The sequence below is a fragment of the Thioclava arctica genome (assembly GCF_040892615.1).
Classification (GTDB): Bacteria; Pseudomonadota; Alphaproteobacteria; order Rhodobacterales; family Rhodobacteraceae; genus Thioclava; species Thioclava arctica.
In genome coordinates, this window is sequence record NZ_JBFRYC010000006.1 from 55,227 (window position 1) to 169,454 (window position 114,228).

General features: G+C 59.6%; 107 protein-coding genes and 1 pseudogene (2 of these 108 running past the window's edge). 41 read left to right on the forward strand and 67 right to left on the reverse strand.

What is annotated here, in order from left to right; genetic code table 11:
- The 3 genes in view from AB4874_RS11480 to AB4874_RS11490 are tightly spaced (at most 14 nt apart) and all read right to left on the reverse strand, a layout consistent with a single transcriptional unit that may run on beyond the window.
- On the reverse strand, positions 1–703 hold the 5' portion of the coding sequence (locus tag AB4874_RS11480; protein ID WP_368392091.1) for a glucokinase. 263 nt of this gene lie to the left of the window's left edge; only the first 703 of its 966 coding nucleotides appear in the window; the start codon lies at positions 701–703; the stop codon falls past the left edge of the window.
- The gene (locus AB4874_RS11485) at positions 700–2,028 is read right to left on the reverse strand and encodes a GH1 family beta-glucosidase (protein ID WP_368392092.1); all 1,329 of its coding nucleotides are present in this window, start codon (positions 2,026–2,028) and stop codon (positions 700–702) included. Before AB4874_RS11485 ends, AB4874_RS11480 begins: the two co-directional genes overlap by 4 nt.
- A 14-nt stretch (positions 2,029–2,042) precedes the next feature.
- A complete protein-coding gene (locus AB4874_RS11490) occupies positions 2,043–3,074 on the reverse strand; it encodes a substrate-binding domain-containing protein (RefSeq protein ID WP_295535801.1) in 1,032 nt (343 codons plus the stop codon).
- 258 nt (positions 3,075–3,332) lie between these two features.
- Here AB4874_RS11490 and AB4874_RS11495 point away from each other — a divergent pair, with 258 nt between their 5' ends.
- The 10 genes from AB4874_RS11495 to hflX all read left to right on the forward strand — a co-directional run bounded on the left by AB4874_RS11495 (position 3,333) and on the right by hflX (position 16,062).
- Positions 3,333–4,697 carry an ABC transporter substrate-binding protein gene (locus AB4874_RS11495; protein ID WP_368392093.1) on the forward strand — a complete coding sequence of 455 codons (1,365 nt, stop codon included), beginning with the start codon at positions 3,333–3,335 and terminating at the stop codon, positions 4,695–4,697.
- Between the two features lie 67 nt (positions 4,698–4,764).
- Positions 4,765–5,742, forward strand: coding sequence for a carbohydrate ABC transporter permease (locus tag AB4874_RS11500; protein WP_295535795.1), 978 nt, complete (start codon positions 4,765–4,767; stop codon positions 5,740–5,742).
- Positions 5,742–6,899 (forward strand): carbohydrate ABC transporter permease, encoded by a 1,158-nt coding sequence (locus AB4874_RS11505; RefSeq protein ID WP_368392094.1) that lies wholly within the window; start codon positions 5,742–5,744, stop codon positions 6,897–6,899. Before AB4874_RS11500 ends, AB4874_RS11505 begins: the two co-directional genes overlap by 1 nt.
- A complete protein-coding gene (locus tag AB4874_RS11510) occupies positions 6,899–8,530 on the forward strand; it encodes an alpha-amylase family glycosyl hydrolase (protein ID WP_295535790.1) in 1,632 nt (543 codons plus the stop codon). Before AB4874_RS11505 ends, AB4874_RS11510 begins: the two co-directional genes overlap by 1 nt.
- A 19-nt stretch (positions 8,531–8,549) precedes the next feature.
- On the forward strand, positions 8,550–9,638 hold the full coding sequence (locus tag AB4874_RS11515) for an ABC transporter ATP-binding protein (protein WP_368392095.1): 1,089 nt from the start codon (positions 8,550–8,552) through the stop codon (positions 9,636–9,638).
- A gap of 86 nt (positions 9,639–9,724) precedes the next feature.
- On the forward strand, positions 9,725–11,266 hold the full coding sequence (locus AB4874_RS11520) for a trimethylamine methyltransferase family protein (protein ID WP_368392201.1): 1,542 nt from the start codon (positions 9,725–9,727) through the stop codon (positions 11,264–11,266).
- Positions 11,267–11,489: 223 nt separating this feature from the next.
- Positions 11,490–12,866, forward strand: a complete 1,377-nt coding sequence (gene trkA, locus AB4874_RS11525; RefSeq protein WP_295535786.1) for a Trk system potassium transporter TrkA — start codon at positions 11,490–11,492, stop codon at positions 12,864–12,866.
- Positions 12,866–14,389: a TrkH family potassium uptake protein gene (locus AB4874_RS11530; RefSeq protein WP_368392096.1), complete on the forward strand. Its 1,524-nt coding sequence runs from the start codon at positions 12,866–12,868 to the stop codon at positions 14,387–14,389. Before trkA ends, AB4874_RS11530 begins: the two co-directional genes overlap by 1 nt.
- A 141-nt stretch (positions 14,390–14,530) precedes the next feature.
- Positions 14,531–14,764, forward strand: coding sequence for an RNA chaperone Hfq (gene hfq, locus AB4874_RS11535; protein ID WP_275811718.1), 234 nt, complete (start codon positions 14,531–14,533; stop codon positions 14,762–14,764).
- A gap of 11 nt (positions 14,765–14,775) precedes the next feature.
- Positions 14,776–16,062, forward strand: a complete 1,287-nt coding sequence (gene hflX / locus AB4874_RS11540; RefSeq protein ID WP_295535775.1) for a GTPase HflX — start codon at positions 14,776–14,778, stop codon at positions 16,060–16,062.
- 60 nt (positions 16,063–16,122) lie between these two features.
- On the opposite strand, the gene AB4874_RS11545 is transcribed toward hflX, so the two are convergent.
- Positions 16,123–16,845 carry a PAS domain-containing protein gene (locus AB4874_RS11545; protein WP_368392097.1) on the reverse strand — a complete coding sequence of 241 codons (723 nt, stop codon included), beginning with the start codon at positions 16,843–16,845 and terminating at the stop codon, positions 16,123–16,125.
- Positions 16,846–17,029: 184 nt separating this feature from the next.
- Between AB4874_RS11545 and AB4874_RS11550 the strand changes: the two genes are divergently transcribed.
- The 3 genes from AB4874_RS11550 to AB4874_RS11560 are packed head-to-tail and all read left to right on the forward strand — an operon-like array spanning position 17,030 to position 19,123.
- Positions 17,030–17,956, forward strand: a complete 927-nt coding sequence (locus AB4874_RS11550) for a YicC/YloC family endoribonuclease (RefSeq protein ID WP_368392098.1) — start codon at positions 17,030–17,032, stop codon at positions 17,954–17,956.
- A gap of 4 nt (positions 17,957–17,960) precedes the next feature.
- Positions 17,961–18,605: a guanylate kinase gene (gene gmk / locus AB4874_RS11555; RefSeq protein ID WP_368392099.1), complete on the forward strand. Its 645-nt coding sequence runs from the start codon at positions 17,961–17,963 to the stop codon at positions 18,603–18,605.
- A complete protein-coding gene (locus AB4874_RS11560) occupies positions 18,602–19,123 on the forward strand; it encodes a gamma carbonic anhydrase family protein (RefSeq protein ID WP_368392100.1) in 522 nt (173 codons plus the stop codon). The genes gmk and AB4874_RS11560 overlap by 4 nt, the downstream gene beginning before the upstream one ends.
- Here the strand turns inward: AB4874_RS11560 and AB4874_RS11565 are convergent.
- Positions 19,120–19,527 (reverse strand): hypothetical protein, encoded by a 408-nt coding sequence (locus AB4874_RS11565; RefSeq protein ID WP_368392101.1) that lies wholly within the window; start codon positions 19,525–19,527, stop codon positions 19,120–19,122. The genes AB4874_RS11560 and AB4874_RS11565 overlap by 4 nt on opposite strands.
- Before the next feature lie 250 nt (positions 19,528–19,777).
- Here AB4874_RS11565 and AB4874_RS11570 point away from each other — a divergent pair, with 250 nt between their 5' ends.
- From AB4874_RS11570 to tsf, 3 genes are all read left to right on the forward strand, one after another.
- Positions 19,778–20,830: a sensor histidine kinase gene (locus AB4874_RS11570; RefSeq protein WP_368392102.1), complete on the forward strand. Its 1,053-nt coding sequence runs from the start codon at positions 19,778–19,780 to the stop codon at positions 20,828–20,830.
- A gap of 203 nt (positions 20,831–21,033) precedes the next feature.
- Complete coding sequence (gene rpsB / locus AB4874_RS11575) at positions 21,034–21,810, forward strand: 30S ribosomal protein S2 (RefSeq protein ID WP_295535757.1); 777 nt, start codon at positions 21,034–21,036, stop codon at positions 21,808–21,810.
- Between the two features lie 72 nt (positions 21,811–21,882).
- Positions 21,883–22,764 carry a translation elongation factor Ts gene (gene tsf, locus AB4874_RS11580; RefSeq protein ID WP_295535755.1) on the forward strand — a complete coding sequence of 294 codons (882 nt, stop codon included), beginning with the start codon at positions 21,883–21,885 and terminating at the stop codon, positions 22,762–22,764.
- Positions 22,765–22,828: 64 nt separating this feature from the next.
- Here tsf and AB4874_RS11585 read toward each other — a convergent pair whose 3' ends face one another.
- The 19 genes and pseudogenes from AB4874_RS11585 to AB4874_RS11675 form a co-directional block, all read right to left on the reverse strand.
- Positions 22,829–23,560 carry a helix-turn-helix transcriptional regulator gene (locus tag AB4874_RS11585; protein WP_295535753.1) on the reverse strand — a complete coding sequence of 244 codons (732 nt, stop codon included), beginning with the start codon at positions 23,558–23,560 and terminating at the stop codon, positions 22,829–22,831.
- A 158-nt stretch (positions 23,561–23,718) separates the two neighbouring features.
- Complete coding sequence (locus AB4874_RS11590) at positions 23,719–25,470, reverse strand: SulP family inorganic anion transporter (RefSeq protein ID WP_368392103.1); 1,752 nt, start codon at positions 25,468–25,470, stop codon at positions 23,719–23,721.
- A 9-nt stretch (positions 25,471–25,479) separates the two neighbouring features.
- Positions 25,480–25,923 (reverse strand): protein tyrosine phosphatase family protein, encoded by a 444-nt coding sequence (locus AB4874_RS11595; RefSeq protein ID WP_295535747.1) that lies wholly within the window; start codon positions 25,921–25,923, stop codon positions 25,480–25,482.
- Positions 25,924–25,989: 66 nt separating this feature from the next.
- On the reverse strand, positions 25,990–26,853 hold the full coding sequence (locus AB4874_RS11600) for an MBL fold metallo-hydrolase (RefSeq protein ID WP_295535860.1): 864 nt from the start codon (positions 26,851–26,853) through the stop codon (positions 25,990–25,992).
- Between the two features lie 85 nt (positions 26,854–26,938).
- Positions 26,939–27,037 (reverse strand): annotated as a pseudogene (locus AB4874_RS11605) (HAD family hydrolase); the annotation flags it as partial.
- Positions 27,031–27,690 carry a phosphoglycolate phosphatase gene (locus AB4874_RS11610; protein ID WP_368392104.1) on the reverse strand — a complete coding sequence of 220 codons (660 nt, stop codon included), beginning with the start codon at positions 27,688–27,690 and terminating at the stop codon, positions 27,031–27,033. The pseudogene AB4874_RS11605 and the gene AB4874_RS11610, both read right to left, overlap by 7 nt.
- Positions 27,687–28,241: a thioredoxin family protein gene (locus AB4874_RS11615; protein ID WP_368392105.1), complete on the reverse strand. Its 555-nt coding sequence runs from the start codon at positions 28,239–28,241 to the stop codon at positions 27,687–27,689. The genes AB4874_RS11610 and AB4874_RS11615 overlap by 4 nt, the downstream gene beginning before the upstream one ends.
- A gap of 8 nt (positions 28,242–28,249) precedes the next feature.
- The gene (locus AB4874_RS11620; protein ID WP_368392106.1) at positions 28,250–29,206 is read right to left on the reverse strand and encodes an MBL fold metallo-hydrolase; all 957 of its coding nucleotides are present in this window, start codon (positions 29,204–29,206) and stop codon (positions 28,250–28,252) included.
- 1 nt (position 29,207) lies between these two features.
- Complete coding sequence (locus AB4874_RS11625) at positions 29,208–30,116, reverse strand: MBL fold metallo-hydrolase (protein ID WP_368392107.1); 909 nt, start codon at positions 30,114–30,116, stop codon at positions 29,208–29,210.
- Between the two features lie 87 nt (positions 30,117–30,203).
- Positions 30,204–30,905, reverse strand: a complete 702-nt coding sequence (gene rpe, locus AB4874_RS11630; RefSeq protein WP_295537473.1) for a ribulose-phosphate 3-epimerase — start codon at positions 30,903–30,905, stop codon at positions 30,204–30,206.
- A 22-nt stretch (positions 30,906–30,927) separates the two neighbouring features.
- Complete coding sequence (locus tag AB4874_RS11635; protein ID WP_368392108.1) at positions 30,928–33,255, reverse strand: nitric oxide reductase activation protein NorD; 2,328 nt, start codon at positions 33,253–33,255, stop codon at positions 30,928–30,930.
- A complete protein-coding gene (locus AB4874_RS11640) occupies positions 33,252–34,094 on the reverse strand; it encodes a CbbQ/NirQ/NorQ/GpvN family protein (protein WP_295537471.1) in 843 nt (280 codons plus the stop codon). The genes AB4874_RS11635 and AB4874_RS11640 overlap by 4 nt, the downstream gene beginning before the upstream one ends.
- A gap of 77 nt (positions 34,095–34,171) precedes the next feature.
- Complete coding sequence (locus tag AB4874_RS11645; protein WP_295537470.1) at positions 34,172–34,531, reverse strand: ribulose bisphosphate carboxylase small subunit; 360 nt, start codon at positions 34,529–34,531, stop codon at positions 34,172–34,174.
- Positions 34,532–34,578: 47 nt separating this feature from the next.
- Complete coding sequence (locus tag AB4874_RS11650; protein ID WP_295537469.1) at positions 34,579–36,012, reverse strand: form I ribulose bisphosphate carboxylase large subunit; 1,434 nt, start codon at positions 36,010–36,012, stop codon at positions 34,579–34,581.
- A 75-nt stretch (positions 36,013–36,087) separates the two neighbouring features.
- Positions 36,088–37,149 carry a class II fructose-bisphosphate aldolase gene (fba, locus tag AB4874_RS11655; protein WP_368392109.1) on the reverse strand — a complete coding sequence of 354 codons (1,062 nt, stop codon included), beginning with the start codon at positions 37,147–37,149 and terminating at the stop codon, positions 36,088–36,090.
- Between the two features lie 76 nt (positions 37,150–37,225).
- Complete coding sequence (gap, locus tag AB4874_RS11660) at positions 37,226–38,227, reverse strand: type I glyceraldehyde-3-phosphate dehydrogenase (protein ID WP_368392110.1); 1,002 nt, start codon at positions 38,225–38,227, stop codon at positions 37,226–37,228.
- A 12-nt stretch (positions 38,228–38,239) separates the two neighbouring features.
- Entirely contained in the window at positions 38,240–40,198 is a 1,959-nt protein-coding gene (tkt, locus tag AB4874_RS11665; protein WP_368392111.1) for a transketolase, read from the reverse strand.
- A 17-nt stretch (positions 40,199–40,215) separates the two neighbouring features.
- A complete protein-coding gene (locus AB4874_RS11670; RefSeq protein ID WP_295537397.1) occupies positions 40,216–41,088 on the reverse strand; it encodes a phosphoribulokinase in 873 nt (290 codons plus the stop codon).
- 3 nt (positions 41,089–41,091) lie between these two features.
- Complete coding sequence (locus AB4874_RS11675; protein WP_368392112.1) at positions 41,092–42,087, reverse strand: class 1 fructose-bisphosphatase; 996 nt, start codon at positions 42,085–42,087, stop codon at positions 41,092–41,094.
- Positions 42,088–42,200: 113 nt separating this feature from the next.
- On the opposite strand from AB4874_RS11675, the gene cbbR reads away from it, so the two are divergent.
- On the forward strand, positions 42,201–43,127 hold the full coding sequence (cbbR, locus tag AB4874_RS11680) for a LysR family regulator CbbR (RefSeq protein WP_295537401.1): 927 nt from the start codon (positions 42,201–42,203) through the stop codon (positions 43,125–43,127).
- A gap of 141 nt (positions 43,128–43,268) precedes the next feature.
- Here cbbR and AB4874_RS11685 read toward each other — a convergent pair whose 3' ends face one another.
- From AB4874_RS11685 to AB4874_RS11710, 6 genes are all read right to left on the reverse strand, one after another.
- Positions 43,269–44,894 (reverse strand): alpha-D-glucose phosphate-specific phosphoglucomutase, encoded by a 1,626-nt coding sequence (locus AB4874_RS11685; RefSeq protein ID WP_368392113.1) that lies wholly within the window; start codon positions 44,892–44,894, stop codon positions 43,269–43,271.
- On the reverse strand, positions 44,891–46,909 hold the full coding sequence (glgX, locus tag AB4874_RS11690; protein WP_368392114.1) for a glycogen debranching protein GlgX: 2,019 nt from the start codon (positions 46,907–46,909) through the stop codon (positions 44,891–44,893). The genes AB4874_RS11685 and glgX overlap by 4 nt, the downstream gene beginning before the upstream one ends.
- Complete coding sequence (glgA, locus tag AB4874_RS11695) at positions 46,899–48,326, reverse strand: glycogen synthase GlgA (RefSeq protein WP_368392115.1); 1,428 nt, start codon at positions 48,324–48,326, stop codon at positions 46,899–46,901. Before glgA ends, glgX begins: the two co-directional genes overlap by 11 nt.
- 78 nt (positions 48,327–48,404) lie before the next feature.
- On the reverse strand, positions 48,405–49,676 hold the full coding sequence (gene glgC, locus AB4874_RS11700) for a glucose-1-phosphate adenylyltransferase (RefSeq protein WP_368392116.1): 1,272 nt from the start codon (positions 49,674–49,676) through the stop codon (positions 48,405–48,407).
- Between the two features lie 22 nt (positions 49,677–49,698).
- A complete protein-coding gene (gene glgB / locus AB4874_RS11705) occupies positions 49,699–51,846 on the reverse strand; it encodes a 1,4-alpha-glucan branching protein GlgB (protein WP_368392117.1) in 2,148 nt (715 codons plus the stop codon).
- A 31-nt stretch (positions 51,847–51,877) separates the two neighbouring features.
- Positions 51,878–54,259, reverse strand: coding sequence for a glycogen/starch/alpha-glucan phosphorylase (locus AB4874_RS11710; protein WP_368392118.1), 2,382 nt, complete (start codon positions 54,257–54,259; stop codon positions 51,878–51,880).
- 175 nt (positions 54,260–54,434) lie between these two features.
- On the opposite strand from AB4874_RS11710, the gene AB4874_RS11715 reads away from it, so the two are divergent.
- From AB4874_RS11715 to AB4874_RS11730, 4 genes are all read left to right on the forward strand, one after another.
- Positions 54,435–56,024 carry an alpha-amylase family glycosyl hydrolase gene (locus AB4874_RS11715; protein WP_368392119.1) on the forward strand — a complete coding sequence of 530 codons (1,590 nt, stop codon included), beginning with the start codon at positions 54,435–54,437 and terminating at the stop codon, positions 56,022–56,024.
- A gap of 73 nt (positions 56,025–56,097) precedes the next feature.
- A complete protein-coding gene (locus AB4874_RS11720) occupies positions 56,098–57,000 on the forward strand; it encodes a PfkB family carbohydrate kinase (RefSeq protein WP_368392120.1) in 903 nt (300 codons plus the stop codon).
- Positions 56,997–57,917: a pseudouridine-5'-phosphate glycosidase gene (locus AB4874_RS11725; RefSeq protein ID WP_368392121.1), complete on the forward strand. Its 921-nt coding sequence runs from the start codon at positions 56,997–56,999 to the stop codon at positions 57,915–57,917. The genes AB4874_RS11720 and AB4874_RS11725 overlap by 4 nt, the downstream gene beginning before the upstream one ends.
- A 71-nt stretch (positions 57,918–57,988) precedes the next feature.
- Positions 57,989–58,687 (forward strand): DUF502 domain-containing protein, encoded by a 699-nt coding sequence (locus AB4874_RS11730; RefSeq protein WP_368392122.1) that lies wholly within the window; start codon positions 57,989–57,991, stop codon positions 58,685–58,687.
- A 59-nt stretch (positions 58,688–58,746) separates the two neighbouring features.
- Here the strand turns inward: AB4874_RS11730 and ntrX are convergent, their stop codons facing one another.
- The 5 genes from ntrX to dusB form a co-directional block, all read right to left on the reverse strand.
- The gene (gene ntrX, locus AB4874_RS11735) at positions 58,747–60,150 is read right to left on the reverse strand and encodes a nitrogen assimilation response regulator NtrX (RefSeq protein WP_295531119.1); all 1,404 of its coding nucleotides are present in this window, start codon (positions 60,148–60,150) and stop codon (positions 58,747–58,749) included.
- The gene (locus AB4874_RS11740; RefSeq protein WP_368392123.1) at positions 60,147–62,387 is read right to left on the reverse strand and encodes a sensor histidine kinase NtrY-like; all 2,241 of its coding nucleotides are present in this window, start codon (positions 62,385–62,387) and stop codon (positions 60,147–60,149) included. The genes ntrX and AB4874_RS11740 overlap by 4 nt, the downstream gene beginning before the upstream one ends.
- Before the next feature lie 108 nt (positions 62,388–62,495).
- Positions 62,496–63,872, reverse strand: coding sequence for a response regulator (locus tag AB4874_RS11745; protein ID WP_368392124.1), 1,377 nt, complete (start codon positions 63,870–63,872; stop codon positions 62,496–62,498).
- A 3-nt stretch (positions 63,873–63,875) separates the two neighbouring features.
- Positions 63,876–64,943 (reverse strand): two-component system sensor histidine kinase NtrB, encoded by a 1,068-nt coding sequence (locus AB4874_RS11750; protein ID WP_368392125.1) that lies wholly within the window; start codon positions 64,941–64,943, stop codon positions 63,876–63,878.
- Positions 64,940–65,920, reverse strand: coding sequence for a tRNA dihydrouridine synthase DusB (dusB, locus tag AB4874_RS11755; RefSeq protein ID WP_295531129.1), 981 nt, complete (start codon positions 65,918–65,920; stop codon positions 64,940–64,942). Before dusB ends, AB4874_RS11750 begins: the two co-directional genes overlap by 4 nt.
- Before the next feature lie 213 nt (positions 65,921–66,133).
- On the opposite strand from dusB, the gene ispD reads away from it, so the two are divergent.
- The 4 genes from ispD to AB4874_RS11775 are packed head-to-tail and all read left to right on the forward strand — an operon-like array spanning position 66,134 to position 68,236.
- Complete coding sequence (gene ispD / locus AB4874_RS11760) at positions 66,134–66,781, forward strand: 2-C-methyl-D-erythritol 4-phosphate cytidylyltransferase (RefSeq protein WP_368392126.1); 648 nt, start codon at positions 66,134–66,136, stop codon at positions 66,779–66,781.
- Entirely contained in the window at positions 66,782–67,261 is a 480-nt protein-coding gene (gene ispF / locus AB4874_RS11765; protein WP_368392127.1) for a 2-C-methyl-D-erythritol 2,4-cyclodiphosphate synthase, read from the forward strand.
- A gap of 4 nt (positions 67,262–67,265) precedes the next feature.
- The gene (locus tag AB4874_RS11770; protein WP_295531137.1) at positions 67,266–67,760 is read left to right on the forward strand and encodes a phosphatidylglycerophosphatase A family protein; all 495 of its coding nucleotides are present in this window, start codon (positions 67,266–67,268) and stop codon (positions 67,758–67,760) included.
- Positions 67,757–68,236, forward strand: a complete 480-nt coding sequence (locus tag AB4874_RS11775) for a CinA family protein (RefSeq protein ID WP_368392128.1) — start codon at positions 67,757–67,759, stop codon at positions 68,234–68,236. The genes AB4874_RS11770 and AB4874_RS11775 overlap by 4 nt, the downstream gene beginning before the upstream one ends.
- Here AB4874_RS11775 and AB4874_RS11780 read toward each other — a convergent pair.
- Positions 68,227–70,425, reverse strand: coding sequence for a calcium-binding protein (locus AB4874_RS11780; RefSeq protein WP_368392129.1), 2,199 nt, complete (start codon positions 70,423–70,425; stop codon positions 68,227–68,229). The two genes, AB4874_RS11775 and AB4874_RS11780, sit on opposite strands and share 10 nt — an antisense overlap.
- 190 nt (positions 70,426–70,615) lie before the next feature.
- A complete protein-coding gene (locus AB4874_RS11785; RefSeq protein ID WP_295531145.1) occupies positions 70,616–71,074 on the reverse strand; it encodes a type II toxin-antitoxin system RatA family toxin in 459 nt (152 codons plus the stop codon).
- A 96-nt stretch (positions 71,075–71,170) separates the two neighbouring features.
- On the opposite strand from AB4874_RS11785, the gene hpt reads away from it, so the two are divergent.
- Both hpt and AB4874_RS11795 read left to right on the forward strand, forming a co-directional pair.
- Positions 71,171–71,719: a hypoxanthine phosphoribosyltransferase gene (hpt, locus tag AB4874_RS11790; protein ID WP_295531148.1), complete on the forward strand. Its 549-nt coding sequence runs from the start codon at positions 71,171–71,173 to the stop codon at positions 71,717–71,719.
- Entirely contained in the window at positions 71,716–71,898 is a 183-nt protein-coding gene (locus AB4874_RS11795) for a hypothetical protein (RefSeq protein WP_368392203.1), read from the forward strand. Before hpt ends, AB4874_RS11795 begins: the two co-directional genes overlap by 4 nt.
- 11 nt (positions 71,899–71,909) lie before the next feature.
- Here AB4874_RS11795 and AB4874_RS11800 read toward each other — a convergent pair whose 3' ends face one another.
- The 9 genes from AB4874_RS11800 to yajC all read right to left on the reverse strand — a co-directional run bounded on the left by AB4874_RS11800 (position 71,910) and on the right by yajC (position 78,256).
- Entirely contained in the window at positions 71,910–72,449 is a 540-nt protein-coding gene (locus AB4874_RS11800; RefSeq protein ID WP_295531153.1) for a DsbE family thiol:disulfide interchange protein, read from the reverse strand.
- Positions 72,442–72,660: a heme exporter protein CcmD gene (gene ccmD, locus AB4874_RS11805; protein WP_295531156.1), complete on the reverse strand. Its 219-nt coding sequence runs from the start codon at positions 72,658–72,660 to the stop codon at positions 72,442–72,444. Before ccmD ends, AB4874_RS11800 begins: the two co-directional genes overlap by 8 nt.
- The gene (locus AB4874_RS11810; protein WP_368392130.1) at positions 72,657–73,385 is read right to left on the reverse strand and encodes a heme ABC transporter permease; all 729 of its coding nucleotides are present in this window, start codon (positions 73,383–73,385) and stop codon (positions 72,657–72,659) included. Before AB4874_RS11810 ends, ccmD begins: the two co-directional genes overlap by 4 nt.
- 61 nt (positions 73,386–73,446) lie before the next feature.
- A complete protein-coding gene (gene ccmB / locus AB4874_RS11815; protein WP_368392131.1) occupies positions 73,447–74,103 on the reverse strand; it encodes a heme exporter protein CcmB in 657 nt (218 codons plus the stop codon).
- Between the two features lie 145 nt (positions 74,104–74,248).
- On the reverse strand, positions 74,249–74,881 hold the full coding sequence (ccmA, locus tag AB4874_RS11820) for a heme ABC exporter ATP-binding protein CcmA (RefSeq protein WP_368392132.1): 633 nt from the start codon (positions 74,879–74,881) through the stop codon (positions 74,249–74,251).
- Between the two features lie 4 nt (positions 74,882–74,885).
- On the reverse strand, positions 74,886–75,254 hold the full coding sequence (locus AB4874_RS11825) for an Mth938-like domain-containing protein (protein WP_368392133.1): 369 nt from the start codon (positions 75,252–75,254) through the stop codon (positions 74,886–74,888).
- Positions 75,238–76,218, reverse strand: coding sequence for a protein translocase subunit SecF (gene secF, locus AB4874_RS11830; RefSeq protein ID WP_295531171.1), 981 nt, complete (start codon positions 76,216–76,218; stop codon positions 75,238–75,240). Before secF ends, AB4874_RS11825 begins: the two co-directional genes overlap by 17 nt.
- Positions 76,219–76,231: 13 nt before the next feature.
- Positions 76,232–77,896 carry a protein translocase subunit SecD gene (secD, locus tag AB4874_RS11835; protein ID WP_368392134.1) on the reverse strand — a complete coding sequence of 555 codons (1,665 nt, stop codon included), beginning with the start codon at positions 77,894–77,896 and terminating at the stop codon, positions 76,232–76,234.
- 21 nt (positions 77,897–77,917) lie between these two features.
- The gene (yajC, locus tag AB4874_RS11840) at positions 77,918–78,256 is read right to left on the reverse strand and encodes a preprotein translocase subunit YajC (RefSeq protein WP_368392135.1); all 339 of its coding nucleotides are present in this window, start codon (positions 78,254–78,256) and stop codon (positions 77,918–77,920) included.
- A 208-nt stretch (positions 78,257–78,464) separates the two neighbouring features.
- On the opposite strand from yajC, the gene mazG reads away from it, so the two are divergent.
- Positions 78,465–79,307, forward strand: a complete 843-nt coding sequence (gene mazG / locus AB4874_RS11845; RefSeq protein ID WP_368392136.1) for a nucleoside triphosphate pyrophosphohydrolase — start codon at positions 78,465–78,467, stop codon at positions 79,305–79,307.
- On the opposite strand, the gene AB4874_RS11850 is transcribed toward mazG, so the two are convergent.
- Positions 79,300–80,553 (reverse strand): M20 family metallo-hydrolase, encoded by a 1,254-nt coding sequence (locus AB4874_RS11850; RefSeq protein ID WP_368392137.1) that lies wholly within the window; start codon positions 80,551–80,553, stop codon positions 79,300–79,302. The two genes, mazG and AB4874_RS11850, sit on opposite strands and share 8 nt — an antisense overlap.
- A gap of 93 nt (positions 80,554–80,646) precedes the next feature.
- Between AB4874_RS11850 and AB4874_RS11855 the strand changes: the two genes are divergently transcribed.
- Positions 80,647–81,402 carry a FadR/GntR family transcriptional regulator gene (locus AB4874_RS11855; RefSeq protein WP_368392138.1) on the forward strand — a complete coding sequence of 252 codons (756 nt, stop codon included), beginning with the start codon at positions 80,647–80,649 and terminating at the stop codon, positions 81,400–81,402.
- 21 nt (positions 81,403–81,423) lie between these two features.
- Here AB4874_RS11855 and AB4874_RS11860 read toward each other — a convergent pair whose 3' ends face one another.
- Complete coding sequence (locus tag AB4874_RS11860; RefSeq protein WP_368392139.1) at positions 81,424–82,122, reverse strand: DUF1028 domain-containing protein; 699 nt, start codon at positions 82,120–82,122, stop codon at positions 81,424–81,426.
- A 102-nt stretch (positions 82,123–82,224) separates the two neighbouring features.
- On the opposite strand from AB4874_RS11860, the gene AB4874_RS11865 reads away from it, so the two are divergent.
- From AB4874_RS11865 to AB4874_RS11885, 5 genes are all read left to right on the forward strand, one after another.
- Positions 82,225–83,811, forward strand: coding sequence for an ABC transporter substrate-binding protein (locus AB4874_RS11865; RefSeq protein WP_368392140.1), 1,587 nt, complete (start codon positions 82,225–82,227; stop codon positions 83,809–83,811).
- Positions 83,812–83,878: 67 nt separating this feature from the next.
- A complete protein-coding gene (locus tag AB4874_RS11870) occupies positions 83,879–84,826 on the forward strand; it encodes an ABC transporter permease (protein WP_295531193.1) in 948 nt (315 codons plus the stop codon).
- The gene (locus AB4874_RS11875) at positions 84,823–86,709 is read left to right on the forward strand and encodes a dipeptide/oligopeptide/nickel ABC transporter permease/ATP-binding protein (protein WP_368392141.1); all 1,887 of its coding nucleotides are present in this window, start codon (positions 84,823–84,825) and stop codon (positions 86,707–86,709) included. The genes AB4874_RS11870 and AB4874_RS11875 overlap by 4 nt, the downstream gene beginning before the upstream one ends.
- Complete coding sequence (locus AB4874_RS11880; protein WP_368392142.1) at positions 86,706–87,668, forward strand: ABC transporter ATP-binding protein; 963 nt, start codon at positions 86,706–86,708, stop codon at positions 87,666–87,668. The genes AB4874_RS11875 and AB4874_RS11880 overlap by 4 nt, the downstream gene beginning before the upstream one ends.
- Positions 87,669–87,807: 139 nt before the next feature.
- A complete protein-coding gene (locus AB4874_RS11885) occupies positions 87,808–87,918 on the forward strand; it encodes an RbsD/FucU domain-containing protein (RefSeq protein WP_368392202.1) in 111 nt (36 codons plus the stop codon).
- 27 nt (positions 87,919–87,945) lie between these two features.
- Here the strand turns inward: AB4874_RS11885 and AB4874_RS11890 are convergent, their stop codons facing one another.
- The 18 genes from AB4874_RS11890 to iscR all read right to left on the reverse strand — a co-directional run bounded on the left by AB4874_RS11890 (position 87,946) and on the right by iscR (position 108,761).
- Positions 87,946–88,785: a dipeptide ABC transporter ATP-binding protein gene (locus AB4874_RS11890; RefSeq protein WP_368392143.1), complete on the reverse strand. Its 840-nt coding sequence runs from the start codon at positions 88,783–88,785 to the stop codon at positions 87,946–87,948.
- A complete protein-coding gene (locus AB4874_RS11895) occupies positions 88,782–89,615 on the reverse strand; it encodes an ABC transporter ATP-binding protein (RefSeq protein ID WP_295531206.1) in 834 nt (277 codons plus the stop codon). The genes AB4874_RS11890 and AB4874_RS11895 overlap by 4 nt, the downstream gene beginning before the upstream one ends.
- Before the next feature lie 4 nt (positions 89,616–89,619).
- Positions 89,620–90,510 carry an ABC transporter permease subunit gene (locus tag AB4874_RS11900; protein ID WP_368392144.1) on the reverse strand — a complete coding sequence of 297 codons (891 nt, stop codon included), beginning with the start codon at positions 90,508–90,510 and terminating at the stop codon, positions 89,620–89,622.
- Between the two features lie 4 nt (positions 90,511–90,514).
- Positions 90,515–91,522 carry an ABC transporter permease gene (locus AB4874_RS11905; RefSeq protein ID WP_368392145.1) on the reverse strand — a complete coding sequence of 336 codons (1,008 nt, stop codon included), beginning with the start codon at positions 91,520–91,522 and terminating at the stop codon, positions 90,515–90,517.
- A gap of 71 nt (positions 91,523–91,593) precedes the next feature.
- Complete coding sequence (locus tag AB4874_RS11910) at positions 91,594–93,192, reverse strand: ABC transporter substrate-binding protein (RefSeq protein ID WP_368392146.1); 1,599 nt, start codon at positions 93,190–93,192, stop codon at positions 91,594–91,596.
- 152 nt (positions 93,193–93,344) lie between these two features.
- The gene (locus tag AB4874_RS11915) at positions 93,345–94,223 is read right to left on the reverse strand and encodes a transglutaminase family protein (protein WP_368392147.1); all 879 of its coding nucleotides are present in this window, start codon (positions 94,221–94,223) and stop codon (positions 93,345–93,347) included.
- Between the two features lie 4 nt (positions 94,224–94,227).
- Positions 94,228–96,645: a circularly permuted type 2 ATP-grasp protein gene (locus AB4874_RS11920; RefSeq protein WP_368392148.1), complete on the reverse strand. Its 2,418-nt coding sequence runs from the start codon at positions 96,643–96,645 to the stop codon at positions 94,228–94,230.
- 22 nt (positions 96,646–96,667) lie between these two features.
- A complete protein-coding gene (locus AB4874_RS11925; protein WP_368392149.1) occupies positions 96,668–100,042 on the reverse strand; it encodes a transglutaminase family protein in 3,375 nt (1,124 codons plus the stop codon).
- 182 nt (positions 100,043–100,224) lie between these two features.
- Positions 100,225–101,445 carry a cysteine desulfurase gene (locus AB4874_RS11930; protein WP_368392150.1) on the reverse strand — a complete coding sequence of 407 codons (1,221 nt, stop codon included), beginning with the start codon at positions 101,443–101,445 and terminating at the stop codon, positions 100,225–100,227.
- Between the two features lie 9 nt (positions 101,446–101,454).
- On the reverse strand, positions 101,455–102,036 hold the full coding sequence (locus tag AB4874_RS11935) for a YIP1 family protein (protein WP_295531231.1): 582 nt from the start codon (positions 102,034–102,036) through the stop codon (positions 101,455–101,457).
- Positions 102,036–102,548: a Yip1 family protein gene (locus AB4874_RS11940; protein ID WP_368392151.1), complete on the reverse strand. Its 513-nt coding sequence runs from the start codon at positions 102,546–102,548 to the stop codon at positions 102,036–102,038. Before AB4874_RS11940 ends, AB4874_RS11935 begins: the two co-directional genes overlap by 1 nt.
- Complete coding sequence (gene sufD, locus AB4874_RS11945) at positions 102,529–103,806, reverse strand: Fe-S cluster assembly protein SufD (RefSeq protein WP_368392152.1); 1,278 nt, start codon at positions 103,804–103,806, stop codon at positions 102,529–102,531. The genes AB4874_RS11940 and sufD overlap by 20 nt, the downstream gene beginning before the upstream one ends.
- On the reverse strand, positions 103,806–104,579 hold the full coding sequence (gene sufC / locus AB4874_RS11950) for a Fe-S cluster assembly ATPase SufC (RefSeq protein ID WP_295531240.1): 774 nt from the start codon (positions 104,577–104,579) through the stop codon (positions 103,806–103,808). The genes sufD and sufC overlap by 1 nt, the downstream gene beginning before the upstream one ends.
- A gap of 11 nt (positions 104,580–104,590) precedes the next feature.
- Positions 104,591–104,905, reverse strand: a complete 315-nt coding sequence (locus AB4874_RS11955) for a heavy metal-binding domain-containing protein (protein ID WP_295531243.1) — start codon at positions 104,903–104,905, stop codon at positions 104,591–104,593.
- Positions 104,906–104,951: 46 nt separating this feature from the next.
- The gene (locus AB4874_RS11960; RefSeq protein WP_368392153.1) at positions 104,952–105,506 is read right to left on the reverse strand and encodes a hypothetical protein; all 555 of its coding nucleotides are present in this window, start codon (positions 105,504–105,506) and stop codon (positions 104,952–104,954) included.
- 81 nt (positions 105,507–105,587) lie between these two features.
- Positions 105,588–107,108 (reverse strand): Fe-S cluster assembly protein SufB, encoded by a 1,521-nt coding sequence (gene sufB / locus AB4874_RS11965; protein ID WP_295531249.1) that lies wholly within the window; start codon positions 107,106–107,108, stop codon positions 105,588–105,590.
- Positions 107,109–107,127: 19 nt separating this feature from the next.
- A complete protein-coding gene (locus AB4874_RS11970) occupies positions 107,128–108,174 on the reverse strand; it encodes a cysteine desulfurase family protein (protein WP_368392154.1) in 1,047 nt (348 codons plus the stop codon).
- 128 nt (positions 108,175–108,302) lie between these two features.
- A complete protein-coding gene (gene iscR, locus AB4874_RS11975) occupies positions 108,303–108,761 on the reverse strand; it encodes a Fe-S cluster assembly transcriptional regulator IscR (protein ID WP_295531255.1) in 459 nt (152 codons plus the stop codon).
- Between the two features lie 230 nt (positions 108,762–108,991).
- Between iscR and AB4874_RS11980 the strand changes: the two genes are divergently transcribed.
- From AB4874_RS11980 to AB4874_RS12000, 5 genes are all read left to right on the forward strand, one after another.
- On the forward strand, positions 108,992–109,669 hold the full coding sequence (locus AB4874_RS11980) for an alpha/beta hydrolase (protein WP_295531256.1): 678 nt from the start codon (positions 108,992–108,994) through the stop codon (positions 109,667–109,669).
- Positions 109,669–109,923 carry a hypothetical protein gene (locus AB4874_RS11985; protein WP_368392155.1) on the forward strand — a complete coding sequence of 85 codons (255 nt, stop codon included), beginning with the start codon at positions 109,669–109,671 and terminating at the stop codon, positions 109,921–109,923. The genes AB4874_RS11980 and AB4874_RS11985 overlap by 1 nt, the downstream gene beginning before the upstream one ends.
- Entirely contained in the window at positions 109,920–110,354 is a 435-nt protein-coding gene (locus AB4874_RS11990; RefSeq protein WP_368392156.1) for a hypothetical protein, read from the forward strand. The genes AB4874_RS11985 and AB4874_RS11990 overlap by 4 nt, the downstream gene beginning before the upstream one ends.
- Entirely contained in the window at positions 110,351–110,944 is a 594-nt protein-coding gene (locus tag AB4874_RS11995) for an HD domain-containing protein (protein WP_295531265.1), read from the forward strand. Before AB4874_RS11990 ends, AB4874_RS11995 begins: the two co-directional genes overlap by 4 nt.
- A 96-nt stretch (positions 110,945–111,040) precedes the next feature.
- A complete protein-coding gene (locus tag AB4874_RS12000; RefSeq protein ID WP_295531268.1) occupies positions 111,041–112,252 on the forward strand; it encodes an NADP-dependent isocitrate dehydrogenase in 1,212 nt (403 codons plus the stop codon).
- 57 nt (positions 112,253–112,309) lie between these two features.
- On the opposite strand, the gene AB4874_RS12005 is transcribed toward AB4874_RS12000, so the two are convergent.
- A complete protein-coding gene (locus AB4874_RS12005) occupies positions 112,310–112,525 on the reverse strand; it encodes a hypothetical protein (protein ID WP_295531271.1) in 216 nt (71 codons plus the stop codon).
- Between the two features lie 406 nt (positions 112,526–112,931).
- Here AB4874_RS12005 and AB4874_RS12010 point away from each other — a divergent pair, with 406 nt between their 5' ends.
- Together AB4874_RS12010 and AB4874_RS12015 are read left to right on the forward strand one after the other, a co-directional pair.
- Positions 112,932–113,549, forward strand: coding sequence for a YitT family protein (locus AB4874_RS12010; RefSeq protein ID WP_368392157.1), 618 nt, complete (start codon positions 112,932–112,934; stop codon positions 113,547–113,549).
- Positions 113,550–113,634: 85 nt separating this feature from the next.
- Positions 113,635–114,228, forward strand: partial view of a YitT family protein gene (locus AB4874_RS12015; RefSeq protein WP_368392158.1) — the 5' portion only. The gene runs 27 nt beyond the window's last position; the window shows 594 of its 621 coding nt (coding positions 1–594); its start codon is at positions 113,635–113,637; its stop codon lies beyond the right edge, outside the window.

Sequence of the window (114,228 nt, forward strand, 5' to 3'; positions counted from 1 at the left end):
CCGCCGCGCGCGCAGTGGCATCACCGCGCGAGATTGCGGAAAGGATTTCAATTCCCGGCACTGTGGCCTCGTCTTGGCCCGCCATATAAGCATAGAGCCGCTCCAGTCCGCGCCCGGACACGACATGCTCGACGCTGGCGAAATCATGCTTGGCCTCAAGGTAGCGCTTGAGGGCGAAATCTTCGTCAGACTGACAGGGTAGGGTGGTGTGACCTGCCTCTGAGGGCGGCACGACGCGCCCGCCGGGCCCTTCATGCACGGGGGCTGCATTAAACCCGGTGCCCACCCCGACCACAAGACGCGCCGCATCGGCGCGCGCTGGCTGTCCAGGCACCAGCAAACGCAACGCATCTGCCGCCAGATGGCCCAGCGCATGCCCCTGTGCCTGCAGATCGTTGAGCACAAAGACCTGTTCGGCCCCGGTGACGCGCGCGATATTTTGCGCCTCGATCACCCAGGACAGGTTGGTCATGCTGGCCACATCATCGCGCACAGGCCCTGCCGCCGCCACGCAAGCGCCCGCCAGATCATGAACGTTCTCAGCCGCTATATAGTCGGCCAAAATCTCTTCGAGCGAGGCACGCCCGCTATTGGAAAAACGCTTGATCGAGGCGGGCAGCATCTTCTTGCCCAGCGCCAACGCCACGCGGGTGTTGGTGCCCCCGATATCGGCCAACAATGTATAGCGATCTTCCGTGCTCATGAGCCTGTCCTCAGCGCGTTTTTCCACGCCAGATAGGACGCTTTGGGGGTACGCTGCAAGGTTTCGAAATCGACATGCACCAGCCCAAAGCGCTTTTCATAGCCCAAAGCCCATTCGTAATTGTCCATCAAGGACCACGCCATATAGCCCTTCACCGGCGCGCCGTTGGTGATAGCGGTTTGAACCGCCTTGAGGTGATCGGCGTAATAGGCGATGCGCGCGGGGTCGTGGACGGCGCCTGCGCTGACCTGATCGGGCGAGGCCATGCCGTTCTCGGTCACATAGAGCGGCAAATCGCCGGTATAGTCGCGCGCAACTCGGGTCAGGAAGTCTGACAGGCCTTGGGGGTAAATCTCCCATCCCATTGCGGTTTTGGGCAGCGGACCTTCGACCTCGTGATGGGCGGGCCAAGCGCCGCCGCAGGGTGCGATCCGCTTGCAGGTATAGTAATTGAGCCCGAACCAGTCGAGCGGCGTCTGGATGGTGGCGAAATCATCCTGCCAGCCCTTGGGCATATGGGGGGCGAAACCCTCCATCACCTCGGCGGGATAGGTGCCCTTGAAGAGACCTTCGACGAAGAAGCGGTTGTAATAGGCGTCATACAAGCGCGTAGCGGCTTGGGTTTCGGGGCTGTCATCGGCGGGCAGGGCGGCTTCGAAATTGCAAACTGCGCCGAGGTTGGTCATGCCATTGCTGCGCATCACCTGCGTCGCCGTGCCATGCGCCAGCAGGACGTGATGCATGGCATGCGCCGTCGCGCGGATGTCGCGCAGGCCCGGCGCGTGGTGGCCCAGAAAATGGCTAAGCCAGCCGACGCACCATGGCTCATTGATCGGGGCAGCCGACCAGAGGCGATCGCCCAGACGATCCGCGATGACTTGCGTGAAATCGCCAAACCAGCCCGCGATATCGCGGTTTTGCCAGCCTCCCAAAGCGGCCAACGTCGAAGGCAATTCCCAGTGATACAGCGTCAGCGCCGGTTTCAACCCGCGCTCCAACATCCCATCGACCAGCCGGTCGTAGAAATCGAGACCCTGCGCATTCACCGCGCCGCGCCCCTCGGGCATCACCCGCGCCCAGGAGGTCGAAAAACGATAAAGATCAAACCCCGCGCCCGCGATCAAATCGAGGTCTTCTTCCCAGCGATTGTAGTGATCACAGGCCAGATCACCATTTTCAGCGCGGACCACATTGCCCGGCGTGGCGGCGAAGGTGTCCCAATGGGTGGAACCGGCACCGCCTTGGGCATGGCCCTCGATCTGATAGGAAGAGGTCGCAACCCCAAATTGAAAATCTTTGGGGAAATCAGCGCGTTTGGGAAGCATCTTAAACCTTTGTCTTAACGAGAGGGGGCGGGCCCCGTGGATTGTCCGAGCACCAGAACTGTCTCCATCAACTCAGATATGGGTTGGCGATTGCCGCTGTCGATCTGTGCAATCAACATCGTCGCACAGCGCCGTCCGGCCTCGCGCACCGAAGACCGCGTAGCAGTAAAGATCGGCTCTTGCGCGGTGCCGTTTTTCAAATAGCCCAACTCGTCATCATGGGTCACGATTGACACATCGCGCCCCATCACCAACCCCGCCTCTTCGACGGCACGTCGGGTGCCCATCGCCGACAACAGCGAGGCGGTCAGAAACGCGGTGGGGGGATTGGGAAGCGCCAGCATCGCGCGGGCATGATCATGGCCCTGCGCCTCGGTCATCTCGCCCTCGGTGATCAACTGCGCATCGATCGGAATGTCGCGGCTTTCCAGCGCGCGCTCATAGCCGCGCCTGCGTCTGCGGGCGAAATCCATATCGGAAATGCCGTTGATCAAGGCGATCCTTTGATGCCCCAGATCAAGCAGGAAATTCGTTGCCCGCTCAAACGCGCGCACATTGTTCACATCGACCCAGCTATAAGAGGTCTCGATGCCGCTGATCCGCCCATGCAGCACATAGGGCAGGCCAAGCGATTGCAGCATTGTAACGCGGTGATCATTGACGCGCGGGGCGTGGATCAGCACGCCATCGACATTGCCCTTGGAGCGCAGCTCGCCATAGGCACGCGCCTCTTCGTCATCGGGCACGATGGTCAACACCATATCGTATCCTTTGCGCGCATAGACCTCGCCAGCGCCCGCGATGAAATCGGCAAAAACCGGGTTCACAATTTCGTGGCGATCCGAAATCGGGATGATATGGCCGATGGCCATCGCACGCCCGGTTGCCAAGCGTTTGGCCTGTGTATTTGGGTGATAATTGGCCGCTTTTGCAGCAGCGCTGACGCGTGCACGCGTGGTCTCGGATACCTCGGGGTAGCCGTTGAGTGCGCGACTCACCGTTGTGGGCGAAAGCCCCAATTTTTGTGCCAGTGTCTTGAGATTCATCGCCCCAAACCGCTTTGGATATCAACGACGTTAGAGGCGCTTGGCACGGGCGTCAATGCTGTGCGTGCAGCAATGGAATTTCTGCGTCGCAGCATTTGGTGTCGCGCAATTGTAGGGGAAATAAAGCAAATTTGATTTCTCTTAACGCCGCTTAGATTGACAAGCGCAACGGGCTCTGAAACGGTTTGAAGGTCCAAAGCGCTTTGGTCCAATGGCGAGTCGTCTCGGTCGTGAAGCGCCACATACTGGGAGGAATTCATGATCAAACATCTGATGCTTGGCATCGCGGCGCTTGCGCTTAGCTCGGGGCTTGCCTCGGCGCAGGACCTTATGTTCAAGCCGGGCGATCAGCCCAATCGCTTTGATTGGCAAAGCTATGACCAATTCGCCAAGGACACCGATCTGAGCGGGCAAACGCTGACGCTCACCGGCCCCTGGACGGGCAATGACAAAAAGCTGTTCGAAAGTGTGCTGGCCTATTTTGAGGCCGCGACCGGGGCCAAGGTGAATTACTCCGGTTCAGAAAGCTTTGAGCAAGATATCGTGATCGCCGCCAAGGCGGGCACGCCCCCCAATATCGCGGTCTTTCCGCAGCCCGGTCTGGCCGCCGATCTGGCCAAGCAAGGCTACCTGACCCCGATGCCCAAAGGCACCGGCGCTTGGATCAAAGACAATTACGCCGCCGGTCAAAGCTGGGAAGATTTGTCGACCTATATGGGCAAGGATGGTCAGAAACAAACCTACACCTTCCCGTTCAAGGCCGATCTGAAATCATTGGTCTGGTATGTGCCCGAAAACTTCAAGGAAGCGGGCTATAAAGTGCCCGAGACCATGGAAGAGTTGCAGGCGCTGACCAAGAAGATCGTCGCAGATGGCGGCACGCCTTGGTGTATCGGTCTGGGATCAGGCGCGGCCACGGGTTGGCCGGCAACCGACTGGGTCGAGGACTTTATGCTGCGCACCCAGCCCCCCGAGGTCTATGATGGCTGGGTCAAGAACACTGTGAAGTTCAACGACCCTCGCGTCGTCGATGCGATCAAGGATTACGGCTGGTTTGCCAAAACCAAGGGCTATGCCCAAGGCGGCGAACAGGCCGTTGCCACGACCGACTTCCGCGACAGCCCCAAAGGTCTGTTTGATTTCCCGCCCAAATGCTACATGCACAAGCAGGCCAGCTTTATTCCGACCTTCTTCCCCGATGGCACGCAAGTGGGTAAGGATGTAAACTTCTTCTACTTCCCCGCCTATGCAAACAAAGATCTGGGCAAGCCGGTTCTGGGCGCAGGCACGTTGTTTGGGATTACCAAAGACAGCCCGGCCGCCGAGGCTTTTGTGAAGTTCCTCGAAACGCCGATCGCGTCTGAAATCTGGATGGCGCAATCGGGCTTCCTGACACCGCTCAAAAGCGTAAATCCGGCGGCATTCGCCAATGACGTTCAGCGCAATATGAACAAGATCTTGTTGGATGCGACGACCTTCCGCTTTGACGGGTCTGACCAGATGCCCGGCGAAATCGGCACCGATGCGTTCTGGAAAAACATGGTTGCTTACACCACCGGCGATGAAACCGCCGAGCAAGCCGCCGATGCCATCCAAAAGCGCTGGGACAGCATCGAGAAATAAGCCAAGCGCGCCTCCGGGGTTTTGCAGTCCGGGGGCGTCTTTTTAAACGGTTTCGGGGGAGTGCCGGATGTCGCCGATCTTGCAAGGGTTGATCACGATCGTGCTGGGGGTAGGGGGCTGTGTGGCCTATTTCTACACCTCGAACCTGATCCTCGACAAAGTTATCTTCCCGCCAAAGGGGGCCAATCCGGGGCGCAATATCAACCGCGCCAATATGGTGCGCCCGTGGCTTTTCATGTTGCCTGCCATTCTGGCCCTGGGAACCTATCTGGCCTATCCGGTTGTGGGCTCGTTCTGGCGGTCGTTGTTTAATCGCGATGGCTCGCAATTCATCGGCTTGGGCAATTACGAAAAACTCGCGGTCGACGACACGTTTCGCCAAGCGGTACTGAACAACTTCCTTTGGGTGCTGTTCGTGCCTGCGCTGGCGACGTTTTTCGGGCTGATGGCGGCGCAGCTGACAGATCGGCTGAAATGGGGGAATTTCGCGAAATCCCTGATTTTCATGCCAATGGCGATCAGTTTCGTTGGTGCCTCGCTGATCTGGAAATTCGTTTACGCCAACAATCCCACGATCGGTATGATCAATGCGGTGCGCGATTATTTCCACCTGATCCCGGTCGATCCGCTGCAAATTCCGTTCTGGAACAACTTCTTCCTGATGGTGATCCTGATCTGGATTCAGACCGGCTTTGCGATGGTGATCCTGTCGGGCGCGCTGCGTGGCATTCCCGAGGAAACCGTCGAAGCAGCGGTGCTGGACGGGGCCAATTCCTTCCAGTTGTTTTTCAAGATCAAAGTGCCCCAGATCATGTCCACGATCATCGTTGTCTGGACGACGATCACGATCCTTGTGCTCAAGGTGTTTGACATCGTCTACGCCACGACGGGGGGCAATTTCGGCACACAGATCCTGCCCAGTTACATGATGCAATATATGTTCCGCGATGACGGGCGCGCGACGGCGGTGGCCTTTGTCATCATGATCATCGTGCTGCCGGTGATGATCTGGAACATCGTTCAAGCCCGCAAGGAGTTGCGCTGATGGCCGCTATCGCTGGACAGAAATCGCGCCTGACTTGGGCGGTGAATATCTCGGTTGTGATCATGGTCGTGGCGTGGCTGATCCCGACGGTGGGGTTGTTGGTCTCGTCGTTTCGCACCACCGATCAAATTAGCCAATCGGGTTGGTGGGACGCGGCGTTCCCGGTGGAAAAGGCGTTTCGTGACCGTATTCCGGGCGATGGCGAAACGCAGGCGGATGGCAAATATGTGCTGACGGGTGATCTGCTGACCAATGGGCAAAACGCAGCCGATCTGAAATCGGGCACGGTGATCAAGGCTTTTGGCATCTCGGGCATCAAGCCCAGCAAATACAAGGCCGGAGAGACCGCCGATCTGGGCGATGGCGGCACGTTGGTTGTGAACAAAGACGGCAGCTACACCGCCACCAGCACGACCAGTTTTCAGGGCAGCGGCCCAAGGGTCTATTTCGTGGCCGATATGCCGCCCGCCTTCACGCTTTCGAATTACAAAGAGGTCCTGTTTTCCGACGGTATGGGGCAGGCGTTCATGAACACGCTGACGGTCACGATTCCGGCCACGATCATCCCAATCCTGGTGGCGGCGTTTGCGGCTTATGCCTTGGCCTGGATGGAGTTTCCCGGGCGTGGCTTGCTGATTGCGGCCGTGGTCGGGTTGCTGGTCGTGCCGCTGCAACTGGCGCTGGTGCCGCTGCTGCGTCTGCATCAGGATATCGGGATTGGCCAAAGCTTCCTTGGGATATGGCTGGCCCATACCGGGTTTGGTCTGCCACTCGCGATCTATTTGTTGCGCAACTACATGGTCGGCCTGCCGCGCGATATTATCGAGAGCGCCAAGGTTGATGGCGCGACCGATTTCCAGATATTCATGAAGATTGTGCTGCCTTTGTCATTCCCGGCGCTCGCTTCTTTTGCAATCTTCCAGTTTCTCTGGGTTTGGAACGACCTTTTGGTGGCCAAGGTGTTTTTGCCGGCCAATGACGGGTCCAAAGTGATGACCGTGAAGATCGCCGATGATCTGCTGGGGTCGCGCGGAGGGGATTGGGGCATTCTGGCCGCAGCCGCCTTCGTGTCGATCGCCGTGCCGCTCTTGGTGTTCTTCTCGATGCAACGATATCTTGTGCGGGGCCTGTTGGCAGGCTCGGTGAAAGGCGGCTGATGAATTCCCTATCTAAAAATGACGACTGGTGGCGCGGAGCGGTGATTTACCAGATCTATCCGCGCAGCTTTCAAGACAGTAATGGCGACGGTGTGGGCGATCTGCTGGGCATCGTGCGCCGGCTGCCCCATGTGGCCAGCCTCGGGGCGGATGCGATCTGGATTTCGCCCTTCTTCACCTCGCCGATGAAAGATTTCGGCTATGACGTCAGCGATTATTGCGATGTCGATCCGATGTTTGGCAATCTGGCCGATTTCGATCAGGTGATTGCGATGGCGCATGCTTTGGGCCTGAAAGTGTTGATCGATCTGGTGCTGAGCCACACGTCTGATCAGCACCCTTGGTTCAAGGAAAGCCGTGTCAGCCGCGACAATCCGAAATCGGATTGGTATGTCTGGGCCGATCCCAAACCCGATGGCACGCCGCCCAACAACTGGCTGTCGATCTTTGGCGGGTCAGGCTGGCAATGGGATGCGCGGCGCGAGCAATATTACATGCACAACTTCCTAGTGTCGCAACCCGATCTGAACTTTCACAATCCCGAAGTGCAGCAGGAATTGCTCAATGTGGCGCAGTTCTGGCTAGAGCGCGGCGTGGATGGGTTTCGTCTTGATACGATCAACTTCTACATGCATGACGATCAGCTGCGCGACAATCCGCCCCTGCCAATCGCAGAGCGCAACGATCAGACCGCGCCCAAGGTGAATCCCTACAATCACCAGCGCCATATCTATGACAAGAACAACCCCGAGAACCTGCGGTTTCTGCGCAAGCTGCGCACGCTGATGAACAATTACAACGCCGCCGCGGTGGGCGAGGTGGGTGACAGTCAGCGCGGGCTTGAGATCTTGGGTGAATACACCTCGGGCGATGACAAGATGCAGATGTCTTACGCGTTCGAGCTATTGTCTGGGCATGAACCGCTCAAGGCGCAGTTCTTATACGATTTGTTTTCCAAGGTGGAAAAGGTCGCCGCGGATGGCTGGGTCTGCTGGGCCTATTCCAACCATGACGTGGAACGCCACATCACCCGCTGGGATCTCTCGCCTGCGGCTGCGCGCCTTTATACAACGCTGATGATGTGCATCAAAGGCTCGATCTGTCTCTATCAGGGCGAGGAGCTGGGGCTGCCCGAGGCAGAGCTGACCTTTGAGGATCTGCAAGACCCGTATGGCAAGGAGTTCTGGCCCGAGTTCAAGGGCCGCGATGGCTGCCGCACGCCCATGGTCTGGGAACGCGACGGCGCGCATGGCGGGTTTTCACCCGTGCGGCCTTGGCTGCCTGTGCCCTCGCAGCATTTCAACCTTGCCGCCGATCAGGCGGAACACGATCCGGCCTCGCTGCTGCATCACTATCGCCGCGCCATCGCGTTTCGGCGCAACCATCAGGTGCTGCGCGACGGAAGCCTTGAAGACATGTATGTCTCGGGCGACCTGCTGGTGTTCACGCGCAAAAACGCGAATGAGACGATCCTGTGTTATTTCAATCTGTCCGATCAGCCGGTGACTGCCGCCGTGCCGCCGGGCAACTGGGTTACGGTCGGGGGAGAGCTGGGCTCGATCCGTCCGATGAGTGATCACACGCTGCATCTGGGTCCGTGGCAGCCAAGCATCCTGCATCTCGATACATGAGGGGCAGAGGGGGAAAAGTATGGCCGATCTGAAACTGGAAAATGTCTCGAAATCCTATGGCGAGGTGAGCGTCCTCAAGGACATCAATCTCGACATTCAATCGGGCGAGTTGATCGTGTTTGTCGGGCCTTCGGGCTGCGGTAAATCCACCCTGTTGCGCATGATCGCGGGGCTGGAAAAGATCACCGGTGGGTCACTGGATATCGACGGGGTGCGCGTGAACGATGTGCCCCCCGCCAATCGCGGCATCGCGATGGTGTTCCAATCCTATGCGCTTTATCCGCATATGACGGTGCGCGATAACATGGCGTTTGCGCTCAAAATTGCTAAGCAAAGCAAAGAGGAGATCGATACCGCTGTCGAGAAGGCGGCCAAGATGCTGCAGCTGACCGATTATCTCGACCGTTTGCCCAAGGCGCTTTCGGGCGGGCAGCGTCAGCGGGTTGCGATTGGCCGTGCTATTGTGCGCGATCCCAAGGTGTTCCTGTTTGACGAGCCGCTTTCGAACCTCGATGCCGCCCTGCGCGTGGCCACAAGGATCGAGATCGCGCAGCTCAAGGAATCCATGCCCGACCGCACGATGATCTACGTCACCCACGATCAGGTCGAGGCGATGACATTGGCGACCCGGATCGTGGTGCTCGCCAATAAAGGCATCGCGCAGGTCGGCTCTCCGCTGGACCTCTATGAACGCCCCGAAAACGAGTTCGTCGCGCAGTTTATCGGCAGCCCGGCCATGAACCTGATCCCCGGCAAGATCACCGCGACGGGGGCACGCACCGAGGTGACGCTGGAAAACGGGGTCAAGGCCTATTCCGCAGTGCCCACGCAAGAGGGCGATCTGGGTCGCAAGGTCAATATCGGCGTGCGTCCCGAAGATTTCAAACCGGGTGGAGAGCAGGATTGCTGCTTTACCGGCAAGGTCGCGATCACCGAAAAACTGGGTGAGGTGACGCTTTTGTATTTCGAACCGCAAAGCGGGCGCGATGCGGTGATTGCCAAGCTGCCCGGTATCCATAACGGGCTGCGCGCCAGCACGGTCACGCTGGCCGCTGATCCCGAAAAGATCCATCTCTTCGCGGACGGGCGGTCGCTTCTTTACCGTTGATGTCGCAAGCAGGCCATGCCGAACCGCGCGCCCCGGCTAGTTTCAGGGGAAAGCAACGGGCGGAGGCAAGCATGGCCGATTCGGATTTGGGTGAACGTACGGCTCGGCGCGCACGCGGCGGTGGTGGGGCTGCACGGCGTGCTGAACGCACCGCGGTGCGGGTGGAGTTTTCTCGCTACATCACGCGCAACATCCCCGATCTCGAAATCCTCAACGAAGAGGCCTTGCAGATCATCGAGGCCAATGCCGAAACGGTTCTCGAAGAGATCGGCATCAATTTCGTCGAAAATCCCGCCGCTCTGGCGCTGTGGCGTGAGGCCGGGGCCGATATCGACGGCGAACGGGTGCGCATCCCGCGCGGGCTGGCGCGCAAGCTCTGTGCCACTGCGCCCAGCCAGTTCACCCAACACGCCCGCAACCCCGAGCGCAATGTCGAGATCGGCGGGCGCAACCTCGTGCTGGCCCCGGTTTATGGCCCTCCCTTCGTGCGCGACAGCGCGGGCGGGCGGCGCTACGCCACGATCGCTGATTTTCGCAATTTCGTGAAACTCGGGCAAATGTCGAAATGGCTGCATCACTCGGGCGGCACAGTCTGCGAACCCACCGATGTTGCGGTGAACAAGCGCCATCTCGACATGCTGCACGCCCATATGACGCTAAGCGACAAGCCCTATATGGGCTCGGTCACGGAACCCTCGCGCGCCGCGGACAGCGTCGAAATGTCAAAAATTCTCTTTGGCGATCAATTCGTTGATGAGCATGCGGTGATGACCTCGCTGATCAATATCAACTCGCCCCTGACCTTTGATTCCACGATGATGGGCGCGCTGGAGATTTATGCGCGCGCGGGTCAGGCCTGCATCATCTCGCCCTTTATCGTGGGGGGGGCGATGGCGCCGGTCTCGGTTGCGGGCACGCTGACGCAGGTGCTCGCCGAGGTGCTGGCCGGCGTAGCCTATAGCCAGCTGATCCGCCCCGGCGCGCCAGTGATTTTCGGCGCCTTCGTGACCTCAATCGATATGAATTCCGGCGCGCCGACCTTTGGCACACCCGAGGCTGCGCAAATCACGCTGGGCGCGGGTCAACTCGCGCGCCGTCTTGGGCTGCCCTACCGCTCGGCGGGCGGGTTTACCGGCTCGAAACTGCCCGATGCGCAGGCCGCCTATGAAAGTGCGAATACGCTAAATACCGGGCTTCTCTCGGGGGTGAATTTCATGCTGCATGCCTGCGGCTGGCTTGAAGGCGGGCTGGTGGCATCCTACGAGAAATTCGTGATGGACGCCGATCAGCTTGGCTATCTGCACAAACTCGCCGCCGGCATCGATATGAGCGAAAATGGTCAGGCGATGGACGCACTGCGCGAAATCGGTCCGGGCGGGCATTTTCTGGGCTGTGAACACACTCAAGCCAATTACAAAGAGGCGTTCTGGCGCACCAACCTGCTCGATTATCGCCCATTCGAGACATGGGACGAGCAAGGCGCGCCTGACACAATGGCGCTGGCCGAAAAGCGCGTTGCCAAGCTGTTAGCCGACTACCAGCCCCCCGCGTTGGACCCAGCTATTGCAGAGGCGCTTGACGCCTATGTGGCACAGAAGAAAGCCGCCGTGCCCGATGCGTTTTTATGAACGGTTAAGGGGGGCGCTGCCCCTCTTTGCTGCGCAAATTCACCCCGGGATATTTCGATCAAGAGGAAGCAGGCCGCCTTGGTCTTCCTCTTGATCGAAATATCCCCGCCGGAGGCAAGTTTGGGTGCACTTGGCGCAAGGTCCGAGTTTGACGCGCTTCCTGTTTGACCCTGTGGCCAAAGGCAGCCTAGATAGGGGCCAGTGAGCGGCGCGGAGAAGACGCATGAAAGTTATCATCTGCGGGGCGGGTCAGGTTGGCTGGCAGATCGCGCGCCATCTTGCGGGCGAGCGCAATGATGTGACGGTGGTTGATTCCAATCCTGATCTGGTGCGCCGTGCGGCGGATACGCTGGATGTTCAGGGCGTAGTGGGCTTTGCCTCGCATCCCGATGTGCTGGAACGCGCGGGCGCGCGCGATTGCGACCTGATGATTGCCGCGACCCATTCCGATGAGGTGAATATGGTGACCTGTCAGGTTGCCATGTCGGTCTTTGGCATCACCCGCAAGATCGCGCGCATTCGGGCGCAGGCCTATCTTGCGCCGCAATATTCCGATCTTTATCGGCGCGATCACCTGCCCATTGACGTGGTGATCAGCCCCGAACGCGAGGTCGCGGACGCCGCGCTGCAGCGCCTTGCCGCGCCCTCGACCTTTGATACCGAAAGCTTTCTGGATTCCCAATTGCAGCTTTTGGGGATTGATCTGGATGTCGATTGTCCGGTGCTGGAAACGCCACTACGTCAGCTGACCGATCTGTTCTCGACGCTGCGCGCGCTGGTCGTGGGGATACGTCGCGAGGGGCGGTTGTTCGCGCCAGAGCCGGGCGATCAGTTGTTTGCGGGCGATCAGATCTATGTGTTCTCCCATATCGAGGACACGTCGCGCACGCTTGATATCTTTGGCAAATCCACGCGCAAGCAAGAGCGTATCGTGATCATTGGCGGGGGCAATGTAGGGCTGGGCGTGGCGCGCGCGTTGGAGGCTCGAACCGACCGGGTACGCGCCAAGATCATCGAGGCCAACCGCGAGCGCGCCGAGCAGGCCGCCGATGCGCTGGATCGCACGATTGTTCTCAATGGCGACGGGATGAGTTCGGAATTGCTTGAAGAGGCCAATATCGCCAATGCCGATGCAGTGCTTGCGGTGACCGATGACGACAAGACCAACATTCTCGTTTCGGTGCGTGCCAAGCAGGCGGGCTGCAAAATGGCGATTTGTTTGATCAATGATCCCACGCTGGCGCCGTTGCTGAATGCGCTGGATATCGACGCCTATATCAACCCGCGCGCCACCACCGTATCCTCGATCCTGCGCCATATTCGCCACGGGCGTGTGCGCGCGATCTATTCGATTGGCGATGCCGAGGCCGAGGTGATCGAGGCGCAGGTCATGGGCACCTCGCCGATGTCGGGGCGTATGGTGCGCGACATTGATTTCCCCGAGGGCGTGTTGATCGGAATGATTCGCAAGGGCGACACGCTGATCAAACCCTCAGGCAACACCCGCGTTGATGAGGGCGATATCGTTGTGCTGTTTGCGCTGAGCGCGGATGTCCCGGAGGTGGAGCGCCTGTTGCAGGTCTCCATCGATTTCTTCTGATGAAACGCGTGCTTAAGGGCTTGCCGGTGCCGATCCAGCTGATGCTGGTATCCTCCTTGGCGATGTTTTTGCCCGCTACCCACGCGCTGATCACCCATCACCACGAGATCTCGCGGTCGTTCTTTTATTCCGGGGTGTTGTTCTTGTTTGTGTCGGTGCTGGTGGCGCTGGCCAATGCCGCCAATACCCGTCCGCGCCGGTCTGGCCGTGCAAGCCTTTTGAGTATGCTCGCGGTGTTTCTGATCTTGCCGATGATGCTGGCCGTGCCGTTTGATCAATCGCTGCCCGACACCAGTTTTTTCAATAGCTGGTGGGAGATGGTGTCCTCGCTCACCACCACCGGGGGCACGCTTTATGACCCCGCGCGCCTGCCCGGATCGCTGCATCTGTGGCGCGGTTTGGTGGCCTGGATGGGCGGGTTTTACATGCTCGTGATGGCGATTGCGGTGCTTGCGCCGATGCGGCTGGGTGGGTTTGAGGTGTTCTTTTCGGGCGGCCCGTCAGGTGCGCCAAGTGCGAACGCCCCAGCAGCCGATGGCGGCGCGCAAACAGGCGATCGTATCGCCCATTACGCCACCCGGATTGCCCCGGCCTATGTCGGACTGACGGGGCTGTTATGGCTGGGGTTGCTGATGGCAGGCGATCCGCCCCTTGTGGGGTTGATCCACGCGATGTCCACGCTGTCGACTTCGGGGATTTCACCTGTGGGGGGGATGTCGGGCAGTTCGTCCGGGTTGCCAGGCGAGATGCTGATCTTTCTGTTTTTCATCCCCGCATTGTCGCGCCGCCTTTGGCCCGGCGGTGGCGAATTGCGCGCCTCGGACAAGATTCGCAACGATCCCGAATTGCGACTGGCAGCCTTTCTGGTGGTGATCGTGCCGCTATTTCTGTTTCTGCGCCATTGGCTGGCCGCGCTTGAGGTCAAGATGCCGGCCAATTTTGGGGCGATCTTTCGCTCGATCTGGGGCAGCCTGTTTACCTCGCTCTCCTTCCTGACAACGACGGGGTTTGAATCCACCGCGTGGCATGATGCGCGCGATTGGTCGGGGCTGGGCACGCCGGGGCTGATTTTGGCGGGGCTGGCAATCATCGGAGGTGGGGTGGCGACCACGGCAGGGGGCGTGCGTCTGTTGCGCGTTTATGCACTGCTGCGTCACGGCGAGCGTGAACTCGACAAGCTGATCTACCCGACCTCGGTGGCGGGGGGCGGTGCGATGGCGCGCAAGCTGCGCCGCGACGGGGCCTATATCAGTTGGATTTTCTTCATGCTGTTTGCGATTTCGATTGCGGTCGTGATGATGCTGGTCTCGCTGTTCGGACTATCCTTTGAACCTGCAACGATCCTTAGCATCGCGGCGCTGTCCAATACCGGGCCGCTGGCGCAGATTGCCGCTGATATTCCGCTTAGCTGGGCGACGCTAAGCGAGCCTGTCAAAGCGGTGTTCGCGCTGGCAATGGTGCTGGGTCGACTAGAGACATTGGCGATTATTGCGCTGTTCAACCCCGAGTTTTGGCGCGGTTGATCGGAAAGAAATTGCGCAAAATCCGCTCATTCTCCTAACAATATGTTTTTTGGGCTGGAATCTTTGGCTCAGCACTGCATATTTTAGGACGAGCAGGTCAACGGGGCTGCTGCATGCGCGACAATAATAAGGGCAAGAACAATGGCTGGCGATAAACAGAACCTTCAGGACGCGTTTCTTAACCACGTCCGCAAGACCAAAGTGCCTGTGACGATCTTTCTGATCAATGGGGTAAAACTGCAGGGTGTGATCACATGGTTTGACAATTTTTGCGTACTTTTGCGTCGCGATGGTCAATCGCAGCTTGTCTATAAGCATGCCATTTCCACGATCATGCCGGGTCAACCGATCTCGCTTTATGAAGGCGAAGACTGAGTGCGCCGCAATTGAGCGATCTACATTCCTCTGAACGCGCGCCCACGCGTGCTTTCGTCCTCCATCCCGACATCCCGTCGCGAGAGGGGCCTCGTCATTTGCCGAAATTTGCGCTCGCCGAGGCGGTGTCTTTGGCGCATGCGTTGCCCGGTCTTGAGGTGATCGGCGGGCAGATCGTGCGCCTGCCCAAACCCCATCCGGGCCATCTGTTTGGCACCGGCAAAATGGCCGAGCTGAAAGCGCAGCTTGAGGCAGATGAGATTGAGTTGGTGCTGGTCGACGGACCGGTCTCGCCGGTGCAGCAGCGCAATCTGGAGAAGGAATGGGGCGTCAAGCTGCTTGATCGCACCGGGCTGATTCTCGAAATCTTTGCCGATCGCGCGCGCACCCGTGAGGGCGTTTTGCAGGTGGAATTGGCCGCGCTCAGCTATCAGCGTACGCGTCTGGTGCGCGCCTGGACCCACCTGGAACGCCAGCGCGGCGGGCTTGGCTTTGTCGGTGGCCCCGGCGAAACCCAGATCGAGGCGGACCGACGTGCGATTGACGATCAGATGGTGCGTCTGCGCAGGCAATTGGCGCGCGTTGTGAAAACCCGCGAACTGCACCGGGCCGCGCGCCGTAAGATCCCGTTCCCGATTGTCGCACTGGTGGGCTATACCAATGCGGGCAAATCGACGCTGTTCAACACCGTGACGGGGGCGGATGTTCTGGCCAAGGACATGCTGTTTGCCACGCTCGATCCGACGATGCGCGGCCTGACACTGCCTTCAGGGCGCAAGGTCATTATGTCGGATACGGTGGGGTTTATTTCCGATTTGCCCCATGAACTGGTCGCGGCCTTTCGCGCCACGCTCGAAGAGGTGCTCGAGGCGGATCTGATCTTGCATGTGCGCGACATCGCCCATCCCGAAACTGAGGAACAGGCAGCCGATGTGAACGACATTCTGGCCACGTTGGGCGTGGATGAGGATGTGGTCGCGTTGGAGGTCTGGAACAAGATCGACGCGCTCGAGCCCGATCAACGCGCGGCCCTGCAAGTGCAAGCCAGCCGTGAGCCCGAGATTGAGGCGATTTCGGCGCTGACCGGGGCGGGGCTTGATGACCTGCTGAGTGCAATTGACAGCCGTTTGGCGGAAGAAAAGCTGTTTGAGACCTTGGATCTGACCTTTGAACAGGGGCGCAAACACGCGTGGCTGCATGAACAGAACGTGGTGCGCGCCGAGCGTCAGACAAAAACCGGCTGGCGCTGTGATGTCGAATGGAGCGCTGAACAGCGAAATCGTTTTCGCGCGCTTTAACAAGTGCTTGCTGGACGTAGCTCAACGCAGTGCGGCTTGATCCTGCATCCTTTCGGAGGCTTAGGTCGGCTCGCGCACGATGCGAAACATCGCGCGCCGCTCATCTGGTGTCATCTCGGCAAGATGCTCGCGCGGTGACTTGGGCGCGCTGACGTTTTGCATTGGGGGCTTGCCAAAGGGCGTTTGGGTCTCCGAAAATCCCTGCAAATTGGGGCGCAGCGGGGCCGGGGTTTCGGTGGCGGGTTGCGCTTGGATCTCGATCTTCGTCATGCGCACATTGGTAACCTCAAAACGACGCGGCGTGCGGCCAATTTCGCCTTCTGCCACGAAACAACCCAGGGCCCGGCTGACATCGCCGAAATCTGAGGTGAGCGGCAAAATCAGCAAACGCGCCATCATCTCGGGTTTGCCGATGCTGGTCTCGGCGCATAGCTCAACCTCGGCAATCGCGGGATCGGAAAAGACGGCTTCGGTGATCTTGGCAATCTGCTTGCGCCCCTCGGGGGCAAACAACGCACTGAGCGGCATGCCGCGCACCTCCATGCCCATCAAATCGTTCAGATGCATCCCGGCGAGGCGAAACCGCCCCATGCCCGGCGCCACGCGTTCCAAAACGAACGAGAACTCCAGCGCGCGCTCAATGCCTCGGGGGTTGACCTCAGAGCGCGGCGGCACCGCGCGCCCTTTGCGCAGCGCTTCCCAATAGGCGCGCAACTCATTTCTGACCCGACGTCCCGTGCCAGAACCTATAGTAATCACTCTACTATCGCTGTCGTTTTCCATTTCATACCTGCCATTGCGAGCGCGTATCGGCGGTGTCATCATAACACGATATTGCCGTTTTGCTGTTATCTGAACCGTCCCGTTCGGTGACCTGTTCCAATCGTTTGGCTTGACCGGCGGGGCTGAATTGTTACTGAACTCTTAATACGCCTATTTTTCGCTAAATGGAGAACAAAACCTTTAAATGGTTAAGCAGCCCCAACCTCCCCGCGCCCCCATCCGCACCGTTTCGATGACGGGTTTTGCCTCTGGCCAAGGGGCGGGGCACGATCATGACTGGAGTTGGGAAATCCGTTCAGTCAATGGCAAGGGGTTGGATCTGCGCCTGCGCCTGCCGGAACTGGAGGGGCTAGAGGCAGGGGTGCGCCGCGAGGTCGCAGCCGTGGCAACGCGGGGCAATATTCAATTAACGCTGCGTCTGAGCCGACAAGGCGGGGGCGAGACGTTGCGCGTCAATCATCCTGCACTTGAAGCCGCCCTTGATGCGGTGATGGCCGCAGAAGTGGCGGCCAAAGATCGCGGCGTCACGATTGTCGCGCCCAATCCCGTCGAAATTTTGGCGATGCGGGGCGTGTTGGAACAATCGCTCCCCCCTCTGTCAGACCCCAAAGCGCTGTGTGATGCGCTGCTGGATAATGTGCAAACGGTGCTGGCGGATTTTCTGGCGATGCGGATGGCGGAGGGGGCCGAACTGGGGCAGGTGATCGCCACCCAGATCGAGCGGATCACCGAACTGACGCAAGCGGCCGAACACGCCGCCGCCGCCCGCCGCCCCGAGGTTGCGCGCGCCTTGCGTGACAGCCTTACGCGGGTGATGGAGGGGGCGCATGGCGCTGATGAGGCACGCGTTTCCCAAGAACTTGCGCTTTTGGCGGTGAAGGCCGACATCACCGAAGAAATCGACCGGCTGCGCGCCCATATCGCCGCAGCCTGGGCCTTACTGTCCGATCCCGGAGCGGTGGGGCGCAAGTTTGAATTTCTCACCCAAGAATTCGTGCGCGAGGCCAATACATTATGTTCGAAATCAAATGATGCGGCGTTGACGGCGATCGGGCTTGATCTGAAATACGCCATCGATCAGATGCGCGAACAGATTCAGAACGTGGAGTAAGCTGATGCAAACGCCTCGCCGTCGTGGCCTGCTGATAATCCTGTCTTCGCCCTCTGGCGCGGGCAAATCCACCTTGGCGCGTCGCTTGATGCAATGGGACCCGACACTGCGCTTTTCGGTGTCCGCCACCACTCGCCAACCGCGCAGCGGCGAAACGGATGGGGTGGAGTATTTCTTTAAGACGCGTTCAGAATTCGCGGCATTGGTCGAAGCGGATGGGATGCTCGAACATGCCGAGGTGTTTGGCAATTTCTACGGCACGCCCAAAGGCCCGGTGGAAACTGCGATGGCGCAGGGGCGCGATACGCTGTTTGATATCGACTGGCAGGGTGGCCAGCAGATCCGCCGTTCGAGCTTGGCCAAGGATGTGGTCTCGATCTTTATCCTGCCGCCCTCGATTGCCGATCTCGAGTCGCGCTTGCGCACCCGCGCGCAAGATAGCGACGAGGTGATCGCAACGCGCATGGCGAAATCGCGCGATGAGATCAGCCATTGGGGCGAATATGATTATGTCATCATCAACCGCGATGTGGACGCCGCCGAAGCCGAGCTGAAAACCATTCTCACCGCCGAGCGTGCCCGTGCGGATCGCCAACCCGGCCTGAACGAATTCGTTCGCGCCCTCAATGCGGAGTTTGATGCGCGATGATCTATGAGCTTGATGGGATTGCCCCGCAAATTTCACCCGATGCCTGGGTCGCCGCCGATGCCAACCTGATTGGCAAAGTGGTACTGGAGGGCGCGGCCTCGGTCTGGTTTGGCGCGACGCTGCGCGGCGACAATGAAGAAATCCGCGTTGGCGCGGGCTCGAATGTGCAGGAAAACGTGGTGTGCCATACCGATATGGGGTTTCCCTTGGTGATCGGGGCGAATTGCACGATTGGCCATAAGGCGATGCTGCATGGCTGCGTGATCGGGGACGGCTCGTTGATCGGGATGGGCGCGACGGTGTTGAACGGCGCCAAGATCGGGCGAGGTTGCTTGATCGGGGCGGGCGCGTTGATCACCGAGGGCAAGGAGATCCCCGACGGGTCTTTGGTGATGGGTGCGCCGGGCAAGGTGGTGCGCCAGCTTGATGCGGCCGCGCAGGACCAGCTTTTGCAATCGGCCGTTCACTATCGCGAAAACGCGGCGCGCTTTGGCGCGGGGATGCGACCGATCAGCTAATGATCGCGCTCGGATCCCGGTGGCACTTCGAAGATGTGGAAATCAAGTTTGGGAAATTCTGCCTTCACCTCGGTGCAGATCACTTTCGCGTTGGGCACCGGCGCGCAATAGGCCCGCACCGCGCCCTGATAGCCCAGATCGGTCAAAAGCCGCGCCAGATCGAGTATATCGAAGCGCACCGATAAAAGCGGTGCAAGAACCATCTCTGGGGCAATATCCGCAAGCAGTTCCGACGAGATCGATTCAAACTGCACCACGTTTAGGCTGAGCCCCTCAATCCCGTGCAGCGCGATTGGCAATTCGCGCACTGGATCGACCAACAGCATTCTTCGACAGTTGCTGAGCGCTTTGGAATGCAGGAAAACTGCGCGCAATGCCTGACGAGAATAGGGCAGTTGGGACATCGAATTCGGACACTTTCTTGACTCAATACACGTGTCGTCTGGCGTGGCGGATCTATGTCTTTCACCCGGATTACACGCTAGGGTTTAGCCCGCCCCTTTGCGGGCCTCAAGCGCAGTTTCGCAGTCTGCAAAATGAATGTCACACTAAAGGCTTAAGAAATACTAAACAGGTGACTATGGAATCGCCGCGACCCGTTTACACTTAACAGATTTTTCATCAACTGTGCACAAAGTCTTGAATGGAGCCTCAATGAGCGATCCAAATATCTCTGCGCTGATTGAGATTTTGCCCCATGCAGCGCTGGTCATCGGGCATGATGAACGTATCGTGGCGATCAACCCCGAGGCCCGGCGGATCTTTGGCGCGCATGCGCTGGCACGGTCTTATGTTACAATTTTGCGGCAACCCGATTTTGGTGTCGCTGTTGAAGGCGCGCTTCGGGGCGAACAACCAGACCGTGTGCGCTTGCGTCTGATCGCGCGGGATGGCGGGCACAGCGTGCAATTGGCCAGCGTGGTAGCGCTCGCGCCAGAGTTGTCGGGCGGCAAGGGCGGGGTGTTGGTGAGCTTTGAAGATATCACGGCGCTGGAAACGGCAGTCGAGATGCGGCGCGATTTTGTGGCCAATGTCAGCCATGAATTGCGCACGCCGCTGACCGCCTTGATGGGCTTTATCGAGACGTTGCGCACCGCCGCGCGCGATGATCCCGCCGCGCGCGACCGTTTCCTGAGCATCATGGAGCGGGAGGCGGCGCGTATGAACCGTTTGGTGGGCGATCTTTTGTCGCTCAGCCGGGTTGAGGGCGAAGAGCGGATGCGCCCAACCGGCATGGTCGATATCAGCGCTGTGTTGCGCTCGGTGATGCAAACGCTTGAACATAGCGCGCAATCGGCATCGGTGACCCTGATCCGTGAGGGCGAGGGCGGGGAGATGAAAGTGCCCGGCGATTGCGATCAGTTGACCCAAGTCTTCACCAACCTGATCGAGAATGCGATCAAATATGGCGGGCAGGGCGGTGAGGTGCGTGTCGCCGTGAGCCGTCTGGCCAGTGAGCCAGTGCTGCGCGGTCGGGCCCTGCGCATCGAAGTCACTGATCGCGGCGAGGGGATTGATCCGCTGCAACTGCCGCGCCTGACCGAACGGTTTTACCGTGTCGACACCCATCGCTCGCGCGAGAAAGGCGGCACTGGGCTGGGGCTTGCGATCGTCAAGCATATCGTGGCGCGCCATCGTGGCCGGATGCGGATCGAAAGCACGCCGGGCGAGGGCAGCAAGTTCACCATCATCCTGCCCGAAACCTGAAGCGCGCCCCACTTTGACCCGTTTGGCGCTTAATCGGGGCAGAGTCGCCCATTTGGCTTGCCAAGCCTGCGCACAGCGTCTATATCGCGCGCACTTCACAGGCGGAGGCGGGCCAATGGGAGAGACATCCCCAAAGGTCCACCGGTTGGGGCATCTGCCCTGAAATCCTCTGCTCAGGCGCAAACCGGAAAAGGAAATTGGACATGGCGCTTCCTGAATTCTCCATGCGTCAGCTCTTGGAAGCTGGCGTTCACTACGGTCACCAAACGCAACGCTGGAACCCCCGCATGGGCGAGTTCATCTATGGCGAGCGGAATGGCATCCACATTCTCGACCTGACGCAAACCGTCCCGATGCTGGACGCAGCGCTGCAAATCGTGCGCGACACGGTCGCCAAGAACGGCCGCGTGCTGTTCGTGGGCACCAAGCGTCAAGCGGCTAAGCCGATCGCGGATGCTGCCGAGAAATGCGCACAGTATTACATGAACCACCGTTGGCTGGGCGGCACGCTCACCAACTGGAAAACTGTTTCGCAGTCGATCAAGCGTCTCAACGAGATCGATGAGAAGCTGGAAAACGGCGCAGGCGGTCTGACCAAGAAAGAGCGTCTCGGTCTTGAGCGCGATCAGACGAAACTGCAGGCCTCGCTTGGCGGGATCCGCGAAATGGGCGGTCTGCCGGACCTGCTGTTCGTGATCGACGTTAACAAGGAAGACCTCGCTATCGCCGAAGCCAAGAAGCTGGGCATTCCGGTTGTGGCTGTGGTTGACACCAACTGCTCGCCCAAGGGCGTGGATTACATCATTCCGGGCAACGACGATGCGGCGCGTGCGATTGCGCTTTATTGCGATCTGGTGTCGCGCGCGGCACTTGACGGCATGACCGCACAGATGGGCGCTGCTGGCGTTGATCTTGGCGCTCTGACCGACACCCCGGTTGAAGAGACCCTGGACGTGACCGAAGCCCCGGCAGAAGCCTGAGCCACGCTGTCACTCAGTTGACATGAGGGCGGGATACCCCGCCCTCCAAGACTTCATTAAGGAGATCCGACCATGGCGATTACTGCCGCTCAGGTTAAGGAACTGCGCGAATCCACCGGCGCAGGCATGATGGACGCGAAAAAAGCGTTGACCGAAACGGATGGCGATATGGAAGCCGCCGTTGACTGGCTGCGCACCAAAGGGCTTGCGAAAGCGGCCAAAAAATCGGGCCGTGTGGCTGCCGAAGGTCTTGTGGCCGTCGCTGTCAGCAATGGCAAAGGGGTCGCCATCGAGGTGAACTCGGAAACTGATTTTGTCGCGAAGAACGCTGACTTCCAGAAACTCGTCGCCGATATCGCCGAAGTGGCGCTGGAAACCGGTGAGTCGGTCGAAGTGGTGAAGGCTGCGCATCTGAACGGCAAGACCGTTGAAGATGTGCTGACCGGTGCCATCGCACGGATCGGCGAAAACATGACGCTGCGCCGGATGCACATGCTGGAAGGCGACGAGATCGTGCATTACGTCCACAATGCCGCCACCGATGGCATGGGCAAAATCGGCGTTCTGGTTGCGATGAAAGGTGCTGACAATGGCATCGGCAAACAGATCGCGATGCATATCGCAGCGACCAACCCGGCCGCTCTGTCCGAAGCCGATCTCGACCCGGCCGTCGTTGAGAAGGAAAAGCAGGTCCAGATGGACATCGCACGCGAATCGGGCAAGCCCGAGGCCGTGATCGAGAAGATGCTCGAAGGCCGGATGAAGAAATTCGTCGCTGAAGTGACCCTGCTCAACCAGCAATTCGTCATCAACCCCGACCTGACCGTGGCGCAAGCTGCCAAAGAGGCTGGCGTTGAAGTGACGGGCTTTGTGCGCATGGAAGTGGGCGAAGGCATCGAGAAAAAAGAAGAAGATTTCGCCGCTGAGGTCGCCAAGACCGCCGCTGGCGCCTGATCCTGATCTTCGTTTGAAAGCCGCCGCTCTCCTGCAAAGGGGGGCGGCATTTTTCATGGCGCAGTTATTGCCGATAAATGACGCCACCGCGATAGGGGAGCGCGGTCATAAAAATCTGTTTCTGCAACGAGGCTTTCATAACCGCCTGCGCTGTTGTGTCGACATCAAGCGCCTCGCGCGCCAGTCGCAGATGTTTCTCGACCGTTGACGGCGTCAGCCCCATGATCAGCGCTATATCGGCAGTCGTTTTGCCATCGGCCACCCATTCCAGAACCTCGCGCTGACGATCTGTCAGAGGGCGATGCGAGGTCGCGAAGGGCATGTTGGAAATGCGCATATGTACCAAGCGGTTCATGGTCAGCAGCGTGCGCGCGTTTTCGTCCCAGATCCGGTCCACGTCATCTTGGCTCAGCCCGTGCTGCCCAACCAGCCCGATCGCACCATGGGCGCGGCTCGACATATCGCCAAAGCCAATCGAGTAGCCTGCGCACACGCCATGAAGTTTGTTGAGCTCCATCACCTCAATCTCGGCGGGGGTCATCTCCCCCCGGTTCATGCGCTCGGCCGTGTGGCGCCATGACATCGGCCCATCATGATTGGCAGCCCAATTCACCATCGGGGCATCGCGGAATTTCCCGGCGTGAAGAAATTCATCAAGATAAGCTTGCGTATGGTTGGACAAGACCAGAACGTCACTCAAATCGCCAATCTTGGCGGTTCGAAAACTGGTAAAGGCGTAGATGAGTCGATCAAACCCATACTGCGCCATCTCCTGACAGTGCAGATCCCATATCATCTTGATATCTCTTGAATTCAGCACTGCCTCACAAAAGGCTAACATCAATCAAGTCCCCGCAGAAATTGCATTGGTTTCACTGAATTTATTGGTTTCGGGCTCCTTCACCGGCCCGGTTCGTGGCAAGTCTACATAAATCAAATCTTAACGTAAGTCTTTTATCGGTGAGTTTCACAGCGACCCTGGGTCGCGGTTTGTTGGGTCAGTTCAGGTGCCAAAGCGACCAGAGCATCGTGATGGGTCAGATAGATCTGCCCGCCCAGATGGGTGATCAGATCTGAGCGCGTCAACTCATCCATCACCGGGCCTTTGACCTCGGACAGATGCAGGCGCACGCCTGCATCCTTGAGTTGATCGTTGACCTCTTCCAAAGCCTCCAGCGCCGAGCTGTCGATATGATTGACGGCAGGGCAATTCAGCACGACATGCTTGATCGATTGATCCGCAGCGATGCGATCATAAATCAGCTCTTCAATAAAGCGTGCATTGGGAAACCACAGGCTCTCATCGACACGCAGCGATAGCACGCCCGGCGCGCTGATTACGCGATGACGTTGCACATTGCGAAAATGTTCAGTGCCCGGCACCTGACCCATCTCGGCGACATGGGGGCGCGAGCTACGCCACAGCTGCAAGCCGATGGACAAGATCACACCAAAGGCGATCCCATCCTCAACACCGCGCACCAGCGTCACAAGGATCGTCAGCGCCATCGCAATCCCTTCGCGCGGCGCGTAGCTGAAGGTGCGCTTGAGGGCAGTGAAATCCACCAATGTCAGCACAGAAACGAAAATCGTCGCGGCCAGCGTCGCTTGCGGTAGAAAATAAAGCGCAGGTGTCAGCGTGAAGGTCGCAAGCGCCACGCCGATGGCTGTAAAAGCCCCTGCGGCGGGGGTGCTGGCCCCGGCCTCATAGCTGACAACCGAGCGCGCAAAGCCGCCGGTGATCGGGAAGGACCCCGAGATCGCCGAGCCGATCGAGGCGCCCCCAAGGGCGATGAATTCCTGATCCGGGTCGATACGCTGGCGTTTTTTGGCCGCCAAGGTTTGTGCGACCGAGATCGTCTCGACATAGCCGATGATCGCAATCAGCAGCGCCGGGATGAACAGCTCTTGCCAGAGCGTTGGGTCAAATGAGGGCAGGGTGGGCGCGGGAAAGCCCAGCGGCACCGTTCCCACAACCGAGACGCCACGCCCTTCAAGTCCGAAGACCCAAGTCAGCATGATCGTCACCGCGACCGCGAAAACCGGCGAGGCGCGGCTGAGAATATCGGCGATGCGCGGCGAAACCCCAGCGCGCAGCAGCCGCGGTTTCATCCCGCGACGCGCCCAGAACAGGAACCCCAGCGACAGGATCGAGATTGCGACCGTGGGCACGTTGGTTTGGGGCAGATGCGCCCAGAGGCTTGAGAGGATATCAATGATCCCACCACTATCGGCCTTGACCCCGAAGAAATGCTTCATCTGGCCCGCCGCGATCAAGATCCCCACGGCCGAGGTGAACCCCGACAACACCGGATGGCTGAGGAACGCGGTGATAAACCCCATGCGCAGCAGCCCCATCACCACCAACATCACACCCGACAGAAAGGCCAGCGCGACCGCTGCGGTGATGTATTCGGCGCTGCCCTGCGCCGCGACCTTGCTCACCGCTGCTGCCGTCATCAGCGAGATCACCGCGACGGGGCCGACAGCAAGCGGGCGCGACGTGCCAAACACCGCGTAGATCAGCAGTGGCAGCACCGACGCATACAGCCCGTATTGCGCCGGCATCCCCGCGAGCAGCGAATAGGCCAGCGATTGCGGGATCAGCATGATCGTCACGATCACAGCCGCAATAAGATCCGCCTCAAAGGTGATGCGATTATAGGCGCGACCCCAAGTGAGGATCGGAAAATATTTTTTGAGCATAAAGTGTTATCAGCCGTTCTTACCACGACGCGTGGCGTAAAATTTCAACACGGGCATCAAGGAAGAATGGTCATAACCGGCATTGGCGGCGGTTTCGACGATCTTGTCGAGCTCCATCCGACCCGCTTGGCTCATCCCCCAAAGATGCGAGCTGCGCGTGCCCGAGCGACAATAACCAAAGGCAGGCTTGGGCGCGGATTTCATGATCGCTTCGTAATCCGCCACCAAATCAAAGGTCATCTCGCCGGGGTAATAGGGCAGGTAGTGGTAATTCATCCCGGCCTTGGCGGCGAGCTTGGCCATATTGGCCGAGCGGTGGTCCTCGTCCTCAATCTCTTCATCGGGGCGGTTGGTGATCAGCGTGCGAAAGCCCATCTCGGCGAGCTTGGCCACGTCTTCGGGCTCAATCTGCGGGGCCACGGAAAAATGGTCGGAAAGTTTACGAGGGTCCATGCGGTTTCCTGTCTGTCCTGTCATGTCATAGTGCTGGGGGCGGGTGTTCGCGCCCGCCCCGGTTTCTCACAGCCCGTTCACCGGCACTTTGAGATAGGTATTGCCTTCATCATCCTTGGGCGGCATTTGACCTGCGCGCATGTTCACCTGCAACGAGGGAATGATCAACTTCGGCATCGCCAAGGTTGCGTCGCGTTCCGAGCGCATCTTGACGAAATCGGCCTCGGATTTGCCACCGCCAATGTGAATGTTGCGCGTCTTTTCCTCGGCCACGCTGGTCTCCCAGGCGTAATCGTCACGTCCCGGTGCCTTGTAATCATGGCCCACGAAAATCCGCGTCTCATCGGGAAGGGTCAGGATTTTCTGGATCGAGGCATACAGCGTTTCCGCCGAGCCCCCCGGGAAATCGCAGCGCGCCGTGCCAAAATCGGGCATGAACAGCGTGTCGCCCACAAAGGCCGCATCGCCGATCAGATAGGTCAGGCAGGCAGGGGTGTGGCCGGGCGTATGCATGACGCGGCCTTTCAAGGCCCCCACTTCGAACGTGTCGCCCTCTTTGAACAACTGGTCGAACTGGCTGCCATCGCGCTGAAACTCGGTGCCTTCGTTAAAGATTTTACCGAATGTTTCCTGCACCACCTGAATGCGGTCGCCAATACCGATTTTGCCCCCCACCCGTTCTTGAATATAGGGTGCTGCGGAGAGGTGATCAGCATGCACATGGCTTTCCAAAATCCACGTGACATCAAGGCCTTGCTCTTTGACATAGGCGATGACCTCATCGGCGGATTTGGTATCTGTGCGCCCAGAGGAATAGTCGAAATCCAGCACGCTGTCGACGATGGCACAGGCGCTGCTACCGGGGTCTTTCACGACATAGGAAACGGTAAAAGTCGCCGTGTCGAAAAAGGCTTTGACGTCAGGTTTGATCATGATGGCCTCCATTAACGATCCCTGACCATATGGTCCGGGCTGAAATTTATGACATTGTGGCGCTGTGTCCCAGTGCCTTGGTGATCCCGTGGGCGGTAAAGATTTCGTTGAACGCGCGGCGATGGGCCTGTTCGGTTTCGGCCAAGGTGCCATCGACGTCAAAAATCAGCGCGCTTACCATTCGAAATGCTCCACGATTGCGGGCAGCATTTTGAAATCGGAAAACGCCACATGATGGGGCATCTCATGCACCGGGGTCTGGCGATACCCTTCGGTATAAAGGACAAATTTTGCCTCCGCATTCACCGCCGTCTCGGCATCCACCTCGCTATCGCCGACATAAAGCATCGCGCCACCGCCAAGCAGCACATGGCAATGATGCAGCATTTCCGGGTCTGGCTTGCGAGTCGGACGGCTATCGCCCCCGAGCACGACGTCAAAACGATCCCACAGCCCGACATGGCGCAAGGCGGCCTCTGCTGGGGCGTAGGGTTTATTGGTGCAAATTGCCATTTTGCAGCCGCGATCGGCCAGTTGATCCAGCGCCTCAAGCACGCCGGGGTAAAGAATATTGCCATCCACATCGGTCTCATAGCGCGCGATCAACGCGCTCTCGACTCGTGGAAATAGCGGACCATCCGGGTCTTCGTTCGAGGTGATCAGCAATTGGCGCACAAGATTGGGCACGCCTTTGCCCACGAAGCTGCGGATCATCGGCAGCGACAGCGCCTCAAACCCCATATCCGTCAGCACCGCGTTCGAGACGGCATGAATCGCAGGCACGGAATCGATCAGCGTGCCGTCGAGATCGAAGATGACACAAGGCGCGCTCATGCGGATTTCCACTTGATCGAGCAGCCCATCGAGGGGATCTGATCGCGCGGACCAACACCGGTTTTGGCAACCATCATCATGCCCTCATAGAGTTCGCGTTTGGCATCTGCAGGCGCCGCTTGCCGGGCCGAAGCATCAAGCCGCCCGCGATATTGCAGCTCATCTTGGGCGTTGAACCCAAAGAAATCGGGCGTGCAGGCCGCACCATAAGCTTTGGCGACATCTTGGCTTTCATCGTAAAGATAGGGGAAGGAAAAGCCGCGCTTGGCCGCCAATTTCCCCATGTTTTCAAAGCTGTCCTCGGGGTAATCGGCAACATCATTGGCCGAGATCGCCACCACCCCGATACCAGCCGCTTGCAACGCTACCGCGTCGCGCAAAATCCGGTCGAGGATGGATTGCACATAGGGGCAGTGATTGCAGATGAACATCACCAACGTGCCCTTGGGGCCGCGGATGTCGTCTAAGCTGTAGGTCTTGCCATCGGTGCCGGGCAGGGAAAATCCCGGCGCGCTCCAGCCGAAATCGCAGACAGGGGGGGTGACGGCCATAGGGGCTCCTATTCGAATTCCATTTCCTCATAGACGACGCCCGCGTTTTTCGTCGCCAATTCCTCAAACGTGTCGAGGTGCTCGTAGGGGCTTTGATCGACGTAATAAGCGCCCGCCAGATCGCCACCCTCGTCGATATGATCACTTATCTTGCCGCGCAAATACACAAGATAGTCGCGGGTGTAGCGAGTGACTTGGGCGAGGTTCGTGGGATGACCGTGGCCCGGGATAATAAAGGTCGGGTTGAGCGGCATGAATTTGGTTTCCCACGTGTCGATCCAACAACTCGTGCAAGTCCCTGAAAAGATGGGCATCATGCGTTCAGAGAATGCAATGTCACCGGCAATCATAAAGCCTTGCTTGGGCATCCAGACCTGCGTGTCGCCGGGGCTGTGGGCGGGGCCCAGATGCATCACATGAATCTCGAAATCGCCCATCGTGATCACGCGCTCGTCTTCAAACGTCTCGGTCGGACCCATCGGGTCGGTGCCCTCGGCGTTTTCCTTGGCGTAGCGTTGCAAGCCAGCGAGCGCCGAGCCAATGCCATGTTCAAACTCGGCCGCCGCATCGACATGGCCCAGAACCGGAACGCCTTGCGCGATCCAGTAATTATTGCCCAACATCGCGTGGTTCTGGCCGTTCTCATTAATGACCAGTTTGACAGGTTCGTCCGTTACGGCCTTGATTTCGTTATGCAAAGCCTCGGCCAACTTGTAAGACGCACCCGAATTGACCACGACGACGCCTTCGCCTGTCACGATAAAGGAGAGGTTGTTGTTATGGCCCGCATTTTCGTAAGTCGGCGGCGCGGTGGCGCCAAGGGCAGACCAGATGCCGGGGATCACCTCATAGGGTTTGGAATACAGCACCGAGCCCGGATATTGATCGGGAATATCTTCGGAGGCGAAGACGGGCGCTGCATTAAGAAGCGCTACCAATGCACTGGCAATGAACAGGTTTTTCATGTCACGCCTCGGGAACATAGCGGTAAGCGTCGCCTTGACGTTCGACATGACCCAACCCGCCTTCGGGCAGATGGAAGCCGATGATCGGCATTTTCTCGGAGGCCAGTTGATCCAGCAGGGCGACGCGGGTCTTGGCCCCCAGATCGGGATCTTGATCTGAGCCAGCCGCCATACCCGGCGCAGCAAAGGCAAGGTAGTGATTGACGATCGCATCGCCCGTCACAAAGGCCGAGTTGCTGCCATTGCGGATCTCGAAACTCATATGGCCCGGTGTGTGACCCGGTGTCATGCGCGACGCGATGCCGGGAAGAATTTCTTCACCATCTCCAAAGGTTGTGATCTGATCTTCAAGTGTTTGTAGCCGCCGCAAAGCGCCCGCGGCAAAGGTTGTACGCCCTTCGTCGATCGTGTTCACGGTCTCTGGATTGATCCAGAACTCAAACTCGGACTTGCCCATGAAATGCTGCGCATTGGCAAAGATCGGTTCGTCGAAATCATCAAGCACACCCCAAAGATGATCGGGGTGAGCATGCGTGAAAACAACATGGGTCACGTCGTCATGGGTGATCTCAAGCGCGTCCAGAGCGGCTTGCAACTTGCCCGCAGTGGGCATGAAATCGGGGCCTGAGCCAACGTCAAACAGCACCGTATTGGTGCCGTCTCGGTAGAGCGTCAGGTTGCAGGGCGGCTCGACCTGCGCGCCCGTCAGGCCGAACTCTTTCAAAATCGGCACGGCCTTGGGGTCGTTGGACACGAAGCTGAGCGGCAAGACAAGGTTGCCGTCTGACAGCGTGTCGATCCGTGCGGCGCCGAGTTCCAGCGATTGCGCGGCAAAACTGAACCGGGGCAGGGCGCTTGCAACCGTGGTTGCCAGCGCACCGCGCAGAATGGTGCGTCGTGTGACTCTCATGCCCGTTCCTCCCTAAACAGGTATTCAATTTAGCGAATATGAACGACAGATTGTCACAGGGCAAGCGCGCAGATCACAAAGACGCGATTATTGCGCGGCTTTGAGTGCTCCTTCGGCGGCCGCGCGGATCGCGCGCATGTTTTGGCCATACACCTCGGGCGTGTCGACCGAGCCGCCCTTGAACACCGCCGACCCCGCGACAAAGCAATCTGCACCTGCTTCGACCAGCGGGCCGACAGTGTTGGGATCGACCCCACCATCGACCTGAATATGGATCTCGCGATCACCGATCATCTGGCGGACCTGGCGGACCTTTTGCACGCTGGAGGGGATGAATTTCTGACCGCCGAAACCGGGGTTCACGCTCATCACCAGCACCATGTCGCACAGATCAAGCAGGTATTCGATGGCGCTGGCAGGCGTGCCGGGATTGAGGCTGATGCCGCATTTCGCGCCCGTCGCCTTGATCGCCTGAAGCGTGCGATGGGGGTGTGGCCCGGCCTCGTAATGAGCCACGATCATATCGGCACCCGCCTCGGCATAGGCCTCGATATACTGATCGACGGGCGAGATCATCAGATGCACATCCATGAAGGTTTTCACATGCGGGCGAAACGCCTTTACCGCGGGCGGGCCAAAGGTGAGGTTGGGAACGAAATGCCCGTCCATCACATCGACATGCACCCAATCGGCCCCCTGCGCCTCAATAGCGCGAATTTCCGCGCCAAAATTGGCAAAATCGGCGGAAAGGATCGAGGGGGCAATCTTGATGGAACGGTCAAAGCTCATGGTGTCCTCCGTGGCGTCGCGCCTATTTCGTCAGTTGCGCAAACAGGGTTGGCAGTTTTTCGGGCAGGCGGTCAACCTGGTCGATGATCGTAAAATTATTCGCCCCGAAGATGCGCGAAACATAGCGGTCTGCCTCGGGGTCTAGGGTCAGGCAGTAGCTGGATATGCCGATTTGCGCCAATTCGGAAGCCGCTTTTTTGGCATCCATGCGCAGATATTGCGGATCGCGTTCGTCGATATCGGCGGGCTCACCGTCGGTGACGATCAACAGTAGCTTGTGGGCTTCAGAGCGTTGCGACAGGTGATGCGCGGCGTGGCGCATCGCGGCCCCCATCCGCGTCGACAGCCCACCCTTCATCCCCGCAAGGCGCGCCTTGGCCTCAACGTCGAGCTTTTGGTCGAAATTCTTGAAGCGATGGTAATGCACATCGTGGCGCCCGTCCGAGGCAAAGCCGTGAATGGCGTAAGGATCGCCGATCCCCTCGATGGCCGAGGCCACAAGCGCCGAGGCCTCGCGCGTCAGATCAAGCACCGTTTTATCGCTCCCGCGGACCAGCTCATTGGTTGATTCCGACAGGTCGAGCAAGATCAGCACCGCCAGATCGCGCCGGTTGATCACGTTGCGCATGGTGATGCGCGGGTCGGGCTGCATGCCGATGCGGTGCATCACCACGGCTTCGACGGCAGCGTTGATATCCAACTCATCGCCATCTTCAAGACGGCGTTGGCGCGACACGCCTTGCGGGCGTAGCCGGTCGACGATTTGCTTGATGCGGTGGCGAATGCCGCGATGCTTGGTCAGGATCGCATCAATCTCATCGGGGTCACCCTTGCCCTGACGGCGTTCATAGACGGTGGCCCAGCTGGGGCGATGCAGCTGCACCTTGTAATCCCATTCGCCGTAATGAAACGGGTCCGAGACCGGCTCTTTGCCCTCGCGCTCGTTGTAAGAGACGCCCTCATCCTCGTAGGGGAACAGCTCGCTTGAGAGCACCCATATCTCTTGCGCATCATCGCCAGCGGTCTCGACATCGACCTCGTTGATGAACTCCATCAAGCCGACATTCTTGCGCACTTGCCCCAGTTCGGGCTGATAGGCGTTGGTGTTGTCCCAATCATAGCCCTCCATCGCCCAGACAAATCGGTTGTCGTCGCGATACGGGATAGCGAGGCTTTCAAGAATACGCAGGCTGGGCACGGCGCGGCGATCGGCCAGCAGATTATACAGCTCCACCCCGAGCGACCACGACATCATCGTCTCGCGCATATTCTCGCCGACATTGGCGTGAAACGTCTCAATGACATTGTCGATCTCGACATCACCCAAGCGCAGGCCCGGCTCGATCAGCGCGCGGGCGATCCGTTCAAGCAGATACATCGTTTCATGTTCGTAGGTCTTGGGCGCGCTTTGCGGGATCAGCGCCTGAAACATCGTGCGCAGGCCGGGAAACGCGTCAATCGCGCAATATTCGACGCGCGCATCCTCAAACATGCCGATCAGGAAAATCTGCGCAGGGTTAAGCACCTCTTGGCCCAAACCGCGATCCGAATAGGCGATATGGGCGGCCATATGGGCACACATCGCGCGATACAGATCAAGCCCCGACGCCCCCGCAACACCATCCACCGCATCGGGCAGATGCAACGCGCCCTCTTCGATAAAGGGGCGAAACCCGGTGAAATCGGCCGCCGAGGGACGCAGAAAGAAATCACGGCCCCAAAAGGCGCGCAGGTAGAAATTGAGCCGCCGTTGAGAGTCGATAAACAGCGTGCCGCGGCGTTCTTGTTTCAAGATCGCGCGGCTGTCTTCAGAGACTAAACCGAAGTAATCGGCCTGTTTGGGCAGATCGCGCCGATAGGCTTCGGCGCCGAAATCCACCCAGCGGCGCAGGCCCGACAGCGTCAACTTGCCCAGCAATTCCTCAAGCACGCCAAACATCGGGCGCAACCCGCGCGGGGCAATCGCGGCAAGCCGGTGGATCAGCGCCAGATAGCCGCGCAGCAATTCGGGGTCGCCAAAGCGGCGCGCCGCACCGGGCAGGGTCGACAGCATCAGCGTGATCACCTCACCCGAGACCATCGAGGACAGCTTCAACACCGCGCCTACCACGTCGCGGATCGCATCCTCGCCGCATTCCTTGACGACCTGGGGCATCTCGTCAAGATAGCTCACCAGCAGTTTCGGCCCCTTGCCAAGCGCGATCATCGCGCGCGCTCCATCCAGATAATCCTTGAGCCCGGTGGGTGACATCACGCGCGCGGATTCATGAAACAGCCCTTCAAGACTGTCGTCTAGCTCCGGAGCTGCGCGGATCAGCTCGTCGCGGTAATCGTCGAGCGCGAGTTTCATGCCACCTTGTCTTTGCTGCTGTCGGAGACCTCCGGGAAGAAGGTGGACACAGCCGCTTGCAGCGTGTCGCGCATGTCGGGATCATCGGTGAGCGGTTCGACCAGTGCCATCTGGCAGGCGGCTTGCGGCGCGATGTTTTTCGCGATCAACTGGCCGGCATAGACCAGCAAGCGGGTCGACATCCCCTCATCAAGCCCATGGCCTTTGAGGTTGCGCGAACGCTGCGCGACCTGCACCAGACGCTCGGCGGTTTTCAGATCGACCCCGGCTTCGTGGCTGACAATTTCGACCTCGGTGTCGGTCGTGGGATAGTCAAACGACATCGCGCCAAAACGCTGCTTGGTCGATTGTTTGAGATCCTTCATCATCGACTGGTAGCCGGGGTTGTAGGAAATCACGACCTGAAAATCGGGATGAGCGTTGACCAACTCGCCTTTTTTTTCCAGCGGCAACTGGCGGCGGTGATCGGTCAGCGGGTGGATCACGACGGTGGTGTCTTGGCGCGCCTCAACCACCTCGTCGAGATAGCAAATCGCGCCAATCCGCGCGGCCACGGTCAGCGGGCCATCCTGCCATTTCGTGCCATTGATATCGAGCAGAAACCGCCCGATCAGGTCCGAGGCGGTCATATCCTCGTTGCAGGCCACGGTGATCAGCGGGCGCTGCAATTTCCACGCCATATATTCGACAAAGCGGGATTTTCCACAGCCCGTCGGGCCCTTCAGCATCACAGGCATACGCACGTCATAGGCGGCGGCGTATTGCTCGACCTCATTGCCGACGGGGCGGTAATAGGGTTCGGTCTTGATCAAGAACTGGCTGGTATCAATATCGCTCATGGCGGCTGCCCTCCGGTCGCGCGGCTGGGAAAACAAAGGGGCAGGGCCGCGATGCATGCGGCCCTGCCTTTGATGGATCAGGCCGTCATTTCGGCCCGGTGAACCACCATCGAGGTGCCCTGCGTCTGCTTGAAGTTGTCATAGCCGACAAGGCGGACGTGGTTCTTAGGGTTGGCTTTGCGGCACATGTCGATCTCGGCAAAGATCGCATCGACATCGGTTTCACCAAACATCGGCAGCTTCCACATATACCAGAAGTTCGAGCGGGTATTTTCCGGTTCGGTATGCTCGATGGCCGGGTTCCAGCCCATCTTCACGATATATTCCACCTGCTTGCGCAGCTCATCCGGGCTGAGTTGCGGCAGGTAGGAGAAGGTGCCCATCTTGCGGCTGTTCGGGTCCGACAGGCGCGAGCCATAATCTTGCATTTCACTCATGATTTCATTCCTTTCTCAGGTGTTTCTCATGTTGCTACCCAACGGGATCAGCGGTGAGCGACATCCAGCTTGTCCACGGTGTCGAACTCGAACTTGATCTCTTTCCACGTCTCCATGGCGATCTTGAGCTCGGGGCTGTGCTTGCCCGCTTCGGTCATGATGTCCTTGCTTTCCTTCTCCAGATCGCGGCCCTCGTTGCGCGCCTTGACGCAGGCCTCAACGGCGACACGGTTGGCAGCCGCCCCCGCCGCGTTGCCCCAGGGGTGCCCCAAGGTGCCGCCACCGAACTGCAGGCAGCTGTCATCACCAAAGATGTTGACCAGCGCAGGCATGTGCCAGACGTGGATACCGCCCGAGGCCACCGGCAGAACGCCCGGCATCTGACCCCAGTCTTGATCAAAGAAGATGCCGCGCGAACGGTCTTCCTTGACGTATTTTTCACGCATCAGGTCGATCCAGCCCAAAGTGGCGGCGCGGTCGCCCTCCAGCTTGCCGACCACAGTGCCCGAATGCAGGTGATCGCCGCCCAGAAGGCGCAACATTTTCGCCAGCACACGGAAGTTGATGCCGTGCTTGGGGTGACGGTCGATCACGCCATGCATCGCGCGGTGAACGTGCAGCAGCATGCCATTATCGCGGCACCAGCGCGACAGAGACGCCTGCGCGGCCCAACCCATCGTCAGGTAATCCGACATGATGATCGGGCTGCCAATTTCCTTTGCGAACTCGGCGCGCTTGTACATTTCTTCAATGTTAGGCGCGGTCACGTTCAGGTAGTGGCCCTTGCGCTCACCGGTCTCAAGTTCAGCCTTTTCAATAGCTTCCTGGCAGAACTCAAAGCGGTCACGCCAGCGCATGAAGGGCTGCGAGTTGACGTTTTCGTCATCCTTGGTGAAATCAAGACCGCCCCGCAGCGCCTCATACACCGCGCGCCCGTAATTCTTGGCCGACAGGCCCAGTTTCGGCTTGATCGTGCAACCCAGGAAGGGGCGGCCGTATTTGTCCAGCTTGTCGCGCTCGACCTGAATGCCGTGGGGCGGACCGTCACAGGTGGTCACGAACCACAGCGGAAAGCGCACGTCCTCAAGACGCAGCGCACGCACTGCCTTAAAGCCAAACACGTTACCCACGAGCGAGGTAAAGACGTTAACGACCGAGCCCTCCTCAAAAAGGCCCATCGGGTAGGCGATAAAGGCATAGTAGCTTTCGTCATCGCCCGGTACGTCTTCGATCGCGTAGGCGCGACCCTTGTAATACTCGAGATCGGTCAGAAGGTCAGTCCAGACCGTGGTCCAAGTTCCGGTCGAGGATTCCGCGGCCACAGCCGCAGCCGCTTCTTCGCGCGGCACGCCGGCCTGCGGTGTGATCTTGAAACAGGCCAGAACATCGCTGTCCTTGGGGGTGTAATTGGGTTCCCAATAGGTCTCGCGGTATTCCTTGACGCCTGCGGAATATTTGCCTGAGGATGCTTGCGTGTTCATGGTCGGGGTCTCCTTCTCCCTGAAAGTCCGATCGTTTCCGCGTCATTGCCTTTGGGCGATGGGCGGGTCTAAGTCCTATGCGCTTGGATCAAGCGCGCCTGCGCTGTAGCGTTTGGCCATCTCATCCATGTCGATGACGTTGATTTTGCTGGCGTTCCCGGCCGTGCCAAAGCGCTCAAAGCGGTCCAGACACAGCTTTTCCATCTCTTCCATCGCAGGAATGGTGAATTTGCGCGGGTCAAATTCGGTCTTCTTCTGCATCGCGACCTTGCGGAACTGCCCGGTGATTGCCATGCGGTTGTCCGTGTCGATATTGACCTTGCGCACGCCCGATTTGATTCCGCGCTCGATCTCTTCGACGGGCACGCCATAGGTCTGGGGCATCTCGCCACCATATTCGTTGATCAGATCCTGCAGATATTGCGGAACGCTCGACGAGCCGTGCATGACCAGATGCACATTCGGAATTTTGGCGTGGATCTGTTCGATCCGCTCGATGGCCAGAATATCACCCGTGGGTTTGCGCGAGAACTTATAGGCGCCGTGGCTGGTGCCACAGGCAATCGCGAGCGCATCAACCTTGGTTTTGGCGACGAAATCCTTGGCTTGATCGGGATCGGTGAGCAGGTCTTCCATGCTCAACTTGCCCTCGGCCCCCGACCCGTCTTCCGCCGCAGCCTCACCGGTTTCCAGACTGCCCAGAACACCCAACTCGCCCTCGACCGAGGCCCCGACCCAATGCGCCATCCGCGACACCCGCTCGGTGATCTCGACGTTATACTCATAGGAAGACGGGGTTTTCATATCCGCCTCAAGCGAGCCGTCCATCATCACCGAGGTAAACCCGTGGCGGATCGCACTCAGGCAGGTTTGTTCGTTATTGCCGTGATCTTGGTGCATACACAGCGGGATATGCGGATACATTTCCGACAGCGCCTGGATCATATGGCGCAACATGATGTCGCCAGCATAGCTGCGCGCACCGCGACTGGCCTGCATGATGACGGGCGAGTCACATTTCGCCGCAGCCTTCATGATCGCAAGACCTTGCTCCATATTATTGATGTTGAACGCGGGCACGCCATAGCCACGCTCGGCGGCGTGATCCAGAAGTTGTCTGAGCGTTATCAAAGCCATATCAGTCGTTCCTCTTTCTCTGGTCTTCCTCTTGACCAAAATATCCCGGGGGTCCGGGGGCTGGCCCCCGGCTTGCTCAGATCAACTTGCCCATCGCGACGGCGGTGTCGGCCATACGGTTGGAAAAGCCCCATTCGTTGTCATACCAGCTCAGGATCCGCACCATCCGGCCATCCATCACCTTGGTCTGGTCCATGTGGAAGATCGAAGAATGAGGATCGTGGTTGAAGTCGCTGGAAACATTAGGCTTATCGGTATAGCCCAGCACGCCTTTCAGCGGGCCATCGGCGGCTGCGCGGATCGCGGCGTTGACCTCTTCGACCGAAGTGTCGCGCGCAGCCTCAAACACCAGATCGACGACCGAGACGTTGGGCGTGGGCACGCGGATCGCGACGCCATCCAGCTTGCCTGCGAGTTCCGGCAGCACCAGACCCACCGCCTTGGCAGCGCCCGTCGAGGTCGGGATCATGCTCAGCGCCGCGGCGCGTGCGCGATAGAGATCGCTATGCATCGTATCCAGCGTCGGCTGATCGCCGGTATAGCTGTGGATCGTGGTCATGAACCCCTTGGAGATCCCGATCGCATCGTTCAGAACCTTGACCACGGGCGACAGGCAGTTCGTGGTGCAGCTTGCGTTGGAAACGACCAGATCGTCGCTCGTCAGCACGCCGTCATTGACGCCAAACACGATGGTCTTGTCCGCGCCCGCAGCCGGGGCCGAAACCAGCACGCGTTTTGAGCCGTTTTCCAAATGGAAGGCCGCTTTTTCACGCGCGGTGAAGATGCCGGTGCATTCCAGCGCGATATCGACATCCCCCCAGGGCAGTTCCTTGGGGTCGCGGATCGCGGTGACCTTGATCGGCCCACGGCCTGCATCAATCGTGTCGGCGGTGGTTTTCACATCGACCGGAAAGCGGCCATGCACGCTGTCAAATTGCAGTAGATGCGCGTTGGTCTCCACCGGGCCGAGATCGTTGATCGCGACCACCTCGATATCGGTGCGCCCCGATTCAATGATCGCGCGCAACACGTTGCGCCCAATGCGCCCAAAGCCGTTAATGGCAACTTTGACGGTCATTTTCATTATCCCTCAGATCAAGTTTTTAGCTTGCGAAGCAATCGCTTCTGCAGTGATGTTGAAGTGATTGTAGAGTGCGGGGGCAGGGGCCGAGGCGCCAAATCCGCGCATCCCGACAAAGCCATCTTCGCGGTCCAGAAACAGATCCCAGCCCTGACGGATCGCCGCCTCGCAGCCCACGCGCGGCGCGGTGCCAAGGATTGTATCGCGATAGGCTTTGTCCTGCGCCTCAAACAATTCAAAACAGGGCGCAGACACCACGGCCGCCTTGATCCCGTCCGCCGCAAGCAGATCAGCCGCCGCAATCGCGATCTCAACCTCCGAGCCGGTGGCGATCAACGTCACATCGCGTTTGGCCGGATCGCGCAGCAGATAAGCCCCGCGCGCAGTCAGGTTCTCGGCCTCGTGCTGGGTGCGCTGCAGCGGCAGGTTTTGCCGCGACGCCACGATCATCACCGGCTTATCCTTTGACATCATGGCGATTTCCCAAGCCTCAGCGGTTTCCACCGCATCTGCCGGGCGCATCACCAACAGGTTTGGAATGGCGCGCAGGCTGGCGAGATGTTCGACGGGTTGGTGGGTCGGGCCATCTTCTCCCAGACCGATGCTGTCATGCGTCATCACATAGGTCACCGGCACGCCCATCAGTGCCGACAGCCGGATCGCAGGGCGGCAGTAATCGGCGAAAGCCATGAAGGTGCCGCCATAGGGTTTCAGCCCGCCATGCAACGCAATCCCGTTCATCGCGGCCGCCATCCCATGTTCGCGGATGCCGTAATGGATGTAGTCACCACTGAAATCTTGCGGCGTAACCGATTGCATTTTCGAGCTTTTCGTGAGGTTCGACCCGGTCAGATCAGCCGAGCCGCCAACCGTGAAGGGCAGGGTGGCATTGACCACTTCCAGCGCCATCTGACTGGCTTTGCGGGTCGCGACATTGGGTTTGTCTTGCGACAGTTTGCGCTTATAGGCCTCGATTGCGCCGGGCAGCGCGCTGGTATCGCAAGGCTCAGTCGCTCGAAATTCAACGCTAAGCCGTTGCTCCCACTCCGCGCGTTTATGCGCTCCGCGTGCGGCGATCTGGTGCCATGAATCATAAATAGATGCAGGAATTTCAAAGGGTTCATAAGCCCAGTTCAGCTGCTTTCGCGCCGCTGCGATCTCGGCATCCCCCAACGGAGCGCCGTGCACATCGTGACTGCCCTGCTTATTCGGCGCGCCAAATCCGATGATCGTGCGACAGGCGATTAACGAGGGGCGCGGATCAAGGCGAGCTGCCTCAATCGCCTCGGCAATGGCGTTCATGTCATGGCCGTCACAAGCGCTGACATGCCAGCCCGCCGCGGCGAAACGCGCCTGCTGATCGGTCGAGGTGGACAGGTTGGTATCACCGTCAATGGTGATCGCGTTGTCGTCCCACATCACAACCAGCTTGCCCAGTCCAAGATGCCCGGCAAGATCAATCGCCTCGTGGCTGATGCCCTCCATCAGGCAGCCGTCACCGGCAATCACATAAGTGAAATGATCAACACTATCATCGCCATAGCGCGCATTCTTCATCTTTTCTGCTAGCGCCATGCCCACGGCGGTCGCAATTCCCTGACCCAAGGGGCCTGTGGTCACTTCGATCCCGTCCGCATGGCCGTATTCCGGGTGCCCAGCAGTGCGCGATCCAAGTTGGCGAAAGTTGCGCAGCTGGTCCATGTCCATATCCGCGTAGCCCAGCAGATGATGGATCGCATAAACCAGCATCGAGCCATGTCCCGCAGACAGAACAAAGCGGTCGCGGTCGGGCCATTTCGGCGCAGCGGGATCAATCGACATAAAGCGGTTGAACAGAACGGTGGCGACATCAGCCATGCCCATCGGCATCCCGGGATGACCGGAATTGGCCTTTTGCACCGCATCCATGGCAAGCGCGCGGATGGCGTTCGCCATTTCAGTTTCTTGATTGATTTGAATGTCTTTCATAACGTCCTTCATCCTTCTCAAGCGCGCTTGGCGTCGCGCACCAGGCGCTCGATCAAGGGAGTGAGGATCAGTTGCATCGCCAAATCCTGCTTGTTGCCCGGGATCACGATCGAGTTCGCACGGCTCATCCACGAGCCATGGATCATCGACGTCAGATAAGGGAAATCGATGCCACGCGGATTCTTGAAGCGGATCACCACAAGGCTTTCATCGGGCGTCGGAATCCAGCGCGCGATGAAGGGGTTTGACGTATCCACCACCGGCACACGCTGAAAGTTGATGTCGGTTTCAGAGAATTGCGGCACGATGCAATTCACATAAGAATGCATGCGGCGCAGGATTACATCGGTCACCGCCTCGGTCGAATAGCCGCGCGACGCCCGGTCGCGATGGATTTTCTGCGTCCATTCCAGGTTGATCACCGGCACCACACCGATTTTCAGATCGGCGAGTTGCGCGAGATTGACCTCGTCATTGACCACGCAGCCATGCAGCCCCTCGTAGAACAACAGATCGGAGTCATTCTCAAAATCGTCCCAATCGGTGAAATGTCCCGGCGGGGTGCCATGGGCGGCGGCCTCGGTATCATCATGGATATAGTGGCGCGTCTTTCCTTTGCCGGTCTCGCCATAGTCGCGAAAAACCCGCTCTAGTTCGGCTAACTCATTGGCCTCATACGAGAAATGCGAGAAACCGGGATCGCCAGCATCATAGTGATTTTGCAACTCGGCCTTCATATCGGCGCGGTTAAAGCGGTGAAATGCATCGCCCTCGATCGAGACGGATTTGATCCCCTCGCGGCGAAAGATTTGCTCGAAGGTGGATTTCACGGTCGACGTGCCAGCTCCGGACGAGCCAACGACAGAGATGATCGGGTGTTTCTTGGACATGATTTAGCTCCGGAACAGGCCGCGTTTGTTGAACAGCGCATGCGTTTCGTCGTGCGGCAGATCGTAATAGGCCGCGACTCGGGCGACTTTGGCGCTAGAGCCAAAGACGAAGGGCGTGCGCGCATGCAGGCGATTGGGAATGTTGGACAATATCTGATCGGCGCCATCGGTGGCACCGCCACCAAGCTGGGTCACCAGCAAAGCGATCGGGGCGCATTCATAGACATGGCGCAAGCGACCGCGCGCATAGCCATCGCGATCATCGCCGGGATATAGAAAGACGCCACCGCGGGTGATGATGCGATGCGTTTCCGCCACCAGTGACGCGATCCAGCGCATATTGAAGTTGCGCCCGCGCGGGCCCTCGGCCCCTGCGACCAAATCGTCAATAAAGGCGCGGACTGGCACTGGCCAATGGCGATAGTTCGACGCGTTGATCGCGTATTCCGACGTATCTTGGGGCAGGGGGCGCGGATCGGCCACGCGGGTCCAGGTGTCGCCACCCGGCTCCAGCACCCAATGGTGCACACCGTTGCCAAAGCTCACAACCAGCGCGGTTTGCGGCCCAAAGATGATGTAGCCACCTGCGATCTGCTCAGAGCCCGGGCGCAGAAAACTTGCCTCATGCGTCTCGGCCGCCGGAAAAATTGAGAAGATCGTGCCAATCGAGACGTTCACGTCGATATTGGACGAGCCATCCAACGGATCAATCGCCAGCGCCAGCGAACCGGTGTCAAAATCGACCACATCGTCTTGTTCTTCTGAGGCGTAATGAATGACAGCACTGTCGCGCAGGGCATCCATAAAGGCCTCATCGGCAATCACATCAAGCGCTTTTTGACCATCACCGCCAGCATTGACGCCCGCCGCTTGCGACAGATCTCCTTCAATACCGTTGCGGGCAATCATGTGGGCCAGAGTCGCACCGACCTGCGTCAACCGGGTCATCGTATCGGCCAGTTCGGCAGTCAGGCCGAGGCCTTCGAAACTTACGGACATCGGACCCTCCTCCAAGGTGACGTGCTGCAATGAGGTTAAGATTGCGGAGAAAGGGTTTTTATGAAATTTAAATAATGGGTATAACCTTTTAAGGAATTTTAAAGCAGATGCGGATGAATGCCCTCACGCTAAAGCAATTACGCGCCCTCGATGCGGTGGCAAAAGGAGGGTCTTTGACCGCTGCTGGGGAAAAGCTTGGTTTGACGACCCCGGCAATTCACACGCAAATCAAGGGCTTGGAAGAGGCGCTTCAGATGAAGCTGATTCAGCGTGCCGTTGATGGCGCGGGATCTGAACTGACCGAAGCGGGTCTGGCATTGCGCGAAGCCGCACTGAGAATAGAAGACAGTTTGTCGCAGGCAGAGGCCAATCTGCGCGCGATTCAGCGTGGTCAAGTCGGCCGATTAACGCTTGGTGTGGTCTCAACGGGCAAATATTTCGCGCCGCGACTGGTCAAACTGATGCAACAGGTTCACCCGGAAATCGAGATTGCGCTGAAAGTCGGAAACCGCACTGAGATTCTGCAAGGGCTTGATCGCGGTGCCTTCGACATTGCCGTGATGGGGCGTCCGCCGCGCCAGCCCGAAGTGATCGCGCAGCCCTTGGGCGATCATCCTCATGGGCTTGTCGCGCCGCCCGGACATCCGCTGATTGGACATGCCAACGATCTAGATGCGTTGTTTTCGCAGCGCTTCATCTCGCGCGAGCAAGGCTCGGGGACGCGCATTCTTATGACACGTTGGCTGGACCGTATCGGAGACGGGCGGATTTACGACACGCTTGAGATGGACAGCAACGAGACGATCAAACAAGCCGTGATGGCCGAGCTTGGCGTTGCATTTCTCAGCCTGCATACCGTGACAGATGAGGTGGACACCGGGCGTCTGGTGCTACTGAATGCTCCGGGTCTACCGTTGATGCGCCACTGGTTTCTGGTGCGTCCAGTCAAAGAGCGGCCGCGCGATCTGACATTGCGGATCTGGGATGAAATCATCGGGTTGAGCGGGAAATTCCTGCCAAAACCGATGACGACGTTATAAGCGCAATCTCATAGGAGATTACGCGAAAACAATTGTTTAGCAGGCTCTCTTGATGCGCACAGGTTACATAATACCGATTATAGGATTATTGTGTGCTATAGAAACAGGGCCCGTTCGCCGCCCTGTTTCGGCGCTCACACCTCAGGTGATCACATTAGGCGCCGCGCGCCCCGTGCGGTTTCGGATGCCAACAATGGCTTCGGTCGCTTTGATGATTGGTCCCAGCGCCTCTTGCGGATCGTGGTCAAGCCCGTCTGGCCCCGGTGCGTAGCGTTCCATATAGACGCGCAACGTCGCGCCCTCGGTTCCCGTGCCCGACAAGCGCAGCACCACACGTGAGCCGCCCTCGAACAAGATGCGAAACCCTTGACCCTCAGACACCGACCCATCCACCGGATCGCGATAGGAAAACTCATCGGCGCTTTCCACGATCAGCCCCTCATGGCGCGCCCCTGTCAGCGCCCCAAACCGCGCGCGCAGATCGCCCAGCATCGCCTCGGCCTGATCTACGGGCAGCGCCTCGTAATCATGGCGCGAATAATAGTTGCGCCCGAAATGCGCCCAGTGATCTTGCATAATCTCAGCCACGCTCATCTGGCGTACGGCGAGGATATTGAGCCACATCAGCACCGCCCAAAGCCCGTCCTTTTCGCGCACGTGATCTGAGCCCGTGCCAAAGCTTTCCTCGCCACACAGGCTGACGCGACCGGCATCCATCAGGTTGCCAAAAAACTTCCAACCCGTTGGTGTTTCGTAACAAACCAAGCCCATTTCGGCCGCAACCCGGTCCACCGCCGCCGAGGTCGGCATCGAGCGCGCCACGCCCTTGAGGCCCTTTTTATAGCCCGGAACCAGATGCGCATTCGCCGCCAGCACGGCCAAAGAATCCGAGGGAGAAACGTAAATCCCCGCCCCTAGCACCATGTTGCGATCGCCATCACCATCCGAGGCCGCACCGAAATCTGGCGCGTCATCACCCATCATTTCCGCCATCAATTCATGCGCCCATGTCGGGTTCGGATCGGGGTGCATTCCGCCGAAATCTGGCAGCGGTGTGGCATGGGTGACAGTGCCCGCAGGCGCACCCAAGCGGCGCTCAAAAATCTCGACGGCATAGGGTCCGGTGATCGCGCACATCGAATCCATCCGCATCCGGAATCCTGCTTTAAACATGGCCCGCAACGCGTTGAAATCGAACAGAGTTTCCATCATATCCGCATAGGCTTCGACGGGGTCAACCACCTCGACAACCATCATGCCAAGCTGCGCTTCGCCTACGACAGTCAGGTCGGGATCATCCACATCCAGACAGTGATATTCCGTAATCTCCTGGCTGAGTGCGTAGATCGCCGCCGTCACCGTTTCAGGCGCAGGCCCACCATTCCCCATGTTGTATTTGACGCCGAAATCCTCATCCGGGCCGCCGGGATTGTGGCTCGCCGACAAGATAATCCCGCCCATTGCGCCGCGTGCGCGGATCAGATGCGAAGCCGCCGGGGTCGACAGCCACGCGCCCTGCCCCACGATCACCCGCGCCGCGCCATTGGCCGCGGCCATTTTCAGGATGATGCGCGCGGCCTCGGCCCCGAAATAGCGCCCATCGCCGCCCAGAACCAAGGTCTGGCCCGCAACGCCGCCAATCGCTTCAAAGGTCGCTTGAACGAAATTTTCAAGATAGCGCGGCTGCATAAACACCTTGGTTTTCTTGCGCAAACCAGAGGTGCCGGGCTTTTGACCCTCAAACGGTGATGTGGCGTGGCGAGTCATGCTGGCTCCTGCGATACTGTTTGAACAAAAACTTGTAGCGATTGCGCGCTAAGGCAAGTCTGAGCGCAACACGTCATGGCAACGCTCCCCTCGGGATCGGCGCTATCAAGCACACGCTCCCACGCGCCCTCGGGCAAGCGCGCCTCACAAGGTCCGCCGGCGTTGAAAATCAAATAGGCGGCGCGATCGCCGGCTTCGTGGGCCGGTCCTTCGGCTGCGCCACGAATTTCCACGCCGATGCAGCGCAACTCTCGGCTGCCCCAGTCATCGGGCGTGGGTTCTTGCCCCGAACACAGCCGCCAGATCAAATCGCGCAGCCCGTCTTGCGCGCGGATCAAAGCATGTAAAAACCGACGCTGACGCAGTACAGGATAGGCGTGGCGCAGCGCGATCAGCCGCGCAGTAAACGCAATCAGCGTGCGATCGGCATTGGGCCAGTCAAGCCAACCAATAGGGTTGTCCTGTGCATAGGCATTGTTATTGCCCCCTTGCGAATTGCCAAACTCATCGCCTGCCAACAGCATCGGCACGCCTTGGCCGAGGATCAACGTGGCCAGCAGCGCCCTTTTGCGCGCATCCTGCGCTTCGCGCTCTGGCAGCGCTTCGGAGAAGTTCGCGTTATGGCCGTCGCGATTGCCCTCTCCATTTGCGTCGTTTTGCTTTTCTGTATGGCTGACAAGGTCTTGCAAGGTGAACCCGTCATGTGCGGTGATGAAATTCACCGAGGCACTCGCTGCCCGCCCGTCATGGTCAAACACCTCGGCCGAGCCCGCAACCCGGCGCGCCAGATCGCCCGCCATCGCCTCATCGCCACGCCAAAAGCGGCGCGTATGGTCGCGAAACCGATCATTCCACTCGTTGAACGGATGCGGGAACCAGCCAAGATGATAGCCCCCAGGCCCGATATCCCAAGGCTCTGCGATCAGCTTGACGCACCGCAAAACCGGATCTTGTGCGATCGCGCTGAGAAACGGCGCATGAGCCTCAACCGCACCGCTTGCACCGCGCGCCAAAGTCGCCGCCAGATCAAAGCGAAACCCATCCACGCCCATCTCAAGCACCCAATGGCGCAGGCAATCCATCACAAGGCGCAGCGTCAGAGGCTCGGACAGATCCAGCGTGTTGCCCGTGCCCGTCTCGTTAATATAGGCGCCGCGATCGCTCAGGCGGTAATAGCTGGCATTGTCGATCCCGCGCAGCGACAGCATCGGGCCGCGCGCATCGCCCTCGCCGGTATGGTTGAACACGACGTCAAGGATCACCTCAATCCCTGCACCATGAAAGCGGTGCACCATCGCGCGAAACTCCGCACGCGGGTCGGCCCCGCCATAGCGCGGCTCGGGCGCAAAAAATCCCACCGGCTGATAGCCCCAATAATTGCGCAGCCCTTTTTCGACGAGGAACTTGTCGTCCAGAAAGGCGCAGGTCGGCAGCAGCTCAATCGCGGTAACGCCCAGCCGGTTCAGATGCGCCAGAACCGGATCGCTCGCCAGCCCCGCCCAGGTGCCGCGCAAAGGCTCGGGGATGTCAGGATGCAACATGCTCAGCCCCTTGGGATGGGCCTCATAAATCACGCTATCACGCCAGCGATGCGCGGGGCGTTGCCAATCGGGATGCAACGTTTCGCAGACCACGGATTTTGGCATGACCGGTGCGCTATCACGTTGATCTGGCTTGGATTTCCCCTGCGCCATCGCCGCGTTCCAGATCAGCGGTTGATCAAGCGCGCGCGCATACGGGTCAATCAGCAGCTTGGCGGGGTTAAACCGATGCCCCGACTCGGGCGCCCAATTGCCATGCACGCGATAACCATAGCGCGCCCCTGCCCCAAGCCCCGGCACAAAGCCATGCCAAACCGCACCAGAGCGCCCCGGTAGACGCAACTGCACCTCGCCAGCGTCGGTGAACAGACACAGATCGACCGCCTCAGCATGGCGCGACGCCAGCGCAAAATTGACGCCTTGCTCGCTGAGCGTCGCGCCCAGCTGATCGGCGCAGCCCGTTTCAATCTGCATTGGAAATCAACGTGTCATAAAGCGCCCCGTAGCGGCTGGCCGATTGCGCCCAACCCCAATCCTGCTTCATCGCGCGGCGCACCATCGCCCGCCATTGCGCGCGGTCCTCATAAAGCGCCACCAGCTTGAGCAAGCCTTGCTGCAAAGCCAGCGCATCCACGGGATGGAACACCACGCCGGTCGCGGCCTTGGCGGCCTGCGTTGCCGGGCTCGCACCGATCACCGTATCGGCCAATCCGCCCACCGCCGCCACCACCGGCAAACAACCATAGCGCAGCCCGTAAAGCTGGGTCAGGCCGCAGGGCTCAAAACGCGAAGGCACCAGTACCGCATCGCCGCCACCAAACATGCGATGGCTCAAGGTCTCATCATAGCCGATCTTGACGCCGACCTGACCGGGATAACGCGTGGCGAGATCAAGCATCGCCGCCTCTGCCCAGCGATCCCCCGACCCCAGAACCGCCAAGCCCCCGCCCGCAGCAAGGAACGGTTCAATCGCCGGTGCGATCAGATCAATCCCCTTCTGATCGGTCAACCGGCTGATCAAAATCGCCAGCGGGCCTTTGACATCAAGATTAAATTCGCCCTCTAACGCATTGCGGTTCTTTTCTTTTCCGGTGAGAGAGCCGGACGAGAACGGCTGGATATTAGGGTCGACTTCCGGATCCCAGATCGTAGTGTCGATACCGTTGAGAATGCCGTGCAAATCGCGCGCACGCAGTTGAATCACACCCTCTAGCCCCATGCCAAAGACGGGACGCATCAGCTCATCGGCGTAGCGTGGGCTAACCGTGGTGATCGCATCTGCCGCCATCAACCCGGCCTTCAAGGTCGAAATATCCCCCCAAAATTCAACGCCATCGCGCTCGAAATCGGCGGGCTTTAGCGCCATCGCCGCAAGTTTTTCGCGCGCAAAGCGGCCTTGAAAGGCGATATTGTGCACCGTGATTACCGTGGGAATGCCAGAGTCTCGCAGATACCACGGCACCAAACCGGTCTGCCAATCATGGGCGTGAACGATCTCGGGCTTCCACCCGGCAATGCCTGCGCGTGCGACCTCGGCGGCGACATGGCACAGCGCGGCAAAGCGCTCGGCATTATCCACGAAATCGACTCCGCCGTCAGAATAGGGCCCGCCCGCGCGGTCATAAAGATGGGGCGCATCCAGCGCCAAAACCACCGTTCCGCCCACCTTACCCTGCATCAGTCGTGCCGGCGCTCCATAAAGATCAGGGCTTTTCCAGACCGCTTTCGACGCTTTCAGAGATTTCAGAACGCCGCGATAGGCGGGAATCATAACCCGCATCTCCCAGCCCTGCCCGGCCAGTGCGCCGGGCAACGCGCCCACCACATCGGCCAAGCCCCCGGTCTTGACCAGCGGCACCATTTCAGAGGCCACGGAAAGAACTTTGCGCATCTTGCCCATTTTCATCTGGCCTCAAATACTCTCGGGGGGCGGCGCAAGCCGCGGGGGCAGACAGCCCCCTCCCCGGATCTACCCCAGCACCGCCGCACGTTTGTCCAGCATCGGCTGCGTAATCAGCACAACGCCCCCTTCGGTGCGACGAAACCATTTCTCATCCTCATCAGGATCTTCCCCGACGATCAATCCATGCGGGATTTGCACACCGCGATCAATCACGCAATGGCTAAGCCGCGCATGTCGGCCGATATCGACATAAGGCAGCACAACCGCTTGATCGAGCGCGGAAAAACTATGCGCGCGCACGCCGGTATATAGCAGCGAATGGCGCACCTCGGACCCCGAAACGATGCAATCGCCCGACACCAGCGAGGACACCGCCGAGCCGCGACGCCCGTCTTCATCATGGATGAATTTTGCGGGCGGCACGATCTCGGCATAGGTCCAGATTGGCCATTCATTGTCATAAAGATCCAGCTTGGGCGTGAAATCGGTGAGGTCGATATTGGCCTGCCAGAACGCATCGACCGTGCCGACATCGCGCCAATAGGGTTCGGTCTCCAGCCCCGAGGTCACGCAGCTATCGCTGAACTTATGCGCCATCGCCTTGCCGTTCTTGACGATGTGGGGGATCAGATCGTGGCCGAAATCGTGGCTGGAATTCGTGTCTTCCATATCCCGACGCAGCAAATCACGCAGAAAATCCCAGTTGAAAATATAAATCCCCATCGAGGCGAGACTATGATCGGGATCGTTGGGCATTCCGGGCGGGTTTTCCGGCTTTTCAAGAAACTCCGTCACCTGCCCGCTTTTGTCGATCGCCATCACTCCAAAGGCTGTCGCCTCATCGCGCGGCACGGTCAGGCAGCCGATGGTGACATCGGCACCAGTATCGACATGCTCGCGCAGCATGATCTCATAATCCATCTTGTAGATATGATCTCCGGCCAGAATGACCACAAATTTTACGCCATAATCATCAATAATATCAATATTTTGCGCCACAGCATCAGCCGTTCCGGAATACCATCTGCTATCGGCGACGCGCTGACTTGCGGGCAGGATATCAAGATATTCATTGCGTTCTGCGCGGAAGAAGTTCCAGCCGCGCTGGACGTGGCGGATCAGCGAATGGGCCTTGTATTGCGTCGCAATCGCCATTTTCCGAATGCCGGAATTAAGCGCATTGGAGAGCGCGAAATCAATGATCCGGGTCTTGCCGCCGAAATAGACCGCCGGTTTTGCGCGCCGGTCTGTCAGCTCTTTCAGGCGACTCCCGCGCCCGCCCGCCAGCACAAAGGCCATCGCCTGCGCGCTAAGGCGTGTATTGGGTTGTGGTAGCATTCTCTCCCCTCCCTGAAAGCACTCAACCGGGCGTGAACATCACGACTGAGAGCGGCGGCAAATACACTTCTGCGCTGTGATCGCGGTTCGAATGGGGCTGATCCTGAGCGGTGATATAGCCCAGATTGCCCCAGTTCTCGCCGCCGTAATGCGCGGAATTCGTGTTGAGCAGCTCGACCCACTCGCCGCTCTGCGGCAGGCCGATGCGATAGGTGCGATCCATCGGCGTCAGGTTGGCAACCACCACGACGGGGGGCGCTCCGGGGGCGCGGCGCTCAAACACAAAGACCGAGTTTTCGGCGTCATCCGCCTCTATCCAGGCAAATCCCTGCGGGTCGCAATCCCCCCAATGCAGCGCGGGCGTTTCGCGATAAAGCCGGTTGAGATCGCGCACCAGATTGCGCAGGCCCGCATGATTTGGATCATCAAGCAAATACCAATCCAGCTCGCGCTCATGGCTCCATTCCGACCATTGGCCGAATTCCTGCCCCATGAACAACAACTTCTTACCTGGATGCGCCCATTGGAACGCGTAAAAGGCCCGCAGATTGGCGTATTTCTCGGCCTCATTGCCCGGCATTTTGCCCAGCATAGAACCCTTGCCATGCACCACCTCATCATGGCTGATCGGAAGGATGAAGTTTTCACTGTAAGTATATGAAGATGCGAAGGTAAGTTCATTGTGGTGGAACTTTCGATGCACCGGCTCGCGCGCGAAATAGCGCAGAGTGTCGTTCATCCAGCCCATATTCCACTTATAGCCAAAGCCAAGCCCGCCCTCATGCACGGGGCGCGTGACACCGGGAAAGGCTGTGCTTTCCTCGGCCACGGTCATGATCCCCTCGGCCCCGCCATAAGAGGCCGCATTCATCGCCTTGAGGAACTCGATCGCCTCAAGGTTTTCGCGCCCGCCATCCTTGTTGGGCACCCATTCACCGGGCTCGCGGGAGTAATCACGATACAGCATCGAGGCCACCGCATCCACGCGCAGCCCGTCCAGGTGATATTCCTCAAGCCAGAACAAGGCGTTAGCGAGCAAGAAGTTCGAAACCTCGCGCCGCCCGTAATTATAGATCAGGGTGTTCCAGTCCTGATGAAACCCCTCTTTGGGATCGGCATGTTCATAAAGTGCCGTGCCATCGAATTTCTGCAACCCATGGGCATCGGTCGGGAAATGGCCGGGCACCCAATCAAGGATCACCCCGACACCCCGGCGATGCGCGGCGTCCACCAGTTCAGCGAATTCTTCGGGGCGGCCATGGCGGATCGTGGGCGCATACAGCCCGATCGGCTGATAGCCCCAAGACCCGTCAAAGGGAAATTCGGTGATCGGTAGCAGCTCGATATGGGTGAACCCCATGTCACAGACGTAATCGATCAGCTTTTCGGCCAACTCATGATAACTAAGCGGCCTGCCCCCCTCATCCCAGATCCGCACCCAACTCCCCAGATGCACCTCGTAGATTGAGATCGGCGCGTGGCGTTCATGGCGTGCGGCGCGTTGCTTGATCCAGGCGCCGTCGCCAAAATGATGCAGCCCCAGCTTGCGAACGACCGAGGCCTGCGCGGGCGGGTGCTCGGCCCCAAAGCCCAGCGGATCGGATTTCAGCGGCAGTAACCGCCCCTCTGTATCGAGCAACTCGTATTTATACAGCGCCCCTTCATGCAGTCCGGGAATGAAAATTTCCCAAACCCCGGTCTTTCCAAGACGGCGCATTTGATGACGCCGCCCGTCCCAAAAATTGAAATCCCCGACGACCGAAACGCGGCGCGCATTGGGTGCCCAAAGCGCGAAATGCACCCCCTCGACACCGCAATGGGTGATGGTATGCGCGCCCAGCTTTTCCCAAAGCCGCTTATGCGTGCCCTCGCCGATCAGATATTCGTCGATTTCCCCCAGAACGGGCGGGAAGCTGTAGGGATCGTCGAAATCCCATGTTGCCATGTCATTGCTGGCGCGCAGGCGATAGGGACCGCTGCTCCAGCTTGTGGCAAAGACATCGGGCAAGATCTGGGCCAGTTCTTCTTCGTGCTTGCCCAAGGCCCAGACCCGCGTAGCACCGGGCACGAAGGCGACCAATTGTCCATCATGCACCCCCAAAACCGAAAACGGATCAGGATGGAGCCCCTCAGTCAAGGCTTCGGCGGTCGCACGATCAATCAGCGCCATATCGCTCCTTCGCCGGGGCGCGAACGATCGCCTAAAGGGCAGATTTCGCGTTCCAGATATCTTTCATATAGCCCGCAATCGCCCGGTCCGATGAGAAAAACCCCATGCGCGCCGTATTGAGGGCAGCCATCTTTGCCCAGCTTGCGCGATCACCAAAGGCCACGTCCACTTCTTTCTGAGACGACCGGTAGGCTTCGAAGTCCGAGGCAACGAGGAAGTAGTCGCTATTCCACATATTATGAACCAGATCGTGATAGCGTTCCGGCTCATCCTTGGAAAAGCGCCCCTCGGCAATCATCTGCAATACGTCCTGCAAAAGCGGGCTGTCCAGAATGGCGTGGCGGGCATGTTCGGGGTCGCGGCGACGCTCTATCACCTCATCGGCGGTCAGGCCAAAGAGGAAAAAGTTCTCCGCCCCCACCTGTTCCCGAATTTCCACGTTTGCGCCATCCAGCGTGCCAATGGTGAGCGCCCCGTTGAGCGCGAATTTCATATTCCCCGTGCCCGAGGCTTCCTTGCCCGCGGTCGAGATCTGTTCCGACAGATCCGCCGCCGGGATCAAGCGCTCCGCCATCGAGACGTTGTAATTGGCCGGATAAACGATTTTGAGGCGATCCCCGATCAGCGGGTCATTGTTGATCACCTCGGCCGCGTCCTTGATCAGACGGATGATCTGCTTGGCCGCAAAATAACCCGGCGCTGCCTTGCCGCCGAAAATCTTGACGCGCGGTTGATAGTCGACCTGCGGGTTCTCGCGCATCTCGTGCCATTCGCCGATAGTCTGCAAGATGTTCATTAACTGCCGCTTATATTCATGCAACCGTTTGACCTGAATGTCGAAAATTGCATCCGGGTTGACCGTGATCCCTTCGCTTTGCGCGATCCAGGCGGCCAGATGTTCCTTGTTGGTGCGTTTGGCGGCCATGAATTTATCGAGAAACGCGGAGTCCTCGATAAAGGGTTCCAACTCGCGCAGCCGGTCCAGATCGCCCTCCCAGCCCTCGCCAATCGTGTCGATGATCAGATGCGACAGCGCGGGGTTGGCCATGCGCAGCCAACGGCGCGGCGTGATGCCGTTGGTCTGGTTGATGATGCGTCCGGGATGCAGTTTATTAAGCTCGGGAAACAGGTTTTTCTTGATCAGCTCGGTGTGTAGCGCCGACACCCCGTTCACCTTATGCGAGGTGATAAAGGCCAGCTCACCCATCCGCACCTCTTGGTGTTTGACGATGCCCACATAATGGGGCCGATTGGGATGGTTGCGCCGATGCCAGCTATCAATCTTTTCAATGATTTGCATATGGCGCGGCAGCACAGTGCCCATCAGATAGGTCGCCCAATGTTCCAGAGCCTCGGGCAGCAAGGTATGGTTGGTATATCCCAGACATTGAACGGTGATTTCAATGGCTTGTGTAAACTCCATCCCATGCTCATCGCAGAGCAGTCGGATCAGTTCCGGCCCGGCAATCGCGGGATGGGTGTCGTTCATCTGGATCGCGACATGCTCGGGCAGATCGGTAAGCCCCAAGCCCGCGGCAAGATGGCGGCGCAGGATGTCTTGCAGCGCGGCGGCGGTCAGGAAGTATTCCTGCTTGAGGCGCAATTCCTTGCCCGCAAAGGTCGTATCATCAGGATAAAGTACCCGGCTAAGCGTGCGCGCAAGCGCCTCGGGCTCGGCGGCAGCGGCATAATCGCCATGATTGAACCGCGCTAGGTCGAACATCTCGGTGGGCTTAGCCGACCAGAGCCGCAACGTATTGGCCCATTTGCCCTCCCAGCCGATCACCGGCATGTCATAGGCCTCGGCCAGCACTGTTTCGCCGGGCACCCAATGGGTCTTGCCATCCACCGTTTCGACATGGCCCTTGAAGCCAATCACATAGGCGCTTTCGGGGCGTTCGAACTCCCAAGGGTGGCGCTGTTTGAGCCAATCTTCGGGCGTCTCAACCTGCTGGCCACCCTCAAAGCGCTGCTTGAACAGACCGTGCTCGTAGCGGATGCCATAGCCATAGCCCGGGCACCCAAGGCTCGCCATGCTTTCCATATAGCACGCCGCCAGTCGCCCCAACCCACCATTGCCAAGCGCCGCATCGGGTTCGTTTTCAATGACCTCATACCAATCCAGCCCCAAGCCCTCGATCGCGCTGCGACAGGTTGCGCGCAGGCCCAGATTGATCGCGGCATCTTCAAGCATCCGCCCGATCAAAAACTCCATCGACAGGTAATAGACGCGCTTGCGGCCCTGCTCCCAAGTTTTACGCGTCGCGGCAAACCAGGGCGCAACCACCCGGTCGCGCAGCGCCAAGCTCAACGCCATACGCCAGTCATACACCGAAGCATGATCTGCATCCTTGCCCATCGAATAGGTCAGATGATGCAAAATCTCGTCGCGTATGGTTTCAACGCTGGGCATTTGGCTGTCATTCACGGGCGCAATCTCCGAAAGCTTGATCTCGATTGATTGATGGACATCGCCCCCAATAAGGTCAAGCGAGCGGAGTAAAACAACGCTATAGCGGTTGCCGTTTGCGCTAACAAATCTAAACTTGGTGCAAGAACAGGCAAAACCTATGAATCAGGAGCGCGATATGAACAAGGAATGGTGGCGCGGTGCGGTGATCTATCAGATCTACCCCCGCAGCTTTCAAGACGATTCCGGCGATGGCATTGGCGATCTGGCTGGCATCACGCGCCGCCTCGATCATGTGGCGAGCCTTGGCGTGGATGCGATCTGGCTATCACCGTTCTTTACCTCGCCAATGGCCGATATGGGCTATGACGTGTCCAATTACCGCGATGTTGATCCGCAATTCGGCACTCTGGCCGATTTCGACGCGCTGGTGGCGCGCGCGCATGATCTGGGGCTGAAGGTGATCATCGATCAGGTGATCTCGCATAGCTCGGATCAGCATCCTTGGTTCAAGGAGTCCAAGAAAAGCGGCGCGAAGGCGGATTGGTATGTCTGGGCCGATCCCAACCCCGACGGCTCCCCGCCCAATAACTGGCAGTCGGTCTTTGGCGGATCGGCTTGGGAATATGCGCCCGAGCGCGGGCAATATTACCTGCATAATTTCCTGATTTCGCAGCCCGACCTGAACCTGCACAATCCCGCGGTGCAAGATGAACTACTTGATGTGCTGCGCTTCTGGCTGGAGCGCGGGGTGGACGGGTTCCGCCTTGATACGGTGAACTACTATTTCCACGACCCCGAACTGCGCGACAATCCCGCGATGTCACCTGACCCAGAACGTTGGCCGCCGCTCTCGACCTATGACATGCAGGATCACGCGTTCGACAAAAACCGCCCCGAGAATCTGGCGTTTCTGGAACGGATGCGCGCGCTGATGGATCAGTTCGAGGCGCGCACGCTCGTTGGCGAGGTCGGCGAGGCCCCCCACCGCGCGCTTGGCATCATGGAGGAGTACACTTCGGGTACGACCCGGCTGCACATGGCCTATAGTTTCGACATGCTGGGGCCAAAATTCACGCCCGAGCATTTCCGCTCGAGAATTGAGGGGTTCTTCAAGGGTGCGCCCGACGGCTGGCCAAGCTGGTCATTCTCCAACCATGACGTGCAGCGCCATGTGACGCGCTGGGCCAAATACGGCACGCAGGATGAGGTTGCGAAACTGGCGATTTCGATGCTGGTGTCGTTCCAAGGCACGATCGGGATCTATCAGGGCGAAGAACTGGGCCAGACCGAGACCGAGCTGGACTATAGCGAGTTGACCGACCCGCCCGGTCTGCGGTTTTGGCCCGAAAACAAGGGCCGCGATGGCTGTCGTACGCCGATGGTGTGGGACGCCAGCGCGCAGGCCGGCTTTTCCACCGTCAAGCCGTGGTTGCCCGTAAAGCCGCTACAAGCCGCACGCGCGCTTAGCACGCAAGAGGGCGATCCGAGCAGCGTGTTGGCCCATTACCGCGCCGCAATTGCGTTTCGCAAAGGCTCGGCGGCGCTGTCAAACGGGCGCAGTGTCTTTCTTGACCTGCCCGAGCCGATCCTTGGCTTCACGCGCATCGCGCCTGAGCAAAGCCTTACCTGCCTGTTCAACCTTGGCCCCGATCCGGTCACCATCGACGCCCCCGCAGGCACGCTAACCGGCCCCTCGCAAGCCGCGACCCTGAGCGGGGGAAAGCTGGTGTTGGGGCCGAACGCTTCCGCATGGTTTGAAAGCTGAAAAAGGCGCGGGCGCGGTGGCAAAGCCGCGCCCGACCCCTTGCGCCCTGCCCCGTCTCGGGCCACCAAGGGGCATGCGTGAATCACCCCCTGACATCCTCTGCATCGGCTCGGTCCTGTGGGACATTATCGGGCGCAGCTCGCTCCATATGCATCTGGGCTCGGACGTGCCCGGCCGGATCGAGCGCCTGCCCGGTGGCGTGGCGATGAACATCGCGATGACGCTGCGCCGCTTTGGTCTGCGCCCGGCGATTTTGACGGCGCTGGGGCGCGACAGCCAAGGCAATGACCTGATCGAGACGGCGCGGGTTTTGGGCGTGGATTGCGACTATCTTTACCGATCAGATGACCTGCCCACCGACCGCTATATGGCGATTGAGGGCGCGAACGGGCTGATCGCGGCGATTGCGGATGCCCATAGCCTTGAGGCCGCTGGTGACAAGATTTTGACGCCGCTTTCGGATGGACGCCTTGGCACGGTTGAGGCCCCATGGGAAGGCCCGGTCGCGCTCGATGGCAACTTGACCGAGGCGCTACTGTCGCAAATCGCGCATTCACCGCTTTTCGCGAAATCCGATCTCCGCGTCGCCCCCGCCAGCCCCGGCAAGGCGGAACGTCTGACGCCCCTGCTCGCCCATCCCCGCGCCACGCTTTACGTCAATCTCGAAGAGGCGGGCATTCTGTGCCAGCGTAATTTCAAAAGCGCGCATGAGGCCGCCGAAGGGCTGTTGGCACGCGGTGCGCGCCGCGTTCTGGTGACCGATGGCGGGCGCGCGGCGGCGGATGGCTGTGCGACTGCGGGTGATGTGATCGCCTCGGCTCCGCCTGCCGTGCTTGTGACCCGTGTGACGGGCGCTGGCGATACTTTCATGGCCGCCCATCTGGTGGCTGAACGGCGCGGCAGTTCGCGCGATAAGGCGCTGGAGCATGCGCTGATCGCAGCTGCCCGCTATGTTTCCGGAGAACTTGCCACATGACCCTTCCCTTGATCTTTACCCCCGAGCTGCGCGCCGCCCTTGATGCAGGCCAGCCCGTTGTGGCGCTGGAATCCACGATCATCACCCATGGCATGCCCTATCCGCAAAACCTGCAAACCGCGCAGGCGGTGGAGGCCGAGGTGCGTGCATCTGGCGCTTTGCCTGCCACGATCGCGCTGATGGATGGCGCAATTCATATCGGGCTTGATCCCGATCTGTTAGAGCGTCTTGCCCAGACCCGTGACGCGATGAAAGTCAGCCGCGCCGATCTGGCGATGTGTCTAGCCAAGCGCGCGACCGGGGCGACTACGGTGGCTGCCACGATGATCTGCGCCCATCTCGCCGGGATTGATGTGTTTGCGACGGGCGGCATTGGCGGCGTGCATCGCGGCGCCGAAGACAGCTTTGACATTTCCGCCGATCTGCTGGAACTGGGTGCAACCCCGGTGAGCGTGGTGGCGGCAGGGGCCAAGGCCATTCTGGACATTCCGAAAACGCTGGAAGTTCTGGAAACCCATGGCGTTCCGGTGATTGCCTATGGGCAAGATGACTTCCCCGCCTTCTGGTCGCGCAGCTCGGGTCTTCCCGCGCCATTGCGCGCCGATAGTGCCGCCGAAATCGCCGCATCGCATTTGATGCGCGCGCGCCTTGGCCTGCCCGGCGGGCAGCTGATCGCCAATCCGATCCCCCCCGAGGCCGAAATTGCGCGCGAGGAAATCGTGCCGGTGATCGAGACGGCTTTGGCAGAGGCGAAATCCCAAGGGATCGCGGCCAAAGCGGTCACGCCTTTCCTGCTGTCGCGGATCTTTGAGCTGACCGAGGGACGCTCGCTCGACGCCAATATCGCCCTTGTTTTGAACAATGCCCGCTTGGGCGCGCAAATCGCAGGCGAAATCGCGCGATCCAAGCGCCGCTAGATCTGCGGCCATTGCCCTGACCGGTATGGCTGCATAAATACCCCCGCAGACCTCAGGCGCAAAGGCGGCCCATGACCCATTCTGATGAAACGCTCCCCCCGCGTCGTCGCTCGCGCTTCGCGGCGCTGCGCGCGTCGTTCTTTACCGGGCTGATCGTGGTCGCACCGATTGGCCTGACGATCTGGCTGATGTGGACGATGGCAGGTTGGGTCGATGGCTGGGTGCTGCCACTGGTGCCCCAGGAAATGCGCCCCGAGCATTATATCGGCGTCAATGTGCGCGGCATCGGCGTGCTGATTTTCCTGATTTTCACGGTGATCGTGGGCTGGCTGGCCAAGGGTTTCTTCGGGCGCACCTTCCTGCGGATCGGCGAAAGCGTGGTCAATCGCCTGCCTTTGGTGCGCACGGTTTATAGCGGGCTGAAACAGATTGCGGAAACGGTACTCAGCCAATCAGAGGCGAAATTCGACCGCGCCTGCGTGATCGAATACCCTCGCCAAGGGCTCAAGGCGATTGCCTTTGTCTCGTCAAATGCCAAGGGCGAAGTGGCGGGTCTGGCCGAGACCGATGATCCGCTGATCTCGGTGTTTTTACCCACCACGCCAAACCCGACCTCGGGGTTCTTGCTGTTCGTGCCGCAATCGCAAGTCACTTATCTGGATATGTCGGTCGAAGACGCCGCCAAGCTGATCATCTCGGCCGGGCTGGTCTATCCGCAACCTAAAGAGGTCAAAATTTCCAAGACGAAATCCGACCCTAATAAAGCCTAAACACCCTTATTTGCGCTGCGTTGCGCCCCCCAAAGGGGGGCGCACGCCTTTGGCGCGCCTCACCCCTCGTCGTCATCTTCGACATGGGCCACGCGCGCACCCGCTTTGTTGGACGTCACAACCCCCAGCGTCTTGAGCTTGCGGTGCAGGGCGGATCGCTCCATCCCGACGAAATTCGCGGTGCGGGAGATATTGCCGCCAAACCGGTTGATCTGGGTGAGCAGATATTCGCGTTCAAACAGCTCGCGCGCCTCGCGCAGCGGCAAGGTGGCCAGAGCGCCCCCCAAGACAACACGCCCCTCTTCAGCGGGGGCCGATTGGCCGGGGAGTTCGCGCGCGTCAATCGGGCCCGCCCCCTCGCCCAGGATCAGCACGCGCTCAATGACGTTGCGCAGCTGGCGGATGTTGCCGGGCCATTCCATCGTTTGCATCAACGCCCCCGCCTCGTCCGAGATTTCGCGCAGTGGCAAGCCTTGCGTTTCGTTGAAACTCCGCACGAAATGATGCGCGAGCAGCGGCACATCCTCACGACGCTCGCTGAGCGCGGGCACTTCGATTGGCACCACGTTCAGACGATCATACAGCTCTTGGCGGAAATGCCCGGCCCGGATCATACCCGTCAGATCGCGCGTGGTCGAACTGATCACACGCAGATCCACGCGCACCTTATCCGCGCCCCCGACCCGCATGAATTGCTGCTCGGTGAGCACGCGCAAAATCTTGGATTGCGTGCCCGGCGGCATCTCGGCCACCTCGTCGAAATAGATCACGCCACCATGGGCCTGCTCCAGCAGACCTTTTTCCACGCCACGCTCAAGCGTTTCGCGCCCAAACAACACTTCTTCCATGCGGTCAGGCTCAATCGAGGCAGAATTGACCGTGACAAACGGGCCAGCCGCGCGCGTCGAATTCTGGTGAATGAACCGCGCCGCCATTTCCTTGCCCGAGCCCGGCTCGCCTGACAGCATTACCCGCCCGTTCGACTTGGTGACCTTATCAAGCTGTTCGCGCAGACGCCGGAATGCAGCCGCCTCCCCGATCATCTCGCCTGAGCCGATATCGCGCCGCTTGAGCGTCGAGTTCTCCCGCCGCAGCCGCGCAGTTTCCATCGCGCGCCCGATCACCACCATCAACTGGTCGATATTAAAGGGCTTTTCGATGAAGTCATACGCGCCTTGCTTGATCGCGGCGACCGCGATTTCAATATTGCCATGGCCGGAAATGATGATCACCGGCACGTCGGGGTTATCCCGCTTGACGGTCTTAAGAATGTCGATCCCGTCCATCTTGCTGTCTTTCAGCCAGATATCGAGGATCATCAGCGCCGGTTCACGGGCGTTGATCTCATCCATGCATTCATTGGAATTGGCCGCCATGCGCGTCTGAAAGCCTTCGTCTCGCAGGATGTCAGCAATCAATTCGCGGATGTCTTTTTCGTCGTCGACGATCAGGATGTCGCTCATGTCACGTCTCCGGGGGGCTCGCCCCTCTCCTTGATGGCCCGATGTGCCGCGCGGGCGCGTGGCAAACGGATTTCGGCAAGCGCACCGTGATGCGCCCCACTGCTGAAGGCAGGCGCGTCGCTGAGTGTCAGCGTCCCGCCATGTTCCTCGATGATCTTTTTGACGATGGGAAGGCCCAGTCCTGTGCCTTTCGCACGTGTCGTGACGTAAGGCTCAAACAGGCGCGCACGGTCAGGCGGCAGGCCCAGACCGTTATCGGCAATTTGAATGGTGACCAGTTCTGGCGTGGCCGTCATCGCTACGCGAACCTCTGGTTCAAACCCATCCGGCGCGCCTTTTTCAACATATGATTCAATCGCTTCTCCGGCGTTCTTAATTAGATTTGTCACAGCTTGAGAAATCATGGTTGCATCTAGTTCTACGATTACGGGCGTGTCGGGAATGTCCGAAACCAATCTCGCCCCATGCAGCGAATCTTGCTGCAAGGTGGCCGCATCGCGCAAGAGTTGCGCAAGGTCGTGATCGGCACGGTCTGGCTCGGGCATTCTGGCAAAGCGCGAAAACTCATCAACTATGCGGCGCAAGTCATTGGTCTGGCGTACAATAACGCCCGTAAGGCTTTCGAGAACCTCGGTATCTTCGCCCGTCGTGAGCTTGCTGAATTTGCGCTTGATGCGCTCGGCTGACAGCTGGATCGGAGTCAGCGGATTCTTGATTTCATGGGCAATCCGACGCGCCACATCACCCCACGCCGCCATGCGCTGCGCCGAGACCAGTTCGGTCACATCCTCAAAGGCGACAACATAGCCCTCGGGCGCGCCCTCATCATTGCGCCGCACGGCCATGCGCACCAACAGACTTTCCAAACGCGCATCGCGCGAGACCCGGATTTCCTCTTGCACAGCCTCTTGAAAAGAGTCGTGCAAGCGGTTGTAAAGACTTGTGAATTCCGGAACGACTTTAGAAATTTCCTGCGAATGCACTTGGCTTGGATCAAGCGCCAAAAGCTGCATCGCGGCGCGGTTGACGAAATCGACACGCCCCTCGGCATCCAGCCCGATCACGCCCGAAGTCACCGAGGACAACACAGAGTCAAACAGTCGCCGGCTTTCTTCGGTCTCGCGATGGCTTTCCATCAGCGCGGCGCGCTGCCCCTTAAGCTGGCTGGTCATGCGGTTGAAACTATGCCCCAACGTTGCAATCTCATCATCGCCCTCAGCCTCGATGACGCGTGCATCCAGATCGCCCGCGCCAATGCGTTCCGCCGCCGCCGCAAGCCGCCCAATCGGGCGCGACAGCCGCTCGGCAAACCACAGCCCCATCCAGATCGCCGCCAAAATCAAGATCAATGCAAAGCCGAAATAAACCAGCCCGAATTCAAAGATGACCCGGCCACGCGCGCTTTCAAGCTGTTGATATAATGACACAGTTTCGCGAGTCTGATCCAGAAGCGACAGGATTTTCCCGTCCACTTTGCGCGAGATATACAAATAGCGATCCACGAACGCATTCAGCCGGATCAAGCCGCGCAATTCCGAGTTCGACCAGTCCTCGATCAGCACGGTCTCGCCCTTTTGCGCCTCGACAAGGTCTTTGGGCGCGGGCTCTTCGTAATCAAACAAATAAGAACGATCGCCGCGCGCCACGATCTTGCCGGTGCCATCGATCACATAGGCCTCTTTGACGCCGCGCTGAATGCGCGTCTGACCCGAGATCAGCAATTCGCGCAGTTCTCCATCCGACATAAAGGTCGAGGCTTGGCGGCGCAGGTTCAAAAACGCCGCCAGCGCGCGCACATCCAACACAAGGTCTTGTTTATGCTCGCTTTGATAGGCTTCCGCCGCTTGCAAAGACGTGCCTACAACCGAACGCACGCGATCTGAAAACCAGCCCTCAAGCCCGATATTCACCGTCAAACCGGCAAACAGCGCTACCAAGACCGTGGGCACCAAGGCGATCCCGGCAAACACCCCCGTCAACCGCAAGGTCAGACGCGACCCGGCCGAGCGCGCGCGTTTCGCCGCGATGATTTGCGCCAGCCGCATCATGATCAGCCCGGCGAGCAGCAGGAAATAGACGAAATCGGCCAGCAGGATCAGACGCAACGCCGTGCTATCGGCACCCTGCCCCAACGGACCAAGCACCACAAAGGTCGCGATGGCCAGTGCCGGGCCCAGCACCACCAATCCAAAGGTCACGATGTTGCGCACTCGCCGTTGGCGGCGAAAACGCGCCAATCGATCCCAGCCTGAACGATATGCCGTGCTGCCTTGCACTGATGCCCCCTTGACACAGAGCGTGACAAATCCGTCCAGACGAAAAAGCCACAGCCCCCTGTTGCGGGTTTACATCAGTTTGCGGCGCCGTGTCACCTGAATATCCAGATCGGTGATCTTTTTTCGCAAGGTATTGCGGTTGATGCCAAGCAGATCAGCACATCTGGCCTGATTGCCCCCTGTCGCGTCCAAGGCAATTTCCAGCAAAGGGGCCTCCATCTCTTTGAGAATCCGGTCATAAAGACCCGGAGGCGGCAAATTTCCCCCATGCAGATCGAAATAGCGACGCAGGTGACGCCCGATTGAAGCAGAGAGCTTTTCGCCCTCGCCCCCTTGGCGCAGCGGCTCAATCGCGGGCTGATTCCCGAGCACGAATTCGACCTCGGCGCGGGTGATCTCGTCTTCGGGCGAGGTCACGGTCAGACGGCGGATCGTATTTTCGAGCTGGCGCACATTGCCGGGCCAGGAATAGGCGCGCACCAGTTGCAGCGCATCATGGGTAAAGCGACGCGTCCCCAACCCGTCGCGCTCGGCGCGGCTCAGGAAATGTTCGGCCAAAAGCGGAATATCCTCGACGCGTTCGCGCAGGCTCGGCACCGCCAGTGTCACGCCGCCCAAACGGTAGAACAGATCTTGGCGGAACCGGCCCGCCTCCATCAAAGCCGACAGATCGCTTTGCGTGGTGGCCATGATCCGCGGCGCGGGGTCAGGCAGCGCATCCAGCATCCGCACGATCCGCGCCTGAGTATCCTCGTCATAATCGCCCACCTCATCAAAGACGAGCGAGCCACCCTTGGCACGCGCAAGCAATGTCGCGGGCCCCTCGGCGCCCTGCAAATCACCCGCCTGCGCTACGATAAAGGGCAAGCTGCGCCGATCAGAAAAGTCGTGAATGGCACGCGCGATCAGAGACTTGCCGGTGCCACTTTCGCCCACGATCAACACCGCCAGATCGGCATTCATCACCCGGGCAACCAGCCGATACAGCTCTTGCATCGCCGCCGTGCGCCCGACAAGCGGCAGATCGCCCTTGTCGCCTGACAGACCCTCGCCTGTCTTGGCCACCACTTGGGTGACACGGCGTTTCTGTTCCAGTGCCTTTTGCGCGCGCTTCATCAGATCGGGCAGATCGAAGGGCTTGGGCAAATAGTCATAGGCGTCGGCTTCGGCGGCCTGAATCGCGGTCATGATGGTGTTTTGCGCCGAGATCACGATCACCGGCAATCCGGGACGCTCGCGCGCGATACGCGGCAACGCCTCAAGGCCATTGCCATCGGGCATCATCACATCCGAGATCACCAGATCGCCTTTGCCCTCTTCGACCCAACGCATCAGCGTGACAAGCGACGCCGTGGCATGCACCTTGCAGCCCGCTCGTGTTAAAGCTTGGGTCAAAACGGTGCGGATCGTGCGGTCGTCATCGGCGACAAGTACAGTGCCGTCCATGGCTTAACTCTCCTTCGGCGCAACTGGCAGGGAAATACGAAAACGGGTTTTGCCGGGCACAGAATCAAGACTGACCCAGCCGTCATGTTCCGAGATAATCTTGGACACCAGCGCCAAGCCCAGCCCGGTGCCATTCTCGCGCCCCGAGACAAAGGGCTCGAAAACTTCATTGGCGATAGAGGGCGGGATGCCGGGACCATCGTCGATGATTTCGACCTGAAGCGGCAAAGGTTGCCCCGAGCCATCGGCCCGGCGCAGGCGCAAGCTGTGTTCATAAAAGGTGCGTATCTTGATTTTTCCACCACTATCAGAGGCTTGCGCCGCGTTCTTAAGCAAATTCAAGAACACCTGAGTGAGCTGGTCAGCATCGCCATAGGTGGCGGGCAGCGAGGGGTCGTAGTCTTCGTCGATCCGCATATGGGCGCCAAACCCGACCGTGGCCGATTTGCGCGCGCGTTCCAGAACGTCATGAAGATTGACGTGCTTGCGCTCGGGCGGGCGCACATTGCCAAATTGCTCAACCTGTTCAAGCAGCTTCACGATACGCCGCGTCTCGTCGACGATTAAATCTGTAAGTTCAAGATCTTCTCCGCTTAAGTTCATGCTGATAAGCTGCGCCGCCCCGGCAATTCCTGCCAAAGGGTTCTTGATCTCATGGGCCAGCATTTCCGCCATCCCGATCGCCGAGCGCGCCGCCGATTTCACCATACTCGCGCGTCCCAATCGGTCCGCCAACTCGCGCGGCTCAATCACCAGCAACACGCGGTCAAGCTCTTCACCCACCGGGGCGGCTTGCAGATTGCATTGCACCGGAGCTTTCTCCCCGGTCGATACCTCGACATCATTGACGAAAAGCGAGGCGCGATTGGAGCGGACACGCGCGAAAATCTCTTCCAGCGGCGCGGAAATCGCCAACCGCTCGCCAATCGCCTGCCCGCGCAGGGATTTGGCCGAGATGTTGAGGAACAGCTCGGCGGCGGGGTTTACCTCCGAGACGCGATCCTGCCCATCGATCAAAAGCGCGGGCGTGGGCAGTGAGTTCCAGATGACACCGGGAGCAGGCAGGCTCATGCTGCAATCCTTTCGCCAAAAGCGCGCGCGATCAGCCCAAGCGTGGCCTCTGGCGTGGCGCTGATCATCATCTGGGCGCGCAACGGTGCCTGCGCGACATCGGCATACCAGCCCAGATGTTTGCGCGCGAGACGCAGGCCAAGATCACGCCCGTAGAAACTTAAGATCGACTCGTAATGCTCTGATATAAGATCACTTAATGCGTTCCCCGTGGGCACGATTGGCGCAGGCGTGCCATAAATTTCATGCGCGATCTCGGCCAGACGCCACGGCGCGCCTTGTGCCCCGCGCCCGACCATCACGCCCGCTGCGCCCGACTGCGCAAGCGCCGTGCGCGCAGACGCCGCATCCACGACATCGCCATTGGCAATCACCGGGATCGAGACGGCGGCGCGGGTCGCCGCGATTGCCTCCCAATCGGCAGCCCCTTTGTAAAACTGCATCCGCGTGCGTCCATGCACCACGATCATCTGCACGCCAGCGGCCTCGGCCCGGCGCGCAATCAGCGGCGCATTGTGGCTGTCATCATCCCAGCCCAGCCGCATCTTGAGCGTCACCGGCAAATCGACCGCCTTCACCGTCGCCTCAATCAGGCGCAATGCGTGGTCAGGATCACGCATCAGCGCCGACCCCGAGGCACCGCCCGTCACCTTTTTGGCCGGGCAGCCCATATTGATGTCGATGATACGCGCGCCCATATCGGCGACCAGTTTTGCCGCCTGCGCCATTGGCGCGGCTTCACGCCCGGCAAGCTGCACCGATGTGGGCAAATCCAGCCCCAGCTCGACACGCGCCTTAGCCCGCACCGAGGGGATTTTCGTGATCATCTCCCCCGAGGCGACCATTTCCGACACGACAAGCCCCGCGCCAAAGCGCGCCACGATCCGACGAAACGGCAGATCGGTGATTCCCGCCATAGGCGCCAACAGCACAGGCGGATCAAGGGTGGTTTGGCCAAGTGACAAAGCAGTTTGCACGAGTCTTCCTGTTTCTCTTTGGTTATGGCTACGCTTTTGACCAAGGTTTCACAATTTACTAGCGCAAATTACGGCGGCAAAATTGGCATATGCCTAATTTTTAATCAAAATAGTCCAGAAATCCTGTTTCTCAAGGCGGATCACGCCGCGACGGGCAAATATTGCACCGCTTCGCCCCATGGCCTAAGCCTGTGGCGAAGAAACGGGGGGCGTATGGACACAGCCGTTATCATCGTGGCCGCAGGACGGGGCACGCGCGCGGGCGGCGATGCACCCAAGCAATGGCAAATGCTGGCGGGGCAGCCCGTGCTGGCCCATACGGTTGCGCGCTTTGAAGGCGTTGGGCGGATCATCGTGGTGCTGCATCCCGAGGATATGGCGCGCGGTGTGGCGCTGTTTGGCGGCTCGGTCGTGCTATGCGCAGGGGGGCAGACGCGGGATGCCTCGGTGCGCAATGCTTTGGAGATGCTTGAGGGCTCGGGCGTGACGCGCGTGCTAATCCACGATGGAGCGCGCCCGCTGGTCAGCCCCGAGGTGATCAAAGGCGTGTTGAGCGCGCTTGAAACCCATCGCGCCGCCGCTCCCGCGCTTGCGGTGAGCGATGCGCTGTGGATTGGGTCCAACGGCGCGGTCACGGGCACCCAAGATCGCACCAATCTATGGCGTGCGCAGACCCCGCAGGGATTTGATTTTGATACGATTTTATCCGCGCATCGCGCCCATCCCGGCGGTGCGGCCGATGATGTCGAAGTGGTGCGCGCAGCCGGTGTTGGCGTTGCGATCACACCGGGCAGTGAAGACAATCTGAAAATCACCTATCCCAGCGATTTCGCGCGGGCAGAACGGCTATTGGGGGCATAAATGGATATTCGACTGGGCCATGGCTATGATGTGCATGCGTTCGAGGAGGGCGATCATGTCATTCTATGCGGCGTGCGCGTGCCCCATTCGCGCAAGCTCAAGGGGCATTCTGACGCGGATGTCGGGATGCATGCCTTGACGGACGCGATCTATGGCGCGCTGGCCGAGGGCGATATCGGGCGTCACTTCCCGCCCTCGGACCCACAATGGAAAGGCGCTGCGTCGGAAATTTTCCTTGATCACGCGGCAAAACTGGCCGAGGCGCGCGGCTTTCGGATCGGCAATGTTGATGTGACATTGATCTGCGAATGGCCCAAGATCGGCCCGCATGCCAGCGCGATGGCGCAGGAACTGGCGCGTATTATCGGACTGGAGCCGGGGCGGATCTCGGTCAAGGCCACCACATCCGAGCGTCTGGGCTTCACCGGGCGCGAAGAAGGCATCGCGGCGATAGCCACAGCCACATTGATCGCGGAGTAACCCCATGTTGAAACTCATCAATACCGTCTTTTACGTCGGCCTGTTGCGCCCGGCACCGGGCACGTGGGGCTCATTGGCGGCTGTGCTGGTGGGCTGGGCGATCGAGCATTACCTCGGTTTCATCCCGCTCGTGATCGCCTTTGTCGCCGTCACGGCGCTCGGCTTCTGGTCGGTTGGCGCAGAACTAAAGGATCGCCCCGGAGAGGACCCCTCAGAGATCGTGATCGACGAGGTTGCCGGCATGTGGCTAACGCTGCTGTTCCCGGCAATGGGGTTTTGGATGCGCGACATGTCGATGGTCTGGCCCGGCCCCGTCGCGGCATTCTTGTGCTTTCGCCTGTTTGACATCTGGAAGCCGTGGCTGGTCGGGCGCGCGGATCGCCGCCACGACGCCAAAGGCGTGATGCTGGATGATCTGTGGGCGGGCGTGTTTGCCGGCATCGTCACGATCATTCTCGCGGGGCTTTATCACGTCGTCTTCTTGGGGATGATGCAATGAGCCTTGCGCGTGAAGTGCTGGAGGCCTGCAAGTCGCGCGGGCTGATGGTGGCGACCGCCGAAAGCTGCACCGGCGGCATGGTCGCCGCCGCGTTGACCGATATCGCCGGGTCGTCCGCCGTGGTCGAGCGCGGCTTTGTCACCTATACCAATGCCGCCAAGCGCGAGATGTTGGGGGTCAACGAGGCCACGCTAGAGGCTTACGGCGCGGTCTCTGAACCTGTGGCGCGCGAGATGGCCGCAGGCGCGCTGTCCCAGTCACACGCGCAAATCGCCGTGTCCATCACTGGCATCGCAGGCCCCGGCGGGTCCGAGCACAAGCCCGAAGGCCGCGTCTGTTTCGCGCTGGCGATGACAGGCGCGCCCGTCACCGCTGAAACCATGGAATTCGGAGCCTTGGGGCGCGCACAGGTGCGCCAAGCGGCGCGCGATCACGCGCTGGGGCTATTGCTGCGCGCCGCCCAATCTCAGCCATAGGCTTGGGGCAATTCACTATTCGTTAGCACCCGTGTCATGCCGGGCAAGAACGCGACCTGATCGCCATTGGCGGAAATCGTCAAGCCCGCGCTGCTGAGCAGTTGGGTTACGGGAACCGAAGACGGCGTCCCGCCGACCCCCGATGGGTTGAGAACATCGAGTTGGATCCTCTCACCATCCTGAAAATCGGAAATCGTGACATGGCTGTTGTCGAAGACGACGAATTCATCTTTGTCCGCCCCCCCGCTGAGCGTGGCATTGCCCGCCGCGGCCAATGTGTCATCCCCCGCCCCGCCGTTCAGATCGCTTGCGTTGGTCGGGTCGAGCGCGACCAGCGTATCATTGCCGTCATCGCCGTTCAGCGTATCACTGCCACCCCCTCCAACGAGACTATCGTTGCCCGTGCCACCATCAAGGCTGTCATTGCCCGCGCCGCCATACAGCGTGTCATCGCCAGCGCCACCCGAAAGCGTGTCCGCGCCATCCTGACCATTCAAGATGTCGTTGCCATCCGCGCCTACAAGGCTGTCATTGCCCAAGCCGCCCAGCAGCGTGTCATAGCCCGAGTCTCCGATTAAGGTGTCATTGCCTTGAAGACCCATGAGGCGGTGCGCAGAGGCGGATCCCGCAGGGGAATCTCCACTCGAGATCGAATCATCGCCCGCTGTCGCGCCGTGATCCATGACATCGCCCAAGCTCACCCCTTTGCCGCCAAGACCCTTTAGCACAGCAATGGCCGTGCCATCCGAGTTCAGCGTCAAATCGGTCCCGTCATCATGCAGCGCGATCTGAGTATCGGCCTGATGATTATCAAGCGCGATCCGATCCGCGCCGAGAGTGAAATCGGTGATTGTCGTCGCGCCGTCCCCAGACGCCACATTGGTCAGCGCGACCAGATCATTGCCCTCTCCGGTCGTGACCGTATCCCCGCTTGTGGCAAAAAGCAGATCATCGCCCTTGCCGCCGTCCAGCGTGCTTGCGCCGCCTGAAAACAACGTGTCTTCGCCTGCGCCGCCACTTAATTGGTCATTGCCAACGCCCTGCACGCCGCTCAACACATCATCGCCGCTGCCACCATCAAGGGTATTATGCCCCGCGCTTGTCAGCAGATCGTTTCCGCCCTGACCAAACAGCGTGCTGCTATCATAACTCGCACCTAGCGTGTCACCGCCAAAGCCGCCCCACAAATCCTGCCCCGAAGCGCTCGTCTCAGCGCTGTAACCCGTGGCATTGGCCGCTGTGGGTGCGTTTGGATAGATATCGGCAAGATCGGTGCCCGCAAGCCCGGTCAAGCGCACAATCGGCTGACCCTGCGAGGTCAGCACAAGGTCGTTGCCATCGTCATGCGCGGCGACGCCCGCATCTGCCACGCCGTCAAGATGTAGCTGATCGAGACCGGGCTCAAAATCATCGACCGTCATGACCGTGCTGTCATGTTGGGCCGCATCGGCGCCTTGGTAAAACACCGGCGTCACGTTGAGCACATCTGCCGCGCCATCGCCCGCAACCGTGCTATCCGCACCCTGCCCCAGATCGACATGCGCCTGCGAGATCGACGAGATCGTGTCCGCCCCGGTGCCACCATCAATCGTAGCCTGCTCGCCCAGTTGATCGGAGAAACCCGTACCCGGCTCAAAGCGAATATTATCATTGCCCGCGCCGCCATCGGCCGTATTGCCATCGCCGTTGCCGAGGTTGAGCCAGTCATCGCCGCTCCCCCCGATCAACGTATTTCCCGTGCCATTGGCGGTCAGACTGTCATTGCCCATCCCGCCATCCAGCAGATCGTGACCATCCGAACCCGAGCGCAACACATCATTTCCCGCATCCCCATAGGCGCTATCGGCCCCAAGACCGGGATCAAGCGTGTCATTGCCCAGACCGCCGTGCAGCAGATCGTTCCCCGGCCCGCCATAGAGCAGATCGTTCCCGGAATTGCCCTGCAACGTGTCATTGCCGCCATAGCCCGACAACGTATCATTGCCCGCCCCTCCGGTGAGTGAATCCGCGCCGCTGGTGCCATGCAAAGCCTGATTGTCATCCAGCAAATCACCCCCGCCCTGCTGGGTGTCAGGTTGGTCGCCATTTTCATCAGAGCCGGTCTCGTCAGAATTGCTGTGATGGCTTGAGTGGTCGTTCAGAATGAAAGCCGCAGGCAAGAGCCCCAAGAATAGCAAAAAGCCCAACATATGTTTGTCCCCCGAAAATTGCGCTGACTGTCTTTGAGAATTCAGTCCAGCGTCAATTCACAACGCGCGGCTCGCCGGGAAACGTGACTAATTGCGGTAGCGGAGGAAACAATGCGGCGGAATTATACCGTGGTCTCGAAACACTGTCGGTTGGAAAATACGATTTAGCACAGCACTTTGCTGGCCAAGATTACGCCTGCGCCCCATAAAGCGCCGCGGCGCGCGTTTCGAACGCCTTAACGATACGGTTCATTGCCTCGTTGAACACGACGCCAATCACGCCTTGCAAGATCCGGTTCTTGAACTCGAAATCGACAAAAAACGCGACCTTGCAGCCGCCCTCGGGATTATCTTCGAACTGCCAATAGCTTTTGAGATATTTAAACGGCCCGTCCAGATATTCGGTGTCGATCCGGTGGGTCTGGGGAAACAACGTCACGCGCGAACCGAATTTCTCGCGAAACACCTTGAATGAGATCACCAGATCCGCCTCTAGAATTTCCGAACCATCGGGCTGAGGTTTGCGCGCCCGAATGCGCGCGGCGGAATTCCATGGCAAAAATTGCGGATAGCTTTCGACATCGGCTACCAGATCATACATCTGCTGTGCCGAATATGGCATGATCCGGTTTTCGCGGTGCTGCGGCATGTCATTTCCGTTTATTGGGCCGTTTTCTTGGCGCCCTTGATGCGATAAAGCAGGGGGCAAAGGCAAGCCCTGCCCCAGCCCGAAAGGCCCGACATCATGCCGCAGCGTCCCCATGTGATTGATCAACTGATCTCGGCCAAGCAGATCGCCGCGCGTGTCGAGGAGCTGGCGGGCGAGATTACGCAAAGTTTTGCGGGCACCGACAAGCTGGTGGTGGTGGGTCTGCTGCGCGGCTCCTTCGTGTTTATCGCCGATTTGGTGCGCGAGATCGAATTGCCCATCGAGGTCGATTTCCTCGAAGCGTCATCTTATGGCGACGGCATGCAAAGTTCGCGCGAGGTGCGGATTTTGAAGGACCTGCGCGCGGGGATCGAGGGGCGCGATGTGCTGGTGGTCGAGGATATCGTCGATACCGGGTTCACGCTGAAGCATGTGATGGGTCTTTTGGGCGCACGCAAACCGCGCCGGATTGAATGCTGCGCGCTGCTAGACAAACCCTCGCGGCGCGAAGTTGATGTGCGCGCCACTTGGACTGGATTTGAAATCCCCGATGAATTCGTTGTAGGCTACGGAATTGATTTCGCGCAAAAAAACCGCAACCTGCCCTATATCGGCAAGGTGCGCTTCACCGGGGACGCAGCGTGAATATGACGTGGCTGATGCGGATGGCGCGATGGGTGCGCCACCCGCCGTCGATGTTACAGGTCAAAATCGTGGCGGCGGTGATCTTTGCCGTGATCGCGATCGTCGTGATCGACAAGCTGGGATATTGGCCCGAATGGGCGCGCCTCAACCCCAAGGCGATGCGCGCGATCCGCCCCTGAACTAAGACGATTTATTGCGCAGGGGCCGTCTTGCCCTCAAGCAATGGGCGTAATTCCGTAGCGATCACCCGCTCGGTCAAGGGCCCGGCAAAGCGAAACAGGACCTTGCCTTTGCCATCCACCACAAAGGTTTCCGGCACCCCATACACACCCCAATTCAGCGCCATCTGACCTTTGGGATCGGCGCCCAATTCGGAATAGGGATTGCCCATCTGCGACAAGAATCCCAACGCCTTTGAGGGCGTATCCTTGTAATTGACGCCGTAGACTGGAATTCCCTCTTTGGAGAGCGCCTCAAGATTGGGATGCTCGACGCGACACGGCGCGCACCAGGACGCCCAGAAATTCACCAGCTTCACTTGGCCATTGCGCAGTTCCATATCGGTGAACGGCTCGAACGCGCCAAGCGGTTCGAGCTGCACGGGCGGCGCGGGTTTGCCTGCGAAAACGGTGGGTAATTGGCTGGGATCTTCGCGTTGCATCCCCCAGATAAACATCCCCGCAAGTGCTGCAAAGATCACGGGCGGGATGAACATCAGCGGCTTAACCATTGGATTTACGTCCCTTTCGTGCCTCGGCCTCAGCGAGCGCTCGCTTGACGCGCGCCCCTTGCCACAGGCTCACCAGAACCAGCGCCACCAGCAAACCGATGGTCGCCGCCCAAGCGATATTGACCGTATAGGCGTAAGATTTCGTCGAAGCGTCCACCAAGACGACACCGCCCTCGGTGATCGTGGTTCCGGTCGTGGTTGTGTCGGTCATGCCATGCGCTCGCGTTGCTGCAATGCGCCCAGACGGCGCGTGCGAATTTCAGTGCGGGTGCGCACCAGAACTAGGGCCACAAAGAACAATACAAACCCCGCCATGCACAGCAAAAGCGGGAACCAATAGACATCGGCGATATGCTGTTCCTTATCCAGCGACAGCGTCGCGCCCTGATGCAGCCCTTGGTTCCAGAAATTCGCCGCATAGCGCGAGAGCGCCGCAAAGACCGCGCCCACGAGGCTCAGAACGCTGGTCAGATCGGCCGCCGTATCGGGGTCCTCGACCGCCGCCCAAAGCGCAATATAGCCCAAGTAGAACAGGAACAGGATCAGGAACGAGGTCAGCCGCGGGTCCCATTCCCACCACGTCCCCCACATCGGCTGGCCCCAGACCGCCCCGGTGATCAGCGCAATCAATGTCATCACCGCCCCGATCGGGGCCGCGGCCTTGGCGGCCAGCGCGCTGACATGGTGGCGCCGGATCAGCCAGATCAGCGAGGTGACCAACATCATCCCCCAGATATTGATCGCCATCATCGCGGCGGGCACATGGACATAGATCACCTTGACTGACCCGCCAAAATTTTCAGCGGCAGGCACAAAGAAATACCCCCAGATCAGCCCCGTCACCAAGGTGATCGCTGCCAATCCCACGACCCAAGGCAACAGAAAACCCGAGGTTTTCATGAATTTTACGGGGTTTGCATATTCCCAGAGTGACATCGTTTCATTTCGTCCTGCTTGGCTTCTTGGTCCGTCTCTAACATGTTTTTCAGGCGGGAACCTAGCGCAGATTGACGCGGATGGCTGCGGCCGACGCAAAGGGAATAAGCGCCACTGTGGCCGCTGTAATGCCCGCAAGCATCAACAGAGCAACATCGGTCGCCATGCCCTGCGCGCCGCGCCGGATCAACTCGGCCCCAAAGATCAATGTGGGGACATAAAACGGCAATACCAGAAGCGACAGCAACAGCCCTCCCCGCTTGAGCCCCACCGTCAGCGCCGCGCCAAACGTGCCCAGCACCGACAAGGCCGGCGTACCCAATAGCAGCGAAATCACCAGCCAGCTTTGCGCCGCTGCGGGCAGATGCAGCAAGATGCCAAAGACTGGTGCGGCAATCACCAAAGGCAACCCGGTGGTGAGCCAATGTGCAAACGCCTTCATCGCCACAACCCCTTCAAGCGGGATCGGCGCGGTGGCCAACAGATCCAAAGAGCCATCCTCGAAATCCAGCGCAAAGATCCGATCGAGCGACAAAAGGCAGGCCAGCAATGCCCCAATCCACAAAATCCCCGGTGCGATCCGCGCCAAGATATCCCCCTGCGGCCCGACGCCAAACGGCACCAGCGTCACAACGATTAGGAAAAACGCAAGCCCCAGCCCAAAGCCCCCACCCGCACGCACCGCAAGACGCAGATCACGGATCAACAGTGCAATCATAATGAGCCTCCCTTCCGGAGACACCCGTGGGACGCTCCGCGGGGAGTATTTCTGGCTAGATGAAACCGTAGCGCGCGCGCTCTTTCATCTAGCTCCAAATACTCCCGCCGGAGGCTCCAACAGGAACACCATGCGCTGCGGTTGATCATAGGAAGGCCTCATCAAAGGCACCCAGCATGCCGCCCTCTTCGGGGGGCCGCGCTTTGAACGGGGCAAGATCGAGCACGCGCGCCTCCCCCAGACCCAGATCGATATGGGTTGCCAAAAGCGCCGCGCCACCCTGCCCAAGATGGCCGCGCACGGCTTGGGCAAACAGCGCCACAGAGGCAGTGTCGAGCGACACGGTCGGCTCATCGAGCACCCAGACGGGACGGCCCGTGACCAACAGCCGCGCCAACCCAAGGCGGCGTTTTTGTCCTGCGGACAGGCTCATGGCCGCCCGGTTTGCCAAGCCGCGCAAATTCATGCTCTCAAGCGCGGGGTCTATCGTGTCGGTCGCATAGATCGCCGCCCAGAATTTCAGGTTCTCGCTGACGGTAAGGGTCGACTTCAACCCGTCGGAATGCGCCGCATAGGCCATGCTTTCGCTGGGGATCGACACGTTGCCTGCCAATGCGGGTTGCAAACCCGCCAGCGTGCGCAACAGCGTCGTCTTGCCGATCCCGTTTGGGCCGCGCAGCACAAGCGCCTGACCGGCCTCAACCTCGAACGACAGATTTTCCAAGACCGGTAAGCCGCCGCGCGACACAGCCAAGTTGCGCACACTGAGCATGCTCATGGCGCTAGTCCTTTTCCGGCATCGCCAAAAGCGCACAGCCCACACGCCGCCCCTCAGACAGCAGCACGTTATAGCTGCGCGCCGCAGTCGGCGTGGCCATCGGTTCGCACATGATGCCCTTGGCCGCGAGCGCCTCGACAAGGGGTTTGGGCAAATGGGCGAGTTGCGGGCCCGTGCCGATGAACAAGAGATCAATCTGACCGGCGAGCGCCTCTAGCGCCGCTAGATCATCCAAGCCGCCCCAATCGCCTTTTTGATCCGCCATCAGCCAGAGATTGCCGCGATGCACCTCGCCTGCGACCCGGAAAAATCCCGGGCCATAGCCATCGATAGGCAGCGAGGCGCCAAAATTGGCTTCAGTCAGTAGCGACATCGGTTTTGTCGAAGAACTTCTCGGAAGGGTCCTTCTTCTCCTTGTTGCGATCCAGCCCGATAAACAGCACGATATTCTTGGCCACATAGACCGAGGAATAGGTGCCCACGATCACGCCCCAGGTCATCGCAAAGACGAAGTTGCGGATCACATCGCCCCCCAGCACCAATAGCGCGATCAGCGCCAGCAGCGTCGTGCCAGACGTCATCACGGTACGCGAGAGCGTTTCGTTGACCGAGATGTTCATCACATCGCGCAACGGCATTTTCTTATATTTGATCAGGTTTTCGCGCAGCCGGTCGAATACAACCACTGTGTCGTTGATCGAATAGCCCAGAATCGTGAGCAAAGCCGCGATGATCGACAGATCGAACTTGAGCTGGAACAATGAGAAAATCCCGATCGTTACCGTCACGTCATGGATCAAGGCGGCCACGGCGCCAATCGAGAATTGCCATTCAAATCGCAGCCAGACATAGACCAAGATCGCCGCCACTGCCGCCAGCACGGACCATACCGCCGTCCAGACCAGCTCGCCCGACACTTTCGGGCCAATCGATTCAGTCGAGGTGATTTTGACGTCCTTGTTCACTGTTTGAAGCGCGGCGAGCACCTTGGATTGGGTCTCGGGCGAGATCGCCTCTTGCCCGCCCTGCGCCTGAATGCGCAACGTGGCAACATGCTGATCGGCGCGGAAGTTGGGATCATAAACTTCGGTAATCGCCACATCGCCCAAGTTAAGCGGCGCAATCGCGCGGCGATAATCCCCGACATTGATCGCAATATCGCTTTCGGTGCGGATCGTCGTACCGCCCCGGAAGTCGATCCCAAGGTTCAGCCCCATGGTGAACACCAGCACCAGAGAGGCCAGCACCATCACCACCGAAAAGCCGAAGGTCAGCTTTTGATGCTTGAAGAAGTCGAAGGTGGTCTTTTCGGGGACCAGTTTCAGACGGAATGCCATGATCTCTGCTCCCTTACAGAATGAGCTCTTTGGGACGCTTGCGTGCGAACCAGAAGCTGATGAAAAGTCGTGTCACCCATATCGCGGTAAACACAGATGTTACGATACCAATCAAGAACGTCACCGCAAAGCCACGCACCGGCCCTGCCCCCAGCACGAACAAGATCAAGGCCGTGAGGAAGGTGGTGACGTTGGCGTCGATAATAGCCGACATCGCGCGCTCATAGCCAAGCTCGATGGCGCGGGCCGGTTTCTTGGCGATCTTCAGCTCCTCTCGGATGCGTTCGAACACCAGCACATTGGCATCCACCGCCGTGCCCATCGTCAGCACGATCCCCGCAATGCCGGGCAGCGTCAGCGTGCCACCGATCACCGACATGATCGCAAAGATCAGCGCGATGTTGATCCCCAAGGCGATCGAGGCAAAGAAGCCGAACAAGCCGTAAGACGCAATCATGAAGGCCACAACCAGCACCGCGCCAACGGCAGCGGCCAGCTTGCCCGCCTTGATCGAATCTGCGCCCAGTTCCGGGCCAATGGTGCGTTCTTCAAGGAAGGTCATCGAAGCTGGCAACGCGCCCGCGCGCAGCAACAGCGCCAGATCGGTTGCCTCTTTGACCGTGAAGCGCCCGGTAATGATGCCCGAACCACCCGCGATATGCGATTGAATGACGGGGGCCGAGATCACCTTGTTATCCAGCACAATGGCGAAGGGCTTGCCGATATTGGCCTGCGTGTAGTCGCCAAAGGTGCGCGCAGCGCTCACGTTGAAGCGAAAGCCCACCGCAGGATAGCCGTTTTGATCGGTATCGGGGCGCGCATCAGTCAGATCCTCGCCGGTAACGACTGGCGAGGTATCCAGCACATAATACAACCCTTTTTGATCGGAGGACGGCAAGATTTCCTCGCCTGCGCCCACCGCCTCATTCGGGTTCGACGTGGTCGAGATCACCGAGTTGAAGGTCAGCTTGGCGGTCGTGCCGATCAGTTCTTTCAGCTCTTGCGCCGATTTCAGACCGGGCACCTGAATCAAGATCCGGTCCGAGCCTTCGCGCACGATGCTAGGCTCGCGCGTGCCAGCTGCGTCAATCCGGCGGCGCACGATTTCAAGCGATTGCTGCACCGTGCGATCGTCGGTTGCGGCTTTTTCAGCGTCAGAAAGCTGAATCACCAACTGGTCGCCCTCGCTGGTGATCGCGTAGGTCTTTTGCCCAACACCTGTCAGCGAGGTCACTGGCGTGTTCAGCGTTTGCGCAACCTCGATCGCCTTTTGCATCTGATCGCCATTACCGATGCGGATGCGCAAAATGCCCGGATCGGCCTGCACGCGCCGGATCGCCCCAAGCGTCGCGCGTTCATCCGCAAGCGCCTTGCGGAATTCCGGCCAGAGCGCATCGACACGGCTCTTATAAACATCAGCCACGTTGACCTGCGCCAAAAGCTGCGCACCGCCGCGCAGATCAAGGCCCAGATTGACCAGATCAGAGGGCAGCCAATCGGGCCAGGCCGAGTTCGCCTGCTGCTGCTCGGGCGTCATAGCGCCGTTTTTCTTCAGGGCTAAGAGCGCATCATTATGCCCCTCAACCCGGTTGTAAAAAGCGTTCGGCGCGGCAAAAATGATCCCTGCCAAAATAACGGCAAGGATCAGCACGCGCTTCCACAGCGAGATCTGCAACATGGGCGATGGGCCTTTGGCTAATTATTTGGCGCTTGTGGCGGGTTCGGTCTTGGACAGAACCTGCACGATGGTGGTTTTGATCACGTTGACTTCAACGCCCTGTGCGATCTCGACCTTGACCTCGCCATCTTCAAGCACCTTGGACACTTTGCCGACGATCCCGCCTTGCGTGACCACCTTGTCGCCACGGCGCAGGGTTTCAACCATCGCCCTGTGATCTTTGGCTTTTTTCTGCTGGGGACGGATCATCAGGAAATAGACGATCACGAAAATCAGGATCAGCGGTAGAAACTGACCAAGTGCTGCGACGGGGCTAGCGGATGCGCCGGCGGCTTGTGCGAATGCGGGTGTTGCGAACATGTCGTGGTCCTTTGTCTTTGGGCCTTGGGGGCAGATCGCCCCGTCTGTCGGCGCGCACCCTATCCGTGCCTATGACGCTTGGCAAGGCGATGCCAGCCCCGTTGCACGCTGTTCACGGCGCGATGATCGCGGCAAGCGGGCTGCGCGGTGGACTCTGCGCGCGCGCCATGCCTAATTTCGCGCAATTCCCCTATACGGAGATTACGCGATGCCCGGTTATGACCCCAATCTGATCTTTGACGCGACGGGCGGATATCTGCGCCAGTTTGAGCGTCTGGTGGCGATCATGGCCGCGTTGCGCGATCCGACAACCGGTTGTCCTTGGGATATCGAGCAGGATTTCGACACCATCGCGCCCTACACGATCGAAGAGGCGCATGAGGTTGCCGATGCCATCGCGCGCAAGGCTTGGAACGAATTGCCCGGCGAATTGGGCGATCTGGCCTTGCAGGTCGTGTATCATGCGCAAATGGCGAATGAGGGGGGCAAATTCGATATCGCTGATGTGCTGGGCGCGATCAACGCCAAGATGGTGGCGCGTCATCCCCATGTTTTTGGCGATGAGAGCCGCGACAAAACGCCCGAGCAGCAAACCGCAGATTGGGAAGCGATCAAGGCGGCCGAGCGCAAAGCAGCGGGCAAATCCGAGCGCGTGGGGGTGCTTGATGGGATCGCGCTTGGCTTGCCTGCGCTCAGCCGTGGGATCAAGTTGCAAAACCGCGCCGCGCGGGTCGGGTTTGACTGGCCCTCAACCGACGAGGTGCTGGACAAGATCGTCGAGGAAGCGCGCGAATTGGAGGAGGCGCGCGACTCGCTTGGCCCCGATGAGCTGGCCGAGGAATATGGCGATCTGCTGTTTGTGATGGTCAATCTGGGTCGCCATCTGGGGCTGGACCCCGAAGCAAGCTTGCGCGCTGCGAATATGAAATTCACGCGGCGTTTCAACTATATAGAAAGCGAACTTCAAGCGCGCGGCAAAGCCCCCAAAGACAGCGATCTGACCGAAATGGACGCGCTTTGGGATCAGGCGAAAGCGGCGGGCGTCAAATAACGCTCTGGGGGTGTGCAAGGGTACGCGCCGCAGGGTCAAACGCCCGCAGCGTCTCTGCCAACGCCTCCACCGCCGCGCCCATATCTTCGTCGCGCGCATGCTCTGCGGGACTGTGGCTGATGCCCTTGTGACAGCGCACAAACATCATCGCCACCGGGCAAAGATCGGCCATGGCCGAGGCGTCGTGGGTTGCGCCCGACGCCAGCTCGGGGGCCTGCCCCGTGACATCGCGCACTGCTGTTTGCAACTGGGCACGCAAGGTGAGATCACAGGCAATGGCGGGCTGGGCATAGCTGCGCGTGGCGACAATCTCGGTGCGGGTTTCGCGCGCGATATCGGCGCAAATCCGGGCCAAATCTTCCCCCGCAGCCTCGCGCGCGTTATCCTCGGGGGCGCGAATTTCGACCGTCAGATCCACCTGCGAGGGGATCGCGTTCACCACGTTGGGGCTGACAGTAAGGGCCCCGACCGTGGCGCGCAGATCGTGACGCAGCGCCAGATCATGCACCGCCTCAACCAGCTTGGCCCCCGCACGCAATGCATCGCGACGCAGTTCCATCGGCACCGTGCCCGCATGCCCCGTCTCACCGATGATGGTGACCGCATGTCGCTCGATCCCCGAAATCGCCGTCACCACGCCGAGCGGTGCATCCAGCGTTTCCAGCACCGGACCTTGCTCAATATGCAGCTCAAGATAGCCCAATGTGTCCGCAGGATCGCGTGCCAGAAGCAATGCTGCGTCGCGATCCCCGCCAAAGCGCGCAAGCGCATCGCCAAGGGTCTCGCCCCTGGCATCGCACATTGCAAACACCGTCGGGTCAAGCGTGCCCGCCAACGCGCGCGAGCCCAGTAAAGCGGTGGGAAAGCGTACGCCCTCTTCATCGGCAAAGGCCAAAATCTCGACCGCGAAGGGCAGATCCACCCTGTCTTGCTCCAGCTTTTCCAGCGCAAGACAGCCCAAGGCAACCCCCATGATCCCGTCAAAACAGCCACCTTGGCGCACGGAATCTTGATGCGAGCCGATCAGCAACGTGCCCGCCCCCGCAGGCCCCGCGCGCCGCCCCACCAGCGTGCCCGCCGCATCCAGATGCACCGCACATCCCGCCGCCCTCATCCAGCCCGTGATGATGCCGATTGCGGCTTCGTGCTGATCGCTGAACGGCAGCCGGGTCACGCCAGGACCAGGTTGTGACGCCATCGAGATAATCTCAAGCCGCTCGCGCGCGATCTCGCCCCACTGGGTCATGTCGACATTCCTATTTATCATGATAATTCGGTGACTACTCTTTCTGCTCTGATTGTTCTAGAAAAAAGAAACACCCCTAGCAGAATGACGCCGATGGCCCGCAAATCCGATCCCGAACCCAAACGCCGCCGCCCTGCGAAAGTGGCCGATCAGATCAAGGATTGGGTTGTATCCCAAGGCTTGCAAAAGGGCGATCGGCTGCCCGGTGAGACCGAGATGATTGCGCGCTTTGCGATGTCCAAAGGTACGATCCGCGAGGCGATGCGCCTGCTCGAAGGGCAAGGTTTGATCGAAACGCGCACCGGCCCCGGAGGCGGGTCATTCGTGGGTGAGGTCACCGAGGAACGCGCCCGGTCTCTGCTTGGAAACTACTTTTATTTCAAAGACCTGACCGTGGCCGACATCTATCAGATTCGCCGCGTGCTGGAACCCGAGATGGTCGCACAATTGGCAGGCACGCTGTCAGAACCCGCATTGGCCGAGTTGGAAGATCTGATCTCGCATTATGCAGAACCTGCGAAATCCCCGGAAGAAGAGCGCCAGCAACATGTGGATTCGCTTAAATTTCATGCGAGTTTGGCGCGCCAATCCGACAATCCGCTGCTATCGTTTCTGATTGGTTTCATGGCGCAAATCCTGTCCGATCTGACCGTCTATCGCAAACTCTACGCCCCGCCCAATCGCGAATTGTGGGAGAGCGGGCGCAATCACCAGATCCAGTTGATCGCGGCGCTGCGGGAGGGCCGTGGCGAAGACGCCCGCCTGATTATGGCCGATCACATGGAGACCGCACAGCGCCTGATGGAGGCGCAAGAAGCCGAGGTGATGAAACGCTTCATCGCCGAATAGCGCGGGGGTCAGGTTTCGGGGTCAGACCTCGGGGACGGGTAGCGGTTCGGTCTTGACCAGATCGGGCGCGCGATACGGATCGGCCAGCGTGGGCACCACGCGCGTCCACCCCCAATAGGGCTCGGTGCGCGCTGCGGCCAACAGGTTGGCGAGGTCCTCAAGCGGGCGGGCCGAGCGGTCGATCCGCAGGCTCAGCGGCGTTTGGCTGCGCGACACTACCAACAGCGCCGCCGAAAGCAGACCTCGACTATCGCCCCCTGCCCGCGCGCCCGCCACCAGTGCAGCCATCAGACGGTCAGGCATTGCGCCCGTGCTGCCCAGATAGGCGTCGCGCGTGGCCGAAATTACCTCGGGGGCCGAAAGCATATTGCCCGCCACGACGACACCCGGTCCCTCCAGCGCTCCACAGACAGGCACGCTGAGATCGCCAGTGAAATGGCCCGTGCGCCCGTGGCAGTCGATTGCCGCAAGCTGGCGATGCGCGCGACCGGCATCAGGCGCAGTCACATTGGCCACCGCCAGCGCCGCTGGCTTGCCAGCGCGCATCTCGGTCAAGACATCGTCCCCCCACAACGTCGACGGCGCGGTTCCCTGACTGGCCGACAGCCCCGATTCGGCCCCGCCACGCAACACCCAAGCCCCCACGCACAGGCTGCCCGTCATTGCAGCCCCGCCCAAATTGCCTGTTTTTTTGTCGAATGCGAGGATCGAAACCGTCATGCACGCTGCTCCGTTTATCTGACTCTTGCAATTATCATGATAATTTGCCCTGATGCAATTATCATAAAAAATATCAGCCATGTCTGAACAGGAGAGGTCACAATGTCAAAACTCACCCTCACGCGGCGCGCGCTACTGATTTCAGGCGTGGCGAGCGGCGTCCTTATGGGCACGAATCTGGCCGCGATGGCTGAAACCCCACCCGGTGTTCTGGTCGTGGGCCAGATTGCCGAACCCAAGGCGCTCGATCCGGCCGCCGTCACCGCAGTGAATGATTTCCGCATCCTGATGAATATCTATGACGGATTGGTGCGCTACAAATCGGGCACGCTGGAGGTCGAACCGGCGCTGGCGCAAAGCTGGACGATCTCGGAGGACGGGAAGACTTATACGTTCAAGCTGCGCGATGGCGTCAAATTCCACGATGGATCGCCCTTTGACGCCGAAGCGGTGGTGTTCAATTTCCAGCGTATGTTGGATGACACCCACCCCTACCACCACACCGGGCCGTTCCCGCTGGCGTTCTTTTTCTCCAGCGTGGACAAAGTCGAGGCCACCGATGCGACAACCGTGACCTTCACGCTGAAAGAGCCCTACGCGCCCTTCCTGTCCAACCTCGCCTATCCGACGGGGTTGATCGTCTCGCCCACTGCGGTGAAGAAATTCGACAAAGATTTTGGGCGCAATCCGGTGGGCACCGGGCCGTTCGTGTTCAAGGAATGGCGCCCCAATGAGGCCGTAGTGGTCGAGGGCAATCCCGATTATTGGGACACGCCCACGACCCTCAAGGCGGTGATATTCCGCCCCATTACAGACGCCAACACCCGCGTGGCCGAGATGCTGGCCGGAGGGATTGATCTGATGGTCGAGGTCCCGCCCGTCGCACTCAAAGAGTTCCAGAATGCAAGCTACCATCTGGTCGAACAGGCCGGCCCGCATCTGTGGTTCCTGATCCTCAATTGCGCCTCGGGACCGTTCAAGGACAAGCGCGTGCGTCAGGCCGCCAATTACGCGATCAACAAGGAAGCGCTGGTCAATGACGTTCTGGAGGGCACCGCGACGGTCGCGGCGGGCCCGACGCCTGCGGCCTTTGCCTGGGCGCATGACGACAGCTTGCAGCCCTACCCCTACGATCCCGAAAAGGCCAAAGCCTTGATCAAAGAGGCCGGGGCCGAGGGCGCGGAAGTGGTGTTTTATGTCACCGATGGCGGCTCGGGGATGCTTGACCCGGTGCCGATGGGCACGGCCATTCAGGCAGATCTGAAAGCCGTGGGGCTGAACGCCAAGATCGAGACCTTTGAATGGAACACCTTCCTTGGCAAAGTGAACCCCGGTCTGGATGCCAACGGCGCGCATGTCGATATGGCCGAGATGGCGTGGATGACCAACGATCCCGACACTCTGCCCTATCTGGCGCTGCGCACCGATGCCTGGCCCGATAAGGGCGGGTTCAACTCGGGCTATTATTCCAACCCCGAGGTGGACAAGCTGCTGAATGAGGCGCGGACCTCGACCGATCAGGCCAAGCGCGCCGAGCTATACAAGAAGATGCAGGTCATCGTGCATGACGACGCGCCTTGGGTCTTTGTTGCGAACTGGAAACAGAACGCAGTGAGCAATGACAAAGTGTCTGATTTCACCCTGCAACCGTCGTTCTTCTTGCTGCTCAAGGACGTGAAAAAGGCCTAAGCGGGTTTGGAGGGCGGGCGGATCGGCCTGCCCTCTGTTCTTGAGACGCGAACCATTCGGAGCGGTAATGGGCGGCTATATCCTCAAACGGCTTTTGCTGGCGATCCCGGTGATTTTCGGCATCACGGTGATCGTGTTCTTGATCATGGCGATGATCCCCGGCGATCCGGCCACGGCCATTCTGGGCAGCTACGCCACGCCCGACAATGTGGCCAAGATCAACCGCGACCTGGGCCTCGATAAGCCGCTGGTGACACGCTATTTCATCTGGCTGTGGAACATGTTGCATGGCGATTTCGGGACCTCGTTTTCGCTTAACCGCCCCGTCATCGACGAGGTGCTGGAGCGCTTCAACAACACGCTGATCTTGGCGGGCACGTCTTTTGTGATGTGCACCGTTCTGGGCATCATCGCAGGTTCAATTTCGGCGGCGCGCCAATATGGCTTTGCCGATAAGGCGATCACCTTTGTCGTGCTGCTGGGCATCTCGATCCCGTCGTTTTTTCTTGGCATGATGATGATCCTTTTCTTCGCCGTCGATCTGCGCTGGCTGCCGGTTTCGGGGATGTATGCGATCTATGGCGGGGGCGATCTGCCTGATCTGATCCGCCACCTCACCATGCCCGCGCTGGCGCTCGCGGTTGTGGCGACGGGGGTTGTGGCGCGGCTGTCGCGTTCGGCCATGCTCGAAGTGTTGCGGCAGGATTTCATCCGCACGGCGCGGGCCAAGGGCGTCGGCGAAGGCCGCGTGATCTGGGGCCATGCGTTGCGCGCGGCGATGGTCTCGATCATTCCGGTGCTGGGCATTCAGGCGGGGTTCGTGCTGTCGGGCGCGGTTTATATCGAGATCGTGTTTCAGTGGCCCGGCATCGGGCGGATGCTGGTCGATGCCATTCTGCAGCGTGACATCCTGCTGGTGCAAGGCGGCGTGGTGTTCGTTGCGGCCTGCTACGTGATTTTCAACATCATCGTCGATGTGGCGCAAAGCCTGCTGGACCCGAGGATCAAGACATGAGCGCGTTTTTCAAATTGCTGGCGCGCAATCGGATGGCGCTGGGCGGTCTGGTGGTGATGGGGCTGGTGGTGGTGCTGGCGCTGATCACGCCGCTCTTGCCGCTGATCGACCCCGATGTGACCAATACCGCTGACCGTTTTCAGCCGCCCTTCTCGCCTGGTCATCTGCTCGGCACCGATCAACTGGGGCGTGATTTGCTCTCAAGGCTTCTTTGGGGCACGCGGCTGTCTCTGGCTGTGGGCTTTGCCGCCGCGCTGTTTGCGGCTGTGGCCGGGGCCGCCGTGGGCATCATCGCGGGGTTTTACGGCGGGCGCACCGATAATGTCATCATGCGCGGCGTCGATATGCTGATGGCGTTTCCCTATATTCTGCTGGCGCTGGCGATTGTCGCCGCCCTCGGTCCCGGCTTGGTGAACGCGCTGATCGCGGTGTCGGTCGTCAACATCCCGTTTTTCGCGCGCAACATTCGCGGAATCACCGTGGGGCTGGCGCATAAGGAATTCGTCGATGCGGCGAAACTGGCGGGCATGTCGAATGCGCGCATCATCCTCTCCGAAATCCTGCCCAACGTGATCCCCGTCATCGTGATCGCGATGTCCACGACCATCGGCTGGATGATCTTGGAAACCGCAGGGCTTAGCTTTCTCGGGCTTGGCAGCCAACCTCCGCAGGCCGATCTGGGATCTATGCTGGGCGAGGCGCGCTCGGCCCTGATCACCAACCCGTATACCTCGGTCATTCCCGGCATCATGATCCTGATTATCGTGATGAGCATCAACCTGCTGGGAGATGGCGTGCGCGACGCCCTTGATCCGCGCCTAAAATCGGGCGCGCTGAGCCGCCCGATGGCGGCCACGCGGGTGGATCGCAAGGACAAGCCCGCAGCCAGAACGCAAACCGATGGGCTGCTAAGCCTCGAAAACCTGCACACCCAGTTCCACGTCAAAAACAGGGTCTATAAAGCGGTTTCTGGCGTGTCGCTATCGGTCAAGCCGGGCGAATGTTTGGGGGTAATTGGAGAATCTGGCTCGGGGAAATCGGTCACGGCGCTGTCGATTATGGGGCTGGTGGCCTCGCCGCCCGGCGTGATCACCGGGGGCGCGGCGCGCCTTGAGGGGCGGGACATGATCGGCGCACCCTACCCCGAATTGCGCAGCCTGCGCGGTCGCCGCGTCGCCTATATCTTTCAAGATCCGTTGGCCACGCTGCATCCGCTTTACAAGGTCGGCGATCAGCTGATCGAAGCAATCTCGTGCCACTGCGCGATCTCGAAATCCGATGGGCGCGCCAAGGCAATCGATCTGCTGAGATCGGTGCGCATCCCCAATGCCGAAGAGCGCATCGACAGCTATCCCCATGAAATGTCGGGCGGGATGCGCCAGCGCGTGGGCATCGCGATGGCGCTGGCCAATGACCCCGATGTGATCATTGCGGATGAGCCGACAACGGCCCTTGATGTTACCGTTCAGGCGCAAATCCTATCGCTTCTCAATGACTTGCGGCGCGAACGTGGGCTGGCGATCATCTTTATCACACATGATTTCGGTGTTGTCGCGCAGCTTTGCGACCGTGTTGCGGTGATGTATGCGGGTCGCATCGTAGAAACCGGGCCGACGATGGCGGTGCTTGACGCGCCCGCCCATCCCTACACCGCGCGGCTGATCGCTTGCGTGCCCGAACTGGGCGCAGGCAAGCGCAAGCTGGAGGCCATTCCGGGCCTGCCGCCCTCGGTCGATGATCTGCCCATGGGCTGTGCCTTTGCCCCGCGCTGCCTGAGGGCGCAAGAGGCTTGCCGGCAAGGTGAGATCGCGCTGGCCGGGGAGGATGCGCGCGCCGTGCGCTGCCTGTTCCCCGAAACAACCCTCGCGGAGGAAACCGCATGAGCATCGCATTGCAAGTCACTGACATATCAAAGACATTTCTGGTTGGGAAAAGACTTTTCGGAGGTGCCAAGGGGGCCGTAAAGGCAGTGCATCCAATCACGCTGTCGGTCACCACCGGCGAAACTTTGGGCATCGTGGGCGAAAGCGGTTGCGGCAAGTCCACCTTGGCGCGGATGCTTGTGGGACTGATCCCTTCAACAACGGGCCAGATCGAGATCGAGGGCGCGGCGCTCAATACCGCCGACCCGGCGGACTTTGGCAAGCGTATCCAATACGTGTTCCAAGACCCGATCAGCAGCCTCAACCCACGCAAGACGATCCGCCAAATCATGGATGCGCCGCTGAAGCTGCTGCATAAGATGGACCGTCCAGCGCGCGAAAAGCGCATCCTTGAGATTTTCGATAGTGTGAACCTGCGCGCCGATTTCCTGGATCGCTATCCGCATGAATTTTCCGGCGGTCAGGCGCAGCGTATCGGCATCGCGCGCGCGCTCGCCGCCCAAGCGCGCATCCTGATCTTGGACGAACCGGTCTCGGCGCTGGATGTGTCAGTGCAGGCGCAAGTATTGAACTTACTCGCTGATCTCAAACGCGAATTTGGCCTGACCTATCTCTTCATCAGCCACGATCTTGCGGTGGTTGAGGCCGTGTCAGACCGCATAGCCGTGCTCTATTTCGGTTCGGTCGTCGAAGAAGGTCGCGCCGAAGAGATTTTCGCCAATCCGCGCCATCCCTACACCAAATTGCTAGCCGAAAGCGCGCCTGTCGTGGGCCGCGCGCTTGGCGACCCCGAACAGGGTCAGGCAGAGCTGCCAAATCCGCTCAACCCGCCGCCCGGCTGCGCATTCGCCAATCGCTGCCCGTATGCCAGCGATCAATGCCGCAAAACCGTGCCCGTGCTGGAACAGATCGGGCCCGATCAGCGCGTGGCCTGCTATCATCCGCGGCCCTCAACCTAGATCATCGCGTAGGCAGTTGTTTTGCCGCGATTTTTAGCCGTACTGTCGGGGGCCAGCGCATGGCCCCTCACTGCTCAAGGGAATTGATCCGCCGATACGATACGTCGCGTGATGACCAAGCTGCCGGTGATGCGGCTCGCTGGAGCGACAAGCGTTTTACGCCCGCGCCCGTGCCGGATTTGGCGTCGTGCGCTGCACCGAAACCCGCCGCTTTGGCAGCTTCATCCTGCGCAAAGGCGTGATTATCTAAGCGATCTGACGGTGCTCCGCTTTCGGATCATGCCGTTTCAAACAGCGCGCGACGGCGCTCTTGACGGGCGCGGATTTTGTCGAGATCGGCAATCGGGGTCGCGGCCAGCAAGGTGCGCGTATATTCGTGCTGTGGATTGGCAAAGATCGCATCGCGCGGCGCGTGTTCCACCACCTCACCATCCTTCATCACCATCACCTCATCGGCGAAATAGCGCACCACCGAAAGATCATGACTGATGAAGGCATAAGTTAGATTAAACTCGTCCTGCAAGTCTTTGAGAAGATTCAAAACTTGTGCCTGAATCGATAGATCGAGCGCCGATACCGGCTCATCGAGAATAAGAACTTTCGGGTTGAGCATCAGCGCGCGCGCAATCGCGATCCGTTGGCGCTGACCGCCAGAAAACATATGCGGATAGCGGTTGTAATGGCGCCGCTCGAGCCCGACTTTTTCCAGCATGGTTTCGGCGCGCTCACGGCGCTCATTGGCCGACATTTTGGTGTTGATGATCAGCGGTTCCGTCAGCACCTCGCCCACTTTCTGACGCGGATTCAGCGAGGAATACGGGTTTTGAAACACGATCTGCACTTTGGCGCGCAGCTCGGGTGTGATCTTTTGCGCGGTGATGTCGATGCGCTGACCTTCGATCAGCAACTCGCCGGAATTGGCCGGGTCGATCAGCGTCAGAATGCGCGCGAGCGTCGATTTTCCGCAGCCAGATTCCCCGACAATCGCCAGCGTTTTGCCCTGCTCAAGCGCGAAGGAAATGCCATGCAGCGCGCGAATGATGCGCGCAGGGCGCATGAATCCGCCCGAGACGGTATAGTCGCGCGTCACGTCGCGCACCTCTAAGATCACGCTCATACCAGCCCCTCCCAACCATCACTCACTGTCAGCAGCCGATCCCCCGTCGCGTTTTCTGGCAAAGCTGCCAGCAGCGCACGGGTGTAGGGGTGCTGGGGGTTCTCAAACAGGCTCAGCACATCGGCCTCTTCCATCTTTTTGCCCTGATATTGCACGCTGACACGGTCGGCGGTTTCCGCCACCACGCCCATGTCATGGGTGATCATGATCAGCCCCATGCCATAATCTTCCTGCAAAGCCATCAGCAGATCGAGGATCTGTTTCTGGATCGTTACATCAAGCGCTGTTGTCGGCTCATCTGCGATCAGAAGCTTGGGTTTGCACGCAATCGCCATCGCGATCATCACTCGCTGACATTGCCCGCCCGAAAGCTGATGGGGATACGATCTCAGCCGCCGCTCGGGTTCGGGAATGCCGACCTGATCGAACAGTTCTAGCGCGCGTTTATGCGCTGCTGCCCCTTTCAGGCCAAGGTGGCGATGCAGCACCTCCTCAATCTGGTAGCCGCAGGTGAACGAGGGATTGAGCGACGAAATCGGCTCTTGAAAGATCATCGAAATTTCGCGCCCGATGATCGAACGCCGCTCGCGGTCCGACATTTTCAGCATGTCGCGCCCGTCATATTCCATCACATCGGCGGTGATCGTGGCGGTATCGGGCAACAGCCCCATCACCGCCAGCATCGAGACGGATTTGCCCGAGCCGGATTCCCCGACGATGGCGAGAACTTCGCGTTGGCTGACCTCGACATCGATGGAATCCACGGCGCGAAATGGCCCCGCGGCGGTGTCGAATTCAACGGTGAGGTTGCGGATTTTCAGCAAGGACATTGGCTCAGCTCCGCTTCAGTTTCGGGTCAAGCGCATCGCGCAAGCCATCACCCATCAGGTTGATCGCCAGCACCGTGATCAGGATCGCAAGCCCCGGGAAGGTCACGACCCACCAGGCGCGCAGAATGAACTCACGCGCCTCAGATAGCATCGTGCCCCATTCCGGTGTCGGGGGCTGCGCGCCCATCCCGAGAAAGCCAAGCGCGGCGACATCGAGGATCGCGTTGGAAAAGCTCATCGTGCCTTGAACGATCAGCGGCGCGAGGCAGTTGGGCAGTACGGTGCGAAACATCAGCCGCATATCGCCCGCGCCTGCAACCTGCGCCGCCATGACGTAATCTTTCGAGCGCTCCCCCAACACCGCCGCGCGGGTGAGACGGGCGAAATGGGGCTGATACACGATCGCAATCGCAATCATCGCATTGATCAATCCGGGGCCAAGGATCGCCACGAAAACCAGCGCCAAAAGCAGCGACGGAAACGCAAGGATCACATCCATCACCCGCATGATCACGGTGTCGATCCAACCGCCAAACCAGCCTGCCAGCAAGCCAAGGATCACCCCGACCGACAGCGCCAGCACAACCACGAAAAAGCCCACGAACAGCGAATAGCGCGCGCCAAACAGCAGTCGTGACAAGATATCGCGCCCAATGGCATCGGTGCCCAGCCAAAAATGGCCATGCGCATTACCGGTCATCGGCTTGGCCAACAGGGTGTCGCGAAATTGCACATCGGGCCCATGCCCGGCCAGTAGCGGTGCGGCAATGGCGGCAAACAAGATCAGCGCGAACACCACGAGTGCTATGACAGCGCCACGGTTCTCGCTAAAGTAAAACCAGAATTCGGCCAATTGGGCGCGACGGGTTCCCGGCGTGAGTGTTGTGTCAGCCATGATGTCACCTATGCCGGATACGAGGATTGATAAGACCATACAGCAGGTCCACGATCAGGTTCACGACCATCACGATCACCGCGATCATCAGCAGCCCGCCCTGCACCGATGGATAGTCGCGCCGCGAGATTGAATCGACCATCCACTTGCCGATTCCGGGCCAGCTAAAGATCGTCTCGGTCAGGATCGCCCCGGCCATCAACATGCCAACCTGAAGGCCAATCGTGGTGACCACCGGGATCATCGCGTTGCGCAGCGCGTGAATACCGATCACCCGACGCGGCGGCATGCCCTTGGCGCGTGCGGTGCGCACATAATCTTCGCCCAGCACTTCAAGCATCGCCGAACGGGTCTGGCGTGCAATCACCGCCAATGGAATCGTGGCCAGCACGATCGAGGGCAAAATCAGATGGCTGAGCGCCGAGGCCAGCGCGCCTTTCTGCCCCGAGGCAATCGCGTCCCAGATCATGAAATTCGTGCCATTGGGGAAGTAATACATCAGCGAAATGCGCCCCGAAACCGGGGTCCAGTGCAACACGCCCGAGAACAGGATGATCAAGAGCAGGCCCCACCAGAAGATCGGCATCGAATAGCCCACCAACGCCGTCGTCATCGAGACTTGATCAAACCACGAGCCGCGCTTGATAGCGGCGATCACGCCCACCGGCACACCGATGACGATGGCCAGAAACATCGCGCAGAACGCGAGCTCAAGCGTGGCCGGGAATAGCGTCAGGAATTCATGCAAAACAGGGCGGTGCGTGACGAGGCTATTGCCCAGATCGCCATGCAGCACGCGCCACAGAAACTCGCCATATTGCACCCAGATCGGGCGATCAAAGCCCAGTTGATGGGTCAGTTCGGCATAGCGTTCCGGGCTTAGCCCGCGCTCGCCCGCCATAAGAAGCACCGGATCACCGGGAAGCACCCGCACGAACCCGAAGGCCACAATGGTGATTCCGATCAAGGTCGGGATCAGCCAGAGAATCTTGCCGAGGAAAAATCTGATCATGTCAGCCTGCTAAATTATCGGGGCGCCCGGATCAACCGGGCGCCCCTAAAGGATATGTCAGTGGCTCAGGATTATTCCTGAATGTCCACCCCGTAGAAGTCATGACCACCCAGCGGGCTCATCACATATCCGGTCACTTTTTTCGACATCGGCATGAACACCGTCGAATGGGCCAGCGTGTCCCACGGTGCTTGCTCTTTGAACACGACCTGCGCCTGCTCATACAGCTTGGTGCGCTCTGCCATATCCGAGCTTTGCTTGGCCTTGGTGATCAGGTTTTCGAAATCCTTGTCACACCAGAAGGCACGGTTGGCACCGCTTTCCGCACCCGCACAGCTCAGCAGCACGCCCAAGAAGTTGTCGGGATCGCCATTGTCACCCGTCCAGCCCAAGATCACCGCCCCGTCGCGGGCCGGATCTTTGGATTTCTTGAGGTATTCACCCCATTCATAGGACACGATATTGGCCGTCACGCCGACCTTGGCGAGATCGGATTGCATCAACTCGGCGGTGCGGCGCGCATTGGGCATGTAGGGCCGCTGCACGGGCATCGCCCAGATGTTCATCGTCAGGTCTTTCACCCCTGCTGCATCAAGCATTTTCTTAGCTTCTGCAGGATCATAGGCGTCGTCCTTGATGTCCTTGTTATAGGACCACATGGTCGGCGGGATCGGGTTCTTGGCGACTTGACCGGCACCTTGGAACACCGCTTCGATGATCGCTTGCTTGTTGATCGCCATGTTCAGCGCTTTACGCACGTTCACATTGTCGAACGGCGCTTGCTTGGTGTTATAGGCAAGATAGGCGACGTTCAGACCGGGCTGCTCTTCCACGGTCAGGTTCTGGTCGGCTTTGAGTGCGGCAATATCTGCCGGTGCCGGATAGGGCATGATCTGGCATTCGCCCGCTTGCAATTTTTGCATGCGCACAGCCGGATCGGGGGTGATCGCAAAGATCAGATCATCCACCGGGGTCTTGCCTTTGAAATAGTCCGGATTCGCCTTGTAGCGGATCACAGCGTCTTTCTGATAGGCGACGAATTCAAACGGCCCAGTGCCGACGGGCACGTTGTTGATGTCGGCCTTGCGATCTTCGCTTGCCAGCTTGTCGGCATATTCCTTGGACAGGATCGAGGCGAAATCCATCGCCATATCTGCCAAGAACGGCGCGTTAGGCTCGGTCAGGGTGAACTTGACCGTCAGATCATCGACCTTCTCGACCGATTTCACGATCTTGGGCATGTCCATCGCGTTGTAATATTCATACGAGATGCCGGGCGCATATTGATAATAGGCGTTTTTCGGGTCCGCTTGACGATCAAACGAGAAGATCACGTCATCTGCGTTAAAATCGCGCGTCGGGGTAAAGCCGTCGACCGAGTGGAATTTCACGCCCGGACGCAGGTGGAAGGTGTAGGTCAGCCCGTCTGCGGACACATCCCATTTCTCGGCCAGGCCCGGTTCGATTTCGGTGGTGCCGGGTTTGAACTCGACCAGTTGGTCATAGACCGGGTGCGACGACGCATCAAAGGTCGTGCCAGCGGTATAAGGCGCGGGATCAAACCCCTCGGGCGAAGCCTCTGAGCAATAGACAAGCGTCTTGGCCCCGGCTGCACCCGCCGTCAACATGACAGCGGCGGAACATGCCAGAAGCATTGAACGAATGGTCATTATTTATCCTTCCTGTTGGTTAGTCTTCGGCTGTGCCGACTCGCCATCTTATGAGGTCAAATCCCGACACGAACTGGTGAGGGAGTAAAACGTCATTTGATTGCTTGGTCAACAAATGCCGCAACGTCGCCCATCACGAGGCGTTGAAATGTTCAGCTTAAAGCAAGGACATCTACCGCCTGCGCGCTTTGCTGCCCACCTGCCCCGCGCATTGCCCCGCGCAAGGGCGGCACATCATCGTAATCGCGCCCATAGCCAACGGTAATATAATCCTCGCCTGCGGTCTGATTGTTGGTCGGATCGAACTCCACCCAACCCATATCGACCCCCGCCCAGGCGCGCACCCAGGCATGCATTGCATCCGCCCCCTCAAGACGCGGTTGCCCGGGGGGCGGATAGGTACGCAAAAACCCGGACACATAGCCCGCAGGCACGCCGATCCCGCGCAAACAAGAAATCATGATATGGGTGAAATCCTGACACACGCCATGGCGATTGGCAAAAGCCTCGGCGGCGGGGGTATCCACATCGGTGGCCTTGGCGTCAAAACGCATCTCTTCAAACAGCGCGCGCCCAATCGCCTCAATCGCCTGATAGGCGGTCATGCCGGGCGAAATCAGCGAGCGCGCAAAGGCGGTCATGTCAGGATCGGGCGCAGCGCGGTGCGAGGCCCCCATAAAATGATGCGGGCTCATCGGCCCCAAATCGCGTTGCTGGGCCAGTTCTTCACGCAACTCCCCCAACGAGCACGACAGATCAAACGCCGAGGATGCCGCCAAACGATCGACCTTCGCCTCCAGCGTGACCTCGATTTCCGCCAAGGGCAGATGCCACGCCACCGAGGTCACGACATTGCCGAAAAAGTCGCAGCTGTCATGACGTTCAGACGGGACCGGATCAAACTGCAACAGCCGCGCGCGCACCAATTGCACGCCTTCGATATCGCCCGGCAGCAAACGCAACATGTTGCGCGCGTGATCAGAGGGCGCGTCATAGGCGTATTTCAGCTTTAGCTTCAGCTCATAACGCATTGGACTACCTTAAATAACTGTCAGATATCAGATCAGAGACCTGATACAGCTGGCTGCGCAATTTTCTCAGGTATTGCGGCGTGATCATCTTGGGCTCGGCAACCGACAATTCCGTACGCAACGGCAAAAGCGCGCGCAAGATCGGCCCCGGCCGACCATCGACCTGCGCCTTGGGGAGCGCTTCAAGTATGACCTTCAAGTCATTGATCATGAACATGATTGCGCGCGGATTATCGGCATCAAGCACCAGCAGGTCCACCACAGTATCGCGATTGGTGCGCACCCGGTAGCGGCGTTGATGGGTGATCACGCTATCGCCCACCTCAACGGCAAGATCGAGCGAACCTTCGGGCGCATCCGCATCGGTGAATTGTATCAGCAAAGCCGCCATGGCATCTGCGCGTTCCAACGCCCGCCCGATGGACAGAAACCGCCAGCCCGCAAAGCGATACATATTTTCATGCACCAAGCCGGTAAACCCGGTGATCTTGCGCAACAACACCCCCATCGCGCGCGCGGTATCATCGCCAGGGCGCGAGGTTTGCGTCATCTGGCGCGCGGTCTTGGCCAGATCTTGCAGCGCAAGCCAGCCATCGGTGGAAAACCGGTCGCGCAATTTCGACGCACACGCCCGCGCCGCATCCAGCCGCGCAATCAGCGCCTCGGGCACCGGATCGCTGACATCAATGCCCACGGCATCCAGAAACTCGCCCATACGTACAAGGCGCGGATCGGCGGCGCTGCCCGTCGCCGCAAGGCGCAGATGATAGGCGCGGATCAGACGGATCGCATCTTCGCAGCGCTCGATATAACGTCCAAGCCAAAACAGGTTATCCGCTGCGCGCGCAGGCAAAGTGCCTTGCGTTTCCCGCCGAAACTCGGTTCCGGCGGGGGGCGCCAAAGTGATGGGCGGCACCGGGCGATCTGCGACGATCCAGACATCGGCCACCGCCCCGCCGCGCTGCATCGACAGCGCGGTGGTGTCGCCTTCGGGGCCGATGCGCGCATAGCCGCCCTTCATGAAGCGCCAGCCATGCGCGGTGCGCGCGGCAAACACCCGAACCGTCATCGGACAGGGCCGCAGCGCGCCGCCATCGGGCGTGTTGCGCCAAGCTGGCGTGGTCGAGAGCGTGACCGCCTCTTGCCCCACCAGATTAGAACCCTCTGCCTCAAGCCATTGCGCAATTGAGTCTTGTGCCGTGCCGCGAAAGGTTCCCCCCAGTGCGGTTGTGGCATCCAGATCAAAGGGCAGATCCACCGCCATAGCGGGGCCAATCATCATATTGGCCGCATTTTTGCGCACATGTTCGCGCTCCGTTGAGCTGCCACACCACCACGTCGCGATATTGCTCATCGCAAGCGGCTGGCCCCGTAAAACGCGCGATATTTTGGGCAAGAACGCCATCAAAGCGCGCGTTTCCAGCACACCCGCACCAAGCGCATTGGCCATCGCCAGATTGCCCAGCCGCACCGCCTCCATCAGGCCGGGTGTGCCGATCTGGCTTTCGGGACGGAACTCTAGCGGATCGGCAAAGCCCGCATCCATGCGCCGCCACAGCGCCCCAAGCGGTTTTGGCCCCTCAATCGTGCGCACCATCGCTTGGCCGTTTTCGACCAGCAGATCCTCGCCCTCAAGCAGCGGCAGACCAAGATAGCGCGCGATATAGGTATGCTCGTAATAGCTGTCATTGGCCGGACCCGGCGTCAGGATGGCGGCACGGCGCGCGCCCTCATGCCCCTGCGAGGCCAGATCCTCCAAAGCGCTGCGAAAATCTCCGAAAAACGCCGCCAATTTGTGGATGTGGTCACGCGGGAAGCTTTCGGGAAAGATCCGCCCCGTCGCCATCCGGTTTTCCAGAGCAAACCCCGACCCCGAGGGGGCCTGCGCGCGATCACCGAGCACGAACCACGACCCGTCCGGCGAGCGCCCGATCTCAAACGCCAAGAAATGCAGGTAATGCCCGCCACGCGGAGGCACGCCGACCATCGGGCGCAACCAATGCTGATTGCCCGCGATCAGTTCGGGCGGCAGATGCCCGTCGCTGACCAGCCGACCGGGGCCATAGAGATCGGCCATCACCGCCTCAAGAAGATCGGCGCGCTGCGCCAGCCCGTCGCAAATCCGGCCCCATTCTGTTTCGTGCAAAATCACCGGAATATGGCTGAGCGGCCATTCGCGTTCGGTCAAGGGATCGTTGGAGTAACGCCGGTAATAGACCCCCGCATCGCGCAGATATTGATCACCCCGCTCAAAACGCTGCGCGATTTCCGCGGGCGGCAGTTCAAGGAATTTTTCCACAAAGGGGCGCCAGACCGGGCGCATACGACCGTGCGTGTCAAACAATTCATCCGACACGCCCGGCGCAGGCCGATAGCGCGCCAAAAGCGGGTGGCGTTCGATCTGACTGTTGGGTTGCTCCATCGGGTCTCCGAGATTTACCGCATCAACTCAGCCCGATGGGGCGGCGCAGGTCAAGCGTATGGGGAAACTCCGGATGCGTTTGTTCCGGCGCGGGTCGGTAATCACCGGGGCTGTAGCCATGGGGTTCGAACCGCGCAAGACGGCGCGCCTCGGCCTCGTTGCCATTGATCGGGAAAGTGTCATAGCTGCGCCCGCCGGGATGGGCGACGTGATAGACACAGCCTGCAATCGCCCTGCCCGTCCAGTCATCATAGATATCAAAGGTCAGGGGCGCATTGACCGGCAGCGTCGGGTGCAGCGCCTCGGCGGGTTGCCACGCCTTGTAGCGCACACCGCCCACCAATTTTCCGGAGGTCGCGGTCTTGGCCAGCGGCACCGGGCGTTTGTTGCACATGATCTTGTAGCGATCTTGATGCAGCGAGGTCATCGTGACCTGAAGCCGTTCGACCGAGCTGTCGGTATAGCGCACCGTGCCGCCAATCGCTCCGGTTTCGCCCAGCACATGCCATGGCTCCAGCGCTTGGCGGATTTCGAGATGCACGCCCTCGGCCTCGATCTGACCACAGAACGGAAAGCGGAACTCGGCCTGCGCCTCAAACCATTGCGGATCAAGGTCAAAGCCATGATCGCGCAGATCCGACAGTAGATCGCGCAGGTCTTCCCACAGGAAATGGGGTAGCATGAAACGGTCATGCAGCACCGTCCCCCAACGCACCGGCTTGCCCGAGATCGGCGCATTCCAGCAGCGCGCGATGATGGCGCGCAGCAGCAATTGTTGGGCCAAGGACATGCGCGGATCTGGCGGCATCTCAAAGCCGCGGAACTCGACCAGACCCAAACGGCCGGTCGGTCCGTCAGGCGAGAACAACTTGTCGATGCAGATCTCGGCGCGGTGGGTGTTGCCCGTCACATCGGTCAGCATATTGCGCAGCAGCCGATCCACCAGCCAGGCCGGGGGCACTGCGCCCTCGGTTGGCGGATTGATCTGGCTCAGCGCGATTTCCAGCTCATACAGCGTGTCGTGGCGCGCCTCGTCGATACGCGGGGCCTGTGAGGTCGGGCCGATGAACAGACCCGAAAACAGGTAGCTCAGGCAGGGGTGGCGCTGCCATGTCAGGATTAGCGATTTGAGCAGATCGGGGCGGCGTAGAAACGGGCTGTCAAGCAAGGTTTCGCCGCCCACGACCACATGGTTGCCCCCGCCGGTGCCCGTGTGCCGCCCGTCGATCATGAACTTATCGGCGCCCAGACGGGACTGGCGGGCCTCTTCATAGATCGCCTCGGTGGTGGCCACGCATTCTTCCCAGTTGTGGGCGGGGTGAATATTGACCTCGATCACGCCCGGATCGGGAGCGACGCGGATCACGTTGAGACGCGGGTCCGAGGGCGGTGCGTAGCCCTCGATATGGATCGGCAGACCCATTTCCCTGGCGCTTTCCTCGGCGGCGGCAATCAGCTCCAGATAGTCCTCAAGATCCTCGGTCGGAGGCATGAAGACACAGAGCCGCCCATCACGCGGTTCCACTGAAATCGCGGTGCGTACGACGCCATCAATCGCGCCCAATTCCTGCTCGACGATCTGTTGCGCCGCGTCAGAGGATTGCGCCTCGGAGACAGGTTGGCTGCGCTCTTTGGAGGCAGCGGCCACCAAGCCCTCTGCCACCGCGCGTTCGACCTGTTCATGGAAATCGGGCAGATCATCCTTGGGCAGCGAAGTATCGGTGACGTAGTGATAGGGGTATTGGCTGGGCGGCACATGCGGCAGTGCGCCCAAGGGCAAACGGAAACCTGCCGGGCTGTCGCCGGGCACCAGATACAGTTTGCCACGCCGGGTTTTCCACTTTTCCGAGCGCCAGCGATGGCCCGGCATCGCCTTGGATTGCCAGCGTTGGATCGGCAGCACAAATCCGGTCGGCTTGTCCAAACCCCGCTCAAAAACCCGCGCGAACCGGGCGCGATCCTCGGGGTTTTTCAGCTTACTATCTTCGGGGGTGACATTGTCGGGCAAGTTGCCCTCTTTGAGCATCCATTCGGCGGGATCTTCAAACGCGGGCTGGGCGTTTTCCGGCTCCAGCCCCAGACGCTGCGCGATACCGCGCATCAGCGTGCCCGCCTGTTCCGGCCCTGCGCCCGTGTCATCGCCCTCATAGGCAATCAACGATTCATCGCGCCAGACCGGCTTGCCATCGTGGCGCCAGTAAAGCGAAAACGTCCAGCGCGGCAGGCTTTCGCCCGGGTACCACTTGCCTTGCCCGTAATGCAAGAAACCGCCCGGCGCGAAACGGTCGCGCAGTTTGCGGATTAGCGTATCTGCCAACGCACGTTTTTGCGGGCCAACCGCGTCGGTGTTCCACTCAGCGCTTTCGAAATCATCAATGGAGACAAAGGTGGGCTCGCCGCCCATCGTCAGGCGTACATCGCCCGCGGCCAGACTTTCATCAACCTTGCGCCCCAGCGCGTTGAGCCGCTCCCAACTCTCGTCGGAAAACGGTTTGGTGATGCGCGGATGTTCGGCCACGCGGGTCACGGTCATGTCGAAGTCGAAATTCACCTCTGGCGTGCCCTGGGCGGCAAACCCGCCCGAAATCGGCGCTGCATTGCGATAATGCGGGGTCGCGGCCAGTGGAATATGGGATTCCCCCGTCAGTAGACCCGAAGTCGGGTCCAAACCGATCCAGCCTGCACCGGGCAAGAACACCTCACACCACGCATGCAGATCGGTGAAATCGTGATCGGTCCCCGAAGGGCCATCCAGCGCCTCAAGATCGGGTTTGAGCTGAATGAGATAGCCCGAGACAAACCGCGCCGCAAAACCCAGATGACGCAGCACCTGCACCAACAGCCACGAGCTGTCACGACAAGACCCCATCTTGCTCGAAAGCGTCTCATCGGGCGTCTGCACGCCTGCCTCCATTCGGATCGTATAGCCCACAACCTGCGAAATCCGCGCATTCAGCGCGATCAGGAAATCAACGGTGCGGTTTTCCTGAAAATTCAGCGCGCCCACGAATTGCGCCAGCAACGGGCCTTCGGGTTCGGGGGTGCGATAAATCGACAGGTCATCGCGCAGGTCGTCGGAATACTCAAACGGCCACGTCTCGGCGCTGTCTTCGACGAAGAAATCAAACGGGTTGTAGACGGTCATATCGGCGGTCAGATCGACCTCGATCTTGAACTCGCGCACCGGCTCGGGAAACACGAACCGCGCCAGCCAGTTGCCATAGGGGTCTTGCTGATGGTTCACGAAATGCCCGCCGGGCGAAACCCTGAGCGAATGCGAGATCACGCGCGTGCGCGAATGGGGCGCAGGCCGCAGCCGGATGAGTTGGGGGCCCAAAGTGACCGGCCGATCATAAGTGTAATGGGTCAGATGGTGAATGCTGGCATGAATCGCCATAATCGATGCGCCCCGTTCATTGTTCTCCCTAAGACTAGGTGTGCCCGGCCCGCTTCACACTCGCAAAATGCACAAAGCGCGCAGAAAGGGCCCAAGGCGCGGGCGATTGATCAAAAAATACGCACCTAGATAACAGGTTTAGGCCAAGGCCCTGCCCGCTCACTTTTTATGCGCCTTTGGGGCTATCCCAGCAGATCGTGGCACAGCTCCAGCGCAGAGATCAGCGCGTCGACCTCGTCTCGGGTGTTATACATCCCAAAAGAGGCGCGCGCCGTAGCCGTCACCCCGAGCCAATCCATCAGTGGCCCGGCGCAATGCTGGCCTGCGCGCACGGCTACACCGCGCTTATCGAGAATCGTTGAGATATCATGGGGATGCGCCGGCCCGCTGAGCGTGAACGAGAAGATCGCGCCTTTGTCCGCAGCCGTGCCCTGCAGGCTAAGCCAGTTCAGACCCGCCAACTTGACCTGCGCATAGTCGCGCAGATCGCGCTCATGCGCGGCGATGTTCTCCATCCCGACACCCATCATATATTCCAGCGCCACACCCATGCCAATTTGCTGCACGATGCCGGGGGTTCCGGCCTCAAACTTCATCGGCGGGGTGTTGTAGGTAACGCTGTCGCGCGTGACCGTGTCGATCATATCACCGCCACCCATGAAGGGCCGCATCTGCGCCATGCGTTCAGAGCGGATATGAATCGCGCCCGAGCCCGAGGGCCCATAGAGTTTATGCCCGGTGATGACGTAGAAATCTGCGCCAATCGCATCGACATCTACGGGCCCATGCACCGCCGCTTGCGAGCCATCCACCAGCGTCGCGATGCCTTTTTCGCGCGCAGATTTGGCGATGCTCGCAACATCAACTTTGGTTCCTAACACATTGGACATATGCGCAATTGCGATCAGCTTGGTGCGATCCGTGATCGCCTCGAGGACTTTTTCGGGCGGCAGCGAACCATCGGGTTCTGGCTCCACCCATTTCAGCACCACGCCCTGACGTTCGCGCAGGAAATGCCACGGCACGATATTGGCGTGATGCTCCATCACCGATAGCAAAATTTCATCGCCCGGCTGCAAATTTGGCGCGGCCCAGCCGTAAGAAATCAGATTGATCCCCTCGGTCGCGCCGGTGGTGAAGACGATCTCATCCTCGTTCTTTACGCCCAAGAAACGCGCCACGATGGCCCGCGTGCTTTCGTATTTCTCGGTCGAGATATTGGACAGCGTATGCAGCCCGCGGTGCACATTGGCATAGTCGTTGAGATACAGATCACTCATCGCATCCACGACCACGCGCGGCTTTTGCGCGGACGCCCCGTTATCAAGGTAAACCAAAGGCTTGCCGTTGATCTCGCGGCTCAGGATCGGGAAATCGGCGCGGATTTTCGCGATATCATACATCTGTTTTCCTCACAGCGTTGCGGGCACTTGCAGCAAACCTGTCGAAACCAGAATCAACCCCGCCACCAGCGCCGAGCCGACAAAGGTTAAAAGCACCCCGACCGCCACCGCGAACGGGTTGGTAAAGCCATGGAGCGCCATGCTGAATTGCACAAAAAGCCAGAACATCAACCCGATCAGCAGGATCGACATGATCGTGGCCGAAACCGGAAAGAACACCATCAAAACGACCTGAATCGTCTGCCCGACCATCAGCACGAACTCGATCCAGGTGATCAGCAACAGCGCGTCACCAAAGCTGCCCTGCCCGCCAAAGCGTTGCCCGACGAAGCTAAGCACGAAAGCGCCATATAGAATCAACGCAATCTGCAGCCCCATCACGGCAAGGGGCGCCGTCAAATCACCGAGTTCAATCTTGGTAATGAGCACGAAAACCATCTGCGCCAGCGTGCCCAAGATCACCGTCATGACCACAACCAGCGCCATCGCCAAAAGCCGGGTGGACATATCCAGACGCAGCGCCATCAACTCGCGCGCGACGGCTTGCGGCTCGGAGAAGCTGCGGATCAACCAATCCTTGAGATCGGGCATTACGACGTCTCCGTTTCAAACTCGGCCACGCGCAGCCCCGCCATCCAGAACACCACGAAGACGATGAACACAAGCCCCGAAACAAGCGCCAATTGCGGGCCGGCCCCGATAAAACCCGCCACCAGACCTTGCAGCAGCATCAGCGGCGACACCGCCAGCAGCGCCCAGAACAGCGCCACGCGCGCACCATACCAGCTGCCCTGCCCGCCAATCAGTTTCGCGCCGAGATGGCCAAGCGCGGCCAAGGCGTAAAACACGGGGATCATGGCCAAAAGCGCCAGAAGCGTGCCCATCATTAGCCCGACCATCGGCTGATCTGGCATCTGGTAGGACAGGCGTGACAAGCGCGGCCATTGACCGATGAAAATCACCGTCAGCGCGAGCAGCAAGAACACCAGCGCGCGCGGCTCAGAACGCGCGCGCGCCAGATGTTCGCGCATCACCACGCGCGGGCGGCGATAGCTGCGCCAGATATCGTCGGTGGCCGCCATCTCAGCTGCGATGCCGCGCAAGCCAGCCTTCCAGCCGGGTCACGATCTCATCGCGGAAACGCTCTTGCTCGATCTCCTCAATCGCATCGGCGAGGAAAGACAGCACCAGCAGCGCCGTCGCCTCCTCAGTCGGAATGCCGCGCGAGCGCAGGTAGAACAGCGCCGTCTCGTCAATCGCCCCGGTGGTGGAGCCATGCGAGCATTGCACGTCGTCGGCGTAGATTTCCAGCTCGGGCTTGGCAAGGAACTGGCTGTCCTCATCCAGCAGCAAGGCCTGACTGATCTGGTAGCCATCGGTTTTCTGCGCGCCGGGTTTCACCAGAATTTTGCCCTGGAACACGCCCTGTGCGCCGTTCTTCAGCACTTTTTTGAACACCTGACGGCTTTCGCCGCGCTCAGCGCCGTGGGTGATGAAGATCGTGTCGTCATGATGAAACGGGCGCGTTTTTGCATCGCCCAACGCCGCGCCTGCGACATGGGCATTGGCATCATCTCCCACGATATCGAGCACGCATTCGTTGCGCGTGAGCGCCCCGTTTGAACTGAGCGTGAAGCTTTTGAACAGCGCGCCCTCATTGATGCGGGCGAAAATGCCGGTCAGCATACGGCGTTCGTGATCGCGGCCCTGAACGCGGATATGGTGAAACCGCGCGGATTTGGCGACATCCACTTCCATCACCAGATTGGCGCGTGCGCCTGCCGGGCCGTTTTCCAGAACGGTGATCTCGGCGCCCTCTTCCAGCTTGATAACGTGGTGCAAGATCGCATCAGAACTATCTGATTCATGGATATAAATCAGGTTTACGGGCGTCTCGACCTTACCCGTCACACGGATCAGCACACCATCTTCGGCCGACGCGGTGTTGAGCGCGGCAAAGGGGCGCTCAACCGGGGTCTGGCCGGCGGTTTCCAGCGTGCCATAAAGTCCGCTGGCCCAATTCACATCACGCGCCTCGGAAAGGCGCGAGATCTCGATGCCCGAGAGGGCCAGATCATCGGACGCCTCGGCGTCAAACACACCATCGCGGAACACGATTTTGAGCCGCTCAACATCGCCAAACAGCGCGGGCTCGTCATCGACGAAAGGCGCGGCGGGCACCGGCTCGGGCGCAATCAGATCGGTCGGATTGGTCCAGCGCCAATATTCATCACGCCGACCTGGCAGGCCCATCGCAACCAGTCGATCGAGCGCCGCGCGCCGCGCCGGGCCCATCCCTTCGGGCAAGGTGACACGGGCCAGCCGCGCCTCGGCGGGGGTCATTTTCTCGACAGCCGACATTACGCCATCTCCTGCGCGATACCGTGCTTGTCCAGCAGCGCGGCATAGCCGTTTTTCTCGACCTCAAGCGCCAGTTCCGGCCCACCCGTTTCGATGATGCGACCATCGGCCATGATATGCACGACATCGGGTTTGATGTGATCGAGCAAACGCTGGTAATGGGTGATCACTAGGAACGACCGCGTGCCATCGCGCAGCGCGTTCACCCCGTCCGAGACCAGACGCATTGCATCCACATCAAGGCCCGAATCGGTTTCATCCAGGATGCACATTTTCGGCTCAAGGATCGCCATCTGCAGAATTTCGTTGCGTTTTTTCTCACCGCCCGAAAAGCCGACATTGACCGGACGCTTCAGCATCTCAGCGTCGATTTTCAGCGACTTCGCTTTTTCGCGCACGAGTTTGAGGAAATCGCCCGCCGAAATCTCGGGCTCGCCACGCGCCTTGCGCTGCGAGTTCAGCGCGGTGCGCAGGAAGGTCATATTGCCCACGCCCGGAATTTCGACCGGGTATTGGAAGGCCAGGAACAGACCGGCAGCGGCGCGTTCTTCGGGCTCGGCCTCCAGCAGGTTCAGACCGTTTAGATGCGCCTCGCCTTGCGTGACCTCATAGCCATCGCGCCCCGACAGAACATAGCTCAGCGTCGATTTACCCGAGCCGTTCGGCCCCATGATCGCATGGACCTTGCCATCCTCGAGTGTCAGGTTCACGCCCTTAAGGATTTGCTTGTCCTCTTCTTCAAGTTTGACGTGCAGGTTCTTGATTTCCAACATATTTCGGTCCTTCAGGAAAGGGTGACTGCGGTGCCGGAGGCCGACACCATAAGCATGGATTGGCCGACGACCTCGTAATCGAGGTCCACGCCGACAACGGCATTGGCGCCCAGTTTCAGGGCGCGCTCTTCAAGCTCGCGCAGCGCGGTTTCGCGCGCATCTTGCAATTTGGATTCATAGGCGCCCGAGCGCCCGCCAACGATATCGGTGACCTGCGCGAACAGATCACGCACGATATTGGCGCCCATGATCGCCTCGCCCACGACAATGCCGTGATAAGAGGTGATCGGGCGTCCCTCGACCGTCGGGGTTGTGGTGATGATCATAGCTGACCTCCAGCGCGGCGACCCAATCGGGTCGCGCGCCCGAAAGTCAGAAGGGGATGGTCGTCTGGCCGAAGATAACCGTGCGCGCGGCATGCGTCGCGGTCTGATGCGCCACCCAATCGGGCGAGAAAACCTGCGCCGCAATCTGAGGCTGCCAGAATGCGAGATTGTGCAGCGTGGCCATTGTCAGAAGGATTCCAGCGATCTGAAAGGCAAGCAATTTGATCGATGTCAGCCGCAGGAAAAAGCCCACGATCATCGCGATCAGCAAAGCTGCCCCGAAGACGGCAAGTTGGGGATGATTGTTGATCAAGGCTGCGATTTGCGGCGTCAAAATGCGTTCGCGTAGCGCCAGCGCTGCCACAACCCCGAACGTCCCAAGAACCGTTGCGCCGAGAAACGCGAAGGGCCGAAACCCGGTGGTGGTCTTCTCTTGCGCGACCGCGCGGCGCAGCTCGGAGACCGAGCGCACGCGCATCTCGTTGTCCCCGACATGCAGCACGACGCCGCCCTTGAGGCGTTTTTGCGACGATTCGATGCGCGAGAGGCGATCGGAAAAATTGGTGCTGGCTAAGGACATTTTCAACCCCAGATCTGTCATTCAACAGGTCCGAAACTGCTGCCCGATTGCGCCCCAATTGGGGCGCATCGGTGACAACCTCAGGGAGAAATTTCGCCTGTCTCACCCGACGCTCCCCTCCAGAGAGATCGCGACCAGCGCCTGCGCTTCCATCGCGAATTCCATCGGCAGCGCTTGCAGCACTTCGCGGCAGAAACCATTCACGACAAGCGCGACGGCTTCTTCCTCGTCCATGCCCCGCGCGCGGCAGTAAAACAGTTGATCGTCATCGACCTTCGAGGTGGTGGCCTCGTGCTCGACCCGGCTCGAATTATTCTTGACCTCAATATAAGGCACCGTGTGCGCGCCACATTGATCGCCGATCAGCAAACTGTCGCATTGCGTGTAGTTGCGCGATTCCTTGGCCTTGGGGTGCATAGAAACCAGCCCGCGATAAGTGTTTTGCGCATGCCCAGCCGAGATCCCCTTGGAAACGATGCGCGAGCGCGTGTCGCGCCCCAGATGGATCATCTTGGTGCCGGTATCGGCCTGCTGGTAATTGTTGGCGATCGCGATCGAGTAGAACTCGCCTTGGCTTTCATTGCCGCGCAAAATGCAGGACGGGTATTTCCACGTGATCGCCGAGCCGGTTTCCACCTGCGTCCACATCACTTTCGCCCGGTCCCCACGACAATCGGCGCGTTTGGTGACGAAGTTATAGATGCCGCCCTTGCCGTTCTCATCGCCCGGATACCAGTTTTGCACGGTGGAGTATTTCACCTCCGCGTCTTCCTCAACGATGATTTCGACCACGGCGGCGTGCAGCTGCGCGGTGTCGCGTTTGGGCGCGGTGCAGCCCTCAAGGTAGCTCACATAGCTGCCCTTATCGGCAATGATCAGCGTGCGTTCAAACTGGCCGGTGTTTTCGGCATTGATGCGGAAATATGTGCTCAGTTCCATCGGGCAGCGCACACCCGGCGGCACGTAAACAAACGAGCCGTCCGAGAACACAGCCGAATTCAGCGCTGCGAAATAATTGTCGCCCTGAGGCACGACAGTCCCGAGATATTTCTTCACCAACTCGGGATGCTCTTGGATTGCCTCGGAGATCGAGCAGAAGATTACCCCCGCCTCGGCCAACTTGGCCTTGAAGGTCGTGCCCACGGAAACAGAATCAAACACCGCATCCACGGCGACCTGGCGCTCATTGGGATCGTATTCCTCTGCGCCCTCAACGCCAGCCAGAACCAACTGCTCTTTCAGCGGAATGCCCAGTTTTTCGTAGGTTGCCAGCAGCTTGGGATCGACCTCATCAAGCGATTTCGGTTTGACCTCCATGCTTTTGGGGCGCGCGTAGTAATAGATGTCCTGAAAGTCGATGCCGGGGACGTTCAACAGCGCCCAATCGGGCATTTTCATATCCTGCCAGCGCGCAAAACCCTGAAGGCGCCATTCGGTCATCCAGTCCGGTTCGTCATTCTTGCCGGAAATCAAGCGCACGATGTCCTCGTTCACGCCCTTGGGCGCGTAGTCCATCTCGATTTCCGTGTTCCAGCCGTATTTATACGCGCCCATGTTTTGAACGGCTTCCACCGTCTCACGGTCCACGCCCTCGCGAACTTCGACTTGATCAACCTCTGCCATGCTCGGCTCTCCTGTTCGCTCAGCCACGCCGCGCGCGGTGTTTCCCTTCGCATTTCAGCCAATACTCGGCGAAACGCAGCACATCTTCTTCGCGCGTATCCGGCCCCAACGAGACCCGCAGCGCACATGACCCGGCCTCGGCGTCAAAGCCCATCGCCAGCAACGCGTGGCTGGCGCGCACCTTGCCGCTGGAGCAAGCCGAGCCCGCCGAAACCGCGAAACCGCCCAGATCCATCTGCATCACCTGCGTCTCGCCCTTCCAGCCGGGCGTGATGAAGCAAGAGGTGTTCGAAAGCCTGCGCGATTCATTCCCGACAAAAATAGTATCTTTTGCCCGATCCGCAATGGCATTTTCTAGAACGCTTCTAAGTTTCTCAATGTTTTGCCATATTCCACGCTCAAGATCGCGCGAAGCGGCCTCGGCGGCCGCGCCAAATCCGGCGATGCCGATCAGGTTCTCGGTGCCTGCGCGCCGCCCCATTTCCTGCCCGCCGCCTTTCAACTGCGCGGCAATCTCGGTGCCCCGTTTCACGATCAGCGCCCCGATTCCTTTCGGGCCGCCCAGCTTATGGGCCGACACGATCCCCGCTCGCAGTCCGAGCCAGTTAAACGCAAACGGGATCTTGCCGAAGGCTTGGGTCAGATCGCTAACCGCCAGCCCCTCAGGCAGATCCTGAATCACTCCGGTCTCAGAATTGGCAAGCTGCACGCAAGCATGCCCCGGATCGCTGATCGCAATGCGCCCCGCGCGATCCACCGCCAGATCTTCAACACACCAGCTGCGCACCGCATCATGTTCGACACCTGCGCAATGATAGCCCTGCCCCGCCAGCACCAGCGCCGCTGCCTCTGTCGCGCCCGAGGTAAAGATCACATCCTGCCCTTCGGCGCCCAGGGCTGTGGCGACCTGCGCGCGCGCGCGCTCGAGCAGCGCCTTGGCCGCACGCCCCGCGCTATGCACCGAGGACGGGTTGCCCACCTCGTCCATCGCCGCGATCACCGCCGCGCGCGCCTCGGCGCGCAAAGGCGTAGTTGCGTTCCAATCCAGATAGATTGCAGATTTCATAGCGCCTCGCGAGTTGAGAGGTCGGATGCCTCCGGCGGGAGTATTTATCGCTAGATGAAAGCAAACGGCTTGCGCCTTTCATCTAGCCCCAAATACTCATCTTCGCCCTGCCAGATAAGCCTTGGGTGTTATTCGTCCACAACCTGAAACAGATGCGTGACTGCCGGGCAGGGTTTAAGCCCGTTTGTGACCACATCTTCAAGCGAGGTCTGGTGCAAAAACACAAAGACCTGCGCGCTCAGGCTTTCCCAAAGGCGGTTGGTCAGCGATTGCGCGCGCGAGCCTGAAATCCCGCCCGAGGCGCCCGCGCCCACATGCATCGCTGACACGGTTTCATCCACCGCTTCGAATATCTCGGAGATGCGAATCTCGGCGGGCTCGCGTGCAAGGCGGTAACCGCCGCCCGGGCCTCGCACCGATGTTACCAATCCGGCACGGCGCAAGCGCACGAAAAGCTGTTCGAGATAGGGCAGCGAGATATCCTGACGCTCTGACAGCGCGGCCAGCGAGGTGCGTTGCCCCACGCCTGCCAGCGCAAGATCGACCAGCGCGACCATCGCGTAGCGCCCTTTTGTCGATAGTTTCATGCCGCTCTCCTGCTTATCGGCCCCAAACCGGGGCGAAATCGCCCCTGCGCACACACAAAACCCGCTAAAGCATTGACGCAAGCGCGAGGGCCGATTACCTCCACCCTACCCGATCCTCCAGCATAATGCCGGGGGTGGCTTCCTCCTAGGGTAGCCGCGCGTGTGCGTCAAGAAAAGCGCCACCTGCGCTGCGCGCCCAAAAGGCAGCGAACGAACGAAAACGAGAGACAATGCCCGAAGTCATTTTCCCCGGTCCCGAAGGTCGCCTTGAAGGGCGCTATCACCCGCAGCCCGCACCCGATGCGCCGATCGCCATCGTGCTGCATCCCGATCCGCAATTTGGCGGCACGATGAACAATCGCGTCGTCTACAACCTGCATTATGCGTTCTACAAAATGGGCTTCACCGTTTTGCGGTTCAATTTCCGCGGCGTGGGGCGCAGTCAGGGCGAATATGATCAGGGCATTGGCGAATTGTCCGATGCCGCTTCGGCGCTGGATTATCTGCAAACGATGAACCCCAATTCGAAACATTGCTGGGTCGCGGGGCACAGCTTTGGTGCCTGGATCGGCATGCAGCTGTTGATGCGCCGTCCTGAAATCACCGGGTTCATCTCGGTCGCGCCTCCGGGGCCCTCTTCGCCCGGTCCGGGCAATTACGACTATTCCTTCCTTGCGCCCTGCCCGTCCTCGGGTCTGATCATCAACGGCTCGAATGACCGCATCGCGCAACCCAAAGAGACCGAGCAGCTTGTGTCTAAACTGCATGAGCAAAAAGGGATCACCATCACCCATGAGGTGATGGAAGGGGCCGATCACTTCTTCAAGAATGAGGAAGAGCACATGAAGCCGATGATCGACATCGTTCAAACCTATGTGCGTCGTCGCTTGACCGAGGGCACGCGTTAATGGCGCTGATCGAGGATCTCGCCGAACAGCTTGCCCATGATGTGATCGAGGCGCAAAAAGAGCTTGGCGAGGATCGGTTCTATATTGATATCGGTAATTATATCGGCACCTCGAGCCCGTCCTTGCAAGAAGCGTTCATGACGGCGTGTCGCCTGCGTTTGGCGGAACTGCGCGGACGGGCCTATTTCGAGAAGCGATTGGGCGAGTTGCGCTCGGCCAAAGAGCCCGCGCCCGCCGAGGACGCGCCCAAGTGAGGCCAACACGCGCGCGGTGGGTCTATGCCGCAGCGCTTGCGCTGGGTCTTTCGTTGCTTGTCGCGACGGGTTTTCACGCCTCGCATTTGATTTGCGAAAGCCGGCTTCAGGGCAGCGATAAAGGCATGGTCTTGCTTGCGGGCATGGGCGATCTGCTGCGCCATCCTGTCCATATGCTGACTCTGGTGGGCCCGCTTTGGGTTAGCTGGATGCTGCTTTTTCTGGCGTCGGCCAATCGCGCGCTCTCGCCGGTGATCGGCTTGGGCGTAGTGGTGATGTCGATCCTTGGCACCGTGGCTTTTTACGCCTTTCTCGCACCGCGCATCGCCTGCAATGCCTTTGGCGATGGCGCGATGACCTTGCGGATTGGCGCGTTTCTTGCGTTTCTGGCGGTGCTTTTGGCAATTCCAAGGCTATGGAGGCAAAAATGAGCGAACGGCTCGCAGAGCAGATGGTCTTTTTGGCAGAGGTCGAAAAGCTCAAATCCGTCACGCGCGCGACGCCTATCCACGATGCTTCGCGCCCGGAAAACTCGGCCGAACATAGCTGGACCTTGGCGCTGTATGCGTTGATTTTGGCAGATCAGGCCCCCGCAGGGGTCGACATGAGCCGCGCGATCAAGATGCTTCTGATCCACGATCTGGTTGAGATTGACGTGGGCGATGTGCCGATCCATCTGCAAGGCGGGTCCGCGCATGGATCTGCCGAAATTCAGGCCGCAGAGGCGAAAGCCGCCGAACGCATTTTTGGGCTTCTTCCCCGTGATTTGGGCGATGAACTTCACGCGCTTTGGACCGAGTTCGAGGCCAATGAAACTCCCGATGCGATCTATGCGAAATCGCTGGATCGCACGCAGCCGGTCTTGCTGAACCTGCAAGCGGGTGGCGGGTCTTGGATCGACTATGATGTCAGCTATGAGCAGCTTGAAACCCGCATCGGCACCAAGATTGCCAATGGCCTGCCCGATGTCTGGGTTTGGGTGAAGGCCAAGGTCGCCCCTTGGTTTGCCGCGCGCAGCTGACGACTCTCCGTATACAATCGCATACCGACTAGCCAAGCGCCTCGGATTACGCTATGACGCGCTCAATTCTCGAGTCACCCAAACCAAGAGGGCAATATGACCAAGATCAAGGTAGAAAACCCCGTCGTCGAACTCGACGGCGATGAGATGACCCGCATTATCTGGGACTTCATCAAGAAGAAACTGATCCTGCCCTATCTCGATATCGACCTGAAATATTACGATCTTGGCATCGAATCCCGCGACGCTACCGACGACCAGATCACCGTGGATGCCGCCGAGGCGATCAAGAAATACGGCGTGGGCGTGAAATGCGCCACCATCACCCCCGATGAAGCACGCGTCGAAGAGTTCGGCCTCAAGCGCATGTACCGCAGCCCCAACGGCACGATCCGCAACATCCTTGGCGGTGTGATCTTCCGCGAGCCGATCATCTGCAAAAACGTGCCGCGTCTGGTGCCGGGTTGGACCAAGCCGATCGTGGTTGGCCGTCACGCCTTTGGCGATCAGTATCGCGCGACCGACTTCCTGTTCCCCGGCAAGGGCAAGCTGACGATCAAATTCGTCGGCGACGACGGCACCGTGATCGAAAAGGACGTGTTCGACGCACCCTCCGCCGGTGTGACGATGGCGATGTATAACCTCGATGAATCGATCATCGACTTCGCCCGCGCCTCGATGAACTACGGTCTCGTCAAAGGCTGGCCGGTCTATCTGTCCACGAAAAACACCATCCTCAAGGCCTATGACGGTCGCTTTAAGGACCTGTTCCAGAAGGTGTTCGACGAGGAATTCGCCGACAAGTTCAAAGCCGCTGGCATCACCTATGAGCACCGCCTGATCGACGATATGGTCGCCTCGGCGATGAAATGGTCGGGTGGCTATGTCTGGGCGTGCAAAAACTACGATGGCGACGTGCAATCCGACACCGTGGCGCAGGGCTTTGGCTCGCTGGGTCTGATGACCTCGGTGCTGATGACGCCCGATGGTCAGACGGTTGAGGCCGAAGCGGCGCATGGCACCGTGACGCGTCACTACCGCCAGCATCAGGCCGGTAAGGAAACCTCGACCAACTCGATCGCGTCGATCTTTGCGTGGACCGGTGGCCTCAAGCATCGCGCGAAACTCGACAATAACGCAGCGCTGCTGAACTTTGCCGAGACGCTGGAAAAAGTCTGCGTGCAGACGGTTGAAGATGGTCACATGACCAAGGATCTCGCGCTGCTGGTTGGCCCCGATCAGAAATGGCTCACCACGATGGGCTATCTCGAAAAGGTTGACGAGTATCTCAACAAAGCGCTGGCATAAGCCACGTTTTAGAAATGAGTTTGGGGGCCGGACGCAGGATGCGCCCGGCCCTTTCGCTTACCGGATGAACCTTCTGGGATCAGGCGGTGGTTCGTTTGGCCCCAAACCGATATCCTTGCGCAGATGGTTGCTCAGCACATCGACATTGACGGGTTTCGGGCTGCGTGTGAGCAGGGCCAAGATGGCCGAGCGCAGCACTTTTCCCGCGCCGAATTTGGCGATTGCGGCCTCGATTGTGAACGGGTCGCTCTGATGGTCAACTGTTTGTATCATTTGATATTTCCGGCATGCGGACATGCGCCCGCGACCGGCCTTTCATCTAAGTTTGAAGGATGAGTCCTGGTGCGCGATTGCGACCAATACGGTCGGAAATCAGGCGGTTATATCAGACTCGGGTTACGGGAATGGGGCGTGGCCCCAAATGGTCAGCGCGTATGCTTAGCCTTGGTGTCGAGCAAAGCGGCGATAGCGCGACCGAGTTCCGAAACACGCGCCGGAAGCAAGATGATAGATCATGATCTAGCCTCCTCTGATTGGGGCGTTTCGGAATGGCGCGATAACGCCCAGTGCTGTGATTCTATGCAACTCACGCGCGCGTGTTTGCACAATTCCCCGCCAGATCGTGGCTTAACTGCACCACTGCTTGCGCAGGCGCGCGCCCCGTGGCAAGCCTCGGCGCATGAGCGATATCAACACCGTAAACCCCGCCCGTCACACCCTGCTGGAGGACACCCAAGGCCTGCTCAGCGGCACGGTTCTTGTGTCGCTTTCGGTGGTTTTTCTGCATGGCGCGGGGCTTTTTACAGGGCAGATCGCGGGGCTATCGCTGGTGATCAGCTATCTGTCGGGCTGGAGCTTTGGCGCTGTGTTCTTCCTGCTCAACCTACCATTCTATTGGCTGGCCTTTCGCCGGATGGGGCTGCGTTTCACGCTCAAAACGATGATCTCGGTCGCGATGCTATCAGCCATGACCGAGATCTGGCCGCATCTGATCAGCTTTGCCACTCTGCATCCAGGCGCTGCGGCGACTCTGGCGGGGGTGACGGCGGGCGCGGGATTGCTGGCGCTGTTTCGTCATGGCGCAAGCCTTGGTGGCGTCGGGATCGTGGCGCTTTATCTGCAGGACAAGACCGGGTTCAAGGCGGGAAAGACGCAGATTCTGTTTGATTGCTGCGTGTTCCTGTTCGCGGTGTTTGTGCTTCCGCTTGATAAGGTCGGCTGGTCGCTGCTGGGCGCGATGGTGCTCAATGTGATCATTATGATTAACCATCGTCGCGACCGCTATATCGCGATCTGAACGGCTCCCAGCTATTCGCCCCCATCATAGCGGCTCTGCGCACAAGCAGCGTTGGTTTTCCCGTGGGATGCGTCATATTTAGGTCATGGATATTGACCTTAATACACCCGCCCACCCCCGCTATTCCGGCCTTGAGGATCTGCAAGGCTTGGTCGTAGCCTCTGCCCAAGCCGCGCTGGGTTTACACCTGCTGCGCGCTGCGGGGCTGGTCACTGGCGGCACGGCGGGCACGGCGCTGATCTTGTCTTATGTCAGCGGCTTCAGCTTTGGCGTGGTATTTTTCGCGATCAACATCCCGTTTTACGCCTTTGCCTATTACGCGCGTGGCCTGCCCTTTGCGCTGAAAAGCCTAGCGACCGTCAGCCTTGTGTCAGTGATGGCCGAGGCGCTTAAACCGCTTTTGCACGTTGATCACATCCATCCTGGCATCGCGGCGCTGCTGTTTGGCGTCTCGGCCGGGGTTGGCCTGCTTGGCCTGTTTCGCCACCAAGGCAGTCTGGGCGGCGTGTCGATCGTGGCGGTGATCTTGCAAGACAAGTTTGGCTTTCGCGCAGGCTGGACGCAGGCGATCCATGATCTGGTCTTGTTCGTGATCGCCAGCTTCATACTAGCGCCCGAGCAGGTGCTTTGGTCGCTGCTTGGGGCTTTGGTGCTCAATTTTGTGATCGCGATGAACCAC

What these genes read in the sequence shown, in the direction of transcription:
- AB4874_RS11485 (WP_368392092.1), bottom strand. Translation starts at nt 2,028, where the DNA reads ATGCTTCCCAAACGCGCTGATTTCCCCAAAGATTTTCAATTTGGGGTT.
- AB4874_RS11490 (WP_295535801.1), bottom strand. Translation starts at nt 3,074, where the DNA reads ATGAATCTCAAGACACTGGCACAAAAATTGGGGCTTTCGCCCACAACG.
- AB4874_RS11495 (WP_368392093.1), top strand. Translation starts at nt 3,333, where the DNA reads ATGATCAAACATCTGATGCTTGGCATCGCGGCGCTTGCGCTTAGCTCG.
- AB4874_RS11500 (WP_295535795.1), top strand. Translation starts at nt 4,765, where the DNA reads ATGTCGCCGATCTTGCAAGGGTTGATCACGATCGTGCTGGGGGTAGGG.
- AB4874_RS11505 (WP_368392094.1), top strand. Translation starts at nt 5,742, where the DNA reads ATGGCCGCTATCGCTGGACAGAAATCGCGCCTGACTTGGGCGGTGAAT.
- AB4874_RS11510 (WP_295535790.1), top strand. Translation starts at nt 6,899, where the DNA reads ATGAATTCCCTATCTAAAAATGACGACTGGTGGCGCGGAGCGGTGATT.
- AB4874_RS11515 (WP_368392095.1), top strand. Translation starts at nt 8,550, where the DNA reads ATGGCCGATCTGAAACTGGAAAATGTCTCGAAATCCTATGGCGAGGTG.
- trkA (WP_295535786.1), top strand. Translation starts at nt 11,490, where the DNA reads ATGAAAGTTATCATCTGCGGGGCGGGTCAGGTTGGCTGGCAGATCGCG.
- AB4874_RS11530 (WP_368392096.1), top strand. Translation starts at nt 12,866, where the DNA reads ATGAAACGCGTGCTTAAGGGCTTGCCGGTGCCGATCCAGCTGATGCTG.
- hfq (WP_275811718.1), top strand. Translation starts at nt 14,531, where the DNA reads ATGGCTGGCGATAAACAGAACCTTCAGGACGCGTTTCTTAACCACGTC.
- AB4874_RS11545 (WP_368392097.1), bottom strand. Translation starts at nt 16,845, where the DNA reads ATGGAAAACGACAGCGATAGTAGAGTGATTACTATAGGTTCTGGCACG.
- AB4874_RS11550 (WP_368392098.1), top strand. Translation starts at nt 17,030, where the DNA reads ATGGTTAAGCAGCCCCAACCTCCCCGCGCCCCCATCCGCACCGTTTCG.
- gmk (WP_368392099.1), top strand. Translation starts at nt 17,961, where the DNA reads ATGCAAACGCCTCGCCGTCGTGGCCTGCTGATAATCCTGTCTTCGCCC.
- AB4874_RS11560 (WP_368392100.1), top strand. Translation starts at nt 18,602, where the DNA reads ATGATCTATGAGCTTGATGGGATTGCCCCGCAAATTTCACCCGATGCC.
- AB4874_RS11565 (WP_368392101.1), bottom strand. Translation starts at nt 19,527, where the DNA reads ATGTCCCAACTGCCCTATTCTCGTCAGGCATTGCGCGCAGTTTTCCTG.
- AB4874_RS11570 (WP_368392102.1), top strand. Translation starts at nt 19,778, where the DNA reads ATGAGCGATCCAAATATCTCTGCGCTGATTGAGATTTTGCCCCATGCA.
- rpsB (WP_295535757.1), top strand. Translation starts at nt 21,034, where the DNA reads ATGGCGCTTCCTGAATTCTCCATGCGTCAGCTCTTGGAAGCTGGCGTT.
- tsf (WP_295535755.1), top strand. Translation starts at nt 21,883, where the DNA reads ATGGCGATTACTGCCGCTCAGGTTAAGGAACTGCGCGAATCCACCGGC.
- AB4874_RS11585 (WP_295535753.1), bottom strand. Translation starts at nt 23,560, where the DNA reads ATGATATGGGATCTGCACTGTCAGGAGATGGCGCAGTATGGGTTTGAT.
- AB4874_RS11590 (WP_368392103.1), bottom strand. Translation starts at nt 25,470, where the DNA reads ATGCTCAAAAAATATTTTCCGATCCTCACTTGGGGTCGCGCCTATAAT.
- AB4874_RS11595 (WP_295535747.1), bottom strand. Translation starts at nt 25,923, where the DNA reads ATGGACCCTCGTAAACTTTCCGACCATTTTTCCGTGGCCCCGCAGATT.
- AB4874_RS11610 (WP_368392104.1), bottom strand. Translation starts at nt 27,690, where the DNA reads ATGAGCGCGCCTTGTGTCATCTTCGATCTCGACGGCACGCTGATCGAT.
- AB4874_RS11615 (WP_368392105.1), bottom strand. Translation starts at nt 28,241, where the DNA reads ATGGCCGTCACCCCCCCTGTCTGCGATTTCGGCTGGAGCGCGCCGGGA.
- AB4874_RS11620 (WP_368392106.1), bottom strand. Translation starts at nt 29,206, where the DNA reads ATGAAAAACCTGTTCATTGCCAGTGCATTGGTAGCGCTTCTTAATGCA.
- AB4874_RS11625 (WP_368392107.1), bottom strand. Translation starts at nt 30,116, where the DNA reads ATGAGAGTCACACGACGCACCATTCTGCGCGGTGCGCTGGCAACCACG.
- rpe (WP_295537473.1), bottom strand. Translation starts at nt 30,905, where the DNA reads ATGAGCTTTGACCGTTCCATCAAGATTGCCCCCTCGATCCTTTCCGCC.
- AB4874_RS11635 (WP_368392108.1), bottom strand. Translation starts at nt 33,255, where the DNA reads ATGAAACTCGCGCTCGACGATTACCGCGACGAGCTGATCCGCGCAGCT.
- AB4874_RS11640 (WP_295537471.1), bottom strand. Translation starts at nt 34,094, where the DNA reads ATGAGCGATATTGATACCAGCCAGTTCTTGATCAAGACCGAACCCTAT.
- AB4874_RS11645 (WP_295537470.1), bottom strand. Translation starts at nt 34,531, where the DNA reads ATGAGTGAAATGCAAGATTATGGCTCGCGCCTGTCGGACCCGAACAGC.
- AB4874_RS11650 (WP_295537469.1), bottom strand. Translation starts at nt 36,012, where the DNA reads ATGAACACGCAAGCATCCTCAGGCAAATATTCCGCAGGCGTCAAGGAA.
- fba (WP_368392109.1), bottom strand. Translation starts at nt 37,149, where the DNA reads ATGGCTTTGATAACGCTCAGACAACTTCTGGATCACGCCGCCGAGCGT.
- gap (WP_368392110.1), bottom strand. Translation starts at nt 38,227, where the DNA reads ATGACCGTCAAAGTTGCCATTAACGGCTTTGGGCGCATTGGGCGCAAC.
- tkt (WP_368392111.1), bottom strand. Translation starts at nt 40,198, where the DNA reads ATGAAAGACATTCAAATCAATCAAGAAACTGAAATGGCGAACGCCATC.
- AB4874_RS11670 (WP_295537397.1), bottom strand. Translation starts at nt 41,088, where the DNA reads ATGTCCAAGAAACACCCGATCATCTCTGTCGTTGGCTCGTCCGGAGCT.
- AB4874_RS11675 (WP_368392112.1), bottom strand. Translation starts at nt 42,087, where the DNA reads ATGTCCGTAAGTTTCGAAGGCCTCGGCCTGACTGCCGAACTGGCCGAT.
- cbbR (WP_295537401.1), top strand. Translation starts at nt 42,201, where the DNA reads ATGAATGCCCTCACGCTAAAGCAATTACGCGCCCTCGATGCGGTGGCA.
- AB4874_RS11685 (WP_368392113.1), bottom strand. Translation starts at nt 44,894, where the DNA reads ATGACTCGCCACGCCACATCACCGTTTGAGGGTCAAAAGCCCGGCACC.
- glgX (WP_368392114.1), bottom strand. Translation starts at nt 46,909, where the DNA reads ATGCAGATTGAAACGGGCTGCGCCGATCAGCTGGGCGCGACGCTCAGC.
- glgA (WP_368392115.1), bottom strand. Translation starts at nt 48,326, where the DNA reads ATGCGCAAAGTTCTTTCCGTGGCCTCTGAAATGGTGCCGCTGGTCAAG.
- glgC (WP_368392116.1), bottom strand. Translation starts at nt 49,676, where the DNA reads ATGCTACCACAACCCAATACACGCCTTAGCGCGCAGGCGATGGCCTTT.
- glgB (WP_368392117.1), bottom strand. Translation starts at nt 51,846, where the DNA reads ATGGCGCTGATTGATCGTGCGACCGCCGAAGCCTTGACTGAGGGGCTC.
- AB4874_RS11710 (WP_368392118.1), bottom strand. Translation starts at nt 54,259, where the DNA reads ATGCCCAGCGTTGAAACCATACGCGACGAGATTTTGCATCATCTGACC.
- AB4874_RS11715 (WP_368392119.1), top strand. Translation starts at nt 54,435, where the DNA reads ATGAACAAGGAATGGTGGCGCGGTGCGGTGATCTATCAGATCTACCCC.
- AB4874_RS11720 (WP_368392120.1), top strand. Translation starts at nt 56,098, where the DNA reads ATGCGTGAATCACCCCCTGACATCCTCTGCATCGGCTCGGTCCTGTGG.
- AB4874_RS11725 (WP_368392121.1), top strand. Translation starts at nt 56,997, where the DNA reads ATGACCCTTCCCTTGATCTTTACCCCCGAGCTGCGCGCCGCCCTTGAT.
- AB4874_RS11730 (WP_368392122.1), top strand. Translation starts at nt 57,989, where the DNA reads ATGACCCATTCTGATGAAACGCTCCCCCCGCGTCGTCGCTCGCGCTTC.
- ntrX (WP_295531119.1), bottom strand. Translation starts at nt 60,150, where the DNA reads ATGAGCGACATCCTGATCGTCGACGACGAAAAAGACATCCGCGAATTG.
- AB4874_RS11745 (WP_368392124.1), bottom strand. Translation starts at nt 63,872, where the DNA reads ATGGACGGCACTGTACTTGTCGCCGATGACGACCGCACGATCCGCACC.
- AB4874_RS11750 (WP_368392125.1), bottom strand. Translation starts at nt 64,943, where the DNA reads ATGAGCCTGCCTGCTCCCGGTGTCATCTGGAACTCACTGCCCACGCCC.
- ispD (WP_368392126.1), top strand. Translation starts at nt 66,134, where the DNA reads ATGGACACAGCCGTTATCATCGTGGCCGCAGGACGGGGCACGCGCGCG.
- ispF (WP_368392127.1), top strand. Translation starts at nt 66,782, where the DNA reads ATGGATATTCGACTGGGCCATGGCTATGATGTGCATGCGTTCGAGGAG.
- AB4874_RS11770 (WP_295531137.1), top strand. Translation starts at nt 67,266, where the DNA reads ATGTTGAAACTCATCAATACCGTCTTTTACGTCGGCCTGTTGCGCCCG.
- AB4874_RS11775 (WP_368392128.1), top strand. Translation starts at nt 67,757, where the DNA reads ATGAGCCTTGCGCGTGAAGTGCTGGAGGCCTGCAAGTCGCGCGGGCTG.
- AB4874_RS11780 (WP_368392129.1), bottom strand. Translation starts at nt 70,425, where the DNA reads ATGTTGGGCTTTTTGCTATTCTTGGGGCTCTTGCCTGCGGCTTTCATT.
- AB4874_RS11785 (WP_295531145.1), bottom strand. Translation starts at nt 71,074, where the DNA reads ATGCCGCAGCACCGCGAAAACCGGATCATGCCATATTCGGCACAGCAG.
- hpt (WP_295531148.1), top strand. Translation starts at nt 71,171, where the DNA reads ATGCCGCAGCGTCCCCATGTGATTGATCAACTGATCTCGGCCAAGCAG.
- AB4874_RS11800 (WP_295531153.1), bottom strand. Translation starts at nt 72,449, where the DNA reads ATGGTTAAGCCGCTGATGTTCATCCCGCCCGTGATCTTTGCAGCACTT.
- ccmD (WP_295531156.1), bottom strand. Translation starts at nt 72,660, where the DNA reads ATGACCGACACAACCACGACCGGAACCACGATCACCGAGGGCGGTGTC.
- AB4874_RS11810 (WP_368392130.1), bottom strand. Translation starts at nt 73,385, where the DNA reads ATGTCACTCTGGGAATATGCAAACCCCGTAAAATTCATGAAAACCTCG.
- ccmB (WP_368392131.1), bottom strand. Translation starts at nt 74,103, where the DNA reads ATGATTGCACTGTTGATCCGTGATCTGCGTCTTGCGGTGCGTGCGGGT.
- ccmA (WP_368392132.1), bottom strand. Translation starts at nt 74,881, where the DNA reads ATGAGCATGCTCAGTGTGCGCAACTTGGCTGTGTCGCGCGGCGGCTTA.
- AB4874_RS11825 (WP_368392133.1), bottom strand. Translation starts at nt 75,254, where the DNA reads ATGTCGCTACTGACTGAAGCCAATTTTGGCGCCTCGCTGCCTATCGAT.
- secF (WP_295531171.1), bottom strand. Translation starts at nt 76,218, where the DNA reads ATGGCATTCCGTCTGAAACTGGTCCCCGAAAAGACCACCTTCGACTTC.
- secD (WP_368392134.1), bottom strand. Translation starts at nt 77,896, where the DNA reads ATGTTGCAGATCTCGCTGTGGAAGCGCGTGCTGATCCTTGCCGTTATT.
- yajC (WP_368392135.1), bottom strand. Translation starts at nt 78,256, where the DNA reads ATGTTCGCAACACCCGCATTCGCACAAGCCGCCGGCGCATCCGCTAGC.
- mazG (WP_368392136.1), top strand. Translation starts at nt 78,465, where the DNA reads ATGCCCGGTTATGACCCCAATCTGATCTTTGACGCGACGGGCGGATAT.
- AB4874_RS11850 (WP_368392137.1), bottom strand. Translation starts at nt 80,553, where the DNA reads ATGACCCAGTGGGGCGAGATCGCGCGCGAGCGGCTTGAGATTATCTCG.
- AB4874_RS11855 (WP_368392138.1), top strand. Translation starts at nt 80,647, where the DNA reads ATGGCCCGCAAATCCGATCCCGAACCCAAACGCCGCCGCCCTGCGAAA.
- AB4874_RS11860 (WP_368392139.1), bottom strand. Translation starts at nt 82,122, where the DNA reads ATGACGGTTTCGATCCTCGCATTCGACAAAAAAACAGGCAATTTGGGC.
- AB4874_RS11865 (WP_368392140.1), top strand. Translation starts at nt 82,225, where the DNA reads ATGTCAAAACTCACCCTCACGCGGCGCGCGCTACTGATTTCAGGCGTG.
- AB4874_RS11870 (WP_295531193.1), top strand. Translation starts at nt 83,879, where the DNA reads ATGGGCGGCTATATCCTCAAACGGCTTTTGCTGGCGATCCCGGTGATT.
- AB4874_RS11875 (WP_368392141.1), top strand. Translation starts at nt 84,823, where the DNA reads ATGAGCGCGTTTTTCAAATTGCTGGCGCGCAATCGGATGGCGCTGGGC.
- AB4874_RS11880 (WP_368392142.1), top strand. Translation starts at nt 86,706, where the DNA reads ATGAGCATCGCATTGCAAGTCACTGACATATCAAAGACATTTCTGGTT.
- AB4874_RS11890 (WP_368392143.1), bottom strand. Translation starts at nt 88,785, where the DNA reads ATGAGCGTGATCTTAGAGGTGCGCGACGTGACGCGCGACTATACCGTC.
- AB4874_RS11895 (WP_295531206.1), bottom strand. Translation starts at nt 89,615, where the DNA reads ATGTCCTTGCTGAAAATCCGCAACCTCACCGTTGAATTCGACACCGCC.
- AB4874_RS11900 (WP_368392144.1), bottom strand. Translation starts at nt 90,510, where the DNA reads ATGGCTGACACAACACTCACGCCGGGAACCCGTCGCGCCCAATTGGCC.
- AB4874_RS11905 (WP_368392145.1), bottom strand. Translation starts at nt 91,522, where the DNA reads ATGATCAGATTTTTCCTCGGCAAGATTCTCTGGCTGATCCCGACCTTG.
- AB4874_RS11910 (WP_368392146.1), bottom strand. Translation starts at nt 93,192, where the DNA reads ATGACCATTCGTTCAATGCTTCTGGCATGTTCCGCCGCTGTCATGTTG.
- AB4874_RS11915 (WP_368392147.1), bottom strand. Translation starts at nt 94,223, where the DNA reads ATGCGTTATGAGCTGAAGCTAAAGCTGAAATACGCCTATGACGCGCCC.
- AB4874_RS11920 (WP_368392148.1), bottom strand. Translation starts at nt 96,645, where the DNA reads ATGGAGCAACCCAACAGTCAGATCGAACGCCACCCGCTTTTGGCGCGC.
- AB4874_RS11925 (WP_368392149.1), bottom strand. Translation starts at nt 100,042, where the DNA reads ATGGCGATTCATGCCAGCATTCACCATCTGACCCATTACACTTATGAT.
- AB4874_RS11930 (WP_368392150.1), bottom strand. Translation starts at nt 101,445, where the DNA reads ATGTATGATATCGCGAAAATCCGCGCCGATTTCCCGATCCTGAGCCGC.
- AB4874_RS11935 (WP_295531231.1), bottom strand. Translation starts at nt 102,036, where the DNA reads ATGCCCGATCTCAAGGATTGGTTGATCCGCAGCTTCTCCGAGCCGCAA.
- sufD (WP_368392152.1), bottom strand. Translation starts at nt 103,806, where the DNA reads ATGTCGGCTGTCGAGAAAATGACCCCCGCCGAGGCGCGGCTGGCCCGT.
- sufC (WP_295531240.1), bottom strand. Translation starts at nt 104,579, where the DNA reads ATGTTGGAAATCAAGAACCTGCACGTCAAACTTGAAGAAGAGGACAAG.
- AB4874_RS11955 (WP_295531243.1), bottom strand. Translation starts at nt 104,905, where the DNA reads ATGATCATCACCACAACCCCGACGGTCGAGGGACGCCCGATCACCTCT.
- AB4874_RS11960 (WP_368392153.1), bottom strand. Translation starts at nt 105,506, where the DNA reads ATGACAGATCTGGGGTTGAAAATGTCCTTAGCCAGCACCAATTTTTCC.
- sufB (WP_295531249.1), bottom strand. Translation starts at nt 107,108, where the DNA reads ATGGCAGAGGTTGATCAAGTCGAAGTTCGCGAGGGCGTGGACCGTGAG.
- AB4874_RS11970 (WP_368392154.1), bottom strand. Translation starts at nt 108,174, where the DNA reads ATGAAATCTGCAATCTATCTGGATTGGAACGCAACTACGCCTTTGCGC.
- iscR (WP_295531255.1), bottom strand. Translation starts at nt 108,761, where the DNA reads ATGAAACTATCGACAAAAGGGCGCTACGCGATGGTCGCGCTGGTCGAT.
- AB4874_RS11980 (WP_295531256.1), top strand. Translation starts at nt 108,992, where the DNA reads ATGCCCGAAGTCATTTTCCCCGGTCCCGAAGGTCGCCTTGAAGGGCGC.
- AB4874_RS11985 (WP_368392155.1), top strand. Translation starts at nt 109,669, where the DNA reads ATGGCGCTGATCGAGGATCTCGCCGAACAGCTTGCCCATGATGTGATC.
- AB4874_RS11995 (WP_295531265.1), top strand. Translation starts at nt 110,351, where the DNA reads ATGAGCGAACGGCTCGCAGAGCAGATGGTCTTTTTGGCAGAGGTCGAA.
- AB4874_RS12000 (WP_295531268.1), top strand. Translation starts at nt 111,041, where the DNA reads ATGACCAAGATCAAGGTAGAAAACCCCGTCGTCGAACTCGACGGCGAT.
- AB4874_RS12005 (WP_295531271.1), bottom strand. Translation starts at nt 112,525, where the DNA reads ATGATACAAACAGTTGACCATCAGAGCGACCCGTTCACAATCGAGGCC.
- AB4874_RS12010 (WP_368392157.1), top strand. Translation starts at nt 112,932, where the DNA reads ATGAGCGATATCAACACCGTAAACCCCGCCCGTCACACCCTGCTGGAG.